At 35.4% G+C, this 115,343-nt stretch carries 99 protein-coding genes and 1 pseudogene (2 of these 100 only partly in view); 41 read left to right on the top strand and 59 right to left on the bottom strand.

Going from position 1 to position 115,343, the window contains the following annotated elements; all coding sequences use genetic code 11:
- The 9 genes in view from nuoF to ACMHJ2_RS01175 are tightly spaced (at most 49 nt apart) and all read left to right on the top strand, a layout consistent with a single transcriptional unit that may run on beyond the window.
- Nucleotides 1–877, top strand: partial view of an NADH-quinone oxidoreductase subunit NuoF gene (gene nuoF, locus ACMHJ2_RS01215; protein ID WP_413511140.1) — the 3' portion only. 482 nt of this gene lie to the left of the window's left edge; only the last 877 of its 1,359 coding nucleotides appear in the window; its start codon lies beyond the left edge, outside the window; it ends in the stop codon at nt 875–877.
- A 34-nt stretch (nt 878–911) separates the two neighbouring features.
- Entirely contained in the window at nt 912–1,937 is a 1,026-nt protein-coding gene (locus ACMHJ2_RS01210) for a 2Fe-2S iron-sulfur cluster-binding protein (protein WP_413511139.1), read from the top strand.
- A gap of 11 nt (nt 1,938–1,948) precedes the next feature.
- Nucleotides 1,949–2,980: an NADH-quinone oxidoreductase subunit NuoH gene (nuoH, locus tag ACMHJ2_RS01205; RefSeq protein WP_413511138.1), complete on the top strand. Its 1,032-nt coding sequence runs from the start codon at nt 1,949–1,951 to the stop codon at nt 2,978–2,980.
- A gap of 6 nt (nt 2,981–2,986) precedes the next feature.
- Complete coding sequence (locus ACMHJ2_RS01200; protein WP_413511137.1) at nt 2,987–3,535, top strand: NuoI/complex I 23 kDa subunit family protein; 549 nt, start codon at nt 2,987–2,989, stop codon at nt 3,533–3,535.
- Nucleotides 3,536–3,537: 2 nt separating this feature from the next.
- Nucleotides 3,538–4,053: an NADH-quinone oxidoreductase subunit J gene (locus tag ACMHJ2_RS01195; RefSeq protein WP_413511136.1), complete on the top strand. Its 516-nt coding sequence runs from the start codon at nt 3,538–3,540 to the stop codon at nt 4,051–4,053.
- Between the two features lie 2 nt (nt 4,054–4,055).
- A complete protein-coding gene (gene nuoK / locus ACMHJ2_RS01190) occupies nt 4,056–4,376 on the top strand; it encodes an NADH-quinone oxidoreductase subunit NuoK (RefSeq protein WP_413511135.1) in 321 nt (106 codons plus the stop codon).
- A gap of 6 nt (nt 4,377–4,382) precedes the next feature.
- Nucleotides 4,383–6,269 (top strand): NADH-quinone oxidoreductase subunit L, encoded by a 1,887-nt coding sequence (nuoL, locus tag ACMHJ2_RS01185; protein ID WP_413511134.1) that lies wholly within the window; start codon nt 4,383–4,385, stop codon nt 6,267–6,269.
- A gap of 9 nt (nt 6,270–6,278) precedes the next feature.
- The gene (locus ACMHJ2_RS01180) at nt 6,279–7,712 is read left to right on the top strand and encodes a complex I subunit 4 family protein (protein WP_413511133.1); all 1,434 of its coding nucleotides are present in this window, start codon (nt 6,279–6,281) and stop codon (nt 7,710–7,712) included.
- 49 nt (nt 7,713–7,761) lie between these two features.
- Complete coding sequence (locus ACMHJ2_RS01175; RefSeq protein ID WP_413511132.1) at nt 7,762–9,141, top strand: NADH-quinone oxidoreductase subunit N; 1,380 nt, start codon at nt 7,762–7,764, stop codon at nt 9,139–9,141.
- A gap of 674 nt (nt 9,142–9,815) precedes the next feature.
- Here ACMHJ2_RS01175 and ACMHJ2_RS01170 read toward each other — a convergent pair.
- The gene (locus tag ACMHJ2_RS01170) at nt 9,816–9,992 is read right to left on the bottom strand and encodes a hypothetical protein (protein ID WP_413511131.1); all 177 of its coding nucleotides are present in this window, start codon (nt 9,990–9,992) and stop codon (nt 9,816–9,818) included.
- A 429-nt stretch (nt 9,993–10,421) separates the two neighbouring features.
- Here ACMHJ2_RS01170 and ACMHJ2_RS01165 point away from each other — a divergent pair, with 429 nt between their 5' ends.
- The 3 genes from ACMHJ2_RS01165 (at nt 10,422) to ACMHJ2_RS01155 (ending at nt 12,207) form a co-directional block, all read left to right on the top strand.
- Nucleotides 10,422–10,607, top strand: coding sequence for a type II toxin-antitoxin system HicA family toxin (locus tag ACMHJ2_RS01165; protein WP_413511130.1), 186 nt, complete (start codon nt 10,422–10,424; stop codon nt 10,605–10,607).
- 58 nt (nt 10,608–10,665) lie between these two features.
- Nucleotides 10,666–11,070, top strand: a complete 405-nt coding sequence (locus tag ACMHJ2_RS01160) for a type II toxin-antitoxin system HicB family antitoxin (RefSeq protein ID WP_413511129.1) — start codon at nt 10,666–10,668, stop codon at nt 11,068–11,070.
- Between the two features lie 192 nt (nt 11,071–11,262).
- Complete coding sequence (locus ACMHJ2_RS01155) at nt 11,263–12,207, top strand: carbohydrate kinase family protein (RefSeq protein WP_413511128.1); 945 nt, start codon at nt 11,263–11,265, stop codon at nt 12,205–12,207.
- Nucleotides 12,208–12,324: 117 nt separating this feature from the next.
- On the opposite strand, the gene ACMHJ2_RS01150 is transcribed toward ACMHJ2_RS01155, so the two are convergent.
- The 4 genes from ACMHJ2_RS01150 to ACMHJ2_RS01135 all read right to left on the bottom strand — a co-directional run bounded on the left by ACMHJ2_RS01150 (nt 12,325) and on the right by ACMHJ2_RS01135 (nt 15,732).
- On the bottom strand, nt 12,325–12,459 hold the full coding sequence (locus ACMHJ2_RS01150; protein WP_413511127.1) for a FeoB-associated Cys-rich membrane protein: 135 nt from the start codon (nt 12,457–12,459) through the stop codon (nt 12,325–12,327).
- A 6-nt stretch (nt 12,460–12,465) separates the two neighbouring features.
- A complete protein-coding gene (gene feoB, locus ACMHJ2_RS01145) occupies nt 12,466–14,574 on the bottom strand; it encodes a ferrous iron transport protein B (protein WP_413511126.1) in 2,109 nt (702 codons plus the stop codon).
- A gap of 24 nt (nt 14,575–14,598) precedes the next feature.
- The gene (locus tag ACMHJ2_RS01140; RefSeq protein WP_413511125.1) at nt 14,599–14,832 is read right to left on the bottom strand and encodes a FeoA family protein; all 234 of its coding nucleotides are present in this window, start codon (nt 14,830–14,832) and stop codon (nt 14,599–14,601) included.
- A gap of 189 nt (nt 14,833–15,021) precedes the next feature.
- Nucleotides 15,022–15,732 carry an SCO family protein gene (locus ACMHJ2_RS01135; protein WP_413511124.1) on the bottom strand — a complete coding sequence of 237 codons (711 nt, stop codon included), beginning with the start codon at nt 15,730–15,732 and terminating at the stop codon, nt 15,022–15,024.
- 251 nt (nt 15,733–15,983) lie between these two features.
- Here ACMHJ2_RS01135 and ACMHJ2_RS01130 point away from each other — a divergent pair, with 251 nt between their 5' ends.
- Complete coding sequence (locus ACMHJ2_RS01130; RefSeq protein ID WP_413511123.1) at nt 15,984–18,050, top strand: M13 family metallopeptidase; 2,067 nt, start codon at nt 15,984–15,986, stop codon at nt 18,048–18,050.
- 313 nt (nt 18,051–18,363) lie between these two features.
- Entirely contained in the window at nt 18,364–18,717 is a 354-nt protein-coding gene (locus ACMHJ2_RS01125) for a four helix bundle protein (RefSeq protein ID WP_413511122.1), read from the top strand.
- Between the two features lie 384 nt (nt 18,718–19,101).
- On the opposite strand, the gene ACMHJ2_RS01120 is transcribed toward ACMHJ2_RS01125, so the two are convergent.
- Both ACMHJ2_RS01120 and ACMHJ2_RS01115 read right to left on the bottom strand, forming a co-directional pair.
- Nucleotides 19,102–20,673 carry a S41 family peptidase gene (locus ACMHJ2_RS01120; RefSeq protein ID WP_413511121.1) on the bottom strand — a complete coding sequence of 524 codons (1,572 nt, stop codon included), beginning with the start codon at nt 20,671–20,673 and terminating at the stop codon, nt 19,102–19,104.
- A 10-nt stretch (nt 20,674–20,683) separates the two neighbouring features.
- Complete coding sequence (locus ACMHJ2_RS01115; protein ID WP_413511120.1) at nt 20,684–21,112, bottom strand: deoxycytidylate deaminase; 429 nt, start codon at nt 21,110–21,112, stop codon at nt 20,684–20,686.
- 266 nt (nt 21,113–21,378) lie between these two features.
- Here ACMHJ2_RS01115 and ACMHJ2_RS01110 point away from each other — a divergent pair, with 266 nt between their 5' ends.
- A complete protein-coding gene (locus tag ACMHJ2_RS01110; RefSeq protein WP_413511119.1) occupies nt 21,379–21,807 on the top strand; it encodes a TerB family tellurite resistance protein in 429 nt (142 codons plus the stop codon).
- 49 nt (nt 21,808–21,856) lie between these two features.
- Here the strand turns inward: ACMHJ2_RS01110 and fbp are convergent, their stop codons facing one another.
- Nucleotides 21,857–22,867, bottom strand: coding sequence for a class 1 fructose-bisphosphatase (gene fbp, locus ACMHJ2_RS01105; protein ID WP_413511118.1), 1,011 nt, complete (start codon nt 22,865–22,867; stop codon nt 21,857–21,859).
- Between the two features lie 93 nt (nt 22,868–22,960).
- Here fbp and ACMHJ2_RS01100 point away from each other — a divergent pair, with 93 nt between their 5' ends.
- The 5 genes from ACMHJ2_RS01100 (at nt 22,961) to ACMHJ2_RS01080 (ending at nt 29,498) form a co-directional block, all read left to right on the top strand.
- Nucleotides 22,961–23,431, top strand: a complete 471-nt coding sequence (locus tag ACMHJ2_RS01100) for an N-acetyltransferase family protein (protein ID WP_413511117.1) — start codon at nt 22,961–22,963, stop codon at nt 23,429–23,431.
- Between the two features lie 6 nt (nt 23,432–23,437).
- Nucleotides 23,438–24,688, top strand: coding sequence for an aspartate kinase (locus ACMHJ2_RS01095; protein ID WP_413511116.1), 1,251 nt, complete (start codon nt 23,438–23,440; stop codon nt 24,686–24,688).
- A gap of 414 nt (nt 24,689–25,102) precedes the next feature.
- Nucleotides 25,103–28,513 (top strand): hypothetical protein, encoded by a 3,411-nt coding sequence (locus tag ACMHJ2_RS01090; RefSeq protein ID WP_413511115.1) that lies wholly within the window; start codon nt 25,103–25,105, stop codon nt 28,511–28,513.
- Between the two features lie 24 nt (nt 28,514–28,537).
- Nucleotides 28,538–29,101 (top strand): 2'-5' RNA ligase family protein, encoded by a 564-nt coding sequence (locus ACMHJ2_RS01085; RefSeq protein WP_413511114.1) that lies wholly within the window; start codon nt 28,538–28,540, stop codon nt 29,099–29,101.
- A gap of 52 nt (nt 29,102–29,153) precedes the next feature.
- Nucleotides 29,154–29,498 carry a tRNA-binding protein gene (locus ACMHJ2_RS01080; RefSeq protein WP_413511113.1) on the top strand — a complete coding sequence of 115 codons (345 nt, stop codon included), beginning with the start codon at nt 29,154–29,156 and terminating at the stop codon, nt 29,496–29,498.
- A 50-nt stretch (nt 29,499–29,548) separates the two neighbouring features.
- On the opposite strand, the gene ACMHJ2_RS01075 is transcribed toward ACMHJ2_RS01080, so the two are convergent.
- Nucleotides 29,549–30,655: a DUF2891 domain-containing protein gene (locus ACMHJ2_RS01075; RefSeq protein ID WP_413511112.1), complete on the bottom strand. Its 1,107-nt coding sequence runs from the start codon at nt 30,653–30,655 to the stop codon at nt 29,549–29,551.
- A gap of 187 nt (nt 30,656–30,842) precedes the next feature.
- Between ACMHJ2_RS01075 and ACMHJ2_RS01070 the strand changes: the two genes are divergently transcribed.
- The 5 genes and pseudogenes from ACMHJ2_RS01070 to metG all read left to right on the top strand — a co-directional run bounded on the left by ACMHJ2_RS01070 (nt 30,843) and on the right by metG (nt 34,939).
- Entirely contained in the window at nt 30,843–31,409 is a 567-nt protein-coding gene (locus tag ACMHJ2_RS01070) for a hypothetical protein (RefSeq protein ID WP_413511111.1), read from the top strand.
- 3 nt (nt 31,410–31,412) lie between these two features.
- Nucleotides 31,413–31,871, top strand: a complete 459-nt coding sequence (locus ACMHJ2_RS01065) for a cytochrome d ubiquinol oxidase subunit II (protein ID WP_413511110.1) — start codon at nt 31,413–31,415, stop codon at nt 31,869–31,871.
- Between the two features lie 26 nt (nt 31,872–31,897).
- Nucleotides 31,898–32,146, top strand: a complete 249-nt coding sequence (locus ACMHJ2_RS01060) for a hypothetical protein (protein WP_413511109.1) — start codon at nt 31,898–31,900, stop codon at nt 32,144–32,146.
- Nucleotides 32,147–32,412: 266 nt separating this feature from the next.
- Nucleotides 32,413–32,700: pseudogene (locus ACMHJ2_RS01055) on the top strand (hypothetical protein); the annotation flags it as partial.
- 172 nt (nt 32,701–32,872) lie between these two features.
- On the top strand, nt 32,873–34,939 hold the full coding sequence (gene metG / locus ACMHJ2_RS01050) for a methionine--tRNA ligase (RefSeq protein ID WP_413511108.1): 2,067 nt from the start codon (nt 32,873–32,875) through the stop codon (nt 34,937–34,939).
- Between the two features lie 69 nt (nt 34,940–35,008).
- Here the strand turns inward: metG and ACMHJ2_RS01045 are convergent, their stop codons facing one another.
- The 15 genes from ACMHJ2_RS01045 to ACMHJ2_RS00975 form a co-directional block, all read right to left on the bottom strand.
- A complete protein-coding gene (locus ACMHJ2_RS01045; protein WP_413511107.1) occupies nt 35,009–35,326 on the bottom strand; it encodes a hypothetical protein in 318 nt (105 codons plus the stop codon).
- Nucleotides 35,327–35,658: 332 nt separating this feature from the next.
- Entirely contained in the window at nt 35,659–36,105 is a 447-nt protein-coding gene (locus ACMHJ2_RS01040; RefSeq protein WP_413511106.1) for a hypothetical protein, read from the bottom strand.
- Nucleotides 36,106–36,660, bottom strand: coding sequence for a hypothetical protein (locus ACMHJ2_RS01035; RefSeq protein WP_413511105.1), 555 nt, complete (start codon nt 36,658–36,660; stop codon nt 36,106–36,108).
- A 151-nt stretch (nt 36,661–36,811) separates the two neighbouring features.
- Entirely contained in the window at nt 36,812–37,474 is a 663-nt protein-coding gene (locus tag ACMHJ2_RS01030) for a YdcF family protein (RefSeq protein WP_413511104.1), read from the bottom strand.
- Between the two features lie 301 nt (nt 37,475–37,775).
- Nucleotides 37,776–38,726 (bottom strand): aldo/keto reductase, encoded by a 951-nt coding sequence (locus ACMHJ2_RS01025; protein ID WP_413511103.1) that lies wholly within the window; start codon nt 38,724–38,726, stop codon nt 37,776–37,778.
- A gap of 136 nt (nt 38,727–38,862) precedes the next feature.
- Nucleotides 38,863–41,727: a TonB-dependent receptor gene (locus tag ACMHJ2_RS01020; RefSeq protein WP_413511102.1), complete on the bottom strand. Its 2,865-nt coding sequence runs from the start codon at nt 41,725–41,727 to the stop codon at nt 38,863–38,865.
- Between the two features lie 106 nt (nt 41,728–41,833).
- Entirely contained in the window at nt 41,834–43,456 is a 1,623-nt protein-coding gene (gene pgi / locus ACMHJ2_RS01015; RefSeq protein ID WP_413511101.1) for a glucose-6-phosphate isomerase, read from the bottom strand.
- Between the two features lie 17 nt (nt 43,457–43,473).
- Nucleotides 43,474–44,715: a peptidoglycan DD-metalloendopeptidase family protein gene (locus tag ACMHJ2_RS01010; RefSeq protein ID WP_413511100.1), complete on the bottom strand. Its 1,242-nt coding sequence runs from the start codon at nt 44,713–44,715 to the stop codon at nt 43,474–43,476.
- Between the two features lie 18 nt (nt 44,716–44,733).
- Nucleotides 44,734–45,663, bottom strand: coding sequence for a tryptophan 2,3-dioxygenase family protein (locus tag ACMHJ2_RS01005; RefSeq protein WP_413511099.1), 930 nt, complete (start codon nt 45,661–45,663; stop codon nt 44,734–44,736).
- Nucleotides 45,663–46,442 carry a DUF3108 domain-containing protein gene (locus ACMHJ2_RS01000; RefSeq protein ID WP_413511098.1) on the bottom strand — a complete coding sequence of 260 codons (780 nt, stop codon included), beginning with the start codon at nt 46,440–46,442 and terminating at the stop codon, nt 45,663–45,665. Before ACMHJ2_RS01000 ends, ACMHJ2_RS01005 begins: the two co-directional genes overlap by 1 nt.
- A 257-nt stretch (nt 46,443–46,699) precedes the next feature.
- A complete protein-coding gene (gene hppD / locus ACMHJ2_RS00995) occupies nt 46,700–47,860 on the bottom strand; it encodes a 4-hydroxyphenylpyruvate dioxygenase (RefSeq protein ID WP_413511097.1) in 1,161 nt (386 codons plus the stop codon).
- A 40-nt stretch (nt 47,861–47,900) separates the two neighbouring features.
- The gene (locus ACMHJ2_RS00990; RefSeq protein ID WP_413511096.1) at nt 47,901–49,061 is read right to left on the bottom strand and encodes a homogentisate 1,2-dioxygenase; all 1,161 of its coding nucleotides are present in this window, start codon (nt 49,059–49,061) and stop codon (nt 47,901–47,903) included.
- Between the two features lie 219 nt (nt 49,062–49,280).
- The gene (locus tag ACMHJ2_RS00985; RefSeq protein ID WP_413511095.1) at nt 49,281–51,509 is read right to left on the bottom strand and encodes a patatin-like phospholipase family protein; all 2,229 of its coding nucleotides are present in this window, start codon (nt 51,507–51,509) and stop codon (nt 49,281–49,283) included.
- Between the two features lie 24 nt (nt 51,510–51,533).
- Entirely contained in the window at nt 51,534–53,324 is a 1,791-nt protein-coding gene (gene uvrC / locus ACMHJ2_RS00980; protein WP_413511094.1) for an excinuclease ABC subunit UvrC, read from the bottom strand.
- Nucleotides 53,325–53,845: 521 nt separating this feature from the next.
- Entirely contained in the window at nt 53,846–54,427 is a 582-nt protein-coding gene (locus tag ACMHJ2_RS00975) for a hypothetical protein (protein WP_413511093.1), read from the bottom strand.
- Nucleotides 54,428–54,755: 328 nt separating this feature from the next.
- Here ACMHJ2_RS00975 and ACMHJ2_RS00970 point away from each other — a divergent pair, with 328 nt between their 5' ends.
- Nucleotides 54,756–56,531, top strand: a complete 1,776-nt coding sequence (locus tag ACMHJ2_RS00970) for a helix-turn-helix domain-containing protein (RefSeq protein ID WP_413511092.1) — start codon at nt 54,756–54,758, stop codon at nt 56,529–56,531.
- 121 nt (nt 56,532–56,652) lie between these two features.
- Here the strand turns inward: ACMHJ2_RS00970 and ACMHJ2_RS00965 are convergent, their stop codons facing one another.
- Together ACMHJ2_RS00965 and ACMHJ2_RS00960 are read right to left on the bottom strand one after the other, a co-directional pair.
- Nucleotides 56,653–57,690: a hypothetical protein gene (locus ACMHJ2_RS00965; protein ID WP_413511091.1), complete on the bottom strand. Its 1,038-nt coding sequence runs from the start codon at nt 57,688–57,690 to the stop codon at nt 56,653–56,655.
- Nucleotides 57,691–57,752: 62 nt separating this feature from the next.
- A complete protein-coding gene (locus ACMHJ2_RS00960; protein WP_413511090.1) occupies nt 57,753–58,625 on the bottom strand; it encodes a hypothetical protein in 873 nt (290 codons plus the stop codon).
- 389 nt (nt 58,626–59,014) lie between these two features.
- Between ACMHJ2_RS00960 and ACMHJ2_RS00955 the strand changes: the two genes are divergently transcribed.
- On the top strand, nt 59,015–60,775 hold the full coding sequence (locus ACMHJ2_RS00955; protein WP_413511089.1) for a helix-turn-helix domain-containing protein: 1,761 nt from the start codon (nt 59,015–59,017) through the stop codon (nt 60,773–60,775).
- A 35-nt stretch (nt 60,776–60,810) separates the two neighbouring features.
- Here the strand turns inward: ACMHJ2_RS00955 and ACMHJ2_RS00950 are convergent, their stop codons facing one another.
- From ACMHJ2_RS00950 to ACMHJ2_RS00920, 7 genes are all read right to left on the bottom strand, one after another.
- Nucleotides 60,811–61,383: a 5-formyltetrahydrofolate cyclo-ligase gene (locus ACMHJ2_RS00950; protein WP_413511088.1), complete on the bottom strand. Its 573-nt coding sequence runs from the start codon at nt 61,381–61,383 to the stop codon at nt 60,811–60,813.
- Nucleotides 61,376–62,332, bottom strand: coding sequence for a succinylglutamate desuccinylase/aspartoacylase family protein (locus ACMHJ2_RS00945; RefSeq protein ID WP_413511087.1), 957 nt, complete (start codon nt 62,330–62,332; stop codon nt 61,376–61,378). Before ACMHJ2_RS00945 ends, ACMHJ2_RS00950 begins: the two co-directional genes overlap by 8 nt.
- A gap of 109 nt (nt 62,333–62,441) precedes the next feature.
- Nucleotides 62,442–63,035 carry a lipoprotein signal peptidase gene (locus ACMHJ2_RS00940; RefSeq protein WP_413511086.1) on the bottom strand — a complete coding sequence of 198 codons (594 nt, stop codon included), beginning with the start codon at nt 63,033–63,035 and terminating at the stop codon, nt 62,442–62,444.
- A gap of 85 nt (nt 63,036–63,120) precedes the next feature.
- Nucleotides 63,121–63,507 carry a TraR/DksA family transcriptional regulator gene (locus tag ACMHJ2_RS00935; protein WP_413511085.1) on the bottom strand — a complete coding sequence of 129 codons (387 nt, stop codon included), beginning with the start codon at nt 63,505–63,507 and terminating at the stop codon, nt 63,121–63,123.
- 10 nt (nt 63,508–63,517) lie between these two features.
- On the bottom strand, nt 63,518–66,922 hold the full coding sequence (ileS, locus tag ACMHJ2_RS00930; protein WP_413511084.1) for an isoleucine--tRNA ligase: 3,405 nt from the start codon (nt 66,920–66,922) through the stop codon (nt 63,518–63,520).
- A gap of 151 nt (nt 66,923–67,073) precedes the next feature.
- Entirely contained in the window at nt 67,074–67,787 is a 714-nt protein-coding gene (recO, locus tag ACMHJ2_RS00925; protein ID WP_413511083.1) for a DNA repair protein RecO, read from the bottom strand.
- Nucleotides 67,787–70,111, bottom strand: a complete 2,325-nt coding sequence (locus tag ACMHJ2_RS00920) for a two-component regulator propeller domain-containing protein (protein WP_413511082.1) — start codon at nt 70,109–70,111, stop codon at nt 67,787–67,789. The genes recO and ACMHJ2_RS00920 overlap by 1 nt, the downstream gene beginning before the upstream one ends.
- A gap of 289 nt (nt 70,112–70,400) precedes the next feature.
- Here ACMHJ2_RS00920 and ACMHJ2_RS00915 point away from each other — a divergent pair, with 289 nt between their 5' ends.
- The 4 genes from ACMHJ2_RS00915 to ACMHJ2_RS00900 all read left to right on the top strand — a co-directional run bounded on the left by ACMHJ2_RS00915 (nt 70,401) and on the right by ACMHJ2_RS00900 (nt 74,488).
- Entirely contained in the window at nt 70,401–71,489 is a 1,089-nt protein-coding gene (locus ACMHJ2_RS00915) for a PCMD domain-containing protein (RefSeq protein WP_413511081.1), read from the top strand.
- 1 nt (nt 71,490) lies between these two features.
- The gene (locus tag ACMHJ2_RS00910) at nt 71,491–72,297 is read left to right on the top strand and encodes a porin family protein (protein ID WP_413511080.1); all 807 of its coding nucleotides are present in this window, start codon (nt 71,491–71,493) and stop codon (nt 72,295–72,297) included.
- A 271-nt stretch (nt 72,298–72,568) separates the two neighbouring features.
- On the top strand, nt 72,569–73,699 hold the full coding sequence (locus ACMHJ2_RS00905) for a PCMD domain-containing protein (RefSeq protein ID WP_413511079.1): 1,131 nt from the start codon (nt 72,569–72,571) through the stop codon (nt 73,697–73,699).
- A 15-nt stretch (nt 73,700–73,714) separates the two neighbouring features.
- On the top strand, nt 73,715–74,488 hold the full coding sequence (locus ACMHJ2_RS00900; RefSeq protein ID WP_413511078.1) for a porin family protein: 774 nt from the start codon (nt 73,715–73,717) through the stop codon (nt 74,486–74,488).
- A gap of 82 nt (nt 74,489–74,570) precedes the next feature.
- Here the strand turns inward: ACMHJ2_RS00900 and ACMHJ2_RS00895 are convergent, their stop codons facing one another.
- Nucleotides 74,571–75,839: an ectonucleotide pyrophosphatase/phosphodiesterase gene (locus ACMHJ2_RS00895; RefSeq protein ID WP_413511077.1), complete on the bottom strand. Its 1,269-nt coding sequence runs from the start codon at nt 75,837–75,839 to the stop codon at nt 74,571–74,573.
- A gap of 96 nt (nt 75,840–75,935) precedes the next feature.
- Here ACMHJ2_RS00895 and ACMHJ2_RS00890 point away from each other — a divergent pair, with 96 nt between their 5' ends.
- The gene (locus ACMHJ2_RS00890) at nt 75,936–76,730 is read left to right on the top strand and encodes an NAD(P)H-binding protein (protein ID WP_413511076.1); all 795 of its coding nucleotides are present in this window, start codon (nt 75,936–75,938) and stop codon (nt 76,728–76,730) included.
- 30 nt (nt 76,731–76,760) lie between these two features.
- Here the strand turns inward: ACMHJ2_RS00890 and ACMHJ2_RS00885 are convergent, their stop codons facing one another.
- The 5 genes from ACMHJ2_RS00885 to ricT form a co-directional block, all read right to left on the bottom strand.
- Nucleotides 76,761–77,417 carry a CoA transferase subunit B gene (locus tag ACMHJ2_RS00885; RefSeq protein WP_413511075.1) on the bottom strand — a complete coding sequence of 219 codons (657 nt, stop codon included), beginning with the start codon at nt 77,415–77,417 and terminating at the stop codon, nt 76,761–76,763.
- A gap of 24 nt (nt 77,418–77,441) precedes the next feature.
- Nucleotides 77,442–78,143, bottom strand: a complete 702-nt coding sequence (locus ACMHJ2_RS00880; RefSeq protein ID WP_413511074.1) for a CoA transferase subunit A — start codon at nt 78,141–78,143, stop codon at nt 77,442–77,444.
- A 67-nt stretch (nt 78,144–78,210) separates the two neighbouring features.
- Nucleotides 78,211–80,511, bottom strand: a complete 2,301-nt coding sequence (locus ACMHJ2_RS00875; RefSeq protein WP_413511073.1) for a penicillin-binding protein 1A — start codon at nt 80,509–80,511, stop codon at nt 78,211–78,213.
- Between the two features lie 15 nt (nt 80,512–80,526).
- Nucleotides 80,527–81,021, bottom strand: coding sequence for a gliding motility lipoprotein GldH (locus ACMHJ2_RS00870; protein ID WP_413511072.1), 495 nt, complete (start codon nt 81,019–81,021; stop codon nt 80,527–80,529).
- Nucleotides 81,008–82,630: a regulatory iron-sulfur-containing complex subunit RicT gene (gene ricT / locus ACMHJ2_RS00865; protein ID WP_413511071.1), complete on the bottom strand. Its 1,623-nt coding sequence runs from the start codon at nt 82,628–82,630 to the stop codon at nt 81,008–81,010. The genes ACMHJ2_RS00870 and ricT overlap by 14 nt, the downstream gene beginning before the upstream one ends.
- 299 nt (nt 82,631–82,929) lie before the next feature.
- Here ricT and ACMHJ2_RS00860 point away from each other — a divergent pair, with 299 nt between their 5' ends.
- Nucleotides 82,930–83,688, top strand: a complete 759-nt coding sequence (locus ACMHJ2_RS00860) for a 5'-methylthioadenosine/adenosylhomocysteine nucleosidase (protein WP_413511070.1) — start codon at nt 82,930–82,932, stop codon at nt 83,686–83,688.
- 39 nt (nt 83,689–83,727) lie between these two features.
- Here the strand turns inward: ACMHJ2_RS00860 and ACMHJ2_RS00855 are convergent, their stop codons facing one another.
- A complete protein-coding gene (locus ACMHJ2_RS00855; protein ID WP_413511069.1) occupies nt 83,728–84,801 on the bottom strand; it encodes an endonuclease/exonuclease/phosphatase family protein in 1,074 nt (357 codons plus the stop codon).
- A 114-nt stretch (nt 84,802–84,915) separates the two neighbouring features.
- Between ACMHJ2_RS00855 and ACMHJ2_RS00850 the strand changes: the two genes are divergently transcribed.
- Together ACMHJ2_RS00850 and ACMHJ2_RS00845 are read left to right on the top strand one after the other, a co-directional pair.
- Nucleotides 84,916–87,735: a carboxypeptidase-like regulatory domain-containing protein gene (locus ACMHJ2_RS00850; RefSeq protein WP_413511068.1), complete on the top strand. Its 2,820-nt coding sequence runs from the start codon at nt 84,916–84,918 to the stop codon at nt 87,733–87,735.
- 10 nt (nt 87,736–87,745) lie between these two features.
- Nucleotides 87,746–89,185, top strand: coding sequence for a DUF5689 domain-containing protein (locus ACMHJ2_RS00845; RefSeq protein WP_413511067.1), 1,440 nt, complete (start codon nt 87,746–87,748; stop codon nt 89,183–89,185).
- 55 nt (nt 89,186–89,240) lie between these two features.
- Here the strand turns inward: ACMHJ2_RS00845 and ACMHJ2_RS00840 are convergent, their stop codons facing one another.
- The gene (locus ACMHJ2_RS00840; RefSeq protein WP_413511066.1) at nt 89,241–90,299 is read right to left on the bottom strand and encodes an endonuclease/exonuclease/phosphatase family protein; all 1,059 of its coding nucleotides are present in this window, start codon (nt 90,297–90,299) and stop codon (nt 89,241–89,243) included.
- Nucleotides 90,300–90,433: 134 nt separating this feature from the next.
- On the opposite strand from ACMHJ2_RS00840, the gene ACMHJ2_RS00835 reads away from it, so the two are divergent.
- A complete protein-coding gene (locus ACMHJ2_RS00835; protein WP_413511065.1) occupies nt 90,434–93,274 on the top strand; it encodes a carboxypeptidase-like regulatory domain-containing protein in 2,841 nt (946 codons plus the stop codon).
- Between the two features lie 12 nt (nt 93,275–93,286).
- Nucleotides 93,287–95,278 (top strand): DUF5689 domain-containing protein, encoded by a 1,992-nt coding sequence (locus ACMHJ2_RS00830; protein ID WP_413511064.1) that lies wholly within the window; start codon nt 93,287–93,289, stop codon nt 95,276–95,278.
- A 269-nt stretch (nt 95,279–95,547) separates the two neighbouring features.
- Here the strand turns inward: ACMHJ2_RS00830 and atpG are convergent, their stop codons facing one another.
- The 12 genes from atpG to ACMHJ2_RS00770 all read right to left on the bottom strand — a co-directional run bounded on the left by atpG (nt 95,548) and on the right by ACMHJ2_RS00770 (nt 107,004).
- Nucleotides 95,548–96,411, bottom strand: a complete 864-nt coding sequence (gene atpG, locus ACMHJ2_RS00825; RefSeq protein WP_413511063.1) for an ATP synthase F1 subunit gamma — start codon at nt 96,409–96,411, stop codon at nt 95,548–95,550.
- 66 nt (nt 96,412–96,477) lie between these two features.
- Nucleotides 96,478–98,052 (bottom strand): F0F1 ATP synthase subunit alpha, encoded by a 1,575-nt coding sequence (gene atpA / locus ACMHJ2_RS00820; protein ID WP_413511062.1) that lies wholly within the window; start codon nt 98,050–98,052, stop codon nt 96,478–96,480.
- 42 nt (nt 98,053–98,094) lie between these two features.
- On the bottom strand, nt 98,095–98,631 hold the full coding sequence (gene atpH / locus ACMHJ2_RS00815) for an ATP synthase F1 subunit delta (RefSeq protein WP_413511061.1): 537 nt from the start codon (nt 98,629–98,631) through the stop codon (nt 98,095–98,097).
- 7 nt (nt 98,632–98,638) lie between these two features.
- Nucleotides 98,639–99,139 (bottom strand): F0F1 ATP synthase subunit B, encoded by a 501-nt coding sequence (locus tag ACMHJ2_RS00810; protein ID WP_413511060.1) that lies wholly within the window; start codon nt 99,137–99,139, stop codon nt 98,639–98,641.
- Nucleotides 99,140–99,238: 99 nt separating this feature from the next.
- A complete protein-coding gene (locus tag ACMHJ2_RS00805) occupies nt 99,239–99,433 on the bottom strand; it encodes an ATP synthase F0 subunit C (RefSeq protein WP_060874638.1) in 195 nt (64 codons plus the stop codon).
- 57 nt (nt 99,434–99,490) lie between these two features.
- On the bottom strand, nt 99,491–100,672 hold the full coding sequence (atpB, locus tag ACMHJ2_RS00800) for a F0F1 ATP synthase subunit A (RefSeq protein ID WP_413511059.1): 1,182 nt from the start codon (nt 100,670–100,672) through the stop codon (nt 99,491–99,493).
- Nucleotides 100,673–100,771: 99 nt separating this feature from the next.
- The gene (locus tag ACMHJ2_RS00795) at nt 100,772–101,176 is read right to left on the bottom strand and encodes a DUF6168 family protein (protein ID WP_413511058.1); all 405 of its coding nucleotides are present in this window, start codon (nt 101,174–101,176) and stop codon (nt 100,772–100,774) included.
- Nucleotides 101,177–101,180: 4 nt separating this feature from the next.
- Nucleotides 101,181–101,393, bottom strand: coding sequence for an AtpZ/AtpI family protein (locus tag ACMHJ2_RS00790; protein ID WP_413511057.1), 213 nt, complete (start codon nt 101,391–101,393; stop codon nt 101,181–101,183).
- Entirely contained in the window at nt 101,393–101,773 is a 381-nt protein-coding gene (locus ACMHJ2_RS00785) for a bactofilin family protein (protein ID WP_413511056.1), read from the bottom strand. Before ACMHJ2_RS00785 ends, ACMHJ2_RS00790 begins: the two co-directional genes overlap by 1 nt.
- A 14-nt stretch (nt 101,774–101,787) precedes the next feature.
- Entirely contained in the window at nt 101,788–104,463 is a 2,676-nt protein-coding gene (locus ACMHJ2_RS00780) for a tetratricopeptide repeat protein (RefSeq protein ID WP_413511055.1), read from the bottom strand.
- A gap of 352 nt (nt 104,464–104,815) precedes the next feature.
- Entirely contained in the window at nt 104,816–105,523 is a 708-nt protein-coding gene (locus ACMHJ2_RS00775; RefSeq protein ID WP_413511054.1) for an ABC transporter ATP-binding protein, read from the bottom strand.
- Nucleotides 105,524–105,531: 8 nt separating this feature from the next.
- Nucleotides 105,532–107,004: a DUF5687 family protein gene (locus ACMHJ2_RS00770; protein WP_413511053.1), complete on the bottom strand. Its 1,473-nt coding sequence runs from the start codon at nt 107,002–107,004 to the stop codon at nt 105,532–105,534.
- Nucleotides 107,005–107,246: 242 nt separating this feature from the next.
- On the opposite strand from ACMHJ2_RS00770, the gene ACMHJ2_RS00765 reads away from it, so the two are divergent.
- Together ACMHJ2_RS00765 and ACMHJ2_RS00760 are read left to right on the top strand one after the other, a co-directional pair.
- Nucleotides 107,247–107,657, top strand: a complete 411-nt coding sequence (locus ACMHJ2_RS00765) for a hypothetical protein (protein WP_413511052.1) — start codon at nt 107,247–107,249, stop codon at nt 107,655–107,657.
- Between the two features lie 85 nt (nt 107,658–107,742).
- Nucleotides 107,743–108,159: a c-type cytochrome gene (locus ACMHJ2_RS00760; protein ID WP_413511051.1), complete on the top strand. Its 417-nt coding sequence runs from the start codon at nt 107,743–107,745 to the stop codon at nt 108,157–108,159.
- A gap of 72 nt (nt 108,160–108,231) precedes the next feature.
- On the opposite strand, the gene ACMHJ2_RS00755 is transcribed toward ACMHJ2_RS00760, so the two are convergent.
- From ACMHJ2_RS00755 to ACMHJ2_RS00745, 3 genes are all read right to left on the bottom strand, one after another.
- Nucleotides 108,232–109,218, bottom strand: a complete 987-nt coding sequence (locus tag ACMHJ2_RS00755; protein WP_413511050.1) for a TerC/Alx family metal homeostasis membrane protein — start codon at nt 109,216–109,218, stop codon at nt 108,232–108,234.
- 201 nt (nt 109,219–109,419) lie between these two features.
- Nucleotides 109,420–110,415, bottom strand: coding sequence for an NAD(P)H-dependent glycerol-3-phosphate dehydrogenase (locus ACMHJ2_RS00750; RefSeq protein ID WP_413511049.1), 996 nt, complete (start codon nt 110,413–110,415; stop codon nt 109,420–109,422).
- Nucleotides 110,416–110,607: 192 nt separating this feature from the next.
- A complete protein-coding gene (locus ACMHJ2_RS00745) occupies nt 110,608–111,741 on the bottom strand; it encodes a helix-turn-helix domain-containing protein (protein WP_413511048.1) in 1,134 nt (377 codons plus the stop codon).
- A gap of 311 nt (nt 111,742–112,052) precedes the next feature.
- Here ACMHJ2_RS00745 and ACMHJ2_RS00740 point away from each other — a divergent pair, with 311 nt between their 5' ends.
- Both ACMHJ2_RS00740 and ACMHJ2_RS00735 read left to right on the top strand, forming a co-directional pair.
- Nucleotides 112,053–112,757, top strand: a complete 705-nt coding sequence (locus ACMHJ2_RS00740) for a hypothetical protein (RefSeq protein WP_413511047.1) — start codon at nt 112,053–112,055, stop codon at nt 112,755–112,757.
- 2 nt (nt 112,758–112,759) lie between these two features.
- A complete protein-coding gene (locus tag ACMHJ2_RS00735) occupies nt 112,760–113,503 on the top strand; it encodes a M23 family metallopeptidase (protein WP_413511046.1) in 744 nt (247 codons plus the stop codon).
- Nucleotides 113,504–113,621: 118 nt separating this feature from the next.
- Here the strand turns inward: ACMHJ2_RS00735 and nadD are convergent, their stop codons facing one another.
- The 3 genes in view from nadD to ACMHJ2_RS00720 are tightly spaced (at most 18 nt apart) and all read right to left on the bottom strand, a layout consistent with a single transcriptional unit that may run on beyond the window.
- A complete protein-coding gene (nadD, locus tag ACMHJ2_RS00730; protein WP_413511045.1) occupies nt 113,622–114,209 on the bottom strand; it encodes a nicotinate (nicotinamide) nucleotide adenylyltransferase in 588 nt (195 codons plus the stop codon).
- A gap of 6 nt (nt 114,210–114,215) precedes the next feature.
- Entirely contained in the window at nt 114,216–114,785 is a 570-nt protein-coding gene (gene gmk / locus ACMHJ2_RS00725; RefSeq protein ID WP_413511044.1) for a guanylate kinase, read from the bottom strand.
- A gap of 18 nt (nt 114,786–114,803) precedes the next feature.
- Nucleotides 114,804–115,343, bottom strand: partial view of a YicC/YloC family endoribonuclease gene (locus tag ACMHJ2_RS00720; protein WP_413511179.1) — the 3' portion only. 309 nt of this gene lie beyond the right edge of the window; 540 of the gene's 849 nt are visible here — the last part of the coding sequence; its start codon lies beyond the right edge, outside the window; the stop codon is at nt 114,804–114,806.

The raw sequence follows: 115,343 nt of genomic DNA, 5'->3' as shown, positions 1-115,343 counted from the left end.
TGTACATTGTGGTGCAGGAGCTTATATCTGTGGTGAAGAAACAGCTCTAATTGAATCTTTAGAAGGAAAAAGAGGAAATCCTCGTATTAAACCGCCTTTCCCTGCGATTAGTGGTTTATGGGGCAATCCAACTGTAGTAAACAATGTTGAATCCATCGCCAATGTGCCTTGGATTGTTAATAATTCTGGCGATGATTATGCCAAAATTGGTTTAGGACGTTCTACGGGAACCAAATTAATTTCAGCTTCAGGTCATATTAGAAAACCAGGTGTATACGAAATTGAAATGGGAATGACCGTCGAAGAATTTATCAATTCAGACGAATATTGTGGAGGAATGATGGATGACAGACCCATCAAGGCTTTAATCCCTGGTGGATCATCGGTGCCCATCTTACCTGCCCATCTCATATACAAAACAGCCAATGGTGAAGATCGTTTAATGACGTATGAATCTTTATCGGATGGAGGTTTTGAAACAGGATCTATGTTGGGTTCAGGTGGTTTTATCGTTTACAACGACACCGCTTGTATCGTTCGAAATACATGGAATTTTGCTCGTTTCTATGCCCATGAAAGCTGTGGACAATGTTCGCCTTGTCGCGAGGGAACCGGTTGGATGGAAAAAGTACTTCACCGCATTGAAACAGGTCATGGTACCATGGATGATATTGATTTACTCTGGAACATCCAAAGTAATATCGAAGGTAACACAATTTGTCCTTTAGGAGATGCTGCTGCTTGGCCAGTTGCTGCTGCTATCAGACATTTTAGAGAGGAGTTTGAATATCACGTTTTATTCCCTGAAAAAGTAAAAGACAGAAATCACTATGTTCAAGAACCTTTTTCTAGTATAAAACACCTGATTAATAAATAATTCACGCTAATTTTTTAGCTAAAAAGCACAATTTATGAAAGTTACTATAGACGGACATGAAATAGAAGTAGAACCGGGAACATCCATTCTACAAGCAGCAAGAATGATTGGTGGTGAGTCAGTACCACCAGCAATGTGCTATTACTCAAAACTAGAGGGAACAGGGGGAAAATGCAGAGCTTGTTTGGTAGAAGTTTCTAAAGGTAGTGAAGCAGATCCACGTCCGATGCCTAAACTAATGGCTTCTTGTAAAACAGGAGTTATGGAGGGTATGGAAGTAAAAAGTATCTCTTCGCCAAGAGTTTTAGAAGCGAGAAAATCAGTAACGGAATTTCTTCTTATTAATCACCCTTTAGATTGTCCTGTTTGCGATCAAGCAGGAGAATGTGATTTGCAAAACTTGGCGTTCCAACACGGAAAAGAACAAAAAAGATACAAGGAAGAGAAAAGAACGTTTGAACCTGAAAACATAGGAGATAATATCCAATTACATATGAATCGCTGTATTCTTTGTTACCGTTGTGTAAAAACAGCCGAACAATTAACAGACGAACGCGTTCACGGTGTTTGTGGTAGAGGGGAGCATGCGCAAATTTCTACGTATATTTCTGCTGCCATTGAAAATGAGTTTTCTGGAAATATGATTGATGTATGTCCAGTTGGTGCTCTGACAGATAAAACATTTCGTTTCAAATCTCGTGTATGGTTCAACAAACCGTACAATGCACACCGCAATTGTCCTACTTGTTCGGGAAAAACCACGGTATGGATGTTTGGGGATGAAATTCAACGCGTAACTGCACGTAAAGACGAATTCCACGAAGTAGAAGAATTCATCTGTAACTCTTGTCGTTTTGACCATAAAGAAACGAGTGATTGGGTTATTGAAGGACCGCGTAAATTTGAAAAATTCTCTGTAATCAATCAAAACAACTACACGAAGAAATTAGATCATGTGGTGATTCATACAGAAAAGCATATTTTAGAAGGTCGTGACCAGGATCGCAAGAAGATCAGTATGACAGCTATTCCTTTTACAAATGAAGAATCTAAAGAATAAAACGGTATAAAATGGATAAAGCTATTATTATAGATAAAGCAATTATTATTGTAGTTGTATTTGCAATTACAATGCTTATGGCGATGTATGCTACGTTAGCAGAGCGAAAAATTGCAGCGTGGATACAAGATCGTTTAGGGCCAAACCGTGCTGGTAAAGGAGGAATCTTACAGCCTTTAGCCGATGGTTTAAAACTATTCGCTAAAGAGGAATATGAACCCACTACACCGAACCGATTCTTATTCAAATTTGGTCCTTTCTTAGCGATGACACTAGCCCTTATGACAAGTGCAGTATTACCATGGGGAGATAAATTTGTCTTATTTGGAAGAGAGATTATTTTACAAGCCGCAGATATCAACGTAGGCCTATTATATGTACTAGCGGTATTATCTGTAGGGGTATATGGTATTATGATTGGGGCTTGGGCTTCGAACAACAAATACTCTTTGATGAGTGGTATTCGCGCCGCTTCTCAAATGATTTCATACGAAATCGCCATGGGACTTTCTCTAATTGGTTTGTTATTACTAACACAGACCATGAGCATGAGAGAAATTGCTTTGCAACAAAGTGGAATGAATTGGAATGTATTTTATCAACCTTTAGGGTTTTTAATTTTCCTGATTTGTTCTTTTGCAGAAACAAATAGAGCCCCTTTTGACTTAGCGGAATGTGAGCAAGAATTAATTGGTGGATTCCATACCGAATATTCTTCCATGAAAATGGGATTCTATTTATTTGCAGAATATGCTAATTTATTCATCTCATCGGCTATTATCTCTGTACTTTACTTTGGTGCATTTAACTATCCAGGTATGTCATGGGCTGTAGAAAATTGGGGCGTAAATATTGCTAATATCCTGGGTATTGTAGCACTATTTACAAAAATATGTTTCTTCATCTTCGTTTATATGTGGGTACGTTGGACTCTTCCACGTTTCCGCTATGACCAATTGATGAACTTAGGATGGAAATCATTAATCCCATTGGCATTATTGAACTTAATCGTTACAGCAGTTGTAATTTTACTTTTAAACTAATTAAACATGTCATCAACAACTACATATTCTTTATCAGGAAGAAAAAAGACAGTTTCTAACAAGACACTATCTTGGAGTGAGCGCATCTATTTAGTTGCGATTATCAAAGGAATGATGGTTACCTTAAAACACATGTTTAAGAAAAAGGTAACAATTTCATATCCTGAACAAACCCGTCCTTTTAGTCCTGTTTATCGCGGAAGACACACCTTAATGCGCGATGATGAAGGAAGAGAGCGATGCACGGCTTGTGGGCTTTGCGCCTTATCTTGTCCGGCAGAAGCTATCACCATGAAAGCGGCAGAAAGAAAACCAGAAGAAATGCATCTATACCGCGAGGAAAAGTATGCTGAGATCTATGAAATTAATATGCTTCGTTGTATTTTCTGTGGTTTATGTGAAGAAGCTTGTCCAAAACAAGCTATCTACTTAACTAAATCAGGAGAAATTACAAAAGCAGACGTAACACGTGAAAGCTTTATCTACGGAAAAGATAAATTGGTTATGCCTCTAGAAGCTGCTATTGCTAATACAAACCAACAGAATCAAGCGTAATTATGATAGAAATTATATTTTACATCCTTTCGACTATTACACTCGGAAGTGCAGCGTTAACGTTGTTGAGTAAAAACCCTATTCACAGCGCTTTGTGGTTGGTTGTTAGTTTCTTCTCGATAGCTGGTCATTACATCTTATTAAATTCACAGTTTTTGGGTATGATCCATATCATGGTATACTCAGGAGCTATTATGGTTTTAATGTTATTTACCATCATGTTAATGAACCTAAATATCAGTCATGAAGTGTCAAAACCTTTAGTTTCTAAAGTGATTGCAACGATTGCCTTTTGTTTAATGGGTTTATTGTTATTATCTATCACTTTAAGAGGAAATCAAGCCTACGAATTACAATATGCTACGCATGGACAAGATTTTCAATCGGTTCATGTTTTAGGAAAAGTATTATTGAATGAATATGTGGTCCCATTCGAAATGATTGCTGTATTACTATTACTAGCCATGATCGGAGCGGTATTGATTTCTAAAAAAGATAAATCTGAAAAAGCAGTATAAGCATGGAAAATGTAATTGAAATCATCGGTATTGATAAATATATCTACTTATCTATTCTATTATTCTGCATTGGAATATTTGGAATACTATTTAGAAGAAACGCAATTGTGATGTTTATGTGTATTGAGATTATGTTGAACTCTGCTAATATGCTATTAGTTGCTTTTTCAACCTATCACCAAGATGCGCAAGGACAAGTTTTTGTTTTCTTTACGATGGCGGTTGCCGCAGCAGAAGTTGCTGTAGGATTAGCTATTCTCGTATCGATTTACAGAAATATTGGCGCAATTGATATTGATAAATTAAAGAACTTAAAAGGATAATTCCTTATGGATACAAACGTAATTTTACTTTTAGTACTAGTCCCGTTAATTGGGTCTTTGATTAATGTTTTCTTTGGGAAAAAATTAGGTAATGGTTCTGGAATTATTGCAACAGTAGCAGTTTTAATTTCTTTTATTATTTCCTTACTTGCCTTTATCCAAGTAAACAGTACAAAGCAACCCATTGAAATTGAATTATTTGAATGGATGGCTTTAGCTAACTTCAATGTTACATTTGGCTTTCTACTCGATCAACTTTCGCTCTTGTGGTTGTTATTTGTAACAGGTATAGGAACGTTGATTCACTGGTATTCAACAAACTATATGAAAAATGACGAAAACTATGCTAAGTTTTTCGCTTATTTGAATCTATTCATCTTCTTTATGATTGTGTTGGTTACAGGAAGTAACTTATTAATCACATTCATCGGATGGGAAGGTGTAGGATTATGCTCTTACTTACTAATTGGATTTTGGCATAAAAATCAGTCGTATAACGATGCTGCAAAAAAAGCTTTTATCATGAACCGCATTGGGGATTTAGGTTTTTTAATCGGTGTATTTATTCTGGCTTTCTTATTCCAATCTTTGGATTATATGACCATCAAAGAAGCATTGCTTCAGGGAACAAACCACCAAATTAATATGTGGATTGGATGGGCTGCTCTAGCTTTATTTATTGGAGCGGTAGGTAAAAGTGCACAAATTCCATTATACACTTGGTTGCCAGATGCAATGGCAGGACCAACGCCTGTTTCGGCTTTGATTCACGCTGCAACCATGGTAACAGCAGGTATTTTCTTAATCACTCGATTAAACTTTGTTTTTGACCTTGCTCCACATATCCAAAATATCATTGCCATCGTAGGTGCTGTAACTTCTTTATTTGCGGCTTCTATTGGTTTGGTTCAAACGGATATCAAAAAAGTATTGGCCTATTCAACGGTATCTCAATTGGGATTAATGTTTATGGCCGTAGGTTTTGGAGCTTATGAAATTGCCGTTTTCCACGTAATCACACATGCTTTCTTTAAAGCTTGTTTATTCTTAGGATCCGGTTCTGTAATTCACGCGATGGGCGGAGAACAAGATATGCGCAATATGGGTGGTTTAAAGAAATTTATGCCCGCTACTTATGCAACCTTCCTTTTGGCAACTATCGCCATATCAGGCTTCCCTCCTTTCTCAGGCTTCTTTTCTAAAGATGAAATTTTATTAACTGCTTTTAGTCATAATCCAGTCTTGTATGTAATTGGATCGCTTGCTTCTATTATGACTGCATTCTATATGTTTAGATTGTTGTACTTAACGTTTTTCAAGAATTTCAGAGGAACGCAAGAACAAAAAAATCACTTACATGAAAGTCCAGCAGCCATTACTATTCCGCTTTGGATTTTAGGAATTTTGTCTGTCGTGGGCGGAATCGTTAGCTTACCTGGAAATAGCTGGTTAAATAGCTACTTAGAACCTATTATTGTAAACAGCGCGAATGCACATCCACATACACTGGGAACAACTGAATATATCCTAATGGGTATTGCAGTACTTGGTGCATGTATCGGTCTAGGTATCGCCTACAGTAAATACATCAAAAAAGGTGAACTTCCTCCTGCAGATGAAAAAATGACAGGATTCCATAAAGTTTTATACAACAAATACTACATTGATGAGATCTATATGAAAATCATTGTAAAACCAATTTACATGCTTTCTGTATTCTTTAGAGATGTCGTAGAGGTTATATTGTCTGAAACAATATACGGATTAGGAAAAATAGCAGATGGATTGTCTTTACAAGGTAAAAAAGCACAAAATGGAAACATTGGTTTATACTTACTTGCTTTTGTAATTGGAATCTGTTTGATGTTGTATTATTTATTCATTGCAAGATAATTTAGAGAGATGAACGTAACTATATTATTATTAACGTTATTAGTTGGAGCATTTGCTACTTTTTTAGCAAATAAATCACTAGCCCCTAAAATTGCTTTGCTATTTGGGATCGTGGCTTTTGTAGAAACAATTGCCTTAATTTGTCAACATAATTCAGGCGTAAATACAGGTTTCACTACCCAATGGATTGTGAATCCCAATATCCACTTTGCCTTAAAAGCAGATGGATTAGCTTTAGCTCTCGTTTTGTTAACAACGATGCTAACGCCTTTAATTATCTTGTCTTCTTTTGGCAAGCACATTGAGAAATCAAATCTTTTCTACGGTTTAGTACTGTTCATGTCATTTGCAATGACTGGAACCTTTTTAGCTGCGGATGGATTTTTATACTATATCTTTTGGGAATTATCTTTAATTCCTATTTATTTCATCGCTTTATTATGGGGGAATGATACCTTCGAAGCGCGTAAAAAAGCTATTTTCAAATTCTTTATTTACACGTTTGCAGGTTCATTATTCATGTTGGTTGGGTTTATTTACCTATACCAAAAAGCAGGAAGCTTCTTATTGGCAGATTTATATAACGTAAGCTTGACTAGCCAAGAACAGTATTGGATTTTCTTAGCTTTCTTTATTGCTTATGCCATTAAAATTCCTATTTTCCCTTTCCATACTTGGCAGGCAGCTACCTATGAAAAAGCACCTACTGTAGGAACCATGCTTTTATCGGGTATCATGTTGAAGATGGGATTGTATTCGATTATTCGTTGGCAATTGCCTATTGCACCTTCGGCGGCTAAAGATTTAATGCCTACTATTATCGTTTTGTGTATTATTGGTGTCGTTTACGGATCTATCGTAGCGCTGAAACAAGTGAATATCAAGCGTTTCTTTGCTTATTCCTCCTTAGCTCACGTTGGCTTGATTGCTGCTGGGGCTTATACGTTAACCTTAGATGGATTATTAGGAGCCGTTTACCAAATGCTAGCACACGGATTTGTAATCGTAGGGTTATTCTACGTTGCAGAAATCCTTTACAGCCGATATGAAACAAGATCAATTGCCGAAATGGGGGGAATCCGCCAACAGGCACCACAATTTGCTTCTTTATTTATGATTTTAATGTTTGCTTCGATTGGTTTACCAGGAACATTCAGCTTTATAGGTGAATTCAACCTGTTATTCGGTCTTTCACAAGTAAATATTTGGTACGCAATTATCGGAGGAACAAGTATTATTTTGGGTGCTTTCTATATGTTGCGCATGTTCCAAAAATCTATGCTGGGTGAAACAAATGCAAAAGTGTTCCATGACATTTCATTAAACGAGAAAATTGTTTTAGGGATACTCGTGGTTACTGTAATTTTTCTAGGTATTTATCCTAAGCCAATTACAGATTTAATCACACCGAGTTTGGTTGAAATCGTATCCTATATTAAATAATAAATTGAGCTTCAGCTTATACTGAAACCATAATTCCAAAATATAAAAGATGAATACATTAATAGCAGTTGGAGTATTAGCGGTTATCGTTCTATTAGCAGAGATAATTAATTTGAGAAAATTAATCATCCCTGTTGCAATTGTAGGACTACTGGGCATTTTGGGTTACACACTTTGTACGATTGATGTGGTGGAAGCCCATTACAACAATATGATTGTAACAACTAAATTTTCTAGCGCATTTTCAGCTTTATTTATTGCGCTAACGATTTTGTTAGTTGCGCTAAGTAAGGATTTTTATCAAACGCAATTTTCTAAAATATCCGATTATATTTCTTTAAAATTATTCTTGCTGATGGGGGCTATCTCCATGGTAAGTTTTGGAAATATAGCGATGTTTTTTGTGGGCTTAGAGATTCTCTCTATTACCCTATATATACTTTGTGGATCAGACCGTACGAATATTAAGAGCAATGAATCTGCGATGAAGTATTTCTTATTAGGATCTTTTGCCTCAGGAGTTGTTCTTTTTGGAATTGCCCTTGTTTATGGTGCAACGGGTTCTTTTGATCTTGCACAAATTACACAGTTAACGACTAGTAATCCAATGCCAATTTGGTATGCGCTAGGGGTAACGATGATTATCATTGGTATGCTTTTCAAAATAGCGGCTGTACCTTTCCACTTCTGGGCACCAGATGTGTATCAAGGGGCACCAAACTTAACAACAGCTATGATGAGTACGTTGGTAAAAGTAACCGCTGTTGCTACTTTATACAAAGTATCGATTAACTTGTTACACCAAATGCCTTCGCATTATATTACGGCTATTGTCGTAATCGCAATTCTAACCATGACTGTCGGTAATATCATGGCATTACGCCAAGATAATATGAAACGTCTATTGGCGTATTCGGGTATTTCACATGCTGGTTTTATGATGATGGCGTTAACTGCTCTAGGTAGTGCAACTCCTCACCTGTTTTACTATGCGACTTCTTATGCTTTTGCTGGTATTGCAGCTTTTACCGTACTTACTATTGTAACGAAAGGAAAAGACAATGAACAAATCGAGAACTTTAAAGGGTTAGGTAAATCAAATCCATTATTAGCGGCTATCTTAGGTATAGCGCTACTATCTATGGGGGGAATTCCAATCTTTGCTGGTTTCTTCGGCAAGTTCTTCTTATTTACAGATGCAGTTAAAAATGGTTTCATAACCTTAGTAATATTCGGGGTTATTAACTCTTTTATCAGTATCTATTACTACTTAAAAATCATTGTTTTGATGTTCACCAATCCAACGGAAGAAGTAGAAACTCCTTCGATTCAAGTGCCTTTGGCGTATAAAATCGTAGGTGTGCTTTCTGTTCTTGCCGTAGTTGTATTTGGTGTATATCCATCCCTACTTTTAGATTTATTCAACTAAGAACAAATAACTAACAATTCAATAATTTACCGAAAAGGCTAAGGATACGACAACATCCCTTAGCCTTTTTTTTATGTAAACCGATAATTTTTACGCTCAAGCGCAAAAGTTGGGGAGGAATTGATAAAATAATATCATTGTCTTAGGATGGATAGCAAAGAAATACTAAAACTAACGTAAATCCTGCTGACCCAGGAAGCATCGCATCGGTTACTCAAAGCAGTCGATGTGTAGTTTATAGTGATACTTTGTAAAAAGAAGATTTTTCTATAAAAGAGAATCTCGAACGGACGTTAGTCAAATAAGGAGCGTCAATTAGTCGAAAAGACAACAAGAACAAAAGGTGTTTGAGCGTAGCGAGTTCTTTTGTTCTCAGTCTTGAGACTTAAATTGACCCTTATTTGGGTCAGTCAAAGGGGTTTTTGTTTCTTTTTTACCCCTTAAAAAAGAAAGTAGTTTTTGATTACCCAAACCAACTTTACACTAATATCAACACGGCGTATATCATACTGTTTACAGTGAAGCATCGCATCGATTATTCAGCTATGTTATTTGCAGTATGGATGTATAAGATGCGACCTCTCCTTCGTCGAGATGACATACGACCTGGAAAAGTGAATCCAAAAAAAGAGGATGTTTTGAACAATCCCAAACTTTTGTACTTGATCCAATTTTTAACGGAACGCTTTAGAAAGTGAGTAATCTGCATTAATTTCTTCGACATCCCAATCTTCCAATTGAACTAATCGGTTCATAAGTCGAAGGTTAATTCCCTTCAAAGCGTTAGGACAGTAGAATGCCATTACAACACTCCTACTTCTCGATGACTTCATCAAAATAGGATATGTCAAATCTCCACTTCTATTTATTCACCTCATCTCGTGTCCAAAATTTCATAAAGAAAGTAAAGCAAAAGCCAGAATCTCTTTCAACCAACAAATAAAACACTTGCGTTCCACCCAATATCCTATCCAACAAACCTAGTTTCGCTTTATCTTTCCTGTTTATGCTCCATGGATTATATCTCTATGTAAACTGATTTTACACCAATCTTAAACCTAAAGCGTATGCAGCGCAAACAATACTCCTTCACTTCTAGTTATTTTAAAAATGGTACGCCCCTAAGCAATACTAATTTCTTTTCTCACTCCTTGTGTGACTTGTGTTTGTGTCCATGCTTTGAAAAGAAATTAAAAAAATAATTGAACTAAAAAAGTAACAAATATGTTACTTACCTTTGTTGTGATTTATTTACTGCTTCTTTTAACTCAATCCTATTGATGAAAGTTTCAGAAATACTTCGCATTCTTAAAAAAGATGGATGGTATTTACATAGAGAAGGAGCCAATCATTCTCTCTATAGACATGCCCTAAAAGAAGGAACTGTCATACTTCCAAGACATCCTAATACGGAATTAAAAAAAGGAACAGAACAGTCAATCTTAAAACAAGCTAGTTTAAAATAAACGCTTATTGAGAGATTTCATTCATATGGTAAATTTCCCTAATCATTAAAAAGCTACTATGATGGAAGTAAAGTTAATCTTAGAAAAAACAGCTACTGGCTACAGCGCTTATGCAGATGAATTACCTGGCATGGTCACGGCAGGAGAAACTATCGACGAAGTAAAAGAAAACTTCAAAGAAGTAATAGCACTACAATTAGAGTTTTTACAAGAACAAAACAAATATAAAGAAGCGGAAGAGCTAAAAAACATAGACCTTCATTACTATTTGGATCTAAACACCTTCTTTGACTATTATTCCTTATTTAACAAAACACAATTAGCCAAATACTTAGGAATTAATAGCAGCCTCTTGCGTAGGTTATCAACACATAAAGTAGAACTCTCTGAGAAAAAAGCCTCCCAAATAAAAGAAGGTTTACACAAATTGGCAGACGAATTAAAAGAGTATCATTTTACCTGATAGTGCTTCGTTATACTGAGATACCTATTTATTATTTGCGCGGTTTGTTCTTTGTGAGATTTTTAAAGATGAAGTAAGAAAAAAGAAATACACATCGAAAATCTAATTCAAAAAAACTACATCCTCTTTGCTAATGTCTTCTCTTTTTAATTGTAACTTAGGTATCCGATTGAATGAAGAAATGTACAGCGTATGTCTAGCAAAGAAAGAAAACCTTTAGTTGTTTGTTTTGGTGAGGTCTTGTGGGATATCTTCCCTACGTATCGTCGAATTGGCGGTGCCCCGCTTAATGTTGCGTATAACCTCAACAAATTTGCTATTGAGGCCAAACTCATCACAAGGGTTGGTCAAGATAAAGAAGGAAAAGAAATTCTCAAATACATGGAGAGCATCCCGATTGATACCTTACAATGTCAAACGGATAGTTACCATGAAACAGGTGTTGTTTTTGCTTCCTTTGATGAACACAATGAAGCGCAATACACATTTAAAGAACCTAGTGCTTGGGATTTTATCCTCTTTACTTCTTCTGATTTTGATTTAGTCGCTCAAGCAGATGCTTTTGTTTTTGGTTCTTTAGCTTGTAGAAATGCACAATCCAAAGCAACGCTTTTACAACTCCTAGAAGCTGCTAAATATGCTGTTTTTGATGTCAATATTCGCGCACCTCATTACGATATGGATTTCATTATTGAGCTTCTACACAAAGCCAATCTGGCAAAAATGAATGAAACAGAGTTACACCTCATTTTAGACCATTTAAAGCACATTTATACAACAGACTTAAAATCACTTCAATTTCTAAAAAAAACGTTTGAATTAGATGAAATCATCGTTTCTAGAGGGGATAAAGGTGGTGTTTACTTTTTTGAAAATACGTGCCTCCACTTTCCTGCTGTTGAAATTGTTATTAAAGATACCGTTGGAAGCGGGGATGCATTTTTAGCGGGTTTCTTAGCTGAAAAATTAAAAGGTGGATCTCCTGAACATCAAGTAAAAAAAGGCGCCGCCTTAGGTGCGTTTATCACTTCTCAAGCAGGTGCCTGCCCGGAATATTCTTTTGATGACTTTTTGTACTTTTATCAGACTTGTATTTTTGAGGATAAGGAAATTGTTGTTCAGAGTGGAAATGGGTGAAGCGTGAAAGGGTGATGAGTGAAGAGCTGGGTGTCAAAATAAAAACAGCAATAAACCAAAGTCTATTGCTGTTCTCTATAGTATTTATATTCTATACTTATTTACTGCTGCTTGTTGTTAGGAACATCCACAGTTACCGCTCCCGCAAGAGCCTCCTCCCTTTTTGTTGCTTTTTTTACCAAAGCTCTTTTTTACAAAATAACCAATGGCTAAAATCAACAAGACATAAACGATAATTTCTTGGTAATCCATCTGTTTTTATTTAAGTAGTTGATAGGCTATAAAGGCCGCCACATAAGCCAAAACGGTCATAAATACCAATTGGTAAATCGTCCATTTCCACGATTTAGTTTCTCTTCTTACAATTGCCACCGTAGCGGTACACTGCATCGCAAACGCATAGAAAAACATCAAGGAAACTCCACTGGCTAGCGTAAAGACTTTTTCACCTGTATCGGGCCAAATCTCAGCTGCCATTTTTTGTTTGATACGTCCATCCTCATCATTTTCATCTCCAGATCCTACATTGTAAATGGTTCCTAAAACTCCAACAAAGATTTCACGCCCTACAAAAGAAGACAATACGGCAATACCTACTTTCCAGTCATAACCCAAAGGCTTAATTACCGGTTCAATCGATTTTCCTAAAATACCGATATACGAATTCTCTAATCGATAACTGGCCACATATTCGCTTAATTCATCTTCTGATACTTCTTTATCTTGATAGGCTGTTGCTACGTGTTCTTCTGCATTTTCAAATTTATCTCCAGGACCATGAGCACCTAAAAACCAAATTATAATTGACAACACAAAGATGATCTTCCCTGCTCCTACAACGAAAGCTTTCGTTTTTTCATACATATTAGCCATTACGTTTTTGATAATTGGCGTGCGGTAATTAGGCATTTCAATTACAAAATACGATTTGCGCTCACTCTTGATGTACTTGCTCAAGGCCCAAGAGGAAAGTAGCGCAGCTAAAAATCCAATGAAATAAAACAAAGTTAAGGTCAACCCTTGTAAACTCAAGAAACCAAATAAACGCGTTTCAGGAATAACCAAGGCAATAATGATAATATATACGGGAATACGAGCTGAACAGGTCGTAAAAGGCGTTACTAAAATAGTAATCAATCGCTCTTTGGGGTTTTCGATGTTACGCGCAGACATAATTGCAGGAATCGCACAGGCATTTCCAGAAATTAAAGGCACAACTGATTTTCCACTTAGTCCAAAGGGACGCATTAATTTATCCATCAAAAAAACCACGCGACTCATATATCCCGTTTCTTCCAAAATAGAAATAAACATAAATAGAATCGCAATCTGCGGAATAAAAGGCATTACCCCCCCTATTCCAGGTATAATTCCATCTGCAATTAAATCCGTCAATTTACCTGGCTCCATCGTTTCGTGTACCCATGAACCTAAATTGGAAAATTGCTCATCAATCCAATCCATTGGAATACTCGACCATTCAAAAATCGCTTGGAACACCAAAGTCATAATTCCGAAGAAAATCAAATACCCATACACCTTATGCGTTAAAATACGGTCTACTTTTGTACGGACATCTGTGGCTTTATTCGTATCACGCTGATAGGTTTCTTTAAGTACATCATTGATGAACTGATAGCGCTTGATTGTTTTTTTATGTTGAAGCTTCTTAATTTCATTATCCGATAAATGAATGCCTTTTGCCTCAATATCTTTCTTGCCGATATGGCCAATGCTAATATCTTGTGAATAAATCATCCACAATTGGAAGACAGAAAGATTGGAGAAAGTTAAGGCCAATTTGCCGAAAAACGCTGGATCTACATCCGTAGCATTAAGACATGGCTCTATCGAATAATTTTTATAGTTTAATACCGCTTGTTTTAATTCTTGAATACCTAGCTTTTTCTTGGCACTCAGTAAAACAATCTTAGTATTTAATTTTTTTTCTAATTCTGCGATTTGTATGCTAATCCCTTTTTCTTCCATGTGATCTGCCATATTGATAGCAAGCACAGTTGGAAAACCCAATTCTTTTACTTGAGTGAATAAAAGTAAATTTCGCTTTAAATTTTCAATTTCCGCAACAACGATGGCAACATCTGGATAGTCTTCATTCGTTGCATCAAACAACAAGTCTAATACAATGCGTTCATCCTCTGAACTCGCATTAATACTATACGTTCCTGGTAAATCAATGATGGTCGCAGATACCGTATCATCTAATTTTATTGTTCCTGATTTTTTATCGACTGTAATACCGGGATAATTTCCAATCTTATGATTTAAACCCGTTAAGGCATTGAATACAGAGGTTTTTCCTACGTTAGGATTACCTATCAGGGCAACTTTAATTTCTTTTTTCATCACTTCGTTCTACTAGTCTTACTTCTACTTACTTTCTAGATTAACCACAATTTCTCGAGCTAACTCCTTGCGGATGGACAAATGTGTATCATTAATACAAAAGTATATCGGATCACCTAGAGGAGCAATTTCTAAAAGCTCTACCTGGTTACCTGGTAAGCATCCCATTTCTAATAACTTTAAAGGAACCTTATGCATATCAAAATCAGCTATTACTCCCTTGTCATTTTTTTTCAATAAGTCTAACGTTGTATTCACTTTATTTAGATTTAATTCATATTGCAAAAGTAAACAATAAAAAAAGACTTAGTGCACAATTTCAGTATTAATTAGTCCAAATACTACTAAGTCAGTCGCTTGAATCTTCTTAATCAACAAGGCTTTCACTCTTGAAATAGACTTAAAAACAAAACAGGATGACCTTTTGAGACACCCTGTTTCTATCGCTTATTTTTTAGTTTCTTTTTCATGTTGATACAACCACTGAATGTCCTCCCAAAGTTCTTCCATGTTTTTACTCTCTGGGTCTTTGGTATTCAGATTGGTTCCATCGTAAAAGCCGCGAATTCGCCCTTCACCATCCACCAAAATAAAGTTTTCAGTGTGAACCATATCGTACATTTCTTCTGGTGAACCCGTTTTTACCGCTAAATAAGAGTTTCTAGCGATGTAGTAAATAGCTCTTTTATCACCGGTTACCAAATTCCAAATCGAATCATCAACGCCCCTTTTTAAAGCATATTCCTTTAGTACAGGTACGCTATCAATATCGGGGGTGACGGTATGGGATAATAACTTTACCCCAGGTAGGGTTTTGATTTTATCTTGTAGCCACTCCATATTATCTCCCATAATTGGGCAAATGGTTGGACAGGTAGTAAAAAAGAAATCCGCTACATAAATATGTCCTTCATAGTCCTTATTGGTAATTGTATCTCCATTTTGATTGATAAACACAAAAGGAGCTATGCGGTGTTTCTGCTTATTTGCCTCGTGTTGAATTAAACTATCCACCATTTCTGGATTAACCATAGAAGGGGTGTAAACAGGCAAGCTTTTTCTGTATTTTAAGGCATTGTAAAACAAAAACATAATTCCACAAGACATTAAAAAGAAAAATAGAAAGAAATATCTATATCGTTTAAAAAATTGAAACATGATTATTTGAGTTTGATACAAACTTACAAATTCCAACCCATAAATACGTTAAAGCTAGCTTAAAAACCATGCGTTAAAAAGGGCTGTTTATTAAGAAAAAAGGTACTTATAGTATAGACTTAAAAAAAAGTAAACCCAGTAAAAAATAACCATTCATGCTTAAAATTTCAATTTATCCACTTAAATGAAAATTACTCAAAAGATATTTTCTATTTTTGTTTAAACTAGAAAAAAATAAATATTTAAATAAAATGAAAAAAAGAGTATTATTAACCTCTGGTCTGGCTCTAGCTTCATTAGTTGCTTGTAAAGACGGCAAAAAAGCAGAAGAAGTAGTAGATCAAGAAAATCATGGAATTAACTTAGAATACATGGATCTAAGTGTTAATCCTGGAGATGACTTTTTCCGTTTTGTAAATGGTACCTGGTATGATAACACGGAAATACCAAATGATAGAACCCGTTGGGGAAGTTTTGATGAATTGAGACAAAATACGGATAAAGATGCATTGGCTATTTTAAAAGAAGCTGCTGAATCTCATAACCTAGATGCTAAATCAGATCAAGCAAAAGCAGTGGCTTTATTTGAATCTTATTTAGATACAGCAACACGTAATAAAGTGGGTATTGAACCTCTAAAACTGTATTTAGAGCGTATCAATGCAATTCAATCTCCTACAGATGTAACTAAATTAATCAATGATTTAGCAGACGAAGGTGGCTTAGGATTTTATTCTAACTACGTATATGCAGATGCTAAAAACTCAAATGCAAATACGATTTATTTGAGTACAGGATCTTTGGGATTACCTGATCGCGATTACTACATCCTTCAGGATGCAGATATGAAAGAAAAACGTACGCAATATGTAGCACACGTTGCTCGTATGTTAGAGATGGCGGGGGAATCAAAAGATGAAGCTAATGCAGATTCAAAACGCGTTTTAACAATTGAAACAAAAATGGCAGAACCGCGTTTGACAAGAGTTGAACAAAGAGATAGTCGTTTGACTTACAACCCAATGACAATTGCTGAATTACAAAAATTAGCACCTGTTGTTGATTGGACCGCTTATTTTGAGGCTACAGGATTAAAAAACATCGATAAAGTAGTTCTTTCTCAACCTAAATACATCAAAGCCTTAAATCAAATTTTAACTACAGCTAATATTGCTGATGTAAAAGCGTATTTAAAATGGACTTTAGTTAATGGATATGCTAGTACTTTATCTACGGATATGGAAACAGCAAACTGGGAGTTCTATTCTAAAACATTAGAAGGAGCAAAAGAACAAAGACCTGCTGAAGAGCGTGCGCTTGCGGTTGTAAATAATACAATTGGAGAAGCTTTAGGTCAATTATACGTTGCTAAAAAATTCCCTGCTGAAGCAAAAGCAAAAGCACAGGCAATGATTAAAAATGTATTAACTGCATTTGGTGAGCGTATCAAAGCCTTACCTTGGATGGCTGAAGAGACTAAAAAAGGAGCTTTAGAGAAATTAGCTACAACTACAGTTAAAATTGGTTACCCTGATAAATGGGAGGATTATTCTAAAATGGCTATTACCTCTCCTGCAAACAAAGGAAACTATTTTGAAAACATGAGAAATGCTTCGAAATGGGAAGTAGCTAAAAACAGAGAAGATTACGGTAAACCGGTTGATAAATCACGTTGGGGTATGTCTCCACAAACAGTAAATGCTTATTTCAATCCATTATACAATGAGATTGTATTTCCAGCAGCTATTTTACAACCTCCATTCTACGATTATAAAGCAGATGAAGCAATTAACTACGGTGGAATTGGTGCGGTTATCGGACATGAGATTTCTCATAGTTTTGATGACTCAGGAGCTCGTTATGACAAAAATGGTAACTTAAACAACTGGTGGACTGATGCAGATTTAGAACGCTTTACTGTTCTAGGCAATAAATTAGCAGACCAATATAGTGCATTAGAGCCGTTACCAAGTGTTTTCGTTGATGGTAAATTTACTTTAGGTGAAAATATCGGCGATTTAGGTGGTGTGAATGCTGCTTATGATGGATTAAAAATCTACTTAAAAGAAAATGGTGATCCAGGTCTAATCGATGGGTATACACCAGAGCAAAGATTCTTTATCTCATGGGGAACTATTTGGAGAACAAAAGCACGTGATGAGGCTATTAAAAACCAAGTAAAAACAGATCCACATGCTCCAGGACATTATAGAGCGTATGTTCCTTTACAAAATGTTGATGCTTTCTATGAAGCATTTGATATTAAAGAAACAAACAAACTTTATATCAAACCTGAAAATAGAGTAAAAATCTGGTAATAAAAAAAAAAGGGTATTTCTTCGAAATACCCTTTTTTTTTGGTGATGGGTGATGGGAAATGAGTGAAGTGTAAATTCTCTATATACTTTACCTTTTCTGTCTAAAAGAAAAACGGGTTAAAAATGACAAAACTCCCCCATAACCCATTTCTCATAACTGATAACCTTTACAAAATGATGAGTGATGGGAAATGAGTGAAGTGTAAATTCTCCATAGAAAAGAAAAATGGGTTAAAAGTGAAAAATTCCCCCATAACATGCACCCCTCACCATTAATGGTGTAAAATTTGTATTGCTCATAGAAATGTATTTTATGAGAACGCACAAAGATTTAGAAGTCTGGAAAATGAGTAGACTGTTTGTTTCTGAAATTTATAAACAAACAAATTTATTTCCCAAAGATGAATTGTATGGATTAACAAATCAGATACGTAGGAGTGCTGTATCAATTCCATCCAATATTGCCGAAGGATTTGGAAGAGAGGGAACTAAAGAATTAATACGATTTCTTTATATTTCATTAGGAAGTCTTTCCGAATTAGAAACCCAATTGATGATAGCTTGCGATTTAGGATTTTGTAGAATAGAAGATTGTTTTCTTGATATGCTTATAAGTATAAGAAAAATGCTTTTAGGTTTAATTAAATCACTTAAGTTGAAAATGTGATGGCTGATGGGAAATGAGTGAAGTGTAAATTCTCTATATACTTTACCTTTTCTGTCTAAAAGAAAAATGGGTTAAAAATGACAAAACTCACCCATAACCCATTTCTCATAACTGATAACCTTTACAAAATGATGAGTGATGGGAAATGAGTAAAGTGTAAATTCTCTATATACTTTACCTATTCTATCTAAAAGAAAAACGAGTTACAAATGACAAAACTCACCCCTAACCCATTTCTCATAACCTTTACAAAATGATGAGTGATGGGAAATGAGTGAAGTGTAAATTCTCTATAACTTTACCTATTCTGTCTAAAAGAAAAACGAGTTACAAATGACAAAACTCCCCCATAACCCATTTCTCATAACTCATAACTCATTTCCCCTAACTCTCATCAATCTTCAAAATCATCGGATCAATCCTCAATAACCAGGCAAAATAGGCCTCTTGATCACGCAATTGATTTAAATATTCTGCAATTAAATAATGGACAACTAAGTCTTTGTGTCTATCTAATTTAAAAAACAACTTATTGCTTTCTAAATAACGTTTAAAAGAATTAAATTCTGTTTGATCTTTTTTCAAGTAAGCAATCAATTCCTCCGTATTCATTGCCCTGTATTTTTGGCGATTTTTATCAATCTCCTGAAAAACATAATAGCTAACCATTCCCGATTTCATCATCATCACAATCGCTTCTTCTCCGTGTTTTTTAGCTATTGGCACAAATAAATCAGGTACAATTCCTCCACCTCCATAAACGATTCTACCTTTTAAGGTTCTAAATTGTAAACTATCGGCAATTTTAATACTATCAGCAGCATATAGCTCTCCATGTTCATATCGGGAGCGAAAATCATTGTTATAATCTTCAATACCGTTCTTGTAATTTTTTTGAATTGAACGCCCCGAAGGGGTATAATACCTTGCCGTGGTCAATCGGATAGCTGATCCATCGCCTAACATTAATTCGCGTTGTACTAAACCTTTTCCGAAGGTACGGCGTCCTACAATACGTCCTCTATCGTTATCTTGAATCGCACCCGCAATAATCTCACTCGCAGAAGCACTATTTTCATTCACTAAAATATACAGCGGTTGTGTGGTAAATAGATTTGTACTCTTCGCTTTTGTTACTTTTTCTTGTCCACCGCGATTGATGGTTTTTACGATGGTCTGATTGGTTACTAAAAGATCATTTAATATCTTACTGGACTGATCCATATATCCACCACTATTATCGCGTAAATCAACAATAAGTCCAGCTATATCTTCTTTGAGTAATTGAAGTAGCCCAGCTTGAAACTCTTCATAAGTTGTACTTGAAAATCGATTGATTTTTATGTAGCCATATTGATTGTCGAGTTTAATAGCAATATCCACACTTTTGATTGGAATTGGCTCTCTTTTTACAACAATATTTTTCTTTTCTTTGGTTGTTTTTCGGAATATTTGCAACTGGATCGAGGTACCACTTTCTCCTTTTAATACAGCAGAAACGGTATCCGAAGTGATTCCCTTTCCATACAACAGCTTGTTATTTGCTTTTAGAATGCGATCTCCTGCTAGTAATCCTGCTTGCATGGAAGGTCCACCATCTACTGGTTTTATAATAGCTAAAGAATCTTGGTATAAATAGTACTGAACGCCAATACCCACGAAACTTCCTTGCATCGATTCGGTCACTTCTTTCATCAAATCTTTTCCGATATAAACAGAATGAGGGTCTAGTTGTTCTAAAATCGTAGCTACTGTGTGATCAACAATAGAATCTGTATCCACTTGATCGACATATTCCTGCTCAATAAAATCAAGTAATCGATTTAGTTTCAACTTGTTGTGATTGGTAAATAAATTACCCGGTGACCGTTGAGAGGCAGATACAAGAAAACCACCTAAAAGAATCCCAAGAGATAAGGATATTGCAACAATAAGTGGCCAAAAAAACTTTCTCATATACAACCTATTAATCTAAATCAACCATATGCACCACCTCAACCCCTGCTTTTTTTAGAAACTCAATACCTTCCATATCTTTATATCCCTCTAAAAAAACAACGCGATTAATGCCTGCTTGATGAATTAATTTACTACAATCCCTACAAGGAGACATGGTGATATACAAAGTTGCATCCTGACAACTTTGGGTTGAGCTGGCAACTTTTAATATTGCATTCGCTTCGGCATGCAAGACATACCAGTGCGTTTGATTCTGTTCATCTTCGCAACAGTTGTCGAATCCTGTTGGCGTTCCATTATATCCATCGGAAATAATCATTCGATCTTTAACGATGATTGCTCCAACTTTCTTGCGCTTACAGTACGATAATTGCCCCCATTCTCGCGCAATACGCAAATAGGCTTTATCGTACTTAGTTACTTTAAGATTTGACATAAACCTCTATTTTATAACTCTTAATATACGACAAAAATACGCATAAGTTTCACTTCCCTATCTATACTCTTTTGAAATATTAATGGAATTGAAGTAGAATTCTTATCTACATACAGAAATCTCTCGTCTTCTACTTATTTAGCCTTCTAAAATTCTATTCTATCACTTAATATTTTTTGGTATAAAAAACGTATTTATTTCAAGATTTTTTGTACATTCCTTTTAATAATCACCTAAAACAAGTAACAACAAAAAAAGAACTCAATATGGCTTATTTAGATTTATATGACAGTGGCTTTAAGGAGCGAAACAAAGGGCATTTTGCCTCTATTGTTCGTGTTGCCCTAGCAAATGGAGATATCAGTGAAGAAGAACTTAAGTTCTTAAATGAATTAGCAGATAAGTTAGATATCTCAGCAGAAGATTATGACAAAATCATGGCCCATCCAGAAAATTATCCGGTAAATCCTCCGTATTTAGAGATTAACCGCATTGAGCGTTTATATGATTTGGCACGTATGGTATATGTCAATCACGTTTTAGGCCCCAAACAGAAAGACATCTTGCGCAAATTCACCGTTGCCTTAGGGTTTACAGGTGATATCAACTTACTCGTTGACAAGTCTTTATCTCTTTTGGTATTAGGCGTTGATATTGATACATTTATTGCAGAAATTCAACAATTAAAACGATAAAAAAAGGGGTTTTACATGCATGTAAAGCCCCTTTTATATTTATATTTAGTTACGAGTGTAAAGCCATAAATTCTTCTGCTTTTTCTACCATCTTTTTACTTCCACAGAAAAACGGAACACGTTGATGTAACGCAGTTGGTTCAACTTCCATGATGCGGCCATAACCATCTGATGCCTTTCCACCTGCTTGTTCCATAATAAATGCAATTGGATTACATTCATACAACAACCTCAATTTCCCTTTCGGTGCTTTTGTACTTGTTGGATAGATATAAATTCCTCCTTTCAAGATATTTCTGTGAATATCAGAAACTAAACTTCCGATATATCTTGCAGAATAAGGTCTATTTCCTTCCTCTTCTTGACAATATTTCAAATAATCTTTAACTCCTTGTGGAAATTGAATGTAATTTCCTTCATTAATCGAATAAATAGATCCGTCTTCTTTAATCTTCATCTCTGGATGAGACAAATAGAACGTTCCAATTGCAGGATTCAAGGTAAAACCATTTACTCCCGCACCCGTTGTATAAACCAACATCGTAGAAGATCCATATACAATATAACCTGCGGCTACTTGATTTTCTCCTTTTTGCAAGAAATCTTCCAATTGAACTGGTGTTCCAGTCGGAGTCACACGGCGATAAATAGAGAAAATCGTTCCTACAGAAACGTTTACATCGATATTGGAAGATCCATCTAATGGATCAATCAACACAACATATTTGCTATCATTATCTCCTTTTTTACCGTGAATTGCAATAAAATCATCCTCCTCTTCAGAAGCAATTCCACATACAATTTCGCGGTTTACCAACGTATTGATAAAAATTTCATTTGCGTAAACATCTAGTTTTTGTTGTTGCTCCCCTTGTACATTTTCAGTACCGAAGGCTCCTACAATATCAACTAAACCCGCTTGGTTTACTTGATGACTAACTACCTTAGCAGCAAGTCGTAAGGAATTGATTAAACGAGAAAGCTCTCCAGATGAGTACCTAAAATGCTCCTGTTTATCAATAATAAACTCCCCTAGTGTTTGATTTCTTTTTGTTGTCATGGAAAAATGATTCTTTAGTTGTGTATTTGCTGTGCAAATATCGTTAATTTTGTCATTCAAACGAAGTTATTAACCAGAAATCCAACAAAAGACATGAATGTTAGAACAGCTACTTCAGCTGATATGCCAGCTGTACTAAATTTAATTCAGGAACTAGCTACTTTTGAAAAAGAACCTGAGGCTGTTGTTATCACAGCAGATGATCTTATACGAGATGGTTTTGGGCCCCATCCGCTCTTTCGTGTATTGGTGGCAGAACACCAAAACGAAATCGTTGGTATGGCGCTTTTCTATAATCGATATTCGACTTGGAAAGGAAAAACCATTCACCTCGAAGACCTTATTGTAACTGAAAAGGCAAGAGGCACAGGTGCAGGAATGGCTTTGTATAAAAATGTAATTCAAATTGCTAAATCAGAGAATATAAGACGTGTAGAATGGGTCGTTTTAAACTGGAACGAACCAGCCATTGACTTCTATAAAAAATCAGGAGCTACTGTTCTTGAGGATTGGTATACCGTACAGATGGATGAACAAGGCATTCACGCATTTATCAATAAGTAGTGACACATGAAAGTATATAAATTTGGAGGTGCTTCTGTTAAAGATGCAGAAAATGTAAAAAATGTAGGTGAAGTTTTGCGTACCGTTGGTTATGCCGATTGTTTACTAATTGCTTCAGCCATGGGTAAAACAACCAATGCACTTGAAGTAGTGGTTGACAATTATTTTCAATATCCATTCGATTTAGATAAATCTGTGGATTTAGTCAAAGCGTATCACCTGGCTATTTTGAATGACTTATTTCCAGGTAATCATGACGTTTACCAGGCATTAGAGGAACAGTTTGAATCCTTAACTTCTTTTTTAGCGCATAATAAATCACCCAATTACAACTTTGTATATGATCAGATTGTAAGTTATGGCGAGTTGCTTTCTACGGTTATCTTACATCACTACCTACAACTTTGTGGTATTGGAAATACGTGGATCGACGCTAGAAATTTAATCAAAACGGACCTAACCTATCGCGATGCTAATGTTCAATGGGACCTGACATGTGCTGCTATTACGCAAACCATAGACAAAAAAGAACTCTATATCACCCAAGGTTTTATTGGTTCAGATTACAATGGCTTTTCGACTACCCTAGGTAGAGAAGGCTCGGATTATTCGGCGGCCATATTTGCCTATGCATTGAATGCCGAGAGCGTTACCATTTGGAAAGATGTACCTGGCGTACTCAATGCAGATCCTCGCTATTTTGAAGAAACCACCTTATTAGAGCAAATTTCTTATCAAGAAGCTATTGAATTAGCTTTTTATGGTGCTTCCGTTATTCACCCTAAAACCTTACAACCGTTGCGTCAAAAGGAAATTCCCTTATATGTAAAATCCTTTATCAACCCGACGTTAGGTGGTACTTCTGTTTCTAAAGGAGCGCATTTAAAACCGGCCATTCCGTGTTTTATCGTTAAGAAAAATCAATTGTTGATTTCGCTATCATCCAAAGATTTTTCTTTTATCATGGAGCAAAATATCAGTGATATTTTCAAGCTATTTGGCGAATACAACATCAAAGTAAATGTCATCCAAAACTCAGCGATTAGTTTTTCTGTTTGTGTAGAGGATAAGTTCAATCACTTTGAAGAATTACGACAAAAACTCAATGCACACTATCGGGTGAGCTATAATGAAAATGTTTCACTATACACTATCCGTCATTTCGATGAAGCTTCCGCTGATCGCATTCTAACGGATAAAACTCTGCTGTTAAAACAGGTAAACAGAGAAACCATGCAAATGGTAATGAAAGAATAGAAAAATAGCCTCAATCTCTTGAAGCTATTTTTCTATTCTTAACTTTTTCTTGCCAACTTCGTCAATAGTTAAGATCAAAGAGATTAACCTCCTCTATTAAATTATGCTTTGAATTATGTTTGGGTCAAATGTGATACACCTTCGCAAAAAAGGGGGTTTTTCAAAAGAAATACAGTACTTGATTCAAACTCTTGTCGAACAAGCTATAATTCACAATTAACCACAAATCATCTATTGCACTTATTAGTAGAAACTTAACTTCATTTTCAAATCAAACTAGAAATAATAAAGTATAGTCCTAAAATCACATTTACATTCACATCAATCACTTATGGGTTACAAATTTCATTGGGCTTATTTTCGTTAATTTTGGGTTAAATACACTACTTTTGGTTTTTTGGAGTTTATAGTTACATGAACCTACAGCGCTTTTTATTTTTTGTTCTATTTTGGTATTCTTGTACGTATGCACAAGAGCGAAATTCGCTGTATAAAAATGTACTTTGGGAGGTTAACCAACCACAGTTGCAATTGCCCCCTACTCCTTTAAACAATAGTTATCTTGAAATTGTAGATGCCCAACAGGCGGTTGTTCCCCCTACAGCTTATCGGGTTGATTTTAGTGCAAATCGCCTCACGCTTCAACAAGAAGACCTTGCTTTTCCCTTAACGGTTTATTATTTAGAGCTCCCTTCTTTTTTGACTGCACCCATTAGTTATTATGATACGACGCGTATTGTTCCCAATGAGGCGGGTAGTTTTACCTATCAACATCAAGCGAAAAACACCCCTACCTTTGTTCCTTTTGAAGGACTAAATACCATGGGAAGTTTATCAAGAGGGTTGACTATGGGGTCGAATCAAAGTGCAGTAACCTCATCTAATTTAGATTTACAACTTACAGGTAACTTATCTGATCGCGTTAAAATTCGCGCATCGATTCAAGATAATAACTTACCCTTACAATATGGGGGATACTCTCAAAAAATCAATGAATTTGATCAAATTTTTATTGAATTATTTGCAGACGATTGGTCAATTCGAGCAGGAGATATCTTCCTAGAAAATCGTGCGAGACGCTTTTTGAATTTCAATAAAAAAGTACAAGGGTTATCTACGCGTTTTGTCTTTGATAATGACGATAGCAAAACAACCGTTGAAGTTGCGGCGGCTTTGGCTCGGGGACAATATACCCGCAGTACCTTTAATGGTCAAGAAGGCAACCAAGGACCTTATAAATTAAAGGGGGGTAATGGCGAATTGTATATCTTGATTGTTTCAGGTTCAGAGAAGGTATACATCAACGGTTTATTGCTAAAAAGAGGGGAAGAAAACGACTATGTGATTGATTACAATTCGGGAGAATTGCGATTTACCACCCGTTATCCTATTACTTCGGATATGCGTATTGCTGTTGAATATCAATATACAGATCGCAATTACACTCGCTTTGTCGGCTATGGCAATATTCAACACGAAAACAAAACCTGGCAATTGGGTTTAAGTGTTTTTACAGAAACGGATTTAAAGAATCAATCTTTACAACAGAATCTGACGGAAGAACAAATTGAAATCCTCAAACAAGCGGGTAATGATCCGGCACGTATGATTGCCCCCTCTGCGTATAGAGATAGCTATTCTGAAAATAAAGTACTTTATACCAAAGAACAAACACCTGAAGGACAACTGTATTTCGTCTTTTCAACCAATCCTGAAGCAGAGTTGTATCAGGTTACCTTTACCGCTATAGGGAACAATCAAGGGGATTACGTCCTGAAAAGTACACAATCCATCGGTCGTATTTATGAGTATGTTGTACCCGTAAATGGGATTCCACAAGGAAATTATGCGCCTATGGTTAAGCTTATCGCGCCTATAAAAAATACCATCGCGACACTTAATGCAGCCTATAATCCTTCAGACAAAACAGCGATTGACATTGAAGTTGCCTTTAGCAATCACGATGCCAACTTATTTTCACCTATTGATCAAGCCGAAAACAGAGGTTGGGCTACTGCCTTAAAAGGCAAGCAACGCTTATGGACCCATGAACAGGCGCAATTGAATTTGCTTACGGATATTCAATTTATTCACAAGAACTTTCATTCCCTTGAGAACTTATTTTCCATCGAATTTGATCGCGATTGGAATTTACAATACGCAACAGGCAATCAAAGTTTACTCACTGGCGGTTTAGAGTTTAGTATTCCATCCAAAGCCAATCTTACGTATTTATTTGAACAGCTCAATTTTGGTTCGGATTACAAAGGGAGTCGTCAAAATTTACAAGGGAAATGGCAAGCTAAACCCTGGTTCATCCAAACGCAAAATAGCTTTATGCAAGCCGATGGTTTGACCCAAGAAACTACGTTTATTCAAAGTCATACCCAAGCGAAGTACAGTTGGAGCAAAAACTATGTAGGATCGAAAGTTTCATTTGAACAAAACAAAGAAACTAGTGCAGAAACCAAACTTTTGAACCCTTTAAGTCACCGGTATTCCTCTTTGGACTTATTTGTGGGCAGAGGGGACTCCTTGGGGCAAAACATAGAATTGGGGTATCAATTTCGACTCAATGATAGTCTTCAAAACAACACACTAAGTCCTTTTTCTAAGGCGCATACCTTTTACATTAAATCCCAGTTGATTCGCTCCGAAACGAGAGATTTAAATATCTATACCAATTACAGATCTGTCCGTCATGTAGAACCAAACAAACCTACGGCAAATACCATCAATAGTATCTTGACCTATCGCGATCAGTTTTTTAAAGGTTTTATTCAATCTCATACCCTATATGAAATTAGTTCAGGAACCATTGCACAACAGGAATTTACGTATTTAGAAGTTGAACCTGGTCGAGGCCAATATATGTGGATCGACTACAATGGCAATGGAATTCAAGAATTGGAAGAATTTGAACTTGCCCCCTATCCCGATTTAGGCAAATATGTGCGCTTGTACTTACCGAGTCAAGTTTTTCTACCTACAAATCAAAATAAACTAACGCAAACCATCACTTTAAATCCAGCTGCTCTTTGGCAAAATGAAACGGGAATCAAGAGGGTTTTGGCATTTTTCTATAATCAAACTTCTTATAGTATTGATCGCAAAGATCTTAAAACTAGGAATCAAATTAAACTACATCCCTTTGCTTCTGATGAAGAACAAATGGTTGGACTGATGGAGAACTTCAACAATTATCTCTATTACAATCGCGGTAAAAAACGCCATAGTGTACTATATATGTACACCCAATCAAAGAGCAAAAACTTGTTGTCCTTTGGGTCGACAGAAAACACGATTCAAACGCATCAATTGGGGTATAACCATCTAATTCGCAAAACTTGGTTGGTTGATCTTTTGGGTAAAACGACCAAACAAGAGATGATATCGCCTTCGTATACCAGTAAAAATTATCGTTTGCAGGTACAAGGTGTTGAAACAAAGTTGTCTTATTTATTTTCATCCCAAGCACAAGTAGACCTCTTCTATACTTTTCAAGAAAAAAGAAATCAAACCGCTGATTTTGAAAACTTAAAACAACATCGTCTGGGCGCATCGTTTACGGTTAATCAGGTAAAATTATTCACCATGAATGGCGAATTATCCTTTTTTCAGAATACCTTTACTGGAAATTCTTTTTCCCCTATTGGGTATCAAATGTTGGAAGGCTTACAACCTGGAAGAAACACAACTTGGCGCTTAATGTTCCAGAAAAACCTAACGCATTATTTAGACCTCAGCCTAAATTACCAAGGACGAAGCAACGAATCGACAGCAACTATTCACACCGGAAGTGTGCAATTAAGGGCTTTCTTTTAACAACGGTAAACAGTAAACTCCCCCATGTATAGCGACAAATATTCATTGTGTTTTCAACCAGATCAAGTAGTTATTGCGCAAGTAAAAGCGATGAAATTACAATTAGCTGAAGTAATTGGCTGGTACAACAGTAAGAATTCTCTAGCCCATTTAACAATTGCTGAATTTAGTGCTAGTGAAAAAGACATTGCGCGAATGCATCAACAAATTATGCGTTGTTGTAACGGTTTTTCTCCTGTAGAAACGCATTTAAACGCATTTGGGACGTATCCGAATGGCACTTTTTTTCTAGCAGTGGATGCCTTTGCCAAACCCATATTGAAAGCCTATGCTCAAACGTTATTCCAAACGCTACAGTTAAAAAAGGCATATAAATGTACGGATCCTCATCTTTCAATTGGACGAAAACTAGAGGATGCAAAAATCCAACAAGCCTATGCGCTATTTGATACACCGAGCCTCTTTTTTCAGTGCAATCAACTTGTTTTACGCCGATTAAATCTAGAACGCCGACAGTTTGATATCATTGAAATCTATCCTTTTTTATCCCAAGATACAGAAGAAGAAATCCAATTAACTCTATTTTAATTCATTTGTTTTCCTTTTTTTCTTATTTTTGATTTTATACAAAATTCAAAATATGGACAATAACAATGCACTGACGTGGGATGATTTTATGAAAGTAGAAATGCGCGTTGGCACGATTATTCAAGCAGAAGAATTCAAAGAAGTTCGAAATCCAGCATATAAATTAGTCGTTGACTTTGGAGAAGAGATTGGCACAAGAAAGACTTCCGCTCAAATCACCCAATTATATACCCTTGAAGAATTAATTGGCAAGCAAGTGATTGCTGTGGTTAATTTTCCTTCCAAACAAATTGCTACTTTTATGAGTGAGTGTTTGGTTATGGGAGCCGTAGAAGGCAAAGAAGTAACGTTGATGAGTTTAGATAAACCTGTAAAAAACGGGTTGAGAATCGGTTAATAAAAAAGGTTTCCAACACGGAAACCTTTTTAGTATAGTCTTTCGATAATTTATTGATTTACTAAGGCATAAAGCGCAAAGGTACCCAACCAATGGCTTCCCATATAATCATCATTGGTAATATTGCCAAAAGATACTTCAAAATGTTGTTTTGCTATCCCTCTTAAGTGTGTTAGTTCAGGCAATTTCTTCGCTAAATCATTTAAACAAGTGGTTCTACTAAAATTCAATCCATCTAAATGCACTAAATGTCCATCGGTGCGATCGGAAACTTTACCTACTTCTAGTTGAAAGTCTTTTTGAAATAAATTGGGTAAAAATACAGTTAACCACTTTTTAAAGGTTTCTTCCTCTTGTATTTTACTCATCAATCGCGCTTCTTCTAAACAAGGCGACAAGAAATCATGCCCACTCGGTTCAAAAGCTAAATTACAATTCACATCTTTGGCATATAGGCGATTCGCTGTTTCAATTAACCGTTTTTCAAAAGCCGTTTCTTTCATCAAACGGGCATATTCTAGAGATAAAGACAATCCATAAGCTGTATTATCATGGGTTCCAGTGCGAATAGGGTAGTTTAATTTGGGTAAATATTCTTCATAACGTTCCATGAGTACTTTTGCTAATGGTTCTAAAGACGCTGCCCAACGTTGTGCATCCGCATCCTCCCAAGTGGCTAAAACACCGTGCAATTGAAACAACCAAGCCCATCCGTAGGTGCGCTCAAAGGTTCGGTTATTGGGATCCTCAAAAAAAGCGAGTTCAACGGCTACATTTTCTGGGGTAATTAAGGTATTTAATCGCTGGCGTATTTGGTGTTTTTGATCTAATTCTGGAAAACGCTTCATCAATTCTACAATCGACCAATAGCCATGTACAGCTGAATGCCAATCAAAACAGCCATAAAAAAGAGGACGCAACTGCTTGGGTGTTTTTAAATCGCTATCTTGCCCCAGTACTTGTCCTAATTTATTGGGGTATTCTTGCTCGATACAATGCAAGGGTAAGGCGATAATTTTTTCAGCTTCTTCCATACGCAATAGCAAAGGAACACCTACCTCAGAATGAATCTCTTGTTTCTCTACTAGCTTATTTTCTTTTGATGTACACCCCAATAACACTAAACTTACAACGGTCCAAACACTTATTTTTTTCATGGTATTACTTTTAGCCTCCAATGTAGTAATTATTCGTAAAACACCGACTTTCAAAATAACAATAATCTACTCCTAAAAATCACTTAACCCCTATTAATCTACTGATTTCGTTTCCCTTACAAAAAAAAAGAGTATTTGAAATAAATAAGTTTTACCATCCCACTTTTTTGTACATTTGAAATAAAAAATGCAAAAAATCACCTTAACATTCGCGGGGTTCTTCTTGCTAGCTCTTACTTTGATTTCTTGTGATAATAAATCCTTGAATTCATCTAAAGCTCTTGCTGCGATTGAATCGTATATGGAAACTCAACCTATTTATGAAAGTACTACTTTTCACATTGGGGAAACTAAGTTAAGAACCAGAAAAGATGCAGAATTGATTAAAAATTATCAGCAATTAGCAGATGAAGGTTATCTAAATCTTTCTGATTTTACAGCTAAAAAACGCTTCTTAGCCAAAGACAGTATATGGCAGGGAACGATTCAGCTTACGGCTAAAGCGCATCCTTTTGTTTTAGAGCAAAAAGGCAATAAAATTAAAATCAAAACGATTGAATATTTAGTAGATAAAGACAATGGTTTTCAATTGGATTCGAAAGGCAAAAAATCAGCCCTAGCTACCGTTATGTTGAAGAAAAACCCTACGCCTTTTTACTTTCTAAAAGAAGATAAGTCACCGCATACCGAATTCATCACGAAGAAATTTAAAATGAAGTATGCCGAAGAAACGGGTTGGAGAATAACAAATTAAGCGATGGGAAAGAATATTTTCATTTTAGTGCTAATACAGGCCATTTTAGCCTTGTTAATGGCCTTTTTAATCTCTAAGATGTCTTTTATTGGCCGAATGGGGATCACCTTTTTATACAAAGAATACCTCGTTTTTAAATCTCCTTGGAAAACAGCGCTTCTTATTTTTGTGGTACAGCTGTTTTTAGTTGTGATTTTGGCGTTTTTTAAATATTTTACCCCGAATAAAATAGCGAATACTTTTGCTGTTTTCACCCTTTTAATCGGTCTAGGAGCGGCCTATTATACCTATCTGGATTTTACAACTACCTCCCATAAATACATGAAGAGCTATTTTCACTTCGGTGTTTATTTATTTTGGGGGGCTTGGATCTTCTCTGCTATTTTCTTCTTATTTTTAAAGAAAACGAAAGTGGCTTTAACCCAGTTAGAAGTTACTCAATCGACAACAGAACTTCAATAAGTATATAAATTTTCAAATTACGTCGTATGCAATCGCCTTTTATTTTATTTATCGTCTTCGTTGCTGTTAGTTTAACAAGCTGTACAGAAAAACACAAAGACACCCAAGAACCACAACGCATCAAACGAGAACAAACCGCTCCTGCTACGGATGCACAACCGGTTCAAATTCCCATGCATGGGACAAAGGAAAATAGTTCTTCTGGAATTACTACTTTTAAAATAAAGGAGGATATGAAAGAAAATACAGCAGTAAAAAACACAACTCAAGACTAAGGTTTTACAACTAATTGTTTTGATTCCGAATAAAAATAGGTAAGTTTACTTAAGAAACCAATTGACTACTCATGAAAAAATCATTATTTGCACTAACATCCTTGTTATTTTTAAGCTTAACGGCTTGTAAAGATACTGGAAAAGAGCCGTCTAACATTACCCTTGATGGGAATGCAACGGAACAACCAGCTAATGCACCTGCTACTTCAGTTGCTAATGAAGCAACTGGACAAGCAATGCCTACATCTACTGCAGCACCAGCTGAAGGCGCTTTAAATCCAGCACATGGGCAACCCGGACATCGTTGTGATATTCCGGTTGGAGCACCTTTAAATTCACCTGCAGGTGGGGGTAATGCAATGCCTACATCTACTGCACAACCAGCAGCAGCTCAAGGCGGAGGACAACCTTTTTTAGTTAATGATCAGGCTAAAAGTCGCATCATGCAAGAACAAGGCGAACAGCCTGCAACGGCTACTAGCGGAAAATTAAATCCCGCACATGGACAACCAGGACATCGTTGTGATATCCAAGTGGGTCAACCTCTACCCTAGTAGTTATTTTAGTATTTAATATCCGAAAAAAGGCGAAATCACAAGTGGTTTTGCCTTTTTTGTTAGATAATTAATCCAAAAAAGAGGTTCCAACATAGAAAAATAATCCGCTCAACTTCCAGCAATATTGTTTATTTTTGCATTCTTATTAATTTCATATAGATAATAGTTTATGATACAAGATCCGAAAAGATATACGCTAACTGCGGCATTGCCTTATACCAATGGTCCTATCCATATAGGCCACTTAGCAGGTGTTTATGTTCCAGCTGATATTTATGCTCGATTCTTGCGAATGCAAGGCAAAGATGTTGCCTTCATCTGTGGAAGCGATGAACACGGGGTTGCTATTTCTATGAAAGCTAAGAAAGAAGGCATTACTCCTCAACAAGTAATTGATAAATACAACGGAATCATCAAACAATCTTTCGAAGATTTCGGAATTTCGTTTGACAACTATTCGCGTACTTCTTCTTCTATTCACCATCAAACAGCTTCTGAATTCTTCAAAAAGCTATACAAAGAGGGAAAATTCATTGAAGAAATAACGGAGCAATTATACGATGAAAAAGCAGACCAATTTTTGGCAGACCGTTTTGTAACGGGAACTTGCCCTAAATGTGGCAATGAAGAAGCGTATGGAGACCAATGTGAAAAATGTGGTACCTCCTTAAATGCTACGGACTTAATCAATCCTAAATCGACAATTACCGGAAGCAAACCGATTCTAAAAGCTACGAAACACTGGTTTTTACCTTTGGATCAATACGATGGATTTTTGCGTGAATGGATTTTAGAAGGCCATAAAAACGATTGGAAACCCAATGTATATGGTCAAGTAAAATCGTGGTTAGACGACGGTTTAAAACCACGTGCCGTAACCCGCGACTTAGATTGGGGGATTCCTGTACCCGTAGAAGGGGCGGATGGCAAAGTTTTATATGTGTGGTTTGATGCACCAATCGGTTACATCTCATCAACTAAAGAATGGGCCGCACGCGAAGGGAAAGATTGGGAACCGTATTGGAAATCTGAAGATACCAAATTGGTTCACTTCATCGGAAAAGACAATATTGTATTCCACTGTGTGATTTTCCCTGCGATGTTAAAAGCGGAAGGAAGTTATATTTTACCTGATAATGTACCTGCCAATGAGTTTTTAAACTTAGAAGGGAATAAGCTTTCTACATCTAAAAATTGGGCGGTTTGGTTGCACGAATATTTACAAGACTTTCCAGGTCAACAAGATGTTTTGCGCTATGCACTAACAGCTAATGCACCTGAAACCAAAGACAATGATTTTACTTGGAAAGATTTCCAAGCAAGAAATAACAATGAATTAGTTGCTATTTTGGGTAACTTCATCAACCGTGTAGTTGTTTTAACGAACAAATATTACAACGGCATTGTACCTCAACCGCATGCCTTTTCTGATGTGGATGTTGCTACTTTACAAGAATTAAGAGCGTATCCAGCAGTTATTGAAAGTTCAATTGACCGTTACCGCTTTAGAGAGGCTCTGGGTGAAGTGATGAATGTGGCGCGTTTAGGTAACAAATACCTAGCGGATGAAGAACCGTGGAAATTGATCAAAGAAGATGCAGCTCGCGTGCAAACACAAATGTATGTAGCCTTGCAAATTGCGACGGCTTTAAGTACGTTGGTAGAGCCTTTCTTGCCTTTTACAGCAACTAAGTTAAAATCAATCTTACGCTTAGACCCTACTACGCCTTTAACTTGGAATGCAATTGAAGTGGATCAGCCTTTTATCAAACCAGGACACCAAATCGGCGAAGCAGAGCTGTTATTTGCTAAGATTGAGGATGTAGAGATTCAAAAGCAATTGGATCGCTTAGAAGCATCCAAACAGGCCAATAAAGAAGCGAATGCCGTGGTTGAACCTCAAAAAGAAACAGCGACGTATGAAGATTTCGCCAAATTGGATTTGCGCGTAGGAACAATCATCGAAGCGGAAAAAATGCCGAAAGCCAATAAGCTTTTAGTATTAAAAGTAGATACGGGAATCGATGTACGAACGATTGTATCGGGTATTGCTGAGCATTTCAAACCGGAAGATATCATCGGCAAACGCGTGACAGTTCTAGCTAATTTAGCACCAAGAGCTTTACGTGGAGTTGAAAGTCAAGGGATGATCTTGATGACGGAAGATACCAATGGCAAATTGGTATTTGTTAACCCCGATAAGGAAAACGTAAAAAACGGAGCAACGATTAATTAATTGCTAAATACTATAAAAAATAGGGTGCCCTTTTGGACACCCTATTTTATTTACACTAGGCTATCTTTGCTAGTTCTTGTTTAATAAAAGCGACCCAATCCTCATTTTTTGGGTCAACAATAAGGGTTTTAAAATTATACTTTTCGCCTTCCATTCCCACGCCTTTTGAATCATCATATGAAGGTCAAAATCAAAAGCTCTTGGGTATTTGGAAGCATACACCCTCATCTCTTTTAATCTGACACTGTTTTCTTTTTGATTGACAATGCGATCTACGCGTATACCATAGTACCGCAAGGTCCATCGGATTCTATTACTCGTGCGATAGGAAGTGGTATAGACATGAACTTGATGCCCTTGTTTTTGTGAATCCGAGATTATCCACAAAATTATCAAAGACCCTAAATACAAAATTATCTTCAAAATAAATGAACTGAACTATTATGACAAACAAGAACCAGTAAGCAACACCTTTGATTTAGTGCCTTTTTAAAAATAAAACCCACTTGCATAAATTTCATACAAGCGGGTTTTTTAAAGCTTTTTATTAATAGTCAAGAGACCGTTAAAACTTCTATTTCTTTACCAAAGCATCCAATACAATCATTTTCATCAAAAAAACCCTTGGGAATAAAAATGAAACTGCTTCCCATTTAAAATACAAAATCTAAAGAGTTCAAATATGAAACAAATATTATCTTTGATAAACCACAAATCTCTTATACTTTACTATCACTGCGATTAACCATTGCTATGTAGTCTAAAACCTGATACAGTCCTTGAAATGGCTTTCCTTTTTCAACAGATATTATATAACTGACTCCAGATATAACTTCTATTTCTAATCGGGTAAATTCTTCCTTATTCATTATTCTATCTTTAAATTCCTCCTTTAAGGCAATACTTACCCTAGTTATAGCAGAAAATTCAATAGTCAATATTCCTTCAGATTTCTTTACAAGAAGTCTTCTGTCTGTAACTACCACCTCGTTTAATTCAAGATCCTTAAACACATACAATATCTCTTCTTTGTCTTCTAGTAATCTTGTTAGACTTGAAACCAGAATCTTAGTATGATCTAGTATTTGTGTTAATCTACCTTCACCACCTTTTCTACGAAAAATAGATACTAATATAGATGATTTATATTTTGTACTTTTCATCATTTAATTTCTTAAACTTTTTTGTAATAGTATTCCACTAGCAGATTTCTCAAAAGAATATCCAAAACGACTAGCTATATTTGGATTAAGAAAACCATCATTTATGACAGATGAACCATAAATAGATATTTTATTTGCTCCACTAGAAAATGCTTCTTGTTCCATGCCCTTTATAAGATTTCTAAATCCGGATAAACTTTTACCATCCATCTGTTCTAGCAAAAAAATATTTCTATTATATGTTCTTCCTACAAGCCCTTTTGTTCCATAAATTGCGTAACCTCTCATTTTTTCAACCCCACTAAATAATGCTTGTTCAAAAGTTTCATTTGTAAGATCTACTAAACTATTTCTACCTATAGTATTAATTGTAATCTCTTGCAACTCTCTATTTGGCACACGCAAAGGTCCTCCTTGAATTCCACCATCAGTTGCACGCAAAGATACGGTTTTTGTTACATTGTTTTTAATTTCATTCGTATAAGCCAAATCAGGGACTTTATTCATAGTTGCTGAGTGACTTAGACTTGCATTTTGGTCTAATTCTTTTGGCACCATAGTACCTAGATGATTTAAGGTTACTGGAAGTGGTTTTGCTACAGGATTCGCTCCTGACCAAAAATTTATACCATTTGCTGCTGTTATTCCTCCACTACTGGTGCGATAGAGTCTGCAAGGACTTCATCCATGTCGACCGCTAATATTCGTTTTACTGACATAGTTGAATTTGCTCTATTAACAACTCAACGCCTTCAATAAGAAAATCTCCTCTTATACCATACGTTACAAATCGCAGGTATTCTCCCCAAACAAGTGCTTTCCCCTCTTGCGTTTCGTGCCAATTAGATTGAGTAATCATTGGATTGGACTGATTAACAGGAATCGGAATTTGATAGTTGTAAAAATAATCCGCTGTACAAACTTTTTTTAATGTCAAATAAGATCGCATGGAAGCATAACTATGTGAAAGAAAGGCGATACTTTTTATACTAGACAAATCAAATAATTCATTGGCATATACTACATTTTCAAGTGTATTACGCGATTCTTTTTCAACAATAAAACGAGTATTTGGAAATTTCTCTCTAGAGATGTATTGCAATAAAAGTTTCGATTCAGATAGATCCTCAAAAATTGAACCCTCATAATTGGCAATTCCACCAGTCAAGAGAATCGTATCAAATGTGTATGTCTTTAAGAGTTCATTTATTTTTTGCCCAATCTTCTTGTGCAAAATATTTGATCCAAATACGAACAGTAAATCAGCCGATTTAATCGGATTATTATAAAAGCAAAGACTTGTCAATCGCGTTATTAATTCATCTGTTAATTCAGGTGGTATCGGATGCTTTAAAATTTCTCTCGTATTCATAATATTCCCTTTTAAACATCTAATAAAAATACTTCATTCATACAAGCATTTAAAAAATATTTTTTAATAAAAACCTAACTAAAAAAACATACTTAAAAAGCTATTTTTTTAACAATTAAACTATCTTTAATTGTATAGTATTTATCTGATAAAATAATTCAACCCTGAATCAAGCCGCTAAAATTTTGATTTTAAGTTCTTATAAGATATAAAAAACGCTTATATGAAGTTCATACAAGCGTTTTTAGGTTATACTTGGACTATAGTTTTACATTAAAAATCTAACAACACAAGTGTTTATTTACTTCCATTGGCTACTTCCCTCCAGAAGATAGAGATCTTCTGAATCTAATTTAATTTTAGTAGCTTGAACTAAACTTCTTAATTGTGTTGCATTTGTTGCACTTACAATCGGAGACGTAATTGTTGGTTGATGTAACAACCAAGCAATAGCAATTTCGGCACTTGAGGCATTGTGTTTTTTAGAGATACGAGCTAGAGCATCTAAAATATTCAGACCTCGGTCATTGAGATAATGCTCTACCATCATTTTTCTCGCACTTCCTTCTAAATCTTCTTTAGTTTTATACTTACCAGATAAAAACCCACTTGCCAAGGCAAAATAAGGCATTACAGCGATGTTTTCCTTCTTCGCTATCTCAGTATACTCTTTTTCAAATTTTTCGCGATCATATAGATTATAAAGCGGTTGCAAGGCAATATACTTGGTCCATCCTTTTGCTTCTGCTACTTGATTACTTTCAATCAAGCGTTCTGCACTTAAATTAGATGCTCCAAGCGTACGAACCTTTCCTACTTGAATTAATTCCTGATAGGTTCCCATGATTTCTTCTACTCCTATATTGAGGTCGTCGTGATGTGAATAGTATAAATCTACGTAATCGGTGCGTAAACGCTTTAAAGAAGCATCGATTCCATCGATAATTTGTTGACGGGTTAATCCTATTTCCACACCAACCATGCCACCACCAACTTTGGTTGCTAAAACCACGTCCTGTCTTTTATTACTTTCAGCAAACCACTTGCCAATTATGCGTTCTGACTCACCTCCCATATTTCCTTCTACCCAATGGGAATAGCTATTGGCAGTATCAATAAAATTAATGCCTTGCTCGTGTAATTCATCAAGCATACGCAACGAATCCTTTTCGTTTAATGTCCATCCAAATACATTTCCACCGAAACAAATTTCGGAAATAGTAATTTCTTTATTTAAGTGTTTTCTTTTCATATCGCTATTGCGCATTTATTAATTATTATCCTGTTTAGCATTTACTCCCAACATACAAAAAAAAGGGACAGACTACCAACAAAAAAAGGATGGTTATCGCTAACCATCCTTTTATTTATATCTTGAAAATAATTTACTAAAAATTAAATCTCATTGTAAAGTTCCAAGTTCTACCAGCCCCTAACATAACTTCGTTACGAACATCAACACCTTTCCAAGTTGTACTTTCAGGAGTTGCCTCAATGTTAGTTCTTGCAGAAGCAATATACGTTGTATCGAATATGTTGTTTATGTTGAAACGCATAGTTAAAGCATTCTGTTTTGCTTTACCAAGTTCCATACGGTACGATAACCCAGCATCAAATAAGTTGAATGCAGGAAGTTTCATTGAACCATTCTTACCTTCTTCTTTAGCTTCAGTAACTACTAAAGTTCCATAGAAATTATCATTATATCGGTAATTTGCATCAATTTTTAATCCTTTTGCAATTTCGTAGCTAGCTCCTAAATTTGCAATTAACTGAGGCGCACCACCCACTTTTGCACCATCGATGTACAATGTATGTGTTTTGAATCCTGATTCTGGTTTACCTGGCTCATTATAAATTGGTTGATTGGTCTCTTCGTTATAATATGTTCCCGTAACATTTGAACCATAATGCCAATCCCCCCATGAGAAAGATCCTGTAAGAGTTAAACGATCAATAGGATAGTAGATCAAGTCCATTTCCATTCCTGTGTGAATTTGTTCCACTCCTACCAAAGTAGCGTATCCATTAGCATCAATAGCACTTCCATCTGAACCAATATCCTTAACTTTTCCTGTTGCACGCGTCACTCTGTCTTTCCAAGATGTTCTATATAAGTTTAAGTTAGCCCTTAATTTATGGCTTCTATATCCATAACCCGCCTCTAAACCAAATATTTTTTCATTTGTTAAATCAGGATTCAACGTGTTTGTATTGTTTAAATACACTCCATTATTCATAAATGGTTGACGAGAAAAATAACCTGAGTTCACAAATACATTGTGATTTTCATCGATATTATAGTTCGCTCCTCCTTTAATACTTCCTCCTAAAATACTTTCCCAATCTGTTTTATAATCCTCTGCTCCTTGTGCAGTAGAACGATCATAATTAAAATAGTCTACACGTTGCATCCATTGATTAGAAATTGCTCCTTGAACAAAAACAGATAAAGCATCCTTAGAATATTCTACTTGTCCAAATCCGCCTAACCATTTCACATTACCATCATTGTTGAATCCAACCTTTTCTCTATTATTCCAATCCACCCATGGGTTCATTGAAGCTTTTGCGTCGTAAGTTTGACCAACAATATAGTGCTGACCTCCGTTATTTTTATTATTCTTCACATAGAAACCATCAGCTCCCATCAAATTATCCAATACTTGGTAGTGGTATCCTTTGTAAATACGTGCATCTAATCCAAAATCAACGGTCCAGTTTTCATTTACCTTAGCATTCATATTAATAACAGTTCCATACCAGTCATGTGAATTAATACTTGAACGACGAGCCCAACCACCTCTATATGCTTTTGTTTTATTATCGAAATCGGAAACATAATATCCTTGTTGTCCTGGATTATTAGGATCATCCATTAGACTATTACTTGTACCATTACCAATTGGTTTTTTATTTTTGTCAAGTTCTCTCCAATCAGCAATCGTTTCACCTCTATTCCAAGCAGCGATGTCATCAAAACGCATATGCCCATTAGCATCCCTAACTTCTGTACCAAAATCTCTGTACCCATTTGGTCCACCACCAATCGTTCCAGTTCCACCACCACGACCCCAAGAACCGTAAAATACAGTACCTAATGTCCAAGTTTCGTTAATATTGAAGTCATAGTTAATTGACATAACTGGTTTATTGTAGTAGTTCGATTTGAAGTTAAATCTTTCTCCATTATAGAATCCAGTATCTGGGTTAAATCTTTTATTCATTTTCCCATCGTTCCATTTTTGAATATTTTCAATAGAAACTGAAGTAGATCGTTGATCGTGATCTTGTTTAGCTCCAGTAAATGTGAATTGAACATTGTGGCGAGAATCTTTCGATTTGTACCCTAATCCCAAGTAGTAATTATACGCTTCGAATCCCGTTCCTTCAACATATCCGCTTCCTCTAGTATAACCTAATAATACCGAAGCTGATAATCCATTCTCCAATACACCCGTATTGTAAGAAACTAATCCTTTAAAGTAATCGCCTGTACCAACGCTTCCAGAAATTGTACCTCCTTGACGCGCGTCAGAAGTACGAGTTAAAACGTTAATTGTCCCTCCTACTGATGATATTGCGATTTTAGAAGAACCTAAACCACGTTGAACTTGCATAGCAGAAGTAACATCTGATAAACCAGCCCAGTTTGACCAGTACACAGATCCACCTTCCATATCATTAACAGGCATACCGTTAATTAATACAGCTACGTTTCTTTGGTCGAATCCACGAATATTAATATTCGAGTCTCCATAACCACCACCGCCTTTAGAAGCGTAAACCGAAGGCGTTGTGTTTAAAATTTCAGGAAATTCTTGAGAACCCAATTTTTCTTGAATTTCAGCAGCTTTAATTGTAGATACAGCTACTGGTGTTTTACGGTCTTTTGCAACGTCTGCAACACCCATAATAACAATGTCATCCAACATGTTTTCATCTGGGTTTAAAACAATTCTTCCCAAGTTTGCAACTTTATTTGCATCAACTTTAAAAGCAATCGTTTTAGACTGATAACCAATAAAAGAGATAACTATTTCTCCTTTATCGTTATTTACATTTAATGAAAACACGCCATCAGCATCTGTAGATGTACCATTTTGTGTTCCCTTTACAAGTACAGTAGCACCTGGTAAACTCATAGAAAGTTCTCCATCGATAATTGTACCCGTTACTTTGTTTTGTGAAAATGCAGATGTTGACGTAATAATCATTACGAAAAACAACATCCAGTTCTTCAAGTTTCTCATTTTGTAAGTGTAAGTGATAAATTAATTTCCCGACAAATGTACAAAAAGATACTCCTTAAATGTTACCAAATTATTAATTTTAATGTGCAACCCAATTTATTGAATTCTATATGCTTCTATTTTTTAAATAGTAATTCAATAAAAACGCTGTAGAACAATCATGTTTCAATACATTATTCGAAATAATTTCTTGTTGAATATTTTTTGCTAATACCTTGCCATATTCCACGCCAAACTGATCAAAACTATAAATATTCCAGATTACACCTTGTACAAAAGTCTTATGTTCATAAAGCGCAACAAGTGCTCCTAATGATTCTGGCGTTAATTTATCTATTAGAAGTGTATTTGAGGGTTTGTTTCCTGCAAAGGCTCTAAAGTTTTGCGTCAATGGATCCTCATCGGGTTGTTCTTTGCTTCCCTCTTTGCCATTTAACAAAGCCTCTGTTTGTCCAAAAAAGTTAGACATCAATATTGTATGATTGGTATCCTTTTTAGAGAAAGGGTTTACAAAACCAATAAAATCGACTGGTGCTACCTTCGTACCTTGGTGAAACAACTGAAAAAAGGCGTGTTGAACAGAAACACCAACTTCACCCCAGATCAAAGTTCCCGTTTGATACTCAAATGGATTTCCTGCGCGGTTTTTATCCTTTCCATTACTTTCCATAATCATTTGTTGCAAATGAGCCGGAAATTTTTCCAGAAACTGATTATAAGGAACGACTACTTCCGTTTCATAGCCATAAAAGTTATTATACCAAACACTTAATAAGGCACAGATAACAGGCATGTTTTCTCGGAAAGGGGTTGTTCTAAAATGGTGATCCATTTTATTAGCTCCGCGTAATAATTGCTCAAAATTTGGATATCCTATGGCAAGTGCAATCGATAATCCCACGGAACTCCACAAAGAAAAACGTCCGCCTACATACTCCCACATCGGAAAAATTGTAGCCGTACTAATGCCATAGGCTTGTGCTCTTTCCACCTCAGCAGTTACAGCAACTAAATGCAAACCAATCGCGTCTTTTTTTATTTTTGTCAAAAGCCATTTTCGCACTTTATCTGCGTTTAAAACGGTTTCTTGTGTCGTAAACGTTTTAGAAACAATAAGGATTAAAGAGGTTTCTGGATTAATTTTATCTAAGACAGAATACAAATAATCATCATCTATATTAGAAATAAAATGCACATTCAAGTGATTTCTATAATTTTCTAATCCGTGAACGGCCATTTTTGGTCCTAAATCAGATCCTCCTATTCCAATATTAACCACATCTGTAAAAGGCTTACCTGTACTAGAAACATAGCGTCCCTCTACTACTTGGGTTACAAAGTGTTCGATTCGTTCTCTAGTCAAATAGATTTCATCTAAAATGTTCATCCCATCAACCTCTATAGGCACGCCCGGAGTAAAATCGCGTAAAGCCGTATGCAATACGGCTCTATTTTCTGTTCTATTAATTTTCTCTCCTGTGAATAGAGATTCAATTGCTTGTTTTAAATCTACTTCCTCACTTAATTCTAGCAAATAAGATAGCGTTTCTTGGGTAATCTTATTTTTAGAATAATCCAATAAAAAATCTTCGAATTGAATAGTAAATGAGTTCACTCTACTAGAATCTTCTTCAAAAAGATCTTGCATTTTGATAAACTCCATTTGCTTAAAGTGTTCACGTAGTTTACTCCATGCAGCAGTGCTAGTAGGATCTATAGTTTGTAGCATTTTTATTTAATACAGTATTATTTGTTAAATTTCTCTTTAATCACAGTATCTAATTCTGCTTTTAAAGGTTGAATATGCGCTTTAAAAGCGGGTATATCTTTTTTATCCATGGGCTCTGAATTAGGCAAAACTTGTCCTAACGGATCTACTTGAACCCCATTTTTCCAAAATCGATAACAAACATGAGGCCCCGTAGCTAAACCCGTACTTCCAACCAATCCGATTGTTTGTCCTTGTTCTACAAACTGTCCTTTTCTGGCTATGATTTTTGACATATGTAAATATTGCGTCGAATATGTTCCATTGTGTCTTACTTTGACATAATTTCCATTTCCTGCTGTGTATCCTGTTCGTTCAACAACACCTGAAGCCGTAGTCATAATTGCTGTACCCGTAGGTGCAGCATAATCAGTCCCATTATGTGATTTCCATGTTTTTTGAACAGGATGAAATCTACTCTTGGTATATCTCGAAGTAATTCTAAAGAATTTCAAAGGTGCTTTTAAGAACATACTCTTCATTGGACGTCCTTCTTCATCGTAATAATCGATACCTTTCGCTCCTTGTCTTTGATACGGAAAGGAATATAAATCTTTACCTCTATAATTAAAATAAGCCGCTTCTACCTTTGAAATTCCAACATAAACGGTATCGTTAATGTATTTTTCTTCAATAGTAACCGCGAAGCGATCTTCCGGTTGCAGCTTAAAGAAGTCAATAGACCAAGCAAAAATCTGGGACATTCTCGTCGCCAAAGATTGATCGACTCCTTCTTTACTCAAACTCATCGATAAAGACCCATCGATGGTTGAAGCCACTGTTCTTCTTTTTATAGTAACAGGATATGTTTTGGTATAAGCGGTGATACTATCGCGTAAGTCAATAACCTGATAGCCCGAAATATTGGGATGGTAGATAAACGCTGCCAATTTATCAGGGTTATTTTTATATTTTATCAACGTATAAGGTTGCCCTGCGCGTATTCCTTTTACATTGATTGTATCTTTTACTTTGGAAACAATCTCGTGCACATCCGTAGCATTCAGATTATAAGTGCCAAAAATCTTGCCTAGATTATCTCCAGACCGAATCGTATCTTCCGTTACGACATAGTCTTTCAATTTAAAACCATATAACTCGGCTACAATTTCTTCTACTGTATCTTCTTCAGTATCTGTGCTCATTTCCATTTCTGCCTCTTTTTTACAAGCAGCAAAAAGGAGTAGTCCTGTTAACAATATAATAATCTTATACTTCAAAACTTTTCTTTTTCTATTTTAAATCAATCCTTTTCCCCAATTCATTAGTTCTTCTTCTGACCATAAGGCAGGAAAAAATATGCGTTTTTGATATTCAGGTAGCATGTATTTTTTCCAATCACTTCCTCCCGTTGCCTCTTTAGTTACTCCAGTGCTTTCCAAGTACTTAAGTGCCGTTTTATAGTGCCCTATAACCCAGGTTACGTTTACGGTATAATCATAATGTTTCATTGCCTGAATTAATTCTGGCCGTTCTTGTGCTTCTTTTGGAAGTTCAACAAATTTCTGCCATAAATTTGTCTTTTCATAGTCTTTCATTGCTTTAACAAAAGTTTGACTGTATTTCTTTTCAAACGCTCCGAGCAAATAAGATTTTTCTCCAGTATTATAGTTCTTTCCGGCTGCTTGCCAATACATAAACTCTAACGCTTCTTCTTCTGAAATATTTTCCGATAAATCTTTACTATAGCGTTTATCGATTAAATTTATCCAATCCGTTGATGCAAATTCAATCAATCGGTATTGTGCGCTTTGAAAACCACTTGCGGGTGCTAATGTATTTCTAAACTTATTGTATTGTTCGATATCCATTCCATCTCCCATGATACTAAAAGAATTAGTCAACATATCAAAATATCGACTAATTCGCATCAATTTATCTGTAAATATATGAACTTCAATTTGTGTAGTAACGGCTAATTGATCCATTTCCCACAAAATCATTTTAAATAACAATTCATTCACCTGATGATAGAGGATAAACACCATTTCATCTGGATACAAACTGCGTTGAATTTGCAATCCTAAAAGCGCATCCGTTTGGATATAATCCCAATAGGTCAAAGGCTTTGCATAGACCAACCCTTCTAAATGCACTTTGGGATTTTGTCCCATTTTTGTAAACTTTTCTTCTAAACTTTTTATATGTTGAAGCATTAAATCATCCATTATTTTTCAATTTTTAATTTTGAAACAAGCCCTTTATACTCCTCTAAATCTGCTTTTAATGAACCTACGGCCAAACTAGCTTTAATTCGCAAGGGAACTTTATTGGCATCGGCAGATACCCAAACCGTTAAGCTTTCTTTTTCTTTAAAAACACGACCTGCCATTACGTAGGGCCTAAAAGTTAATGCTTTAACTTTACCCCATTTCGTTTTCAATTCTGTCGTTCCTAAGTACAATAATTTAAAACGAAAAATCTCTCCATCAAAAAACATATCTATTTCGATGGATTCATTCTTTTTTAGATTATCTAATTTAGGGTTATTTCTCAAATGATAAAAAGCAGATACAATATCTTGTACTTCTGCAACAATAGGGTAGGTCCCTTCTTTCGATTTCTCGTAATCTTTTACGACGACATTATTTTTCGTATAATCAAAAAAGCCTTCTTGGTTTTTCGTATAACCACCTTCATCTATTTTTCGAATAAAGCGATGCGGTACAACTTGATCTTTCTCAAAATAGCTTTGATAATCATCATAAACCTTGAAGAATACTTTGGAAAGTCCGGTGGTATACCCAATTCCTTTGGCATGGTACATGCTTTTTCCTTTATAGGTAACATCGGATAGCTCTAACTCAGCAATACCTGCGTTTATAATTCCATAGGAAACTCTGAACTTCAGATATTCACCTGCCTTAAAGGCTTTTGGTTTGGTTTGTGCAAAGGAAAGACTCGCACAAAGTAGGAAGGTATAAAAAACAAATACTATTTTTTTCATAGTTAGCTAATTTTATTCAAAAATAAGAAACAAAAAAACCCAGTCAAAAAATTGACTGAGTTTTTATGCTATTAACCAACCAAAAAACTATAAATTATGAAAAATTTATTACACTCAAATAAAGCTTATGACATCTTTATTTTTGCGAGTGCAAATGTATAGTTTTTTATTGATTATTCATATATCCCATGTCTTTTAACCTCACTTTAACTATAACCTATTCAAAATGAAGGTATTTAAGATATTCTTAACTCCAATTATAGGGTCCCTCTTAACTCTTGCTCGCGCTCAATAGATTCAAAAAGCGCCTTAAAATTACCTGCACCAAAGCCTCTTGCCCCCATTCTTTGAATAATTTCGAAGAATAAAGTTGGACGATCTTCAACTGGTTTAGTAAAAATCTGCAATAGGTATCCTTCTTCATCCGCGTCCACTAAGATAGCTAATTTTTGAAGTTCTTTGAGATCTTCTTTCATCATTTCCATATGAACTCCTAAACGAGCTGGAATTGCATCATAGTATGATTGTGGTGGAGCAGATAAAAACTCAACCCCTCTAGCTCTCATTTTCGCAACAGTTGTAAGGATATCATCCGTAGCTACAGCGATATGTTGAACACCTGATCCATTATAGAAATCTAAATATTCTTCAACTTGAGATCTTTTAGCTCCTTCTGCTGGTTCGTTGATTGGGAATTTAATACGCCCATTGCCATTTGACATTACCTTACTCATCAATGCAGAATATTCTGTATTAATTTGTTTGTCGTCAAAAGATAAGAAGTTAACAAATCCCATTACATCCTCATACCATTTCACCCACGTATTCATTTCATTCCATCCTACGTTCCCCACCATATGGTCTACATATTTCAAACCAACTGGTTCTGGGTTATAGTCGCTTTCCCATTTTACGAAACCTGGTAAAAATACTCCGTTGTAGTTTTTTCTCTCTACAAACATGTGAACAGTTTCTCCATAAGTATAGATTCCTGCGCGAACGGTTTCTCCAAATTCGTCTTTTTCAACTACAGGCTCCATATATGATTTAGCACCGCGACTTGTTGTTTCTTCGTATGCACTGCGAGCATCTTCTACCCAAAGAGCAACTACTTTAATTCCATCGCCATGTTTAACGATATGATCGTTTAAAGAAGATTCCGCTGTTAAAGGTGTAGTTAAAACAATGCGGATTTTATCTTGAACTAATACATAAGATGCTCTATCCTTTACTCCTGTTTCTAAACCAGCATAAGCTAAAGACTGGAATCCAAATGCAGTTTTATAAAAATGCGCCGCTTGTTTTGCGTTACCTACGATAAATTCAACGTAATCTGTTCCTAATAAAGGCAAGAAATCTTGCGCTCCTTCAAATATTTTTTCTAAGCCAAATTCAACCGACTTTACTTCTTTACTCATAAAATATAGTTTTTGTTGTTGTTTATTCTTTTTGTTTTTTTTAGTGGTCTAACCACGATTGGTAATATTGCTCATCAGCAATTTTCATGGCCTCTTCCGTAACCATTAACGGTTTGAATGTATCAACCATTACAGCTAGCTCTTCTGTACTCGTTTTACCGATAGATCGCTCAGCAGCACCTGGATGTGGTCCGTGTGGGATTCCAGCTGGGTGCAGTGAAATGTGTCCTGGTGCAATATCATTACGACTCATAAAATCTCCATCTACATAATACAATACCTCATCACTATCAATATTACTGTGATTGTATGGGGCAGGAATTGAATCTGGGTGATAATCGTATAATCTTGGCACAAAAGAACAAACTACAAAACCAGCAGTTTCAAACGTTTGGTGCACCGGAGGTGGTTGGTGAATACGCCCTGTGATTGGTTCAAAATCGTGAATAGAGAAGGCATACGGATAATTATATCCATCATAGCCAACGACATCAAAAGGATGTGTGGCATATACCATCTCAAAGATTTCGTCTTGCTTTCTCAACTTGATTACGAAATCTCCTTTTTCATCGTACGTTTCTAAGTTTTCTGGAAGGCGGATATCTCTTTCGCAAAAAGGAGAATGCTCCATTAACTGTCCAAACCAGTTTCTATATCTTTTAGGCGTATAGAAAGGGTGTTTAGATTCTACGATAAACAGTCGATTATCTTCCGTATCGAAGTCGATTTTATAAATCATTCCTCTTGGCACAACTAAGTAATCTCCGTATTTAAAGGTTAGATTTCCTAAAAAAGTACGCAGTGTTCCAGTTCCTTTATGGATAAAAATTAATTCATCTGAATCGGTGTTTTTGTAGAAATAATCCTCCATAGACTTTTTAGGAGCCGCTAATACAATGGTACAGTCACTATTGGTCAAAACTGCTTTTCGGCTTTCTAAAAAATCATTTTCGGGTTCTACTTGGAATCCTCTCAGTCGGTAAGATTGAATGTTATTTGCTTTCGCAATCTTAGGTGCAACAGAATACTGTTTACGTATTTCTTTCACCTGCGTTGGTCGGTGTACATGGTACATATTGGTTGACATTCCGTCAAAGCCAACGGTACCAAACAATTGTTCATAATATAAGTCACCGTTTTCCTTGCGGAAAATCGTATGACGTTTAGGGGGAATACTCCCTAAGCGATGATATAAAGGCATAATTACTTATAGTTTTAAGGTTGGAAAAAAAATGATATAAGTAAAAGTTTCTCATTCAGGATTTCTCTTGATCAGAAACTTAATGTAAGCCAATAAACCGTCCCATTGTATTTTCATAATATCACAAATATCGAAATAAAATTGATATATCCAACTTTATAACCAAATTTTATTTGCTTATTATTAAAGAACAAGAAGTTAACAAAAATTTATTCTTAATTAAAACCAAAAACCAACGGAGAAAAAAGTATAACTACTTCCGGTATCTGGTGAATAACTGTATTTCACTTCAATAGGACCTATCATTGTTTGCATCCCATAACCAAGTGAATACCCTGAATATTTGGATTTAAAGACCCAGTCAGAACCTGTAAAAATATCTTCTCCTACATTCGCCAAATTAGCTGTAAAGTTGATATGGTGCTTTTTAAAGATTTCATAATCCAAATTGATAGACCCTGTAATATAGGAATTTCCCATAATGCTGAGCAAATCATAGCCAAAAAACGGAATTAGATTATCGCGTTCAGCAAACCCATATCCGCCTAGAAAGTACATAAATCCCATAGAAGGGGTATTTCCGATGGTTGCACCCATTCTGGATCTTAAATCTAGGAATAACTTATCCGTTAGCCCCGTAGCATATCCTACTTGTCCGGTAATGGTTGAGAAATTTTGAAAATTTCTCAAATAATCTGAGGAATAAAAGTAATTTTTATATTCGCCTTTAAACATGAATCCTTTTCTAGGAAAATACTTGTTGTCATAGGTATCAAAAGTAAAATTAGCAAATCCACCTACATAACTACTTTGGTCAAAAGTACTTTCTTTAACCGTTAAGGTATTACTTCTAATATCAAAATAGCGATGTTCTAGTCCTACTGCTAAAAGAAATTTTTGTTGATAAAACGTCTGAAACACCAATCGATTTTCTAAATCCTTATAATTGACATTAAATTTTGAAGGTAAACTACTTAGATCAATTTCTGGTGGTAATTCAAACTTATCACTCTCAAATAATCTTTTAAAACGCAAATCGGTACTAAACTGGTTATATTTGGAATTGATACCCACACTCCAATAAAACCCGTTATCAACAAAGTAGTTAAAATTATAGCGTACATTATCTCCTACGGCAACATCCAAGGAAGCCACATCGCTTTTCATGAGTAAATTCTTCTGTGTCACGTTAATCAACGCGGCAGATTTATACAGTCCATCGTAATGAACCCCCAACTTTAAATAGCGCATGGTAGGATTTTCTACGATATCCAAAACTAGATCATCTCCTCCTTCTACTTTATCGAAGCGATAGGAAATACTGCTAAAGTTATCGGTACCATTAAGTTGATCTATTCCTCGTTCCAAATCAGCAAACGTAATGGAACTATGGGGTTTAAATCCTAATTTACCATGTACATAACGCTGTGTAAAACGCGTTAATCCGTGAATATCAATCGAATTAATATGTAATTTATCGGTGTATTTAGGTACAAATTGTTTTTGTAAAACATTTTTGTTTCCGCCGATTTTTTTTATTTCTTCTAATTGTACCTTAGCCGCCGCCTCACCTCTTTGGATGATTGCTTTACCATCTTCAAAGGAAATTACGGTATACCCCGAGATATCAGGTTTGATATAGATATCGGTTTCTCCAATTTTATTCTTCATCTGGTTGATGGTAGAATAATTTGAGATTTGAAGAAGCACATCTGCTGCACCACTAATCTCATCTATCGACTTGAGTCCATCTTGAACATCAACGCCAATTACAATATCAGCACCTAAAGCTCTTAATTGCTCAATCGGATAATTATTGACAATTCCCCCATCAATAAGGTAAGTTCCATCAATTAAAACAGGAGCAAATAAAGAAGGAAAAGCTCCACTGGCTAAAATAGCTTGTGGTAAGTAGCCAGAATCAATCAAAACTGGTTTACCCGTTTCAATATTTGTAGCTACACATAAAAAAGGAATATTTAAATCGTTAAAATCACGTACATGACGTACATGAGCTAATAATCGATTCATCAAGTTATAGTTATACATCCCTCGCGAAAAAGCTTTAGGTAAACCAATTTTGAATTTATCAAAAGGCAAGCTCAAGGCGTAGATTTCGTCATTTTTCTTTTCATAAAAGGATTTCGAAATACGCGGAATATAATCTCTAATCAAGGCTGTTGCATCTATACTACTAAAAATAGAGTCCAATTCTGTGGCTGTATAACCTGAAGCATATAATCCACCAACAATAGCCCCCATACTCGTACCCGTAATATAATCTACTTGCACGCCTTGTTCTTCCAATACTTTCAGGACACCTATATGAGCTAGTCCTTTTGCCCCACCTCCACTCAACACAACACCAACTTTAGGTCGATCTTCTTCTTGGGCAAAACTCGTACCTGCCGCTATTACTATTGCCATTAATGCTATAATTCTGCGCATAGTTATCCTTTTTATTCTACTAATTTACTTCAAATGTTCCAATAAAACCTTTGTTTTTGCTTTTCCAATGACACTTTCTATTTCTTCTGCCGATGCTTCTCTTATTCTCTTGACCGATTTGAAGTGGTTCATCAATTTTGTTTTGGTCATTTCTCCAATTCCTGGAACCTCATCTAGTTGGCTTGTAATCGCATTTTTACTGCGTTGATTGCGGTGAAAAGTCAACCCAAATCGATGGGCTTCATCTCTAAGGTGAATAATGACTTTCATTGTTTCGGAGCGCTTATCTAAATACAAAGGAAAACTATCTCCGGGATAAAAAATTTCCTCGTAGCGTTTGGCTAAACTGATAATGGGAATCTGCCCCCTTAAACCGAGGTTTTCCAAGCTTTGAACAGCCACACCCAATTGTCCTTTTCCACCATCAATGATAATTAAATCAGGCAAAGGTTGATTTTCTTCTACTAAGCGTTTATATCGTCGAAACACAATTTCCTCCATGGAAGCAAAATCATCGGGTCCTTCAACGGTTTTTACATTAAAATGTCGGTAGTCTTTTTTACTGGGTTTACCATCTTTAAAAACAACACACGCAGCAACAGGATTAGTTCCTTGAATATTAGAGTTATCAAAACACTCAATATGACGTGGTTCTTTAGGCAAACGCAGATCTTTCATCATTTGCTGCATGATGCGATTTACATGACGCTCGGGATCCACAATTTTAATTTGTTTTAACTGATCGACACGATGGAATTTTGCATTGCGTTCCGATAAATCCAATAAGGCTTTTTTATCGCCCACTTTAGGAACAGTAACTTTGATACTTTCTCCTAAGTCTACCTCAAAAGGAACTAAAATCTCTTTGGTCAACAATTCAAATCGACTTCGGATTTCTACAATGGCCAATTCTAACAACTCTTCATCTGTCTCCTCCAATTTCTTCTTCAATTCTAAATTATGAGAACGAATAATTGCCCCATAAGAAACTTGTAAAAAATTCACATAGGCATTTGTTTCGTCTGAAACAATCGAAAAAACATCGATATTTCCAATTTTCGGATTGACAATGGTTGATTTTGCTTGGTAATTCTCAAGCAATTCGATTTTTTCTTTGATTTGTTGTGCTTCTTCGAAACGCATATCAGCCGCTAATTCTAGCATATACGTTTTAAAACCTTTCAAACTTTCTTTAAAATTCCCTTTTAATATATCGCGTATTTCTGCAATCTTCTTATCATATTGTGCCACTGATTCATAAGCTTCACAGGGCCCTCCACAATTGCCAATATGGTATTCCAAACAAACTTTGAACTTTTCACTGCGAATATTTTGTAAGGATAAATCATAACTACAGGTGCGAATGGCGTAGAGTTCTTTGATTAACTCCAACAGCGTACTAACGGTTTTTGAACTGGTATAAGGGCCAAAATATTCCGAACCATCCTTCACCATACGCCGGGTTGAGAATACTCGGGGAAAAGCTTCTTTTTTGATACAAATCCAAGGGTAGGACTTATCATCCTTCAACAATACGTTATAGCGCGGTTGCAATTGTTTAATCAAATTGTTTTCCAACAACAAAGCATCCGTTTCAGTAGGAACGACAATATGTTTAATTCTTACAATTTTCTTTACTAATACATTGGTTTTCGCATTGTCGTGAATTTTATTAAAATAAGAGCTGACTCTTTTTTTTAAGTTCTTTGCTTTTCCTACATACAATATCTTGCCTTCCTTATCAAAGTACTGGTATACTCCAGGTTGATCCGGTAAGGTTTGAATTTGTAACGCCAACTCTTCTTTTACTTGCATTTACATTCTGATTTACCAACAAAATTAAAGCTTAAAATTAGGCAAACAAAAAAGCGATGAAAATTCATCGCTTTTTTCCATATAAATTAATCAATCATAATGGATATTACCCTTTATTCATTTACCCGTTTAAAAAGATAAAGCTAACTATATAACGCCAATTTATTTGCAGGCTGATTTATCAATTAAATTAGTCAAGGCTTAGCCATAAACAATTTTATACTGATCCCCAAAACCAAAACCAGACAAATAACGGCAACCCAAAACCAGGCATACGGAAACACCCAAAAGTTCATCCCTGCCCATAGTAGCAATAACACTGCAAATATTTTAAACCGATAGGTAATTATAAGTTCCATTAATTTTTTACTTTCTAAGGATAGAATCCATTTTTCAATTTGACAATCGTATCTGTTTTTATACCATTTTACATACCCTCTTTCAGCATTCAAATCTTGTTTCTTACCAGCATTCCGGACTGCCAGCTATATAGAAACAACACTCATTTATATTTTTGTGTTTTATTTTACTTTTTTAAATTCATGCGCCATTACCGTAAATACTACTGCTCGAGCAGGTCCTTGTTGATATCCATAAGCAAAAGCAAGGGTTTTTTTTGTATCCCATTCATCATCAGGATCATTCTTATCACTCAAAAACTGTAGTAATTTCACTTCTTTAGGCTGTAATCCAGTATTTAACTGCGGATCCACCAACCAAGGGGTATCATTTACCACCAAGTTTTGTAAATATTGTTTTGCGGTTGCGGAATAGTTCATCCCGTTAATTAACTGCTGAGCATCCATATGCATCACGTCATCCATTTCCGTTAAGGTTGGTGACACATAATCAGGTTTAACTATGGCTAGAAAACTAGCATTCGCCAAAGCCATACTCTCTACATGAAGGAGTAATTGTGCTGTACTCGCATAACTCTTTGTGCTTTCGCAAGATTTTTGAATATCATCAATTAGCGTACCCCAATTCACTTGTGGTATTGTTTGAATTGTATTTCCCTTTTGTGTTGATTCAGTTACTCCATCTTCTGCACTACACGAAGCAAACAATACAGTCAATACTGCGCAGATATAAATCTTTTTCATAGTTTTGCTTTTTAAATCAAATGTTCTTTTCTTATTCAACTCAAATTATTCATCGTTACTTATGACTTACTATTCCGATGATTTCAAAGCAAACTTAGTACGCTTTTTAAAAAAGCACAAGTTTTTACCTCTTAAGCAAAGGAAGTATTGTAATTGTTAGGGTTAATTTTGTAAAAAACACTGATTTTAAACCTGTTACATATTTTAAATTACTTGAAAAGGAAAATTTGTAAATCAATCGGAAAATTTGTAAAAACTATGATTATCAACACCTTATAAAACACAAAAAAGCACTAACTTTAAAAATACACCTTCAAAACCTCAACAAATGTTTTTAAAAAAACTCTTGCCCTTCCTTTTTATAACACTTAGTGGGTACATTTCTTGTACCGTATCTGCCCAAACGAAGACCGATTATAAAAATTGGTCCTTGTCAGAATTGCTTTTTAGTATTAATTCTGACTTATTGACTCCGGCAGATAAAGAAATTTATCTTGAATACTACCTTCAAAAAGCAAAAAAGGAGCAAGCTTCGGAAAGTATCATTATTGGGTATCGCAAAAAGGTTTTATTGAATCAAAATTATGAGGTTCAAAACCAATACGCCGATAGTTTACTCCATTATACTCTACAATTGAAAAATATTCAAGCTATTGGTACAGCCTATAACGTTAAAAGTCATGTGGAATATGTTAATAAAAATTACAAAAAAGCACTAGAATACGGTTTAAAAGCTGAAGAGTATCTAACACATTCTGAAGATGAATATACGTTGAACAAGGTTAAGAGTTCTATAGGTTCTATTTACTATCATTTAGAAGAATATGACAAGTCTGAAAAAGCGACTAAGGAAGCTTTAACCTATTACCAAAGCCAACTCAATGATAGCAGTAATGCATATAACAACCTGAGAGGTTACATTACCAATGTATTTTCGTTGAGCAAAACGAATTTTCGCCAACAAAAAAACGATACTATACCTCTCTTAATTCGCAAGGGCTATGAAGCGGCAAACCAACTTAAAGCCAAAGATAAAATCCTCGAAACGGCTTATTTTGATTTAATCAATGGACTTTATAACCATCGATTGAAACAGTATTCTACTTCTGATTCTCTCTTAAATAGCGCATTAATTCCCATCCAAACCAATGGTGATTTTGCCAATGAGCACCTTCTCTATTTGTATTTAGGTAAAAATGCTTGGAATACTAACCACAAAGCCAAAGCACTGCCTTATTTTGAAAAAATAGAGCATCTCTATCAGGACAAAAAATTCGCCAATGTTGAACTCAGTGAAGCCTTTACTTACCTTATTGCGTATTATCAAGAAAAAAAGGATTTAGAAAAAGAATTGTACTACACCAAACTCTTAATGGCACTTTCGTCAGAGCTTCACAAAAACAATACGAAACTTAGTTCGTATATGCATACGCATTTAGATACTAAACAACTCGAAGCTTCTCAGAAAAAATTAGAGCATGAGCTTGCGCGTAGTAAAACCAAAGTAAAAGGCTTATATGGTCTTGTGACGGTGCTTATCTTGCTTGTTTTTACAGGGCTTCTCTATTACCAGAAAAAGCAGCAAAAACTCCAACAGCAATACAAACAACTGATTGCTCCCTCTCTAAAAACACCCGTACCCCTAGTTCAATCTTTGCAGCAAGAGAAAAATAATTCCATCCCTCTTATGGAGGTACCTGAAACGAGTCAACTATTGAATACCAATCAAATACTCGTTAAAAAACTGGAAGATTTTGAAAACAAAAAAGGGTTCTTGCAAAAAATCACACAAGATGAGCTAGCGCGTCAATTCGGGACGAATCGCAATACCTTATCCAAGTTTTTTAATGAAGAAAAGTGCATTAATTTTTCTGATTACCTCAAGCGACTGCGCATTCAGCATGCGGTACATGAACTGACGTATAAGCCTAAACTTCATCTACTCAATCTAACAGGGCTTGCTGAAGAGTTTGGATTTGGAAATTCTAAGAGCTTTTCCACCGCCTTTAAAGAAATCACCAAAATATCGGTCACTGATTTTATCAAATTGCGTCAACAAGATCAGGATTTTAATGATGTCGATAAAAGCAATCCCACAACCTAGATAAAAGTAAATAAAGCGGTGTTTTTCATCGCTTTATTTTTATAACCCTTTTACGCTAAAGCAAGTAATTTTGTTTTTACATTTTATCAACTTTCTATTATTCAATTCATTAACAAACACTTTACTCTTTTGCTTTCTTTTTCAATTCAACTAAATTGTCAAGTTCTTTCATTCTTTGCACATGTAATAAAGCATATTGAAAAGACGACAAACCTCTCTCTATCACAATATCTTCTTCATTAACGGTCTCTATCGTCAAATACTTTGCCATTTGAGTCTGTGAATTAGTTAACGCAAACAAATCATATAATTGAATTTGCTGTTTCATTTTTCTTCCTTCCAATTTATAGTTTACCTCAATGAGCCGTTGAACCAATGTGCTTTTCCTTTTAAAGAATACATTATCTCCTATATCAAAAATACGCCCTTCAAATGCAGTATTAACGAATCGTATCACGCATCTGTGAGCTGTATCTATTTCAAATAGCCAATAATTATCCCAAGTAGCATCATACACATAATAATCGGCATTGATCTTTTTGACCTTTAGTTTTTTCAAGCTCTTTAACAACGCATTGAACTGTTTTTTACTGCTAAAAAAGAAATAATCTTTGTGTTCTTTACCTAAAGGAGAACGAGCGACAATGTCGCTGTTATCCAAATAATCCGCTAGTTTATCAGCCTTATACAAAGACGTATTATAATAGGTGTCATAAGTTAGATACCCCTCTTCATTAGCTAACAACTCTCCGTTCTGATCATTTTCATAAACCATTCCCTTATAATAAAAAAATTGCTTGTCAAAAGGATCTATATGATACTGATTATATGTGTTTTGGAGGATATCCATCAATTCTTGTTTAACGTCCAAGTGTACCTCTATAACTATTGGCTTCAAAAGTTCATCCAAGCAAATGATCGCTTGATTTACGGCTACAACATGCCCATACTCAGGATGTACAAGGGTTAAATCTTGTACATTTGGATCTAAGGCTACTTTTCCCTCTCGATCCGTTACTCCAATTATTTTATTTTGTGCATCATAAACCACAACATTGGCTACGAGTTGCCGTTTTCCACAGTCCTTAATAATTGTTTGCCCACACAAATTGCCTATACTTAGTAACAACAAACTTAATAGCGGTTTCCTGATTTCCATCCTCATATTATTTTTAAACTCAAGAGGAAATAGTAGATTCCCTCTTGAGTATTTATTTAATTTTATTGCAAACTAGCGTAGTATTTTATACCATATCTTTGTGTTGCCATTTTAATAAGCAATACATCTTTTACGTTGGCGGATAAATCTTTATCATTCATAACAGCCTGTTCCATCTCTTTAGAATACGCAACAAAAGAAGTTACATCTTCTTCTTTCATAGTTTCATAGGAAAGCGCATACAATTGTGAAATCTGAATAAATTTCGGATTAGATTCTTTTCCATTAAAAGGAAATACACGATCATAATAAGCACTTCCTACCGTATAACTTTCTGCTGGTTGCAATTGTATGTCTCTATTAAGGACTAAGAAATTTACAGTTGTATCAAAGGTAAAAGTCGGATATAATTTAGATAAACTAGTACTGATATACATTTTGAATCTTTCATACTGTTCTTCTTGATCCGTTATTACCTTAAGGGCATCCATATTATTCATCAAATCATTGATAACGACATAATGATTATACCCTTCCGAATCGAATTTATTTGCTGGATAAGCAACATCATCTAATGGTTTAAGATTAGATAACCCTCCTGTAAATATATCCGCAGGTAGTTGGTATCCTGGAAGAGGTTCCAACGGTTGAAATATTTCAATTATTGAAGCTCCTATGCCTCCCCACAATGCTCCATTTACATTTCCCCCTTGCATTTGCGTTCCTGCAGTTTCAGCATCAGCTCGTCCGATTTGTTTTACTTTCCTCCAAAGTTTATCCCAAAATCCATACGTTGTCTTAGAACCCGGTTGAACTTCATGTTCAACAGAGGCAAGAAACTTATTCGTTATTTGTTCATAGGCACTTGTCTCTTCTGTTAATGAATTGATTGTTGAATCATTTTCTCTATCACAAGATACAATTACAAAGGCCAAAAGTACTGGTAGTACCTAAAATTTTACTTTTTTCATCTTAAAACATTTTTAAGTAAATTCACCTTAGCAGATGAATCCACTGGTTATCCAATTAATTGATTGTTTCTAGGTAGTATTCCGGACTACTACGAACAAACACAGATTTTATACAAATCTTCAAAACAAACTTAATGTACTAAACCGAAAAGGATCCTGTTTTGCTTTTTAAACAACTAACCAATTGTCAATTCAGAAGCGACTGTATTTCAACATACTTAACTACAGCTAATTACAACTGAAAACAAAATGAAATGGAAAAATTGTCACTCAAACAAACGAATTGTCAATTCCTCGTATTCATCTGTATGTTTAAAAAAAGTAGTATCTTTAAAAAAGATAAAAGCTAAAAAATGTTTTGCATAAAACCAGGGTTATTCTTTCTTTTATTCCTTAGTGGGTATTTTTCTTTTACCGTATCTGCCCAAACTAATACCGATTATAAAAATTGGTCTCTATCAGAATTGCTTTTTAGTATTAATTCTGACTTATTGACTCCGGCAGATAAAGAAATTTATCTTGAATACTACCTTCAAAAAGCAAAAAAGGAGCAAGCTTCGGAAAGTATTATAATTGGGTATCGCAAAAAGACTTTATTGAATCAAAATTATGAGGTTCAAAACCAATATGCAGATAGTTTACTTCAGTATACCTTACAATTAAAAAATATTCAAGCGATTGGTATCGCCTATAATGCCAAAAGTTATGTAGAATATCTCAATAAAAATTACAGAAAGGCGCTAGAATACGATTTAAAAGCAGAAGAGTATCTAAAACATTCTGAAGATGAATATACGTTGAACAAGGTTAAGAGTTCTATAGGTTCTATTTACTATCATTTAGAAGAATATGACAAGTCTGAAAAAGTGACCAAAGAAGCTTTAACCTATTACCAAAGTCAACTCAATAATAGCAGTAATGCATATAACAACCTGAGAGGTTACATTACCAATGTATTTGCGTTGAGTAAAACGAATTTTCGCCAACAAAAAAACGATACAATACCTCATTTAATTAGCAAGGGGTACGAAGCCATAAATCAGCTTAAGGCCAAGGACGAAGTACTCGAAACGGCATATTTTGATTTAATCAATGGACTTTACAACCATCGATTGAAACAGTATTCTACTTCTGATTCTCTCTTAAATAGCGCATTAATTCCCATCCAAACCAATGGTGATTTTGCCAATGAGCACCTTCTCTATTTGTATTTAGGTAAAAATGCTTGGGATACTAACCACAAAGCCAAAGCACTGCCTTATTTTGAAAAAATAGAGCATCTCTACCAGGACAAAAAATTCGCCAATGTTGAACTCAGTGAAGCCTTTAACTATCTCATTACGTATTATCAAGAAAAAAAGGATTTAGAAAAAGAATTGTACTACACCAAACTCTTAATGGCACTTTCGTCAGAGCTTCACAAAAACAATTCGAAACTTAGTTCGTATATGCATACGCATTTAGATACTAAACAACTCGAAGCTTCTCAGAAAAAATTGGAGCATGAGCTTGCTCAAAGTCAATCTTACTTATATAGTGTACTATTGGGTGCTTTTTTGGTTAGCTCTCTTGGTTTGATTTATTATCAAAGAAAAAAACGAACCCTAAAGCAACAATACAAACAATTAATTCTCCCTGCGGAAAGGGTTCACTCTTATGGTACTCTTGCACAAGAAAAAAACGCTAACACACCTCTTGTTGCGCTCACAGAAAGCAATCAATTATTACATACGATAGAGATACTCACCAAAAAATTAGAGGATTTTGAAAACAAAAAAGGATTCCTACAAAAAATTACGCAAGACGAACTAGCTCGTCAATTGGGTACGAATCGCAATACCTTGTCTAAATTTTTCAATGAAGAAAAAAAGGTCAATTTTCCAGACTATCTCAAACGGTTACGCATCCAACATGCCCTACATGAACTCACCTATAATCCTAAATTGCGTTTGCTTAATTTAACAGGCCTCGCAAGTGAATTTGGTTTTGGCAGCGCCAAAGGCTTTTCTTCTGCATTCAAAGAAATTACTAAATTATCAGTCACTGATTTTATTAAAATGCGCAAACAAGATCACAGTTTTAAAGACATGGATAAAAATAGTTCTACAACCTAGATAAAAATCAAAAATAAAGCGATGTTTTCATCGCTTTATTTTGCTATAAACGCATACGTCTTAGTAGGGGTAACACAATAGTCCAAGGCGATATCCAAGTCCGAAACATCGTCTATCTCCTCTTCGGCTTCAAAAAAACTAAGGCCTACTTTGAGTACCTCTGGTTTACATTGTTGTAAAAAACGATCGTAGAATCCTTTGCCATATCCGACGCGATTTCCTTTGCTATCAAAGGCCAATAATGGAACAAAAACAACATCAAGTTGTGATTCTTGTATTTGAATTCCATCTTGTGGTTCGGGAATTCCATAGTTATTTACACGCAATACGGTATTATCAGTCAATAGAAAATGCTTCATCTCCCCTGATGTAAAATCCGATTTAGAAAGAATGATATTTTTGTCTTTTCCTGCTAATACCTGTAGGAGATACTCCGTATCAATTTCTTTCTTTTTGACAATCGATAAAAACAAGTGATAATTCGTTTTATCCCAAATAGGCAGACGCAAGCATTGATTGGCAATGGCTAAGCTCTTATCCTCTATTTCTTCTTCTGTTAACGCATCTCTTTGTTGAATATACGCTTGACGCAACGCACTTTTATTCATTACTCGTGTTTTTTGATAGATGAAAAATAGCATCTCCTTGGTAAACAATCGGAGAATCATTGACATTAATTACATACCCGCTATTGGGTGCTTTAATCATTAGATTTTCTTTTCCATAGGGATCGGAGATATAAGCAAGTGCTTCCCCTTTTCTAACATAGGTACCTACTGTAACTTGGTCATGCATCAATCCGGATTGTTTAGCTCTCACCCAAATGGATTGCGTAATAACCACCATTTTCTCTCTGCGCTGTTCAATGTCAAATTCGTCGAGTAACATATCAAAATGGCGCAAAAAACGCTTCGTTCCTTCTACGCCCATCTTGGAAACCTCCGCATTAATATCCAGTGATTTTCCCCCTTCAAAAAGCAACATCTTTACACCTCTTTTTGCACAAGCACTTCGAAAAGACCCTGTGATTTGATTAGAATACAACAAAAAGGGAGGGTGAAAAATGGAAGCTAAGGGCTCTAGTGTTTCTTTATCATCCGTAGAAATACGCAATTGAGGCGAATTGAATCTACTTTGTCCTCCTGCATGGAAATCAAGTACAAAATCTACATGCGGAATAATATAGTTCAAAATATAATAGGCAAATCGCCCAGCTAAAGAGCCAGTTTTACTACCCGGAAACACGCGATTTAAATCACGCCCATCGGGAAATTCTCGGGTTTGATTGATAAAGCCAAAGATATTAATAACGGGAATACAAATAATAGTCCCTCTTTTCGGGTGATTGATTCCACGGTGAACAATTTGTCGTACAATATCGACGCCATTGAGTTCATCCCCGTGCAATCCGGCCGACAAAAGTATGGTGGGTCCCTCTTCGCGAGCCCGCGATATAATTACTGGAATTTTTAATTTGGTAGCCGTATGCAGTCTAGCAATTTCTAAATGCAAGGTTTTGGTCTCACCGGGTAAAATTACTTCCTCTAATATTTTCATAGCCAACTCAATTTTCAAGTAGTGAAGATAGTAAAATTCTTCTTTTACTCAAGTTTTACTCAAGCATATGCTAGGATAGTCTAGAAACTTCTAAAAGAGCAGAAAAGTTTTAATTCTTAAAAATTCGCTTATTCCAAACGATTAAAATTCCTACACCTACAGAGATAGCGGTATCTGCAAAATTAAAAATAGCATTAAAAAAGGTAAAGTATTTCCCCCCCCATATTGGCAACCACTGCGGTAAAGTACCTTTCCATATAGGGAAATAAAGCATATCCACTACTTTTCCATGGAAAAATGTGCCATAGGGTTTATCGGTAAATATCGTGGCTAATTGATGTGTGCTATCATCAAAAATAACACCATAGAAAATAGAATCTATGATATTCCCAACTGCACCAGCTAAAATTAGAGATATGGCCACAATCAAGTAATTAGAGAGTTTCTTTTTCACAGAATCTTGCAACCACCATCCGATACCGAAAACGGCAACAATTCGAAACAAGGTTAACGCCAATTTTCCATAATCTCCAGGAAGAGAAACACCCCAAGCCATTCCTTCGTTTTCTATAAAATGTATCCTAAACCAATCAAAGACAAAAATCTCTTCGTCTAACAAAAAATTCGTTTTGATATAAATCTTTGACCACTGGTCAATAATTAAAATTATAGCAACTAATAAATAGGCTTTCTTAACTGACATTCTCTTCTATTTTAGAAGCAAATGTAAACGATTTTGTGTGATAAAAAAAACGCTCTTTTAGTTAAAAGAGCGTTCATTTACTGAATTATCGTTGCATGTTCTTTGCTTCTATACTCATGGTGGCATGTGGAACTAATTTCAAGCGTTCTTTATCAATTAGTTTACCTGTCACTTTACACAATCCGTATGTTTTATTTTCAATACGAACCAAAGCATTTTTTAAATCTCTAATAAACTTTTCTTGACGAATAGCCAATTGAGAATTTGCTTCTTTAGACATGGTTTCACTACCTTCTTCAAATGCTTTAAATGTTGGAGACGTATCATCTGTCCCATTATTCAAATCATTCATATACGCACTTTTGATTAATTCTAAATCTGCTTGTGCTTTTTCAATTTTAGTTTGAATCAACTCTTTGAATTCTGCCAACTCTGCGTCAGAATAACGTACTAATTCGCCTGTCTCTTTCATAATTTTAATTTTATTTTAAAATTAATACTCGTGTTTTCAGCTCATCAAACTCTACATCTACTCCGTTTTCCAACGTTTCTACAAATTCCAATGTATGAGTTAATGTTTCAGATTTAATATAATCTTCATTAGCCAAAACCGCTTCTCTAATTTCCTTTACATCTTGCAATGTAACTTTAACTTTATCTGTAATTTCAAATCCACAATCCTTACGGATGTTTTGAATGCGATTTACTAATTCTCTAGCAATGCCTTCTTTACGCAACTGCTCTGTGATTGTGATATCCAAAGCAACCGTAATACCCCCTTCGTTAGCGACTAACCATCCTTCAATATCTTGAGAAGTAATCTCAACATCCGAAAGTGTTAATATAATACTTTTTTCTGTTAATTTTAAATGAATCTCTCCATTTTTCTCAATCTCCAGAATGTTCTCTTGGGTGAACCCTTGTATTTCCTTAGCAATCAAGCCCATATCCTTTCCAAAGCGCGGTCCTAATGTTTTAAAATTAGGTTTAATTTGCTTGACTAAGATACCCGATGCATCATCTAGTAGTTCAATTTCCTTTACATTCACCTCCGCTTTAATCAAATCTTCAATCGCTTGAATTTCTAAACGTTGATTTTCATCCAAAACAGGAATCATAACGCGTTGTAAAGGCTGACGCACTTTGATCATTTCTTTTTTACGCAAAGATAAAACCAGAGAGGAAATAATCTGAGCCTTGTGCATTCTACTTTCTAAACCAGCATCGACAAACGACTCATCGAATTTCGGGAAATCAGCCAAATGTACAGATTCAAAATTTTCTAGATTTGTTCTTAAAGTTAAGTCTCTGTAAAGTCTATCCATATAGAATGGAGCAATTGGAGCGCCTAATTTAGCAACGGTAATTAAACACGTATACAATGTTTGGTAAGCGGCAATTTTATCTTGGGCGTATTCCCCTTTCCAGAATCTTCTACGACATAAACGCACATACCAATTACTCAAGTTTTCTGTTACAAATTCGGTGATTGCTCTTGCGGCTCTTGTTGGTTCATATTCAGCATAAAACTCATCTACCTTTTGTACCAACGTATTTAACTCGGATAAAATCCAACGGTCAATTTCTGGTCTATCTTCTAAAGGAACTTCTGCTTCTGCATACTTAAATCCGTCAATATTAGCATATAACGCAAAGAAATTATAGGTATTATAGAGTGTTCCAAAAAATTTTCTTCTTACTTCGGTAATTCCTTCTAAATCAAACTTCAGGTTATCCCAAGGGTTTGCATTCGAAATCATATACCAACGGGTTGCATCAGGTCCGTGTTCGCCTAACGTTTCAAAAGGATCAACCGTATTGCCTAAGCTTTTGGACATTTTCAATCCATTCTTATCCAAAACTAATCCATTGGACACCACATTTTTATACGCCTTGGTATCAAATACCAAAGTAGCAATTGCGTGCAAAGTATAAAACCATCCACGTGTTTGATCCACTCCTTCCGCGATAAAATCTGCTGGATAAGCCTCATTTTGATCAATTAATTCTTTATTTTCAAAAGGATAATGCCACTGTGCATAAGGCATTGCACCCGAATCAAACCACACATCAATTAAATCTGATTCACGATACATTGGTTTTCCGCTTGGAGAAACTAAAACAATCCCATCTACTACATTTTTGTGTAAATCAATGTGCTCATAATTTTCTTCTGACATATTGCCAACAACAAATCCTTCATACGGGTTTGATTCTTGGAAGCCCGCTTGCCTTGATTTCTCAATTTCAGCCATAATCTGCTCCACAGACCCGATGATTAATTCTTCTGTTTTATCTTCTGTTCTCCAGATTGGAAGTGGAATTCCCCAATAACGAGAGCGCGACAAATTCCAGTCATTGGCATTTTTTAGCCAATTTCCAAAACGCCCTTCACCCGTTGCTTTTGGTTTCCAATTAACAGTCTCATTCAATTCGAACATACGATCTTTAACTTCCGTTATCTTGATAAACCAAGAATCTAAGGGATAGTATAAAATAGGTTTATTTGTTCGCCAACAATGTGGATAACTGTGTACGTATTTTTCTACTTTGAATGCTTTATTTTCTTCTTTTAATTTAATTGCTATTTCAACATCTACTGAACGTTCAGGTGCTTCACCATCCTCATAATATTCATTTTTCACATATTTCCCACCAAATTCATCGCCCATTTCTTTAACAAAACGACCTTGTAAATCAACGAGTGGAACGGCATTGCCTTCCTGATCTAAGATTAACATCGCAGGAACTTCTGGTGTAGCCTCTTTGGCTACTTTTGCATCATCCGCCCCAAAAGTAGGTGCTGTATGTACAATACCTGTACCATCTTCGGTAGTTACAAAATCCCCAGCAATTACTCTAAACGCATTTTCTGGATTTTGATAAGGTAATGTATAAGGTAGCAATTGCTCATATTTAATACCCACTAAATCAGACCCTTTGAATTCTTTAACTACTAAATACGGGATTTTTTTATCTCCTTCGTTATAGCTATTTAATTCTTCTTCTGTTTCTACTAGCGTAAATTTACTTGCAAATTGTTTGCCAACTAGAGGTTTCCCTAAAATCACACGGATTGCTTCTCCTGTGTATTGATTGAATGATTTAACTAATACATACTCAATTTTAGGTCCAACGGTTAGTGCTGTATTGGATGGCAATGTCCAAGGTGTAGTAGTCCAAGCTAAAAAATGAACTGCACCAAAACCTTGTAAAAATTCAGGTAATGTTTGTTCGATCGCTTTGAACTGTGCAACAATCGTTGTATCCGTGATATCTTTATAAGCTCCAGGTTGATTAATTTCATGGGAAGATAGTCCTGTACCTGCTTTTGGCGAATACGGTTGGATAGTATATCCTTTATACAATAAATTTTTATCGTATATCTGTTTCAATAACCACCAAACAGACTCCATGTATTTCGGTTTATACGTTACGTATGGATCATTCATATCCACCCAATAACCCATTTTTTGAGTCAATTCATTCCATAAATCTGTATAACGCATCACTGTGCGCATACAGGCTTTATTGTATTCTTCAATGGTAATTTTTACCCCGATATCTTCTTTTGTAATTCCTAATTCTTTTTCTGTTCCAAGTTCAACAGGTAATCCATGTGTATCCCAGCCCGCTTTTCGCTTTACTTGAAATCCTTTTTGCGTTTTATATCGACAAAAAATATCTTTAATTGTACGAGCCATAACGTGGTGAATACCAGGTTTACCATTAGCTGAAGGAGGACCTTCAAAAAATACAAAAGGCTTATTATCCTCTCTCGTACTAATACTTTTTTCGAATATGGCTTGTTCCTTCCAAAACTCTAGCATCTCAGAGGCTACCCCTGACATATCAAGATTCTTATATTCTGTAAATTTAGTGCTCATCGTTATTATTCTACTATTTTTTAATCAATTTGGCGAATTTACGCATTTTCATCCAATTACGTATCAAATTATACCTAATAAAAAGGCCAAAAATCGCAACAAATTCTTCTTTTTTTAGTGGACAGTTAATTATAAACGGCCAACTGTAAAACTAAGTAAACACTTCCTTTAAAATCTCTAGTGATTTTGGTTTTTTAAATGCGGAAAAATGAGTTTCGTAGTATTTCATTAACAAAGTTAATAACGCTTTTCTATCGCGGGATGAAAACACTTTTTGATCTGATTCAAATCCGAGGTGCAACAAACGCTTAAACAAAAAAGTTTCTTCTCCATCGAAGCAATTAGCAGCGTGCGTATCTGTAAAAACACCCTCTGACCAATCGAAATAATGACATTCCATCTCCGATGCATCTGGATAGAATCCTAAATACTTGGTCAATTCAACCAACAGTAAGAGATGGAAATTAGCGGTCTCATCGTGGGTATCAAGCCATAACAAAGCGGCCTCTACAAAAGTATAAAACTGCTCATCCCGTTCTTGTTCGCTGACGACCATACTCAAAATCTCACTAACGAAAAGGGCAATACTATTTTTGGAAAAGTCGTAATAAATACTTTGATATATCTGGTCCACTTTAATTTCCTTGAAGTACTCCATTCCTCCTTTATTTTTGAAAGAAAAAGTTACATCCAACAACATCAAAGGCTGAAAATAGGCTATTTTCTGTGCATTTTTACCCTTGGCAAATGCATTGCGCACAAAGAAGGTTTGAATCCCCACCTCTTTGGTCAAACATTTCACGATTAAACTCTTATCTTGATACTTTATGGCCTGAAGTACAATGGCTTTTGTCTGTATAACCATTAACGAATTATCATTAATTTCTTAACTTTTGTATTCGAACTATCTTCTGAAGCTACCAGAATCAAATACACACCCGAACCAACTCTTTTTCCATTAAACGCATGCGTATCCCAAACAACTGTTCCTCCATTAGCTGTAGATTCAAAAACTAAGTTTCCTTCAATATCGGTAATTTTCACAACAGAACGATCCATCAATCCGACAATGCGAACTTCACCCAAATATTCAGGCCGAACTGGGTTAGGATATGCATAAAAAGAGCTATTGGATTCTTGTCCCTCAGACGTGTCTCCCATAAATGAAACTACACCTAAGTCGGTGGCAAAGAAAACTTCTCCAGCAATCGGGTCTATAGCAATATCATTGATGGTATTACTAGGTAAAGGGGAATTATCTTTCGTAAAGTGATAAATAATTTCTTTGCCTGTTGGCGAAACCAAAAAAGCGCCTGCATCGGCAATAGCAATCCATTTTCTATTTGCACCGTCTACTTCAATCTTAGTAATGTATTGTTGATAAAACAACTCTTCGGCAATACCATTTTCTTCAATTACGATGTTGGTAGGCTGCAAATTGGTGGTTTGTAAAAATTGATTCACATTTTGAATTATACGCAATCCCTTATTGGTACCTATCCATAATTGGTTGCTTTTATCTACAGCTAATGTACTCACAGTATTGGATGGCAAATTTCCTAGATCTGTATTTAAAGAAGCGAGTCGGTTATTTTTAGTTTCATTAAAAGCAATAAGTCCGTCTTCTAAAGAAGGAATCCATTTGGTATCATTTTTATCTACAACCAACCGGCCATAGTTGCCTCGCTTATAATCAAACATACCGTATGACGTATAATAGGACTCCCATTTTTGGTTGGCGTCCTTAGATTTAAGCGCTCTTTCTACAAAATTATTTGTTACCCACAATTTACCTTGTTTATCAAAAACAACACCATTTACACGAACACTAACATACCCTTGTGGTAGTGTGGTATTTTCTGGATCGATTTCCAAATTTTCTAAACCTGCTGTTCCTGTATTCTCATGGTTAAATAGCACAACCTCATTTTGTTGAATATCTTTATTTTTCCATTTGATTTGCAGCAAACCTGAATGATAGGATCCTACATACAATTCTTCCTCATTTTTAGGATTTAAGGTTGCATAGGTTAAAGCTCTCGCTTCCTTTAATCTAGAAAAGGATATAAATTCCCATCCTTTTTTCTTATTAAAATAACTCAATCCACTTGCAGCCAAAGTAGGTACATAAGGGTTATACGTATTTTTATCATATCCTCCACTAATAAACCACGTTCCTGCTTTTGTGGCCAATAAAGAAAACACACGGTTGGATTCTGGACCATCTGGCGATAGGGATTCTTTTTGGCCCATTTTTGCCATTTGAAACAACCCCTCGGAACTACTTGCAAAATAATAGAAACCATTCACCTCAAGAGCATTGACTACATTCCCATGGTTAATCACTTCGATCAGTTGATTTCCACCTTGCAAGGCAAACACCTTAGAATTTGTGATTATCAACAAATTACCTTGTTCATTTTCATTAAATTTCACAATAGGTTGTTGAAACTCCACCACTGGTACTACCTCATTCGGCTGAAGTAATTGATATAAAACGGGATCTTCTTTAGTACTCAAAAATAACTTATCACCCAAAGCATATCCATTTTCCCACTGCGATCCATTTTCCCAGGTTTCCCATTGTTTAAAATCTACTTTATTGTTATTTTGTAAGTCAATCTGTTTAATTCCTTCCACAGTAATGGCAATCAAATCCTGGTTAGTAGCCATTACATCCTTAACGATACTGTTCTTGCCATTTTGTCCGATATAATAACTATCCCCAAACGTATTGTTATTTAGATTAAAAACGCTAATTCCATAATTCGTCGCAATATAAACTTGTCCCTTAACTTCAGAAAAAGCATTTATTCTTCGTTCAAAAACCTGCAACGACGGTTTATTCTTAATATCTAAAATGGTTCGTATGCGATCATTTTTTAAATCAAAAACAAGTAAACTTCCATCTTCATTTCCTATCAAAAGCTTTTGATGTACTTCACTAAAATACAGTGCCGTAATTGTATTGGTTTTTAATCCACTGATGGAATTGTAAACCTCAATGCTATTTTGATTTACGTTATAGCGAAGTAAGGCCGATGGTGTAGCACCAAAAACAACGTCTTTCCCTTTAGCAAGTGCTACTAACTCTTTATAAGAAAAATAGCTATTCCACTTGTGATTATCTTGAGCCCATACACTCGTAACCATAAAAAACAACAATCCTATTAAACTTTTGATTTTCATATAGCCTATTTACAATCAAACAAATATACTATTATCAACGTAATTACGCACTCCTTGATGCAATTTTGAATTGCAAATCGATTTAACTTTTATTGAGGCGCTTATACCAGATATTCCGGTACATATTTCTTATCTCATTTTTTCTTACTTAAGCGGATTAATGAAAGTAAAAAAGTAGTAGAAACGTCTTTAACTAACCAAAAATACACTACCTTCCCTTATATAAAAACAAGCCCTATATAACTGGCAAGGTAATTGAAATAGCTCGTTAATTAATTCAAGTAAACCCATGAATCACCAAGTTTTTCTCTTTATTTTGGGACTCAGTTTTATATGCAGTAGTTGTATTAAAGACGAAGAACCAGACACGAATGCAGATATTTTAGAAGCCTATATTCCTAGTGAATATTTAAAGATGGATCCTATTATAACGAATACTACTGTTGAATTTCGAGTAAAATCCAATGTCGATTTAGAAAAGCAGACGCCTTTTTTTATTATTTCTCCTCATGCGACTATGGATCCTCCAAATGGGGTTACCCGAGATTTCACTACGGCTCAAAAGGTAATTATCACGGCACAAGATCAACGCTGGAAAAAGACTTATCATGTCAGTTTCACCAGTGATGAATTAAGTACTTTTTATGATTTCAACAATGCAGAACTAACCGATAGAGATCGTTATTATCGATTTTATGAAATTGGTTCAAATGGAGAAAAAATTTACGATTGGGACAGTGGTAATCAGGGGTATGCTACTATTGCAGGTTCAACTCCTGCAGAAGACTATCCTACAACAATTGCTCCAGGACGAAAAGGAGGCTTAGCTGTAAAAATGCAAACGGTTTATACGTCAAGTTTTGCGGCTGCTACAGGCAATCCCATCGCAGCAGGAAACTTATTTTTAGGTCAATTTAAGCTCAATATTTTTAATACTTTAAAATCCACTCGTTTTGGCCTACCCTATTCTGGAGATTTACCTCAAACCCTAAGAGGGTCATATAAATACACCGCTGGAGAGGTCGTAACAGATGAAAATTTCAAGGAAGTAATCGGTGCGAAAGATTCTTTTGATATTTATGCCATTATTTTTGAAACACAGAAAAGAGACAATTACTTAACAGGGGATCATAATTTTGCTGATCCAAGAAATGTTGCAATTGCACGAATTGCAGAACAAGATAGGCTTGAAACCACAACATGGAGATCCTTTTCCATCCCTTTTAAAGTAGCAGATGGCAAAACCTTTGACCCCCAACAAGTGTATATGATAGCTATTGTAATGACTTCTAGTATTGAGGGAGCTTCTTTTCAGGGAGCTATTGGGAGTATTCTTTTAGTTGATGAAATAGAATTAGTTTATGACAAAGAAGAGTAATATGATAAAATCGCTATATTTCGCATTGATTTGTATGGTTATTCTACCATTAAATTTATATGCACAGTCGTTTGAACTGTCAAAAGAAGAGCAACAGAACTCCTCTAAATTTGTTTCCTTTTTCACCCAAAATACAGCCTATCAAGCGCGAACTCAATTTAGTATTGGCGGAAGTACTCCATTGGGCATTCCTGCCGAAATTAGAGAAATCAACAGCTATAATCCAACCCTTCAACTTGGTTTAGAAATGAATGCCACTAAATGGTTCACTGCAGAACAAAGATGGGGAATGAGAGTAGGAATTCGCTTCGAAGGACGCGGAATGAAAACTGACGCACGAGTTAAAAATTACTATACCCAAATAGATGGGGATGAAGGCAAACAGACGAAAGGTTACTTTACAGGAAATGTAAAAACAAAAATGAAAAATTCTTATGTTACATTCCCTATCCTTGCTTTATACCAAGTAAATGACAAATGGAATGTATACGGTGGCGTTTACTTATCCGGTCTTATTGATCAAGATTTTACAGGTTATGTTTATGATGGTGTGCTACGTGAGGGTAATCCCTTAGGAACTCCCGTTGAATTTGAAGATGGTGCTAAAGGAGAATATGATTTTTCGGGAGAACTCAATCGATTTCAATGGGGAACGGAATTAGGTTTTGAATACAAAATGAATGACCAATTTAGGCTATTTTCAGACCTTAATTGGGGACTCAATAACTTATTTAAAAAAGATTTTGAAGCTATTACATTTAAAATGTATAGTATATATTTAAATGTAGGGTTTGGCTATCAGTTCTAAAACTTTTACTATTTGCAAAACAAAGGACTACAAAGCAAAAAATGTAGTCCTTTTTTTATCAATATCAAATCACTTTATCAAAAAAAGATCGTTTTACCTTAATAGTACTGAAATAATCTAATATTTTAATTCAATTTAAGCATTGATACTCACAATACTATGTTATAAAAGCAAAAAACTGATATTCTCAACAATATAGAGTAACTTTGTATTTCTTAGATTCTGTAGTCATTATGATTACATCAAAAAAACATTAATAAAACTAATTTCAATGATGAGGAACAACTACTTATTTCTATCCCTATTCATGGGTATAGGTTTACTTTTTTCATCTTGTATCAAAGATGAAGCATTAAATACAGAAGCCGATATTGAAACGGCAAGTATAAATCCAGAATTTTTATTAACCGCCCCTATTATCAGTAATGACAAAGTAACATTTAGAGTTTCTAAAGCATTAGATCTTACTAAAGCAACTCCAGAATTCGTTCTTACAAAAGGCGCTACTATTATTCCTGCTAACGGTACAGCAAGAGATTTTAGTCAAGGACCTTTGGTTTATCGTGTTACTTCAGAAGGACAATATTGGAGTAAAATTTATACTATAGAATTTATCAATGCTGAAATTTCTACTATCTATCACTTTGAAACATTTAAAGAAGAAGTTGGAGGATTTTATGAGCATGACTTCTATCACATTGTCTATGAAGAAGGAGAGGATGAGGACGGAAAAAAAGTTAAACTATTTGATTGGGCAAGTGGAAATCAAGGATTTGCTATGACCGATGGTGATTCACAAAATTCTAAAAAACCAGAAGATTTTCCAACCTCAGTAACCAAAGATGGTTTTATTGGTCATGGTATTAAATTGACCACTTTATCTACAAAACCACTAGGTCCTATAATGGGAAGTCCATTAGCAGCAGGAAATTTATTCTTAGGCGAATTTGACTTAGCTACTGCCGTTTCTAAACCCTTAAAAGGAACTAAATTTGGATTCGACTTTAACTATGAGCCAACCGTTTTTAGAGGCTTCTTTAAATATACTAGAGGAAAAAAATTCGAAGTAAACAATCCAGATAAAAATGTATTGAAGGAAGATCGATGGGATGCTTATGCTATTCTTTTTGAAGCTGGCCCTAATGATTTCTTATATGGAGATCACGATTTTGTAGATTCAAAAATTGTTTCCATTGCACGTATTCCAGTAGAACTCAAGAAAGAAACTAGTACATGGACGTTATTTGAGGTGCCTTTTACGTATGTGGAAGGTAAGCAATATGATCCTAGTAAGAAATATAAACTTGCTGTTGTTTTCTCTTCAAGTGAGGAAGGTAGTCTTTTTAATGGAGCTATTGGCAGTACGCTTTATATTGATGAAGTTGAAATTTTAAAAAACTAATTTAAGTCTATCGCAATGAAATTTAAATCTATTTATACGATATTGCTATGTTCTTTAGCCCTATCAACCTTTTCACAAGAAAACGAAACACAAAAACAACAATTTCTCAAGGATAATATGACCTATCAGTTGCGCTCTCAATTTAGCATTGGAGGTGCATCTCCCCTAGGTTTACCCCGTGAAATACGAAAGATAAAAAACTACAACCCTACTTTACAGCTAGGAATGGAAGCCAATGCAACAAAATGGTTTACAGATGAACATAAATGGGGGATTCGCGTAGGAATTAAAGTAGAAGGAAAAGGAATGAAAACTGATGCTAGAGTAAAAGATTATTTAACAGAGATCAATTACAATGGAGCAAATGTTAAAGGTAATTTCACTGGAGATGTAAAAACTGAAATTCGAAATACCTATTTAACTATTCCCATTTTAGCAACTTATAATCTAAATGAGCATTTTAATTTATATGGTGGTTTATATATTTCAACAGCCATTGACCGGTCATTTGATGGGTATGTATACGACGGTTATTTGAGACAATCGAATCCAACGGGTCAAAAATTGATCTTTGAAGATGGAAAGAAAGCCGATTACGATTTTTCAAATGAAGTAAATCGATTTCAATGGGGTGCGCAATTCGGAACAGAATGGAAAGTAAACGACCATTTCTTCTTATTTGGTGATGCCACCTATGGTTTTAATAGCCTATTGGATCGTGATTTTGATGCCATTTCTTTTACGATGCACAACATTTACCTTAACCTTGGTTTTGGTTATCAGTTTTAATATATCTCAAATTATAACAAAAAGACCCATAGTAATCTGAGGATTATTATGGGTCTCCCTTTTTTTTATTAGTGTAATCTCTTTACTCTAAAATAAGTTTTACAATTTCTGTATTACCATCTATCTTTTTTTCAGAGTAAGATAAATCTAATATTTTAGCAATTATAGGATAAATATGAACATTTTCAAAAGATTTTACTTGATTCTTTTTGCGTATTTGAGGTCCTTCTGCAATAAATAGAGCATGCATTTCCTTCACCTTATTAGGGTCAAAGCCATGACTTCCAGCCAGAGGTTTCTTTGTAAAATAATAAGGTGCTTGTGCTGTTACAACAATATCCCCTACGCGATCAAAACGATCCTCTTTACCACCAAAATGAAATTCTTGAGGTAAATCTTCATTTAAATAAACTTCCATCAGTTTAGGATCAACCAAACCTTTTATTTTATCAAACCATGCTTTTATATCTTTCTTATTATTTATAAAAAGACTCATATATGTACCATTAGAAACCACTTTCATTTCTTTATCATCTACTTCAAAAGGAAGTGACAATAACGTTTCTTGATCCAAAGCTAGCATACCATGATCAGAAACGATAAATAAATTTATAGGTAATCCCGATTCTTGAATATTAGTATATAATTTTTCCATCGCTTCGTCTACATACTGAACCGCTTTGAATGTCTCTTCAGCATCTGGTCCAAACGCATGTCCTGCATGATCTACCTCAGGCATATAAAATGTAATAAAATGAGGACGCTTTTCTTCTGGTAAAGCTAACCATTGCTCTACTTGTTTTAAACGAGTATCAATATCTGTTTTTTCTGAATAGGGGTAATAATACGTTGGCAATGTTTCTTGAATAGGAGCTTCTGATCCTGGCCAATAATAACAGGCACTCAACATCCCTTGCTGTTCTGCCAACACCCACAATGGTGTTCCACCATACCATTTTGGATCTTTGATTGCTTTTGAATTACCCAAAGAATAGCGTTCTTCTGTGTTCCGATCGTACATGTTATTGCCAACTAGTCCATGGTGACCTGGATACATCCCTGTTACAATCGAATAGTGATTCGGAAACGTAACCGAAGGGTAGGACGGAATAAGCGATGCTGCCTGTGTTCCTAAATTAGCCAACTTTTTCAGAAATTTAGCCTTGTGTTTTTCAATATAATCATATCGAAAACCGTCCAAAGAAACCAAAATAACATACGGTTTTTTTTGTTGTAAGTCTTTATTTTCTCGCTTTTCAATAACTATTTGTTTTTCTACTTCTTGTGCCTGAGCAGAAATACCGCCTCCCACAAGAAATAGAGTCATCACAGACAATACGAATTTTTTCATGGCTACTATTATTTATAATTTCAAATATCAACAGATTAATTCACACACACAAAGTAATTGTTTATTTTTATCTTTTGAATTAAAAAAATAATGCAAATGAAAACGATTGGAATACTAGGTTGTGGTTGGTTAGGCCTACACTTGAGTCAATACCTCCTAAATAAAAATTATATAATCAAAGGCTCTACAACAAGTCCCGCTAAATTAGAAGAACTTAAAGAGAAAGGGATTAATCCTTATTTAGTTGATTTACAACATCCAGATGCAAAACAAATAGATGGCTTTTTACAACAAATTGATGTTTTAGTGGTTACCATTCCACCCATTCGAGGGGAAGAAAGTTCTTTATACAAACAGAGTTTTGAGCAATTACTTCCTTATTTAGCACAAAATAACATACAAAAAGTAATTATGATGAGCTCTGTATCTGTTTATCAACCAAGCGAGTATCCCATTACGGAAACGAATAGTAAGTACAGCAATGATTCAACGAGCAGACAAATCTTAGAGGCAGAAAATGTACTGCTTTCGAAAGAAGGACTAACCAGTTGCATTTTGCGCTTAGGTGGTTTATTTGGCACGGATAGAAAACCAGTTCGTTATATTGTAAATCGCGGTATACTTGATAATCCAGGTTTGCCGATTAACATGATTCACATCAAGGATATTGTTCAATTTACAGAGGCAATTATAATGCAGGGTATTACATCTAATGAAATTTATAATCTAGTATCTCCTTACTATGAAAATCGCTTGGCTTATTACACAAAAGAAGCAGAAGAATTAGATTTAATTTTACCTCCATTAGGTGAAAATGATTGGAAAACCAATCGAAAAATCCTTGGAGAAAAAATAGTACATAAAACGGGTATAAATTATCACATTGCATAAAAAAAGGAGGTTAAAAACCTCCTTACTTCTTTAATCTAGATTCATTTCTGGGATATCTCCTTCAATGATTAACTCTACTTCTGTTGCTTTGATAATAGCTTCGACAGATACACCAGGAGCTCTTTCTAATAATTTAATTCCTTTATCTGTTACTTCCATAACGGCAAGTTCTGTTACTATTTTTTTGACACAACCTACACCTGTTAAAGGTAATGAGCAAGCTTTTAAAATTTTAGATTCACCTACTTTATTTACATGCATCATAGCCACAATAATATTTTCTGCTGACGCTACTAAATCCATGGCACCTCCCATTCCTTTAACCATTTTTCCAGGAATCTTCCAGTTTGCAATATCTCCTTTTTCAGAAACCTCCATTGCACCTAAAATAGTTAAATCAACATGTTTTCCTCTGATCATACCAAAACTCGTTGATGAATCAAAAAATGAAGCGCCTGGCAAGGCGGTTATAGTTTGTTTACCTGCATTAATTAAGTCAGCATCCTCCTCTCCTTCAAAAGGGAAAGGTCCCATACCTAAAATACCGTTTTCGCTTTGAAAATCGACATTCATTCCTTCTGGTACATAATTAGCAACAAGCGTTGGAATACCAATACCCAGATTTACAAAGAATCCATCTTGTAATTCTTTTGCTATGCGTTTTGCAATACCTACTTTATCTAACATAATTTCTTTTTAACGATTGGTTGGTTACTTTCTTTGACGGACAGTGCGTTGTTCAATTCTCTTTTCATATTTTTCTCCTTGAAAAATACGTTTCACAAAAATACCAGGTACATGAATTTCATTTGGGTCCAAAGTTCCAATTGGAACTAATTCTTCCACCTCAGCTATCGTTATTTTTCCTGCACCTGCCATACATTCGTTAAAATTTCGCGCGGTACCTTTAAAAATTAAATTCCCTGCTTCATCACCTTTCCATGCTTTTACAATGGCAAAATCAGCTTCAAAAGCTTCTTCCAAAATATGTGGTTTTCCATTAAAAACACGTACTTCCTTTCCTTCAGCTACTTCAGTTCCATAGCCTGCAGGTGTAAAAAAAGCAGGAATTCCTACTTTTGCGGCTCTACATTTTTCTGCCAAAGTACCTTGAGGAGTTAGTTCAACTTCAAGTTCTCCTGAAAGCATTTGACGTTCAAATTCTGCATTTTCACCAACATAAGATGAAATCATTTTGTCGATTTGGTGTTTTTGCAACAATAAACCAAGACCAAAATCATCTACTCCTGCATTATTAGAAATACAAGTTAAGCCTTTAATATTCTTGCGAACAAGCTCTGCAATTGAATTTTCAGGTATACCACACAATCCAAAACCGCCAAGCATTATCGTCATATTATCTTGAACATCAGCTAATGCTTCTTGAACATTGGCTACTTTTTTGTTTATCATAATTTCCGGTTTAATTAACTGCTCTAAAATATAAAAAAAACGCCTTTAAAAAAAGGCGTTTTCAATATTAGAAATCAAATTCATTTGTATCTAGTTCATCATCTGCATTCTCAACTTCTTCCACCACTTTCGTACAATCCACTCGGATAGATAATCCTTCTGGAACTTCAAAAGAGCCTTTAGAAACTTGCAGCGTTTTATCGGCATAACACTTATTCATAAACAAGCCCCAAATCGGCAAAGCCATTGTAGCTCCTTGACCGTATAACATGGTATTAAAATGGGCTGCCCGATCATCATTTCCAACCCAAACACCTGTGGCTAAATTTGGCACCATTCCAATAAACCATCCATCACTTTGATTTTGTGTGGTTCCTGTTTTACCAGCAATTGGGTTTGTAAATTTATAAGGATGCCCCGTTACTCGCTTATAACCTGGCCCTTGCCAAGTCGTTCTCAAACGAACCCCCGAACCGCTTTCAGTCACCCCTTCTAGCAACTTGATAACGGTATAAGCCACATCCTTACTTAGCACATCTTTCGTTTCTGGAACAGCATTAAATAATACCACTCCATTTTTATCTTCAATTCTAGTTACGAAAATTGGCTTGACATAAACTCCTTGGTTGGCAAATGTACTATAGGCCGCGACCATATCACTTACTGTAATATCTACAGCTCCTAATGCAATTGCTGGGCTTTGAGGTATATCTGCTGATATTCCCAATTCACGAGTCATATTTACTACCGCTTTTGGTCCTACTTTATCCATAAGCTTTGCTGTAATCGTATTGACAGATCCTGCTAAAGCTTGTTTTAGAGTCATAATTCCCTTATAGCTTCTATTTGAATTTTGTGGTGACCAATCTTGACTGATTCCATATCGGCCTTTTGGCATTGTAAACGGTGAATCAATAATAGAATCACAAGGAGAATAGTGCAACTGTTCTATTGCGGTTGCATAAACAAAAGGTTTAAATACCGAACCAACTTGACGTGCTCCTTGTCCTACGTGATCGTATTGAAAATGTTTATAGTTAATTCCTCCTACCCAAGCCTTAATATGACCTGTTCTTGGTTCCATAGACATCATTCCCGTTTGTAGAAAATGCTTGTAATAGATAATAGAATCTCTTGGAGTCATTACCGTATCAATTTCTCCTTTCCAAGAGAAAATTCGCATTTCCGTTTTTACTTTGAACGATTTTAAGATTTCATCTTCTGATTTTCCTTGATCTTTCATTTGACGCCAACGTTCAGAGGTTTTCATCGCACGATTTAATATCGACTCTGTATCAGCTTCTGAAAGATGGTAGAAAGGTGCATTCTTATTCTTTTTTTGTTGAATAAAAAACTCTTCCTGCAAATTACCTATATGCTCCTGAACCGCTTCTTCTGCATACTTTTGCATGCGTGAATCGATCGAAACATAAATTTTTAATCCATCTCTATAGATATCATACGTAGTACCGTCTTTTTTGGGATTTTCTTTCACCCAACGGCGCATATAATCGCGTAAATACTCTCTAAAATAGGTAGCAATACCTTCTCTATGACTCTCTGGTGTAAAGAGCAAAGACAAGGGTTGTTCTTGCAGTTTAAGGCTCACTTCTTGCGTTATAAAGTCATTCTTTGCCATTTGGTGCAAAACAACATTACGTCTCTTTTCTACGAGCTCTGGTCTGCGAACCGGGTTAAAATAGGCTGGATTTTGCAACATACCCACTAGCATCGCTGCCTCATCGACCGTTAAGTCTTTGGGTTCTTTCCCTAAATATACTTTAGCAGCAGAACGAATTCCCACTGCATTATTGACAAAATCAGCCTTATTCAAGTACATGGTCAATATTTCCTCTTTGGTATATTGACGTTCCAATTTAACAGCAATTACCCATTCTTTTGCTTTTTGAGCAATACGCTTAATTAAATTTCGCGAACCTTCCCCGTGAAATAATAATTTAGCTAATTGTTGCGTAATTGTACTTGCTCCACCACTACTTCCTACAGAAGTAACGGCTCTTAAAGTTCCTCTGGCATCAATTCCAGAGTGACCGTAAAATCGTTCATCTTCAGTTGCAATTAAGGCCTGAACAAGATGAGGCGGTAAATCCTCAAATTTTACGGGTACGCGATTTTCCAAGTAAAACTTGCCAATCGTTTTACCATCCGAAGATATAATTTCAGTGGCTACATTGCTCGATGGATTTTCCAATTCATCAAACGTAGGCATTGCTCCAAAGACTCCCCAAGAAGCACAAAGGAAAAACAATATAATTGCTACACCAAGACCCAAAAAAGCAATCCAAAAACCAACAAGATAGCTTTTGAAATCAGCTGCATTTTTATTCATTTGTTTTTTATTTTTCATACTATTTTAAAAAACTTATTCTGCTTTTTCTATTCTAAATCCAACTTCACTCACCCCTTTTAAAGTAGGTACGCCTTCCACGTCTCCTAAATCTCTTACGGCTTGTTCCAAGGTCATCTTATACTTACCTTTTTCATCAAAAACATAGTTCTCTTTTAACCATAATTTGCTCTCCTTGACATCTGAAAATCCATTTCCCAATAAGGTTCCATTCGGATCAGCCATTTGAAATTGAATGGTATCAATGACAATCGCTGCACTTGGTTTATATATTTTAAAAATGACAAACATATTGCTATAAGGATACTCGTTATTTACCCTTAGATTCATAAATAAATTAGCAGGAGTCACTGTATCTTGTACATCCCAAACGAAAGTTTTAACGTCATTTTTATCCCAAATTCCCGTCGTTGATTGAAATTCGTCAAAAACTACTTTGCTATCCTGTTGACAGCTGACACACAGGAATAACAAAAGACTTAAAGCTAAATAAAGACTATTTATTTTCACCCTCTTGCTTATTATTTGCGTTATTATTTGGGTTAGTAGGACGAGGTTTTCTTGGCTTCGGTTTATTCGAACGCGGTTTTTGAGTAGTACCCTCATTCTCCTCTCTCCCTTGCTCGTTTTCTCGTTGATTTCCTCTTTCATTCACTCCTTTAGGTTCTTTATTTACCCGTTTATTTTCTGGTCGAACTTCATTTCTAGGTTCCTTATTCCTAGCCTCTGTTCTTCCTTCTGATCTTGCATCCCCTTTTCTTTCTGGTCTTGCAGCTGATCGATCTTCGGATTTTCCTTGCGGTTTTCTCTCTGGTCGAGCTTCATTTCTACCTTCTAGTTTGCGTTCTCCTTCAGTTGCCGTAGATTTCTCTTTTCCATCTGCATTTTTATTTCTAATTTTCGGTCTGCGTTTTCTATCGTCTTTATCATTAGAAGTTTCTCTGTTTTCCCCAGCTTTTGCGGATATTCCAGCTCCATCTCGTTCGGTAGTTTTAGCTTTGGGTTTTGTGTTTTTTCTCTTGCGTTTAGGTTGATCAAAACGCGTAACGCTATCTTGTTCAACCGCACTTTGGAATTGATCTTTATCCGAAGGAATATCTTCGCTATAGCTTTCTAATTCATTTCCTTTTTCACTCTGAGCATTTAATTCCAAAATTTCTTTTACGTGCTCTGTGCTCAATACATACCAATTTGCTGAATTATTTGCATACGCAAACCACATTTGTCCTTTAAAAATATCTATTTTCTGACAAAATGCGATTCCTTTTACAGTCAATAATTTCGTATCTGAATCGGGCATATCTTTTATTGCCTCCAAGTAAGTGTCTAATTCAAAATTTAAACAACACTTTAGTTTACCACATTGCCCTGCTAATTTTTGCGGATTTAGCGACAATTGTTGATAACGTGCAGCAGCTGTATTCACACTGCGGAAATCCGTTAGCCAAGTAGAGCAACAAAGTTCTCTTCCACAAGATCCAATTCCTCCTAAACGGGCCGCTTCTTGTCGGAATCCCACCTGTTTCATTTCAATTCGGATGCTAAATTCTCTAGCAAACTCCTTAATTAATTGTCTAAAATCAACGCGCTCACTCGCTGTATAATAAAAAGTTGCTTTTGATCCGTCTCCTTGAAATTCCACATCCGATATTTTCATTTCAAGACTTAAGCTGATAGCTATCTCTCTTGCTTTCATACGAACAGGCTCTTCTTTTTCGCGAACTTCCTGCCAAATATCAATATCTTTTTGTGTTGCCTTTCGATATATTTTTAAGATTTCCCCTTCAGAATCCACTTTTTTCTTCTTCATTTGAACTTTAACTAGTTCTCCTACCAATGAAACAATACCGACATCATGTCCTGGTGATGATTCTGTTGCAACAATATCTCCCATTGCAAGAGTTAATCCACTAGAATAACGGTAAAAATCTTTTCTTCCGTTCTTAAATCGAACTTCAACTATATCAAAAATGCTGTCAGAATTTGGATAAACCATATTTGACAACCAATCAAAAACTGCTAATTTATTACAGCTATCTGTTCCGCATGTTCCGTTACTCTGACACCCTCGAGGTACGCCATTACTATCTGTCTTCGTTGAACAATTTGTACAAGCCATTTATATATTTGTATTTTATATCATTAATCCTCATAAAGAACAAGGAATTATTTTCTCTATTTTCGCTGTAAAGATACTATTTTTTTATAGGCCGATTCAAGATTTTTTTCATCGTCACAATTCCTTCTTATTAGCTATAAGAAACAAAAAAAAGCCATATAATTATCATATTAGCAAAAAAAAACAGGTAAGTTTAAGGTATCTCCATATTGCATTCGGATCATTCAGGTATGATTACTGGAATATCTCTTCTGAATTAAACAATTATTTCTACTTTTGGGTTCTTATATAAATTCAATATGGAGGAACAGATAATTGGAATCATGGGAGCTATTCCACAAGAAGTGGAAGGAATACTAGGTGTTTTACAAAACAAAACCGCCCATTCCATCGGAAACCGCACGTATTACCAAGGTTTTCTTGGTCAGCAAAAAGTAGTTCTTGTCTATTCGCGTATTGGCAAAGTAGCTGCTTCAGCGACGGCCTCTGCTTTATTGTTACACTTTCGAGTAAGTGAGATTATTTTTATTGGTGTTGCAGGTGGTATTGCTCCTCATATAGAGGTGGGTGATGTAGTGGTTGCGAAAGATCTCATTCAATATGATATGGATGTATCTCCTTTACGTCCTAAATATGAAATTCCCTTACTTAACAAAACCTATTTTGAAACGAATGAACTGCGTTCGAATCAAGTACTACGACAAATTGAAAATTTTCTATCTCCTCAGGTTCTAACCACCAAAATTGCTGCCGATGAATTGCGCAAATTTGCCATTCAACAACCTAAGGTATATTTGGGCACGATTGCCAGTGGAGATCAGTTTTTTTCAACGGATCAACAAAAAGAAAATTTACAACAAGCACTTCCCGAAGTACTTTGTGTAGAAATGGAAGGTGCTGCTGTGGCACAAGTCTGTTATGAATATAACATTCCTTGCAGTGTAATTCGCACCATCTCTGACAAAGCGAATCAAGAAGCGAGTTTTAGCTTTGAGTTCTTTGTTCAAAAAATATCTCAAGTTTATGGACAAGAAATTATAGAGAAACTCTTTCAATAAGTAGAGTGAACCTCAAGGTTCTCTCTACTATTCTCCCCTTTATCTTGCTCGTATAAGGTAAACATATACGGGGAAATGATCACTAAACCCTGGTTCATTCGTATTATTTCTCAACGGATACCCTTTATATTGACCTGTAGATTGAATCATAAATGGCTTCTGAAAAATGCGTGCTTTCCAATACCTCCAAGAATTATATCCCTCTTGTAAAAAAGCCTCCGTCAAGATGACTTGATCAAAAATATCCCAAACATCTCTATACGCTAAAGTGCCAAAACCTCGCTTTGCCATTTTCTCCATGGGATTAAACAAACCCTGGGGCAGAACCTTCATCCGTTCGCCTTCGACTTTCAATATTTTTTTTATACTTCTATTAAAAGGCCCATCATTCATATCACCCATGGTAATAATTTTAGCTTGCGGGTTAATCCTTTGCAAAGAATCGATGATTTTCATATTCAAAGCTGCTGCTGCTTCCCTATAAGGGCTGCTGCGTTTCTCTCCTCCAACTCTGGAAGGCCAATGATTGACAATAAAATGAATTTCCTCCCCATCTAATAAGCCCGAAACTAGTAATTGATCTCTGGTATAAATACGCTTTTCTTTGCTGGTTTTCCTCTTATCCTGTACCACTGAAGTATAGAGATACAGGGTATGGATAGAAGTCTGAAAAACAACAAAGTTCTTTTTTGCATATAACAAGCCTACATCGATTCCCCTTTTATCGGGGGAATCAAAATGGACAATCCCATAATCACCTGTTTGCAATACAGGTGTACGTATCAAATCTTCTAAAACTTGTCTATTTTCCACTTCTGCAACACCAATAATTGTGGGACTATTCGGATTTTCATCTCTTCCTATTTGCGCCATAACCAGTGCTAAATTTTTAATCTTCTTTTCATACTTACTTTTAGTCCAAGCCTGCGAGCCATTTGGTGTCCAATCTCCATCGTAAATTTCTGGATTGCGAAGGGTGTCAAATAAATTTTCACAATTGTAAAAAGCAATCGTTCGAATTTGATATTGTTTCTCCTGTGCTCTTCCATGACCTATAGAAAGAAGTGTAAAAAAAACTACCTTTTTCAAATATTTATATCCTATTTCATTCATTTTTATATCATTTATTCAATAAAGTTAATTATAATTAAACAATAACGCAATAAAAACTTAATTTTATGTGAAATAAATCAATACTTGTGCCCGTACTTTAATTCCATGTCATTTATGAAAAAACTAGTCCTTACTTTATTCTTGTTATTTCCCTTCACTTTAATTCTAGCTCAGCACAAAGAGGAACTTAAAGGAAAGGTTCTTGATGCTAAATCTCGTTTACCTATTGAAGCTGCTGTTGTTCGAGTACTTGGAACAAATATATTTATCACCACAGACCCAGAGGGCCTCTTTACCATATATCCACAAAAATCTGAGTCTTTTGAAATTGAAATTACATACTCCGGTTTTATAACCCAACGATTAGCTATTGAAAGTATCGCAGCGAATTCGATCGATTTAGGTGCCATTTTACTAGAGGAAGACTTCGCTTCTATCGAACAATTAGGTCTAATTGCCTTAACCGAAAATGAGCTGGAGGAGGAAAACTTAAACTCCGAAACTTCTGCCCGTTTATTACAAGCGACAAAAGATGCTTTTCAACAAGCTGCGGCCTATTCTTGGAGTCAAAGTTTTTATCGTTTACGCGGCCTAGACAATGGATATGGAAAAACTCTTATCAACGGCATCGTGATGGACAAACTATACAATGGCCGTCCGCAATGGAGTAATTGGGGTGGATTAAATGATGCGATGAGAAATCAGACTTCTTCTCTAGGGTCATCCCCTTCCAGTGATACGTTTGGTGGTATTTTAGGAACGCAATCCATCTCGACAAGGGCTTCACATTTGAGAAAGGGGACGAGAATTGGCTTTTCTGGTGCAAATACCAACTACAATTGGCGCCCCTTTTTTAGCCATTCCTCTGGGCTACAGCCCAACAATTGGGCTTATTCTATCTCAGGGTCGTATCGAGGAGCAAAAGAAGGGTATTGGCAAGGAACCAACTACGATGCTTTGTCCTTTTTTATTGCGGTTGAAAGAAAAATAAATGAAAAACACAGTCTGAATTTAACTGGTATTTACGCTAAAAATAAACGTGCCAAGAATTCATCTAATACTACCGAACAAACGGACTTAAAAGGGCCTACTTATAACTCATATTGGGGATGGCAAGAGGGAAAAAAACGCAATGCACGCTACAAAGAGATCAATGAGCCTCTGCTGATGTTGACCCATTATTGGAACTTCGGAGGAAGGAGTAATTTAACGACAACCGTTGGGTATCAATTGGGCTATCTAGCCAATAGCCGATTGGATTATCAAGACAATCTCAATCCAGATCCCGCTTATTACAAAAATTCACCTAGTTATTATCTCAATCAAATTGAATTGCAATATTGGCAAATGCCTCCCGAGGCGTTCAATGCCTTACCAAATGATGATCCTTTTAAAATTGCCACTTTGGGTAGCCTAGCCCAAGCCAATGAAGCACAAATCCATTTCGCTCAAGGAGGACAAATTAATTGGTCGGATATCTACAAAAAAAATAAAAGCTTTAATGAGCAAAGTAAAATCATCCTATATGAAGACCGACAAGAAGATCAAATATTTTCATTTAATACAACATTCAATGCTTCATTGACGGATCATATTACGTTAGATATAGGAGTAAATTATCGTAAACTTACATCGTCCAATTTTAAAAAAGTTATTGACTTATTAGGAGGAAGCTACTACAAAGACATCGATACTTTTGAACCTCTACCTTTTCAAGATAGCGATTTGAATCATCCAAATAGATCCGTTTATGTAGGAGACAAATATGGGTATAACTATTCCATTTTTTCTGATGTCCTGGATGTATTCACTCAGTTTGTATTTACGTATAATCAGTTTGACTTTTATGTTGCTGAACGTTTAAATTATACATCCTATCAAAGAGATGGTTTGTACAAAAACCCACTTTACGCTACACAGTCGCTAGGGAAAAGTGAACCTATTACTTTCAATACAATTGGCTTGAAAGGCGGTTTTACCTATTATATTTCTGGTAAACATCTAATACAAAGTTCTATTGCCTATTACAATCAAGCGCCTTCTATCCAAAATACCTTTATAAACCCTCGAATTAACAATACAATCCTTCCGCAGCTCAAACAAGAGACTATTTTTAGTATCGATGGAAGTTATCGTTTCCGCTCCTCGCGTTTACAAACGCGTTTAACGGGTTATTTTACTGAAATCAGAAATAGCTCCCAAATCAATTTCTATTATACGGAAGGGATAGCTATTAGTGATGCAAAAGGCGCATTTGTAGCTGAAATAATAACCCCAATCCACAAACGGCATATAGGCCTTGAATGGGGTGCAACCTATCAATTAACTCCAACGATAAAAATAAACACCGCAACAAGCTTAGGACAAGCCTATTACAACAACAATCCACTGCTTTATTTAAGTAATAATACGTTGCGCAAACCCCTAGATTATGGACAAACAAGGCTCAATCGATACAAAGTATCTAATGGTCCTCAAACAGCTCTATCCTTAGGTATAGAATACAAAGCGCCCGCCTTTTGGTTTATCAATGCAACACTAAATTATTTTGCAGATGCTTATGTGAGTGTCTCTGCATTAAAAAGAACGGAAAACTTTATACTCGATCCAGAAAAATCGCATCATCCTTTTAATACTCTTACCGCAGATGAACTACGGCGCATTTTAAAACAAGAAAAACTTCCTGCTTTTCCGTTATTATCTATTTCAGGAGGCAAATCGTGGCGATTACATAATCGCTCTATACTTGGACTTTTAATCTCATTGCAAAATTTGCTTCAGGTATCCTATCGAACTGGTGGATTTGAACAAGCGCGAAATGCAACCTATGCACAAGAAGCGGAAAGAACTAAAAACAACCATACTCTTTTTGGCAATAAATATTGGTATGGGTATGGACGTAATTTTTTTTTTCAAGCGTATTATAATTTTTAATCTGATTCCTATGAAAACAGCACTACAATCCCTAGTTTATGCTAGTTTAGTGAGTTTACTCGCTGTAAACTGCGCCAACAATGATGACTTTTCCATTCCCTCCCTCGACTGCTCTGATCCAGTTCTTGAACCCAATACACCAATCGAAAAAATTTACCATTTAGCCAATGAATTCATTCAACTCTATCCGGGTAATGAAGAGGATGTCTTGATGGGCATCGTTGTATCTAGTGACCAAGGAGGTAATTTTTACAATAAATTATATCTTGTAGATGCCGAAACGCAACTCCCTGTTGTTGTCAATCTAGAAATGGCGGCATCCTTTACGGAATATCCACCCGGAACAAAAATTCTCCTCCAATTAGGCGGTTTATATTGCACATACAGTTATGGTAAATTAAACCTTGGCGGTGGTATTTACACCTCTTCCAAAGGCAAAAAGTACATCGGTAGTATAGCTAAAAACGCCCTTGCCAAACACATCCAGAAATACTGTAATCCTGTGGCTAATTTTGAACCATACAACACACTTCTAACGCTTGAAGAATTAAAAAACAATATCGAAAAATATGTGGGTAAATTAGTAACGATACAAAACGTCCAATTTGATCGCCGTTTAATTGGCAAAAAACTCTATGACCCTAAAGAAGTCGATGCACAGGGTTATACCCTCAGAAAAATGGTTGACCAACAAGGCCATAGTTTCTATATTCGAACGGGCAAGTTAACCAAAGATTTTGTTGATTATAGTATAACAGAAAACGCAGGTACAGTAACAGGTATCGCGGATCCATTCAATACACAGATTCAGTTTTATCCTAGAACCTTAGCCGATTTAAAACTAGATCAAAGTTCCTTTGCAGATACTTCAGTAGATCCGGAAACAACCGAAGCAATTCCCGTAGAACCCGGAAAAGAAATGGCATTTCCAGGATCCGACTTTGAAAATTGGACAGACTTTATCTCTTCTCTAAATCGAAGTGGTGTAAAATTTGCCACCCAAGCTCCTGGCGAAGGTTGGAACACTTCGACGGGATTGGCTTTTCGAGGTTCACCTACTAAAACAGATAATGCATTTACTGTAACTAATATCCAAGTGCCCCCAGATGCTACTGCTATTTCATTCTTATTGAAAGGCACAGCAAGCGCAAGATCTTTATCCATCAATGTATATGATGCGACTGGGGCATCTATTGCTTTTAACCTAGAAAATATCGAACAAAGTAAAATTATTTTCTCTACCGGCTCAACCAACCTATACAAGGGTACTATTGACACGAAGGGTGCATGGATTAAAATCATTCTACACCTACAAGGTTTTGATTACAATACATCAGGACAAGGCGATTTACTAACGTTTCGCTTTGGGGGAAAAACAAAAACCATTGCTAGTGACTACAATTTAGTAGTTGATGAAATTCGATTTGAGGATAACAGTTCTATAGAATAAACCTCCTTTTCAACCAAAAAAAAGAGAGTATCCTTTTGGGCACTCTCTTCTTCTCTTATTGTTGTTCTTTTACTAAATATATATACACGGGAAAGTGGTCACTAAAACCAGGTTCACTATTGCTATTTCTCAAAGGATATCCCTTGTATTGTCCAGCGGATTGTACCATAAACGGTTTTTTAAATATGCGAGCTTTCCAAAATTTCCATGAATCATATCCTTCTTGTAAATACGCTTCTGTCAGCAACATTTGATCAAATATATCCCAAGCATCACGGTAGGCCAAGGTTCCTAACCCCTCTTTGGACATTTTTTCCATAGGATTAAAAATGCCTTGTGGTTTTACCTCATTTTTATCTCCTTCTGCTTGTAATACTTTTTTAATACTGTTATTATAAGGCCCATCATTCATATCGCCCATCGTAATCACTTTGGCCTTTGGATTAATTGTTTGCAAAGAATCGATGATTTTTACATTTAACGCAGCTGCAGCTTCTCTATTTGGGCTACTTGCCTTCTCTCCACCTACTCTTGATGGCCAGTGGTTGACAATAAAATGCACTTCCTCTCCATCTAACAGCCCTGTAACTAATAATTGATCACGGGTATAAATGCGTTTTGCAGAATTGTCCGTTCCTTTTGATTTCTTGTTTTGATCGTAAATATACAAGGCGTGCTTTGAAGTACTAGTTGGCACAAAATGCTTTTTATTGTATAATAATCCAACATCGATGCCACGGCGATCTGGAGAATCGTAGTGTACTATATCATAAGTACCAGGCACCATAGCTGGGGCACGAATCAAATCTTCCAATACGCCTCTATTTTCAACCTCTGCCAAACCAATAATTGTTGGCATAAACTGATTTTCATCTGTGCCTATTTGCGACATCACGCGTGTTAGGTTCTCGATCTTTTTTTCATACTTCTTTTTTGTCCAAGCTTGAGCGCCATTAGGCGTCCATTCTTCGTCATAAATCTTAGGATCACGAATCGTATCAAACAGATTCTCACAATTATAGAAGGCTATTGTGTGAACTTGATATTTTTTTTCTTGTGCGCTAGAAACACTAAACCACACACAAAACAAAATCAAAACTATTTTTTTCACCATATTACTATTAAGTTACTGTAATGTATTGAAAATACTACCTACAAAAATAGCATATTTTAGCTTAAAAAATTAACTTTGTTATGTGAAAAGTATACTAACTTTTTGCATTAGCACTTTAATATATACTAGCACTTATGAGGAAACTTTTATTTGTTTTGCTTTATGCTACATCGACGTTTACGTTTGCACAAAGCAATCACGAAATTAAAGGGAAAGTACTCGACGCCAAGTCACGGGCACCTATCAATGCGGTAGTTGCAAGAGTTGTTGGCACGAACATTTCCACTTTAACTAACGGTGAAGGAATCTTTATTCTTGAAAACAATCAATCAGGAAGCCAAATTGTTGTCATATCCTATCCAGGATTTCTCAGTCAACAGTTTCCGATTGACTCAGAAACTAATCAAACCATTGATTTAGGAGAGATTTTCATAGAAGAAGATTTGGTAACACAAGCACAAATTGGCTTTATTACCTTGACTGAAAATGATCTTAGCGATGACAATTCCGGTTCGGATACTTCATCTGGATTATTACAAGCAACGAAAGATCCGTTCCAGCAAGTTGCCGCTTTCAACTGGGGACAATCGTTCTTTAGAGTACGCGGATTGAACAACGAGTATGGAAAAACGTTAATCAACGGAATTGTGATGAACCGCGTCTTGGATGGCCGACCACAATTCGGAAATTGGGGTGGATTAAATGATGCGATGAGAAACCAAGAGTTTTCATCGGGATCAACACCTTCCGATTATACGTTTGGGGGCATTTTGGGAACCCAAGCCATTTCTACCCGAGCTTCCCATCTAAGAAAAGGATCTCGTATTGGTTTTTCTGGTTCAAACACCAACTATACGTGGCGTCCAACCTTCATCCATTCTTCTGGATTGAATAAAAATGGATGGGCGTATTCAGTAGCAGGTTCATACCGAGGCGCTAAAGAAGGATATTGGGAAGGTAGTAATTACGATGCGCTTTCATTCTTTGCTGCTGTAGAAAAAAAATTTAACGACGATCACAGTCTTAACTTTTCTGCTATTTACGCTAAAAACAAACGAGCAAAGAACTCGCCAATCACACAAGAACAAGCCGATATCAAAGGCTTTAAATACAATTCGTATTGGGGATGGCAAGAAGGAGACAAGAGAAACTCTCGTTATAGAGAGATTGAACAACCTATCTTTATGCTAACGCACTACTGGAACCTAAGTGAAACTAGTACGCTAACTTCTACAGCGTCTTATCAGTTTGGTCATATTGCAGATAGCCGCTTGGGTTATCAAGACAACCAAAATCCAGATCCAGCCCACTACAAAAATTTACCAAGTAATTATTTATCGCAAATTGATGCTCAATATTGGGGAATGTCACCCGCTGAGTTCAAAAATATACCTGAAGGCGATCCATTTAAATCAAAAACAGTATCACTATTAAATAGTGCCGATGCCAACAGAGAAAGTTTTCGCAACGGTGGCCAAATAGATTGGGGCAATATTTACAATATTAACACTCAATTTGACGGTCGAAGCAAAATTGTTTTATACGAAGACAGACAACAAGAAAAAATATTTTCTTTTAATTCTGCATTCAAAACAAAGTTAGATAGTAATATCACCTTTGACGCAGGGGTAAATTACAGAAAGCTTATCTCTAGTAACTACCAAAAATTGGTTGATTTATTAGGAGGATGGTACTATGAAGATAAAGATACGTATCAAGAAAATGGTCCTTTACAAGATAAGGATGCTAATAACCCAAACCGAATCGTAAAAGAAGGGGATAAATTTGGCTATAATTACAAGTTAAATGCAGATATTCTTGATGTTTTCACCCAATTTGTTTTCGATTATGATAAGTTCGATTTTTACCTTTCTCAAAACATTGGTTATACCAACTATGAAAGAGAGGGATTATACAAAAATCCAATTTATATGGATCATTCATATGGAAAAAGTGGGTATATAGATTTTGTAAACTTTGGTTTTAAAGGTGGGGCTACGTATCACATTACAAGTAAACACGCCCTTGATTTGAATATAGCGTATTACAATCAAGCTCCTTCTATCAAAAATACATTTGCCAATGTTAGAGTAAACAATTTCATTGTACCCGATATTCAAAAAGAAGATATTTTTAGTATAGATGGTAGCTATATTTTACGTACACCTAAATTAAAAGCAAGAGTTACAGGCTATATTTCAGAAATTAAAAATAGTACAGAAATTAACTTTTATTTTGCTAACGGCGTTGGTCTTTTGGATGAAAACGGAGAGCTTTACAATGACGGAAGTAGTTTTGTATCTGAAATTTTAACAGGAGTAGACAAAAGACAATTAGGCTTTGAACTTGGTGCAGAATACCAAATCACATCCACTCTAAAAGCGACAGCTGCTGCGGCCCTAGGACAAGCCTTTTATACTAGTAATCCCAATGTCAATTTGTCTTCCGATAATTTAGCTAAAACTTTTGATTATGGCGAAACTGCCTTAAATAAATACAAGCTTTCAAATGGACCACAAACGGCCTTATCGATTGGTTTAGAATATAGAGACCCTAAATTCTGGTATATTGGTGCAAATCTAAACTATATGGCGGATGCCTATACGGATGTATCTGCGATACGCAGAACCCGCAACTTTGTACTAAATCCTGAAACACCAGGCCAACCTTTTTCAGATTTAACAGATGACAAACTACACGACATCTTAAAACAAGAGAAATTGGCTGATTTCACCATTGTAAATATTACAGGAGGGAAATCTTGGCGATTGGCAAACCGAAATACCATCGGATTCTTTGCGTCTATTAATAATGTATTTAATAAAGAATACAAAACAGGAGGATTTGAACAAGCAAGAAATGGAAATTACGCGCAAGAAGTAGCGCGCAACAATGGTCCATACAATCCCTTTGGCAACAAGTACTTTTACGGATATGGTCGTAACTTTTTTGTAAATGTTTATTACAACTTCTAATTCCTTTTAATTATGAAAACACTATTTAAATCAATATTTTTTACAGCACTTACGGGGCTATTGCTTTCGAGTTGTGCGAAAAACGACGACTTCTCGGTTCCTACTCTAGGATGTGATGAACCTCAATGGAAAGGGAACATTACCATTGATGAAGTATATTTACTAGCAGAAGAGACTGTAAAACCGTATAGTAAGGATCCCAAAGATATTATCGAAGGGGTTGTAGTATCGAGTGATAAAGGCGGAAACTTTCACAACAAACTACATATTGTTGACAAAAAAACACAAAAAGTAGCGATCATTAATATAGAAAATAGCGCTTCTTTTGCCCTATACCCTCCTGGAACAACTGTTTACGTGAAGTTAGGTGGTTTATACTTCAACAATAGCTTTGGTTTATTAAACATTGGTGGTGGAATTCACACAACGGCAAGCGGGAACAAATACACCGGAACGATTCCTAAAGGATCGGTTGTAAAATATGTAAGTAAGTCTTGTAAGCCTGAAGATATCAATAAATACATCAATGTTGTTACACTTGAGGAATTAAAGAACAACGCAGCAGATTTGAAAGGTAAACTTGTAACTGTTACAGGTGTACAGTTCAACCGCAATCTAATTGGAAAAAAACTGTATGACGAGAAAGATACAGATACACAGGGTCAAACCTTAAGAGAGATGGTAGATGCAAAAAACAATAGTTTTTTCATTAGAACAAGCAAGTACTCTCAAGATTTTGTGCCTTACGAAATCACAAAATACAGTGGAAGAATAACTGGTATTGTAGACGTATTTGGCACTACACTTCAATTCTACCCACGTACGTTAGAAGATATCAACCTAACAGAGCAACCTTTTGGTGATACTCCAGTTGATCCAGGAGAAGAGGATATTACTTTAGGTAAATTCTTAGCTTTCCCAGGAGCTGATTTTGAAGATTGGGATGGATTCTTGCGTGTAATCTTCAATAATGCGTTGAGTGATGCTATGGCTAAAAAAGCTGAAGGAAAAGGGTGGAATAATTCTACTGGGCTCGCTGTTCAAGGGCGAAGAGCTAAAAATGGGTTTTTATTCTCTGTAGAAAAAGTCAAAATGCCTACGGATGCAACCAAAATTTCTTTTTTAGTAAAAGGAACTTCAGCTAAATCCTTATCTGTTAACATCCATAAAGCGAACGGAGTAAATTATTATGCGTATAACATCGAAAACTTAACCGCAAATAAGACTATTCAACCTAATATGACAGAAACGGAGTTTAATAATGTCCCTTCAGGCAATACAACTAACAATTATAGTGGAGCTATTAATACGAACGATAAATGGGTTAAGGTAACACTTGATTTAAGCTCTTTAAACGGAGATTATCACAAAGCAGGCACGGGAACCTTTATTGGCTTTAGAAACGGAGGTGAAGCTGACTATGATTTAGTTATCGATGAGATTCGCTTTGAAGATGGAACTCCCGTAGAGGACGGAGGTACTGATCCTGTTGATCCAGAACCAGGGGCTCAAGATTTTGTTACTAACTTCAACGATTGGAGCTCTTTCACGGCAAACTTAACTACTATAGGATTGAAACCCTATGCTACACACGCACCAGGACAAGGAAGAAATGGAAAGGACGCCCTAAAAATTTCAGGCACCCCAACTGCGAATGATTTTGTATTTGTGGTAACCAACAAACAAGTTCCTGCGGGAAAAACAAAACTAGTTGTTTGGGTAAAAGGAACTGCAGCAGCCAAATCACTTTCATTCAATGTACATAAAGCTTCTGGTTTTGATCCGTTTAATGCAGGAATAGTAGCTAGCTCAAATTTAACTCTTACTAAATTTACTAGTAACCAGTATACAGGTACAATTAACACCGGAAATCAGTGGGTGAAACTTACCTTAGATTTATCTGCTACTGAATACAATACCACAGGCAGTGGGGATGTATTTGCACTTAAAACAGGAAAAGATTCAGCGTACGAGTTGTTAATTGACAGTATTTATTTTGAATAACAAATCCTATTGATACAATTAAAAAGCTCGGCCTGTCCGAGCTTTTTTTAGTTATAGACAGAACCAACAAACCTTTAAGGTAATAAATTCTCTTTTAGCAATCGAACAAAACAGTAAACGCCGCCTATTTTCTTGTTATTAGCTGGTTTAAAAACCTTTTTTACTTTTGACATCGAGAAATATACAAATTAGTAAAACAACGCCTAAAACTGTCCTAAAACAAAAAAGGCGCCCCTAAGGACACCTTTTAAAAGTATAGTCAATTGTGATTAGTTGTTCAATGCTTCTGCACCTCCAACAATCTCTAAAATTTCATTTGTAATCGCCGCCTGACGTGCTTTATTATAACTTAATTTCAAGTCGTTTCTCAATTCCTTCGCATTATCTGTTGCTTTGTGCATCGCCGTCATACGAGCACCGTGTTCTGAAGCTACAGAGTCAGCGATAGCTTTAAACAATTGCGTTTTTAACGACAAAGGAATTAGCGTTTCTATGATTTCCTCTTTGGAAGGCTCATAAATATAATCAGATGGTGCTGCAGCTGCATCAGTTTCTATTGGCAATAATGGCAAAAATTGCTCCGTAACAACAAGTTGTGTAGCTGCATTCTTAAACTGATTGTATATAATTTGAATAGAATCATATTTCTCATTCACGAAAGCATCCATAACATGTTCAGCAATTACAGCTGTATGTTCGAAATCGAAATGATCATATAAAGAACTTTGATTATCAACTATGTTAAAAGATTTCTTAAGGATATCATTTCCTTTCTTTCCAATCGTCAATACACTAATCTTTGTTCCTTTGTAACTCGTATTCGCTAATATATTAATTTGCTTAATAATGTTAGCATTGAAACCACCACATAACCCTCTATTTGAAGTTACTGCAATAAACAATACATTTTTTACCTCTCTAACTTGCGAATATACACCTGAATTCTCTCCTTCTAAAGTAGAACTAACATTTTGAATAATCTCAGTTAGCTTCTCTGAATAAGGACGCATAGCAGTAATCGTATCTGTTGCTTTTTTCAATTTTGCCGCAGATACCATTTTCATCGCAGAAGTAATCTGCATTGTAGATCCAATAGAAGAAATCCTATTGCGTATTTCTTTAAGATTTGCCATTTAAAAACGTATATAATTCAGAAAGAGAATAAGCTTTAGATAAGCCTATACTCTTTCAAAAAATTCTTAATATTTTGAAGCTAATTCTTTAGCTACTTTCTCTAAAACGCTAGTTTGTTCGTCTCCGAATTTACCTACTTTCAATTGATCTAAAACATCTCTGTGACGCGAGTTAAGAGCTGCTAAGAAATCATTCTCAAACTCTTTTACTTTGTTTACAGGAACATTTCTCAATAAGTTTTTAGATCCCGCATAAATAATTGCTACTTGATCTTCAACTGTACAAGGATCGTTTACTGCTTGTTTTAAGATTTCAACGTTTCTTTGTCCTTTTGAAATAACATTCATCGTAGCTGCATCTAGATCAGAACCAAATTTCGCGAATGCTTCTAATTCACGGAATTGAGCTTGGTCCAATTTTAAAGTACCTGCTACTTTTTTCATTGATTTAATTTGAGCAGAACCTCCAACACGAGATACAGAAATACCTACGTTAATTGCAGGACGTACCCCTGAGTTGAATAAATCAGACTCTAAGAAAATCTGTCCATCTGTAATCGAAATTACGTTTGTTGGAATATAAGCAGAAACGTCACCCGCTTGTGTTTCAATGATAGGTAAAGCTGTTAATGAACCACCACCTTTAACGAATGGTTTAATTGACTCTGGTAAGTCGTTCATGTTTCTAGCGATATCATCATCTCCAATAATACGAGCTGCTCTTTCTAACAATCTTGAGTGAAGGTAGAAAACGTCTCCAGGGTAAGCCTCACGTCCCGGTGGTCTTCTTAAAATCAAAGACATCTCACGGTAAGCAACTGCTTGTTTAGATAAATCATCATAAATAATCAATGCTGGACGACCTGTATCGCGGAAATACTCTCCAATAGCAGCACCTGCCATAGCAGAATAAACTTGCATTGGCGCAGGATCTGATGCGTTAGCCGCAACAATGATTGTATAATCCATTGCTCCTTTTTCTTCTAATGTTTTTGCAATAGCAGCCACAGTTGAAGCTTTTTGACCAATAGCAACATAGATACAATAAACAGGTTGACCTGCATCATAAAATTCTTTTTGATTAAGAATTGTATCGATACAAACCGTTGTTTTTCCAGTTTGACGGTCACCAATAACTAACTCACGTTGTCCACGTCCGACAGGAATCATAGCATCAATTGCTTTAATACCCGTTTGTAGAGGTTCAGTTACCGGTTGACGGTAGATAACACCTGGTGCTTTACGCTCCAATGGCATTTCATATAAATCACCTTCGATAGGGCCTTTACCATCAATTGGCAATCCTAACGTATTTACAACACGTCCTACCATTTTCTCTCCTACTCGTAGAGAAGCGATACGACCTGTTCTTTTTACAGTTGTACCTTCATTTACACCAACAGAAGAACCTAACAATACAATACCTACATTATCTGCTTCTAAGTTTTGTACCATTGCTTCTAATCCGTTGTCTAATACAACTAGCTCTCCGTACTCCGCATTTGTCAACCCGTAAACACGAGCAACTCCATCTCCTACTTCTAGTACTGTACCCACTTCTTCTAAAGAAGCCTCAGAGCTAAATCCAGATAATTGTTTCTTTAAAATCGCTGATATTTCAGCTGGTTTAATGTCCGCCATTTTTATCTATGTTTTTACACGAAAATTCGTGCGGTGATTTTTTTACTTAATTAATTCTCTTTTTAATACTTGTAATTGATTTGCTAAAGAAGCATTGTATTGCATATCGCCAATTTTCAAGATGAATCCTCCTAAAATTGATTCATCAACAACATTGGTAATTACAATCTCTTTTCCAGGAGCTAAAGTTTTCACTTTATCTAACACCTTCGCTTCTATACTAGCATCAATAGGCATTGCTGTAGTAACAGTTACTTTCTCAATACCTTTGTGCAAATCGTATTGTTTTTGAAATTCTAACGCAATCGCGCCTAAAATTTCAAATCTCTTATTTGCAAGTAGTACGTTGAATAACTCTTTTGTTCCTTCGTTTACAGAGGCAAATACTTCTAATAAAGCATTTAACTTCAACTGATCCTTAACAATAGGATTCACAAGAAACGCTTTCAATTCACTGCTTTGAGCTATTGATTGAGAAATAAGGATCATATCTGTATTGATAGCATCAACATTTCCTTTTTCTAAAGAAACCTCAAGCATTGCTTTTGCATAACGTGCCGCAGCTCTAGTGCTTACCATAGTGATATTAGTTTAATTTTACATCATCCAACATTTTCTCAACTAATTTAGTTTGAGCTTCTTTGTTCGATAATTGATCTTTCAATAATTTTTCAGCGATTTCAATTGAAATTGATGAAACTTGTGTTTTTAACTCAAGAATAGCCGCAGCTTTCTCACTTTGAATAGTAGCTTTTGCCTGAGCGATTAATTTCTCTCCTTGGGCTTCTGCTTCCGTTTTAGCCTCAGCAATCAATTTTTCTTTGATCTCACGAGCTTCTTTTAGTAAAGAATCACGCTCAGCACGAGCTTCAACTAATAACTTTTCGTTATCTGCTTTTAAATTAGCCATTTCTCTTTTAGCGTTTTCTGCCGCTGCTAATGCATCAGTAATACCCTCTTCACGAGCTTCTAAAGCATTTACAATTGGTTTCCACGCGAATTTTCCTAAGAGAACAACAATTACTATCATGATAATTAGTTGCCAGAAAAATAGTCCAAAACTGAAATCGTTAATTAACTTATCCATTATCTAAAATTATACTTTTTATACCTGATTTTGTTTAATTAAAATAAGAAGTTTACCTGCAACCAACCGTCACAGATAAACTCTTTGTACTAACTTGGATTATTTACCTAAGATTAAAGCACCGAATGCTAAACCTTCCAATAATGCTCCAATGATAATCATTGCAGTTTGGATTTTTCCAGCAGCTTCTGGTTGACGAGCAATAGCGTCCATTGCAGAAGAACCAATTTTACCTAATCCGTAACCAGCTCCGATTACGATTAAACCTGCACCAATGATAGTTGGAATTGTCATAGTATTGAATTTAATATTAATTAAACAAATTTATTTTTACTCTTTAATTTTCTATTCTTAATGATGTGCTTCTTCGTGATCGTGATCTGCTACAGCCATTCCAATAAATAAAGATGACAACATAGTGAAGATGAACGCTTGTAAGAAAGCAACTAAAACTTCTAAGACAACTAAGAACGTAGAAAGGAAAAATCCAATTCCAATCGCTCCACCTGTTCCAAGGCTTTCTTTCATTACGAAAATAATCGCAATTAATCCGAATACTACCGAGTGTCCTGCTGTGATATTAGCAAATAGACGCACCATTAAAGAGAATGGCTTAATTATTGCACCTAAAATCTCAATTGGCATAAGCATAAGCTTCATTGGCACGGGTACACCTGGCATCCAGAACATGTGTTTCCAATAGTCTTTGTTCGCAGAAAAATGTACGATAACAAAAGTACAAATTGCCAAACATGCGGTTACTGAAATACTACCTGTAACATTAAATCCTAGAGGAGTTAATCCTAAAATATTCAAAAGGAAAATCAAGAAGAATACAGACAGTAAATACGGCATAAACTTTTTGTATTTTGCTTTACCAATATTAGGTACAGCCATCTCATCGCGAACATAAATAACTAAAGGTTCTAAACCTCTAGCAATTCCCTTCGGCAAATTGTTAGGCCCTTTTTTATATGTTTTTGCTAATCCCAAGAAAAGGACAAACATTAAAATTGTAGTAAAAAACAAAGAAGCGACGTTCTTTGTAATTGAGAAATCAAGTGGCTTCTCATTTGTTGCATGATGTGCTTCGTCGTACACGATAGTACCTGCTGCGTCTGTTTTGTAAATTTTACCGTGGTATAACTTGTAAAACTGTCCGTCTTTTTCAACTACTTTTTTTCCGTAGTCAAATTCTGACGACATGAAGACTTTAAGACCGTTGTCAATTAAAATAACAGGCAATGGAAAACCATAATTTTCACCTGTTGCTTCATCTGAAAAGAAAACAAATGAATAATCATCTGCTAAGTGATGCGTAATATGAGCTTGAACTTTATCAGCTTGCGTCATTTCAGCTTGGTTTTCTACTTCCACCCCTTCAACTACTTCAAGGGTTGTTTCAATAGATTTCTCAGTATCTTGAATTGAGTTTTCAAGTTTTTGAGTAGTAGTTTGAGCATACGAAAATACTGACGACACTGTAAATAATACAGCTGCTAATAAATTCAGTGATTTCTTGAGAGTCACCATATCTTAACTTCTTGAATATTTTGGTTCTTAAAATTTTGTGCAAAAGTACAATAAATCTTGTATTATCATACCCTTATACGAAACTTTTTTTTATTTAGTTTATTTTGATATAATATTCTTATTCAAAACGGAATAGGCTACAAATGCGTCACCTCCAAGGAAAACCAATACAATTACTAAAAAATTGTATTTAAACCCTTCTACAACCGCTTCACTATCTAGTCCTTTTTTCGCAAATAAATAGCTTGCAATAAGCCGTAAAGTAATGAATCCTAAAAAGACAAATCCTAAATTATTTGGCAAACTATTTTTGATTGCAAACATAGAAAAAAAGAGGGCGATTGAAAACAAAAATTCAAATCCATAAAATTTTTCTAAACTATACCCTAAATCCATCAAAGATTCTCCCGCATCCGTAAAAGCTACAACTGCATAATGCAAGGCAAAAACTACCACTAAACCAATAAAGAGTTTTAACCCAATATGTAAAGTTTCTTTGTCCATTCTTTTATTTATTTAACTGATTGACTTGTTTAATTACTTGGTACAAAGCTAAACCTACTCCCAATAAAGTACAAATTTTATTTGCAATAGCTGCTTGAAATCCATATTTGTCATCCAACCAAACCCCTAAAAGATGGGATAAATAGATAATTACACCCATTTGAAAAGGGATATTTATCAAAGTTAACCATTTATTTGGTGATTTATTTTCCTTCATTATGACACGGTGTCACAACCTACCATTTGGCATTTTACATCAATTTTTGCCCCAGGTTCTACAGCTAATCGTCCGACTTTTATATCTCCTTTTATTTTTGCCGTAGATTTCACGGTAAGCAAATCATTAACCACAATATTCCCCTCAATTTCTCCTTCAATTTCGCTGTTTTCACAACGAATATCTCCTTTTATTCGAGCAATTGGGCCTAATACTAAACGTCCTTTTACCTCTACATTTCCTTCAATAACTCCATCGATACGAATATCTGCAATAGCTTCAATATTCCCTTTGATCGTTGTTCCTTCTACAATACGATTTGTTTGTCCCAACAAATCTAATCCTGTTCCTTTTGCTTTTTTTATTGATTTTTCAAACATTACAAAAACGTTATTTATGGTTCCACATTGCCTGGAACGCGGTATTCATTTATATTCTTTTTAATCTGAACAACACTATAATCCTCTTGCATAATAGGAATATAAACTGAATCATCTCCCAATCGGCTAATGATTAGTTCTGCTTCTACTTTTGATTTGAAACCGTGCAAAACATATAGTTTCTCAGTAACGAGGTAATAATCGTCTGTAAACTTTAATCCTGTGCCCGCTTCCATTCCAGCCAGACGCTGCATATTTGCTTTAATTTTAGCAAATTCTGCTATTTTATTGGTAGGTACAGCCACTATAATTTTCCAATTACTAGAATCGGTTGTTGCAAATTGTTTCGCTTCTAACGCAGGTATTACGGTTTCTAACAACTGGGCTGCCTCTCTACCTTCTGCAGTTGAACTATACGTCAAAGCCAAATAGTTTAAGGCTTCTTTGTATTTTTTAACCCCTTCTGTACGTGCAATAATCATGGCATTCAGCAATTCAAATTTGCTGATGTATCCATCATCTATATTTTCTAAAGCATTTTTCATCATCGCTTTAGCCTCATCAAAATTATCTGCCTTAAACAACTGATATACAGAAACGTAAATTTGTTCTGGTGAAAGATCCCCATCACTACCCACGCTTAAGTTTTGTAACAATTTCGCATATCTGGATTCAGGATGTTGGGCAACAATCTGAGCTTTCATTTGCGCCGCCTTATTCGGATCTATTTCCTGATACAATTTGTACAACTTGTACATGGTAGGTAGGATTAAGCGTTCTTTTGGATCAAAAGTCAATAAGCGTTCTAAGCGATCAATCCCTTCTGCTATTTTACCAAAACGTTCACTGTAAATAGCGCCTAATTCAAAATAAGCCAAATCGCGATCTTCTTTTAATTTGGCAATTTGCGTGCTATCGGTCGGTATTTTATTGACATAGGTTTCCAATTGATAACGCGGATCGACAAAGTCGTCTTTGTCCGTATTTTTCTTCGTTTGATTATCCGTTAATCCCTCTTCCATTTCTTCATTAGTAGCTACGCTCGCCGATGACTGCATGGCACTCCATCTCCAATTATCCGTTAAGGCACGTGTACCCCAACGGCGTTTAAAATCTTGGCGCCCACGAGTTAATGCCTGATTGGAGTAAAAATAAAAAGTCGTCTTTCCTCCTTGGCTGCCAAAGTTGGTTTCTCCAAATGATTTTTCAATAGCCTCACCAAAATTAGGTACATTAAAAAAATCTGTGCCTGCATTGTTTTTCGTTCCGAGATTCGCTTGAATTTTTCTAAAATCTTCTTTTTTTAAGGCATCGATATACGTCTGAAAATAGGTGTTCTTCTCTTCTGGAGATAGCCCTACCAAATGTAAAATACTGTCATTTTTTTGTGCGACAATTTCTAAATCAACCACTTCTCGCAAAGATTCTCTTCGCTTGGTGATTCGAAATGTTTCCTTTGCCTTTGGAGGCAATAAAGCAATTGCACTATCGTAATATTGTCCTGCAATTGCATATCCTGCCGAATTAAAATGAATATCGGCTATACTTAAAAAATTTCTTGCTTTTAATTGCTTATCCTGCTTTCCTTCTTTAGCTGCTATCTTTAAATAGTCTAAAGCTTGTTCTTGTTTACCTATATCTCTATAAAAAAGGCCTACTTGGCGATTCAAAACATCCAAATAAGGTCTATTTTCACGATCTTTCAGTAAAGCTTTATACTGTTTTAAAAAAGCGACAGAATCCGTTTTAGCAGCTCCATTTAAATCAAAAACCTCTGCATATGCATGCATAACATAAGTTCTGGGAGCTTGGCGGTTCATTTCTATAATGGTTTCAAAATGCTTCGTTGCTTCCTCTTTATTGCCTAAACGTCCATTTAACTGACCTAAAATAAAATTATAACGCGCTTTTTCTTCTTTAGTAGAAACTCGCGCTTCTGCGGCTTTCAATGCCGTACTAGCACTATCTAATTGTTCAAGGTTAATATAGCCTTGCGCCAACATCGAATAAGCTTCTGACTCTACCTGTTTGCTCAACCTACCTTTGCGTTCGCGTAATAGTTCTTTCAAGTTCTTAATGGCTAAATCATCATAGCGCAAGCGCAAATTGGTTTTCTCACGCCAAACTTTGGCTTCCCCAATTAAATCACTATCTGGATATTTATATAAGATATAATTAAATGCCTCTAAAGCAGGCACGAATCGACCGTCGTAGTAACGCGATTTTCCGAGTAATAAATAGGCATTGCCCATCTGACTATTGCGCTCTCTGCCTTTGATGTACATCGAATGTTTTTGAATGGCTTTTACGGCTTTATTCTCAGCACGTGTAAAACCTTGTCCATCTGTACTCTCAGACTCTCCTAACTTATTTCCTGCAACGGATAGATTATCTAATACGGATCCTTGCTTAGAATCTAGTGCGATTCCCTTTTCGAATTCACGCTCTGGATCTACCTCAATTTGAATTCGCTCAATAGGTAATATCTCCCAATAATCATCAAAATAGCCTTCCTTCAAAGCATCAAGTGCTTCGGTATAGGATTCATCGCCATGAAAAAGAATATTGTACTTTGTTGTTAAAGCATGATATCCCCTATTTAACCTCTTATCCTTTTTTACAGAACAGGCTATAAAAGACAGAATTAGCAGAATAATTCCTCCAAACCGAATGACAAACTTTGTTTTCAATATATAGGTTAAACTTTGTATAACAACTCTTTTTTCTCTATTTTAGTATTCTAAAGACAGTAAAAATACATCACTTTTTAATACTTTAAACAAATATTGTTAAAAAATAAAATGTTACTCTTCTCTCTTTATTTCTCCTTGTAATCTAATCTCTATTTACTCTGCGCCAATTTTGCGCCAATTTTACACTTACTCTATACCTCAACTCCTTTTCATTTCCCTAAAAATAGAAATAAATCTCTGCAAATCACAAAAGAAACGGCTATAATATTTTACTAATCAGGATAAAATTACAAGTGAAGTTATATAAAAAAAGTGCTCATCAGTAGAGCACTGTTTCCCATTATTTGATTCAATTTTCGCTTTGTATACTAAAAAACCCTTCTAATTCTTGATAAGTAATGGCTTCGGTTAATACATCGTGTATCAGTTTCCCCTTTTCTAAGGCTAAAATACGATCTGAAACCTCATAGGTATGTTGTAAATCGTGGCTAGAAATAATAATCGTCATTTCTTTGGTCGCTCTTTTTCTCTTCACTAATTCCTTTAAGCGAATTTGCGTAGATGGATCGAGATTGGCAAAAGGTTCATCTAAAATAACCAATTCCGGATTTCCTATAAAAGCGCCTACAATGCCAATTTTCTTTTGATTTCCCTTCGAAAAATCGCGAATGTATTTTTTTTGATTTAAAACTTCCCCATTAAAAAAAGCGCTATGCTCCTGAACAAATTCTTCTACATCACTTTTAGACCATCCACGTAAACTTCCTAGAAAAATGAAATATTCCTCTGCGGTGAGATAACCGATAAGAAATGTTTCATCTAAAAAAGCAGCCGTATAGTTTTTCCATTGCTCGGAGGCTGATACATTATTGCCTTTTGAAAAAATAGTCCCTGCAGTAGGTTGTATTAAATCTAGCAACAAGCTAAAAAAAGTGGTTTTTCCAGCACCATTATTGCCTACTAAACCAATACTCTCCCCTTTAGAAATTTCGAGTGTGCTTAAATCGAGAACAGTCGTTCCATTATATGTTTTGCGTAAATTATTTACTTGTATCATAACTCCAATTATTTTTTGTAAGCAGCTAAAGCTGCATATTTTTCACGTGTATAAATTTTTTCAATGAACTGAAAGGCATACGGATATAAGAACATTCCAGTTATTCCTACTACAATAAGTAATACAAAACCGCCCCAAAAGGGAAAGAGTAAATCCCCAATAAAATAAAATAAAATTGGCAGTACCATCTTAGGCATACTAATTAACATCACACGCATATTAAATGCATTTTTATCTCCAAAAACATTTTTTGCTGCAGTTAAATCCATTGGTGTTTTTAGATAAGCGCCTCCCCATAACACAAAGTATCCATTGATTCCAATGTTAAAAACTCCCATGGCTATCATCAAATAAAACAACTGAACATCAACAAAAACATAAAAGAAGCACAAGAGCGTAGAAACAAAAGTACCCAAAGCAATAATCAACCATTTTGACATTAAATAATCGCGATATAATACATTTTGCGTCATTAATAATGGATAATAAGAAGAATCCCAACTGGGTACATATTGTCCAAATAACATTAAAAATCCACCTGTTGAAAAGAAAGCAATGAACACGGTAAAGCCATTGGACATACCACCCTCTCCCGATGTGTTGAAGATAAACAAACCATAAAAAAGAAAAAGAAAACTCATTAATACGGTGAGTCTCGCTCTTTTATTTCGAATAATCAAACGAATATCGTTGCGCAAAAAACTTGCATATCGACCAAAGCGATCTAACCAACTCATTTCAAGAGCAATTCCTTCTTTGATGCGTACCTTTTCTAAATCATCTAAATACATTCGCTTCAAGTAGAAACGATATGTACTCCAAACTAATACACCTAACAAGGCCAGATATCCAACTAAACTTATCGGGTATTGGTAAGCTAAAACATACAAATATTGAGTATAAAGGGTTGGATCAACAAATTCATAATACTGCAAGGCAAAACAAAGAGCCACCATTCCAACTACACTATAAAAAACAAGTGAATAAGCACTCATTAAAATATTGATACAATGCATCATAAAGACGATTGCATAAACCGCTAACGTCCATGCTAAGACAGCACTTATACTTTCTCCCTGATACACAGCAACAATAGCAAATGGAATGAAAAAAAACAGCTGAACGATATTAAAAGCACTTAAAAAAGTTTTCCCCACATAAAAAGTTACGATTTTTGAACGAGGTATATTGAGAATTAAATAGGGCTTAATAGCAGCTACAGGACCTTTTTGTAGGAAAAAACGAAATAAAAGCTCCAAGGCGAAATAGTAAATTAAATAGCGACTTACCATTTCAATAGGCGATATGGAAGTCGTATATTCTTGAATTCCCTTATAGGTAGCAATACCTGCGAGTAACATCATACAAGCGAAGTAAACAATAGCTAACCACTTAAATACGAGAACAATAACATCCATATTGCTTTTACTTCCTCTCGCTAAACGCTTTCGCTCTAAGGTCAAAAACCTTTTATACATCATAACCGTCTTAATTTAGTATTTTTAAATTAGTACGGAAGATACAATAAACGTTACACAATTTCTTGAAATTCTATACATAAGAAAACCTTTCGAACATTCCTTCGAAAGGTTTTCTTTTCAAAACTAAAACCAAAAAACTATCATTATTATTTTAGTTATAACAAATTTCAGACCAAACTCAATTATAAAAACAAAAAGTAGAATCGTGGAAATAATTTTATCTTTGCTCAAATTTTATTCGAATGAAAAAAGACATAGAAATACCTCAAGCAAAAGGTGTTGAAATTGCTGTTGTAAAAGAGTATAACGAAGAATTTTTACAAGATGCTTGGTACGCTTACTTATTTAATAATTCAAATGAAGCAATCGAAGCTATTCTAATTGTTTCTAAGGCAGAAGGTGAATTAAATGGCAATCAGAAAGCGTCAAGTATATTCAGACATGCTTTCCCTTCTTTAGCTGTTGGCGAATGTGTAAAAGTAGAATTGCTAGACGAAGCGATTTTTGATTTAGACAATACGTTTATGCTAACTTATTTTCAGGGTGCTAAGCTATATGATAAAAACTTCGTCTTTCCTGCAAAAAGTATTTCAGACCAATCCCTACAGCAACTTCCATACAGTGACAAGAACGGAGTTATCAATCAAAAATAACTAAAAACCAACGGGTTAAGTGCTATTTATATTAATTCCAAGTGTTTGTTTTTATATCTTGTCCTAAACTATAAAGGCAAGATATATGAAACTTAAAAACACCTGGATAGTAGTAGGCTTTTTTAGCTTAATACTCAGTTTACTTTCATTCAAAAACAATACAACCGTCACAGAGCGTGTGGTAAATGAATCAGAATGGAAAAATCTAACGGTACTTCCTAGCGACATTTCTAAAGATGCTTTGGAAAAAGTAATGAAAGGATATAATGCTGCATTAGGCGTTAAATGTAGCTATTGTCATGCCAAAGCAGAAGATAAAGACGGTTTAGATTTTGCTTCAGATGCAAAAAAGGAAAAAGAAATTGCACGACATATGATTCGCATGACTCGTAAAATCAATGCAGAAAATTTCAATTGGGAAAATGACCCAAATCCTGAAAATATAAATGTGGTAACCTGTACCATGTGCCACAGAGGGCATAAAAACGCAACTAAATCTTAGTTGTTCGTGTTTCAAAAAATAAAAGGCTGTCTCGATGAGGCAGCCTTTTTTATAGTTAAATTTTTAATTTTTTTAAAGGATTTCTTTTTTGGGTGGAAAAAGCAAAGATAGAACCACCGATAAAATTAATACACTAGCTATAACAGCTAAAGATACTAAAGACTCTATATGTACAAATGGAGAAATAATCATCTTAACTCCGATAAAGGATAAGATAATCGCTAAACCATACTTCAACTTAGAGAATTTATCCATAAAATTAGCCAGTAAGAAGTAAAGTGAACGCAATCCTAAAATAGCAAAGATATTAGAGGTATATAGGATAAATGGATCATCAGGAGCAATTGCAAAAATGGCAGGAATACTATCTACAGCGAATACTAAATCGGTAAATTCAATAACCATTAAAGCAACAAATAAAGGAGTTACCATTTTTACGCCATTTTTAATGGTAAAAAACTTATCTCCATCGTATTCATTACTTACTTTAAAAAATTTGTGTACCATGCGCACAGCAAAATTCTTTGTCAAATCTTGCTCCTCGCTGTGCTCTTCTTTTGCAAACCACGATTTAATTCCTGACACCAATAAAAAGACTCCAAAGATGGTCAAGACCACGTTAATTTCTACTTGTTGACCCAACAACTCAAAAGCGGGCAAATACGTGTGGTTAATTAACTCAACCCCTGCAAAGATGAAAATAGCTCTAAATACTAAAGCACCAATGATACCCCAAAATAAAACACGGTGGTGTAACTCTTTGGGCACTTTAAAAAAGGTAAACACAAGAATAAATACAAAGAGATTATCAATTGATAAAGCTTTTTCTATCCAATACGCAGACTGGAAACGAGCAAAATTTTCGAAATCCATATAGTAATAGATAACGCCACTAAAGACCATGGCTAAACTAATCCATACTACGGTCCAAATTAACGCTTCTTTTGTTGAGACAACATGGCTATTTCGGTTGAAAACACCTAAATCTAACAAAAGCATAACTAAAACTACAATTCCAAAAATAGCCAACAGGCCAGGGTGGTTAATTAAATGATCCATCTTTTTTTATTTTTAACTGCACAAAACTAATTGATATATTCTACTCCTAGGCAAATCTTCACAACCAGCTAAACATCAGCAAATTACAACAATAAAAACAAAAATATTAAAATTAAAAAAAGCAACACAACCAATTGTAAATCAATTAATTATGTTGCTTTTTAAGACCAAAAAACCAATAACGGTCTTTTTTATGTTTTTTTAATCTAATTTCTCTGTTAATTTTCTAAATATCTTTTTCGGGTCTTTTCCATTGTATAAGATATCATATACCGCATTGATAATTGGCGTCTTAGCTCCGTATTGTGCATTGAGTTCATAAGCACTTTTTGCCGCATAATAGCCTTCAGCAATCATATTCATCTCCATTTGTGCTGATTTTACAGTATATCCCTTTCCAATCATGTTTCCAAACATGCGATTACGAGAAAACAGGGAATAGCCCGTAACTAATAAATCCCCTAAATAGGCTGAATTATTGATATTGCGTTTCATGTGATGCACTTTCTTAATGAATTTCTTCATTTCTCGAATGGCATTACTCATTAATAAGGCCTGAAAATTGTCGCCATAACCTAATCCATGTGCCATCCCGCAAGCAATAGCATAAATATTTTTCAACACAGCAGCATACTCTGTACCTATAATATCATCCGTTACTTTTACTTTGATGTAATGGCTGCGAATGCAACTTTCTATTACCTTAGCTCGCTCTTCATTGCGACAGGCAATTGTAAGATAGGACAATCTTTCTAAGGCAACTTCCTCTGCATGGCAAGGTCCTGTTATTACGGCAATATCGTCATAAGAAACCCCATACGTTTGGTGAAAATGCTCTCCGACAATTAAACTTGTTTCCGGAATAATGCCCTTGATGGCAGAGATAACTACTTTATTCTCTAGACTAACATACAACTGTTCCATTTCCTCGCTTAAAAAAGCAGAAGGAATGGCAAAAATGACGTAATCAGCATAAGAAACCGCTTTATTTATATCATTGGTTAACAATAACTGATCGATATCAAATTCAACGGAACTCAAATAATTAGGGTTGTGATGGTTTACCTTAATTTCTTCTATGGCATTCTCATTTCGCATATACCACGCAATTTGCTTTAGATTTTCACTAAGCATTTTTACGATAGCTGTTGCCCAACTTCCCCCTCCAATTACTGCAAACTTTGGATAATCACTCATAATTTTAGCTTATAACTTGTCAAAAGTAACTAAAAAACTTAATGCAACCAATTGAAAGACTGTAAAACAATTCTCAATTGTTACCCAACAATTACTTAATACTAGCATAGGATAAACAAATAGATCCTCCTTTATCTTAAAATAGAAATAAAGGTTGCCGTATATCCGTGGAAAATGCTGCTTAAGTTTACTTTATTTATACCTATTTCGATATTCATTTGGTGTCAATCCAGTCAATTTTTTAAAAGCCGTATAAAAAGTAGTTTTAGAAGTAAACCCTGCCTCTAAACCAATCGTTAGGACTTTGTAATTTTTAAATTCTGGGTTTACAATCATTTGCTTAATCGCTTCTACTCGATACGTATTGATATAATTGGTAAAATTATCTTGTGTGATTGTATTTACAATTTGAGAAACATAGCCCACACTTATTCCCAGTCTTTCGGCAATCATTTCTCTGGTTAAAGCGCTATCGGTATATATATGCTCCTCTTTGCAAAGTAGCTCCAATTGTTGAAAGTATAGATTATCGGAAGTCATCGGTTCTTTATTTCCTTCCTTCATCGGAACGTTTTCTATTTGCGGTATCTGATCCAAAGTCTTTGCATTCAAGAAGTTCAGAATTGCTGTTTTGTCGTTGGCTAATTTAAATTTAAAAATCCCAAGGTAAGTTATCCAATGAATTAAAAAAGTGCCAAATAGGGCAAGGCTTTTCATAATCTGGGTAACATCGTATTGAAAAAACAGAGCTATCATTAGCGTAAGGATTACCCCGTATACCAATAGTGCAAAGATTATCCATAATGCCTTCAGCCATTTTCTTTCCTGTTCCTCTTTTGAATATTTCAAGAGTCGATAAGAATACAAGGGAAGTAAGGGAATAAACGTTATCGCCAAAACTCCTTCAATATCAATTAGCAGCTCTACTGCATCGCTAGAAAATAAAGGAATTGTAGCTAAACTAAATAGGGCATTCGCATCGCAAAATAGGGCAAGGAAAACCGAATAGCCAAAAGGGACAAATAGCAAGTTGATTTTTATTTTCGAATAAGTCAAAGCCGGCTTAACCCTGTAATAAATAAAAAGAAAGAGAAAAACAGGTAAAAGAAAAGTCCATTCAACATTGTCAATTAACTGCAAAAAAGGCCAGGTATGGTAAGCTCCACCTAAATCTAATACAAGGTTTAACAGAAGGATTGAAAGCGTAAAAATAGCATACGCTAAATATTTGTTAGATAGACTATTGAATAACGATGATTTTAGAATAATTAAACCTAAAATTATTCCTTGAAAAATAGCAATGTTAAGTAGGGTTAGATAAATCAAAGTTTTATACGTGGTTTATTCATACTATTTTTCTTAGCCAAGGTAGTATAAAATGGCTGATTTATGGGTAATGACAAAACATCCCTTAGCTTGTGATTTCGTTTTACAAGAACGAATTTAATTGAACAATGAAAACTTCCATACCTCATTAAGAAATGATTAACTAAAGGAATTCAAGTACAAACTTCAACCTAGCACAGGCCTGAATTGTAGGGTGCGTGTAAAATAAGTTCGGATTTGTTCACTTTCAATCTATTCGTACCCGTCTTTTTTTTATTCCTCTAGTTTTGCCCGATGATAATCAACTTTGTATGAAATTAACTAGACTTCTGTTACCTACTGTACTCTTAACTACAGTAGCTGTTCAAGCACAAACCGATCCGAAAAAAAACCAGTTGGAATTTTCTGTAGGAACTAATTTTGGGGGGCTCAAAAATTTGGAATTTGCTCCAGTTGCCAAATATACGTACGAGAGTTCGGTATATGGATTGAACTATACACACCTCAGTAAAAATAAAAACTTATTTGAAGTGAAACTGGACTATTTATCAACGAAACTAAAAACCGATTATTTGTCCAAGTTAAACACCGATTATTTTAAAGCGAGTATGACCTTCGCTTATTTAAAAAAAGTATATAACGATCCCCAGTTTGCCGTTCATGTAGGCTTGCAATCGCAAACCTCTTTAGCTTCTTATCACAAGGGAGATTATGCCTCCTTTCATCAAGAATTCGGAATTTCTGGTAGAATTAGTTATCAGTTGACAGACAAGCACTACCTATCATCCAAACTGACACTTCCTGTCGTATTACTACGAGTTACAAATGCAGAAGCTAAATTTTTTACTTTAGATCACTATCAGAGTACTTTATGGGAATTAGAATATGGGTACAAACTTTCGGATCATCTGGATATAAAAGCAAGGTACAATTTTAATTATTCTCGACTCCAAGTACCAAGTGCATACAGAGAATTACAACATCAATTAAACCTCGGTATTAACTATAAATTCTAATTATGAAGCTTTTCAAATTAATAAGTTGCGTTTTTACATTTGCCCTTTTAGTAATCTCTTGTACAGATAATTTGATAGGAGATGAAGGTGAATACGATGAAGATATCTATTTAAAATATCAAACAAAAACGGTATTAGAACTTCCTTTTGAGGGTGACTGGTACATTGTTGCAGGAGGAAAATCACTGGAGGAAAATCACCATTTTGCGCCTAATCGCCATCAAAGGTATGCCTTAGATATCGCTCATATCATAAACAGAAGGGGAAATAGTGGAGATGGAACCAAAAATGAAGATTATTATTGTTTCGGAAAGCGTTTAAATGCTCCTGGAGATGGAAAAATAATAGCGGTTGAAAATGCGATTGCGGATAATGTTCCTGGTACTAAAAACAGAAAACAAAGTCTAGGGAATTACCTTATCATTGACCATTTGAATGGAGAGTTTTCCTTTATGCTACATTTAAAAAAGAACTCGATCATCGTAGCGGTAGGCGATACAGTAGTTCGAGGGCAAGAGGTAGGTTTAGCAGGAAATAGTGGCTATTCAGCAGGTCCGCATCTACATTATCATCTACAGACCACCGCATCACTTCAAACAGGCATTGGTCTTCCTTTGCAATTTATAAACTACTATGTCAACAATGTTTATACAGAAAGAGGAGAACCTGTTACTGGACAAACGATCCGAAAAATTGAACTAGAAACGCAACGACACACCGAAACTTCAAGTCAAATAGAGAAATAAAATCTAAGCAAAATCCTTATTTTAATGCATAACTCCCTGTTGCTTATCATCCATATAGGTGTTGTACACAGCGTTTTGCAAAAAGAAAAAGAGCCGTAAAACTGCTCTTTTTCTTTACTTATTTTTTATAAAATAGATTGTGATCTATATATTTCCAAACTTCTTTATCTAATAAAGGTTGTACTACTTTTCCTTCCTTTATTCCATCGCGAATAAAGGTTGCAGATATCTCCATGATAGGAGCATTTTCAATCATATAAACATTGGGATGATCTGCCAATTCACTAGCCCTTACTCTATTTCTATCTAAACGCGGATAGACATATATTTTATATTGATTGAGCAGTACCTCATAATTTTTCCACTTTGGAAATGAATCTAAATTATCCTCCCCCATAATCAGCGCAAAATCGTGTTTTGGAAAACGCTCTTGCAAATAGACCATTGTATTTACCGTATAATTAGGTTGGGGTAAATTAAATTCAATATCTGAGGGTCGAATAGAATCATAATCTTGTGTAGCAAGATTTACCATGTGAATCCGATGAAAGTCTTCCAACAATCCTTTCTTCTTTTTTAGCGGATTCTGGGGCGTAACCACCATCCAAACCTCTTCTAAATCACTATACTGAATCATGTGATTTGCGATGACCACATGTCCTATATGTACAGGATTAAAGGTACCAAAATACAAACCAACTTTCATAGTTTCTTATTTTACAAATTCACGTACCAATTCATGCGCTTCTTGTTTCGCTGTATCTAGGTCGTAATTTTTTATAATCGTATCAAATTGCGGAGCTGTAGCTAACTCAACGGAAGCCTTAGCAATACGCATATTAATTTTATCTTCACTTTCTGTAGAGCGTTTTTTCAGTCGAATTTTAAGCTCATCAATACTAGGTGGTTTTACAAAAACAGCTAACGTTTCATCCGGAAATTTTCGCTTGATACGCAATCCTCCCGCTACGTCAATATCAAAAATCACGTTTTTGCCTAAAGACCAGATACGTTCAACTTCCACTTTTAAGGTTCCATAAAAATTATCGCGATATACTTCTTCCCATTCTAAAAAATCATCATTTTTAATGTGTTTTTTAAAATCTTCTAGAGAAATAAAATAATAATCTTTTCCATTTACTTCACCTTCTCTTGGCTCACGCGAGGTACACGAAATAGAGAATTCAAGATTAAGGTCTTTTTTTTCTAATAGATGTCGTACAATAGTCGTTTTTCCAGAACCCGAAGGGGCTGAAAAGACGATTAATTTTCCCTTATTCATACTGTGCTTGTGTTGTCTTTATAATACGTTTAATACCTGCTCTTTGATTTTTTCCAACTCATCTTTCATGCGCACAACAATCTGTTGCATTTCGGCATGATTAGATTTAGAACCCATCGTATTAATCTCTCTCCCCATTTCTTGTGCAATAAAACCTAATTTTCTACCATTAGCTTCATTTCCTTCTAAGGTTTCTAAGAAGTATTCTAAATGTTTAGATAAACGTACTTTTTCTTCTGTGATATCCAATTTTTCTAAATAGTAAATTACCTCTTGTTCAAATCTATTTTCGTCAATTGTCAATTGTAATTCACTCAAATTTGTACGAAGGCGTTCTTTTACAATTACAATTCGATCTTTATCTAGCACAGATACCTGTTCCATATAGGAGAAAAGACTCGCTATACGTGCTTTAAAATCATTTTCCAATGATTTTCCTTCACTTAAACGAAATGCTTTCATGCTTTGAATTGCATCATTGATAACAACTTCAATCGCTTTCCATTCGTTTTCATCAAAATCATTGCGTTCAACTTTTAAAGCATCAGGCATACGAAC

The organism is Myroides odoratus, assembly GCF_965118575.1.
Classification (GTDB): domain Bacteria; phylum Bacteroidota; class Bacteroidia; order Flavobacteriales; family Flavobacteriaceae; genus Flavobacterium; species Flavobacterium odoratum_B.
Note: the sequence above shows the minus strand (reverse complement) of the source record. Positions and strands in the feature narration are given on the sequence as shown.

What these genes read in the sequence shown, in the direction of transcription:
- ACMHJ2_RS00965 (WP_413511091.1), bottom strand. Translation starts at nt 57,690, where the DNA reads ATGGAAATCAGGAAACCGCTATTAAGTTTGTTGTTACTAAGTATAGGC.
- ACMHJ2_RS01110 (WP_413511119.1), top strand. Translation starts at nt 21,379, where the DNA reads ATGGCTTATTTAGATTTATATGACAGTGGCTTTAAGGAGCGAAACAAA.
- nuoK (WP_413511135.1), top strand. Translation starts at nt 4,056, where the DNA reads ATGGAAAATGTAATTGAAATCATCGGTATTGATAAATATATCTACTTA.
- nuoH (WP_413511138.1), top strand. Translation starts at nt 1,949, where the DNA reads ATGGATAAAGCTATTATTATAGATAAAGCAATTATTATTGTAGTTGTA.
- ACMHJ2_RS00955 (WP_413511089.1), top strand. Translation starts at nt 59,015, where the DNA reads ATGTTTTGCATAAAACCAGGGTTATTCTTTCTTTTATTCCTTAGTGGG.
- ACMHJ2_RS00755 (WP_413511050.1), bottom strand. Translation starts at nt 109,218, where the DNA reads ATGGATCATTTAATTAACCACCCTGGCCTGTTGGCTATTTTTGGAATT.
- nuoL (WP_413511134.1), top strand. Translation starts at nt 4,383, where the DNA reads ATGGATACAAACGTAATTTTACTTTTAGTACTAGTCCCGTTAATTGGG.
- ACMHJ2_RS00880 (WP_413511074.1), bottom strand. Translation starts at nt 78,143, where the DNA reads ATGATAAACAAAAAAGTAGCCAATGTTCAAGAAGCATTAGCTGATGTT.
- ACMHJ2_RS01035 (WP_413511105.1), bottom strand. Translation starts at nt 36,660, where the DNA reads ATGGTGCCAAAAGAATTAGACCAAAATGCAAGTCTAAGTCACTCAGCA.
- ACMHJ2_RS00910 (WP_413511080.1), top strand. Translation starts at nt 71,491, where the DNA reads ATGATAAAATCGCTATATTTCGCATTGATTTGTATGGTTATTCTACCA.
- ACMHJ2_RS01090 (WP_413511115.1), top strand. Translation starts at nt 25,103, where the DNA reads ATGAACCTACAGCGCTTTTTATTTTTTGTTCTATTTTGGTATTCTTGT.
- ACMHJ2_RS00740 (WP_413511047.1), top strand. Translation starts at nt 112,053, where the DNA reads ATGAAATTAACTAGACTTCTGTTACCTACTGTACTCTTAACTACAGTA.
- atpH (WP_413511061.1), bottom strand. Translation starts at nt 98,631, where the DNA reads ATGGTAAGCACTAGAGCTGCGGCACGTTATGCAAAAGCAATGCTTGAG.
- ACMHJ2_RS01100 (WP_413511117.1), top strand. Translation starts at nt 22,961, where the DNA reads ATGAATGTTAGAACAGCTACTTCAGCTGATATGCCAGCTGTACTAAAT.
- ACMHJ2_RS00875 (WP_413511073.1), bottom strand. Translation starts at nt 80,511, where the DNA reads ATGAAAAATAAAAAACAAATGAATAAAAATGCAGCTGATTTCAAAAGC.
- ACMHJ2_RS00890 (WP_413511076.1), top strand. Translation starts at nt 75,936, where the DNA reads ATGAAAACGATTGGAATACTAGGTTGTGGTTGGTTAGGCCTACACTTG.
- feoB (WP_413511126.1), bottom strand. Translation starts at nt 14,574, where the DNA reads ATGAAAAAAGAAATTAAAGTTGCCCTGATAGGTAATCCTAACGTAGGA.
- ACMHJ2_RS00905 (WP_413511079.1), top strand. Translation starts at nt 72,569, where the DNA reads ATGATGAGGAACAACTACTTATTTCTATCCCTATTCATGGGTATAGGT.
- atpG (WP_413511063.1), bottom strand. Translation starts at nt 96,411, where the DNA reads ATGGCAAATCTTAAAGAAATACGCAATAGGATTTCTTCTATTGGATCT.
- metG (WP_413511108.1), top strand. Translation starts at nt 32,873, where the DNA reads ATGATACAAGATCCGAAAAGATATACGCTAACTGCGGCATTGCCTTAT.
- ACMHJ2_RS00935 (WP_413511085.1), bottom strand. Translation starts at nt 63,507, where the DNA reads ATGAAAGAGACAGGCGAATTAGTACGTTATTCTGACGCAGAGTTGGCA.
- fbp (WP_413511118.1), bottom strand. Translation starts at nt 22,867, where the DNA reads ATGACAACAAAAAGAAATCAAACACTAGGGGAGTTTATTATTGATAAA.
- ACMHJ2_RS01080 (WP_413511113.1), top strand. Translation starts at nt 29,154, where the DNA reads ATGGACAATAACAATGCACTGACGTGGGATGATTTTATGAAAGTAGAA.
- ACMHJ2_RS00775 (WP_413511054.1), bottom strand. Translation starts at nt 105,523, where the DNA reads ATGATACAAGTAAATAATTTACGCAAAACATATAATGGAACGACTGTT.
- ACMHJ2_RS01160 (WP_413511129.1), top strand. Translation starts at nt 10,666, where the DNA reads ATGATGGAAGTAAAGTTAATCTTAGAAAAAACAGCTACTGGCTACAGC.
- atpA (WP_413511062.1), bottom strand. Translation starts at nt 98,052, where the DNA reads ATGGCGGACATTAAACCAGCTGAAATATCAGCGATTTTAAAGAAACAA.
- ACMHJ2_RS00760 (WP_413511051.1), top strand. Translation starts at nt 107,743, where the DNA reads ATGAAACTTAAAAACACCTGGATAGTAGTAGGCTTTTTTAGCTTAATA.
- ACMHJ2_RS00915 (WP_413511081.1), top strand. Translation starts at nt 70,401, where the DNA reads ATGAATCACCAAGTTTTTCTCTTTATTTTGGGACTCAGTTTTATATGC.
- ACMHJ2_RS00855 (WP_413511069.1), bottom strand. Translation starts at nt 84,801, where the DNA reads ATGAATGAAATAGGATATAAATATTTGAAAAAGGTAGTTTTTTTTACA.
- ACMHJ2_RS01125 (WP_413511122.1), top strand. Translation starts at nt 18,364, where the DNA reads ATGAGAACGCACAAAGATTTAGAAGTCTGGAAAATGAGTAGACTGTTT.
- ACMHJ2_RS00885 (WP_413511075.1), bottom strand. Translation starts at nt 77,417, where the DNA reads ATGTTAGATAAAGTAGGTATTGCAAAACGCATAGCAAAAGAATTACAA.
- ACMHJ2_RS01165 (WP_413511130.1), top strand. Translation starts at nt 10,422, where the DNA reads ATGAAAGTTTCAGAAATACTTCGCATTCTTAAAAAAGATGGATGGTAT.
- uvrC (WP_413511094.1), bottom strand. Translation starts at nt 53,324, where the DNA reads ATGCAAGTAAAAGAAGAGTTGGCGTTACAAATTCAAACCTTACCGGAT.
- ACMHJ2_RS01025 (WP_413511103.1), bottom strand. Translation starts at nt 38,726, where the DNA reads ATGAAAAGAAAACACTTAAATAAAGAAATTACTATTTCCGAAATTTGT.
- gmk (WP_413511044.1), bottom strand. Translation starts at nt 114,785, where the DNA reads ATGAATAAGGGAAAATTAATCGTCTTTTCAGCCCCTTCGGGTTCTGGA.
- ACMHJ2_RS00945 (WP_413511087.1), bottom strand. Translation starts at nt 62,332, where the DNA reads ATGAAAATATTAGAGGAAGTAATTTTACCCGGTGAGACCAAAACCTTG.
- ACMHJ2_RS00765 (WP_413511052.1), top strand. Translation starts at nt 107,247, where the DNA reads ATGAAAAAAGACATAGAAATACCTCAAGCAAAAGGTGTTGAAATTGCT.
- ACMHJ2_RS00835 (WP_413511065.1), top strand. Translation starts at nt 90,434, where the DNA reads ATGAGGAAACTTTTATTTGTTTTGCTTTATGCTACATCGACGTTTACG.
- ACMHJ2_RS00970 (WP_413511092.1), top strand. Translation starts at nt 54,756, where the DNA reads ATGTTTTTAAAAAAACTCTTGCCCTTCCTTTTTATAACACTTAGTGGG.
- ACMHJ2_RS00895 (WP_413511077.1), bottom strand. Translation starts at nt 75,839, where the DNA reads ATGAAAAAATTCGTATTGTCTGTGATGACTCTATTTCTTGTGGGAGGC.
- ACMHJ2_RS01150 (WP_413511127.1), bottom strand. Translation starts at nt 12,459, where the DNA reads ATGGATTACCAAGAAATTATCGTTTATGTCTTGTTGATTTTAGCCATT.
- ACMHJ2_RS00785 (WP_413511056.1), bottom strand. Translation starts at nt 101,773, where the DNA reads ATGTTTGAAAAATCAATAAAAAAAGCAAAAGGAACAGGATTAGATTTG.
- ACMHJ2_RS01040 (WP_413511106.1), bottom strand. Translation starts at nt 36,105, where the DNA reads ATGATGAAAAGTACAAAATATAAATCATCTATATTAGTATCTATTTTT.
- ACMHJ2_RS00975 (WP_413511093.1), bottom strand. Translation starts at nt 54,427, where the DNA reads ATGAAAAAGATTTATATCTGCGCAGTATTGACTGTATTGTTTGCTTCG.
- ACMHJ2_RS01115 (WP_413511120.1), bottom strand. Translation starts at nt 21,112, where the DNA reads ATGTCAAATCTTAAAGTAACTAAGTACGATAAAGCCTATTTGCGTATT.
- ACMHJ2_RS01135 (WP_413511124.1), bottom strand. Translation starts at nt 15,732, where the DNA reads ATGTTTCAATTTTTTAAACGATATAGATATTTCTTTCTATTTTTCTTT.
- ACMHJ2_RS01030 (WP_413511104.1), bottom strand. Translation starts at nt 37,474, where the DNA reads ATGAATACGAGAGAAATTTTAAAGCATCCGATACCACCTGAATTAACA.
- ileS (WP_413511084.1), bottom strand. Translation starts at nt 66,922, where the DNA reads ATGAGCACTAAATTTACAGAATATAAGAATCTTGATATGTCAGGGGTA.
- ACMHJ2_RS00920 (WP_413511082.1), bottom strand. Translation starts at nt 70,111, where the DNA reads ATGAAAATCAAAAGTTTAATAGGATTGTTGTTTTTTATGGTTACGAGT.
- ACMHJ2_RS00845 (WP_413511067.1), top strand. Translation starts at nt 87,746, where the DNA reads ATGAAAACAGCACTACAATCCCTAGTTTATGCTAGTTTAGTGAGTTTA.
- ACMHJ2_RS01075 (WP_413511112.1), bottom strand. Translation starts at nt 30,655, where the DNA reads ATGAAAAAAATAAGTGTTTGGACCGTTGTAAGTTTAGTGTTATTGGGG.
- ACMHJ2_RS00985 (WP_413511095.1), bottom strand. Translation starts at nt 51,509, where the DNA reads ATGCGCAGAATTATAGCATTAATGGCAATAGTAATAGCGGCAGGTACG.
- ACMHJ2_RS00810 (WP_413511060.1), bottom strand. Translation starts at nt 99,139, where the DNA reads ATGGATAAGTTAATTAACGATTTCAGTTTTGGACTATTTTTCTGGCAA.
- ACMHJ2_RS00840 (WP_413511066.1), bottom strand. Translation starts at nt 90,299, where the DNA reads ATGGTGAAAAAAATAGTTTTGATTTTGTTTTGTGTGTGGTTTAGTGTT.
- ACMHJ2_RS01005 (WP_413511099.1), bottom strand. Translation starts at nt 45,663, where the DNA reads ATGGATGATTTAATGCTTCAACATATAAAAAGTTTAGAAGAAAAGTTT.
- ACMHJ2_RS01210 (WP_413511139.1), top strand. Translation starts at nt 912, where the DNA reads ATGAAAGTTACTATAGACGGACATGAAATAGAAGTAGAACCGGGAACA.
- hppD (WP_413511097.1), bottom strand. Translation starts at nt 47,860, where the DNA reads ATGAGTAAAGAAGTAAAGTCGGTTGAATTTGGCTTAGAAAAAATATTT.
- ACMHJ2_RS00770 (WP_413511053.1), bottom strand. Translation starts at nt 107,004, where the DNA reads ATGATGTATAAAAGGTTTTTGACCTTAGAGCGAAAGCGTTTAGCGAGA.
- nadD (WP_413511045.1), bottom strand. Translation starts at nt 114,209, where the DNA reads ATGAAAGTTGGTTTGTATTTTGGTACCTTTAATCCTGTACATATAGGA.
- ACMHJ2_RS01060 (WP_413511109.1), top strand. Translation starts at nt 31,898, where the DNA reads ATGCAATCGCCTTTTATTTTATTTATCGTCTTCGTTGCTGTTAGTTTA.
- ACMHJ2_RS01195 (WP_413511136.1), top strand. Translation starts at nt 3,538, where the DNA reads ATGATAGAAATTATATTTTACATCCTTTCGACTATTACACTCGGAAGT.
- ACMHJ2_RS01200 (WP_413511137.1), top strand. Translation starts at nt 2,987, where the DNA reads ATGTCATCAACAACTACATATTCTTTATCAGGAAGAAAAAAGACAGTT.
- ACMHJ2_RS01155 (WP_413511128.1), top strand. Translation starts at nt 11,263, where the DNA reads ATGTCTAGCAAAGAAAGAAAACCTTTAGTTGTTTGTTTTGGTGAGGTC.
- ACMHJ2_RS01095 (WP_413511116.1), top strand. Translation starts at nt 23,438, where the DNA reads ATGAAAGTATATAAATTTGGAGGTGCTTCTGTTAAAGATGCAGAAAAT.
- ACMHJ2_RS01070 (WP_413511111.1), top strand. Translation starts at nt 30,843, where the DNA reads ATGCAAAAAATCACCTTAACATTCGCGGGGTTCTTCTTGCTAGCTCTT.
- ACMHJ2_RS01065 (WP_413511110.1), top strand. Translation starts at nt 31,413, where the DNA reads ATGGGAAAGAATATTTTCATTTTAGTGCTAATACAGGCCATTTTAGCC.
- ACMHJ2_RS00860 (WP_413511070.1), top strand. Translation starts at nt 82,930, where the DNA reads ATGGAGGAACAGATAATTGGAATCATGGGAGCTATTCCACAAGAAGTG.
- recO (WP_413511083.1), bottom strand. Translation starts at nt 67,787, where the DNA reads ATGGTTATACAGACAAAAGCCATTGTACTTCAGGCCATAAAGTATCAA.
- ACMHJ2_RS00950 (WP_413511088.1), bottom strand. Translation starts at nt 61,383, where the DNA reads ATGAATAAAAGTGCGTTGCGTCAAGCGTATATTCAACAAAGAGATGCG.
- pgi (WP_413511101.1), bottom strand. Translation starts at nt 43,456, where the DNA reads ATGCTACAAACTATAGATCCTACTAGCACTGCTGCATGGAGTAAACTA.
- ACMHJ2_RS00830 (WP_413511064.1), top strand. Translation starts at nt 93,287, where the DNA reads ATGAAAACACTATTTAAATCAATATTTTTTACAGCACTTACGGGGCTA.
- ACMHJ2_RS01175 (WP_413511132.1), top strand. Translation starts at nt 7,762, where the DNA reads ATGAATACATTAATAGCAGTTGGAGTATTAGCGGTTATCGTTCTATTA.
- ACMHJ2_RS01130 (WP_413511123.1), top strand. Translation starts at nt 15,984, where the DNA reads ATGAAAAAAAGAGTATTATTAACCTCTGGTCTGGCTCTAGCTTCATTA.
- ACMHJ2_RS00990 (WP_413511096.1), bottom strand. Translation starts at nt 49,061, where the DNA reads ATGCCTTTATATCATCGCTTAGGGAGTATTCCCCCTAAACGTCATACG.
- ACMHJ2_RS00900 (WP_413511078.1), top strand. Translation starts at nt 73,715, where the DNA reads ATGAAATTTAAATCTATTTATACGATATTGCTATGTTCTTTAGCCCTA.
- ACMHJ2_RS01120 (WP_413511121.1), bottom strand. Translation starts at nt 20,673, where the DNA reads ATGAGAAAGTTTTTTTGGCCACTTATTGTTGCAATATCCTTATCTCTT.
- ACMHJ2_RS00790 (WP_413511057.1), bottom strand. Translation starts at nt 101,393, where the DNA reads ATGAAGGAAAATAAATCACCAAATAAATGGTTAACTTTGATAAATATC.
- ACMHJ2_RS01180 (WP_413511133.1), top strand. Translation starts at nt 6,279, where the DNA reads ATGAACGTAACTATATTATTATTAACGTTATTAGTTGGAGCATTTGCT.
- ACMHJ2_RS00805 (WP_060874638.1), bottom strand. Translation starts at nt 99,433, where the DNA reads ATGACAATTCCAACTATCATTGGTGCAGGTTTAATCGTAATCGGAGCT.
- ricT (WP_413511071.1), bottom strand. Translation starts at nt 82,630, where the DNA reads ATGGCTTGTACAAATTGTTCAACGAAGACAGATAGTAATGGCGTACCT.
- ACMHJ2_RS01085 (WP_413511114.1), top strand. Translation starts at nt 28,538, where the DNA reads ATGTATAGCGACAAATATTCATTGTGTTTTCAACCAGATCAAGTAGTT.
- ACMHJ2_RS00795 (WP_413511058.1), bottom strand. Translation starts at nt 101,176, where the DNA reads ATGGACAAAGAAACTTTACATATTGGGTTAAAACTCTTTATTGGTTTA.
- ACMHJ2_RS00940 (WP_413511086.1), bottom strand. Translation starts at nt 63,035, where the DNA reads ATGTCAGTTAAGAAAGCCTATTTATTAGTTGCTATAATTTTAATTATT.
- ACMHJ2_RS00735 (WP_413511046.1), top strand. Translation starts at nt 112,760, where the DNA reads ATGAAGCTTTTCAAATTAATAAGTTGCGTTTTTACATTTGCCCTTTTA.
- atpB (WP_413511059.1), bottom strand. Translation starts at nt 100,672, where the DNA reads ATGGTGACTCTCAAGAAATCACTGAATTTATTAGCAGCTGTATTATTT.
- ACMHJ2_RS00750 (WP_413511049.1), bottom strand. Translation starts at nt 110,415, where the DNA reads ATGAGTGATTATCCAAAGTTTGCAGTAATTGGAGGGGGAAGTTGGGCA.
- ACMHJ2_RS00850 (WP_413511068.1), top strand. Translation starts at nt 84,916, where the DNA reads ATGAAAAAACTAGTCCTTACTTTATTCTTGTTATTTCCCTTCACTTTA.
- ACMHJ2_RS01020 (WP_413511102.1), bottom strand. Translation starts at nt 41,727, where the DNA reads ATGAGAAACTTGAAGAACTGGATGTTGTTTTTCGTAATGATTATTACG.
- ACMHJ2_RS01000 (WP_413511098.1), bottom strand. Translation starts at nt 46,442, where the DNA reads ATGAAAAAAATAGTATTTGTTTTTTATACCTTCCTACTTTGTGCGAGT.